The 115,343-nt window shown below is 56.9% G+C and carries 98 protein-coding genes, 8 tRNA genes and 2 riboswitches (2 of these 108 cut by a window edge); of the genes, 71 read left to right on the forward strand and 35 right to left on the reverse strand.

What is annotated here, in order from left to right; all coding sequences use genetic code 11:
• Window positions 1–252, forward strand: partial view of an AEC family transporter gene (locus BMZ67_RS07960; protein ID WP_092021428.1) — the 3' end only. 663 nt of this gene lie to the left of the window's left edge; the window shows 252 of its 915 coding nt (coding positions 664–915); the start codon falls outside the window, past its left edge; the stop codon is at window positions 250–252.
• On the opposite strand, the gene BMZ67_RS07965 is transcribed toward BMZ67_RS07960, so the two are convergent.
• Window positions 229–1,206 carry a zinc ABC transporter substrate-binding protein gene (locus tag BMZ67_RS07965; RefSeq protein WP_092021430.1) on the reverse strand — a complete coding sequence of 326 codons (978 nt, stop codon included), beginning with the start codon at window positions 1,204–1,206 and terminating at the stop codon, window positions 229–231. The two genes, BMZ67_RS07960 and BMZ67_RS07965, sit on opposite strands and share 24 nt — an antisense overlap.
• A gap of 182 nt (window positions 1,207–1,388) precedes the next feature.
• On the opposite strand from BMZ67_RS07965, the gene gltX reads away from it, so the two are divergent.
• The 3 genes from gltX to BMZ67_RS07980 all read left to right on the forward strand — a co-directional run bounded on the left by gltX (window position 1,389) and on the right by BMZ67_RS07980 (window position 3,198).
• Window positions 1,389–2,864: a glutamate--tRNA ligase gene (gltX, locus tag BMZ67_RS07970; RefSeq protein ID WP_092021432.1), complete on the forward strand. Its 1,476-nt coding sequence runs from the start codon at window positions 1,389–1,391 to the stop codon at window positions 2,862–2,864.
• Between the two features lie 175 nt (window positions 2,865–3,039).
• A tRNA-Ala gene (locus BMZ67_RS07975) sits at window positions 3,040–3,115 on the forward strand.
• Window positions 3,116–3,122: 7 nt separating this feature from the next.
• A tRNA-Glu gene (locus BMZ67_RS07980) sits at window positions 3,123–3,198 on the forward strand.
• A 228-nt stretch (window positions 3,199–3,426) separates the two neighbouring features.
• Here the strand turns inward: BMZ67_RS07980 and BMZ67_RS07985 are convergent.
• Window positions 3,427–4,278: a 6-pyruvoyl trahydropterin synthase family protein gene (locus BMZ67_RS07985; RefSeq protein ID WP_092021434.1), complete on the reverse strand. Its 852-nt coding sequence runs from the start codon at window positions 4,276–4,278 to the stop codon at window positions 3,427–3,429.
• 153 nt (window positions 4,279–4,431) lie between these two features.
• Here BMZ67_RS07985 and BMZ67_RS07990 point away from each other — a divergent pair, with 153 nt between their 5' ends.
• A complete protein-coding gene (locus BMZ67_RS07990) occupies window positions 4,432–5,016 on the forward strand; it encodes a nucleotidyltransferase family protein (RefSeq protein WP_092021435.1) in 585 nt (194 codons plus the stop codon).
• Between the two features lie 11 nt (window positions 5,017–5,027).
• Here the strand turns inward: BMZ67_RS07990 and BMZ67_RS07995 are convergent, their stop codons facing one another.
• From BMZ67_RS07995 to BMZ67_RS08005, 3 genes are all read right to left on the reverse strand, one after another.
• Entirely contained in the window at window positions 5,028–6,110 is a 1,083-nt protein-coding gene (locus BMZ67_RS07995) for a response regulator (RefSeq protein WP_092021437.1), read from the reverse strand.
• Window positions 6,111–6,212: 102 nt separating this feature from the next.
• Complete coding sequence (locus BMZ67_RS08000; RefSeq protein ID WP_092021439.1) at window positions 6,213–7,610, reverse strand: PEGA domain-containing protein; 1,398 nt, start codon at window positions 7,608–7,610, stop codon at window positions 6,213–6,215.
• A 113-nt stretch (window positions 7,611–7,723) separates the two neighbouring features.
• Window positions 7,724–8,206 carry a hypothetical protein gene (locus tag BMZ67_RS08005; protein WP_092021441.1) on the reverse strand — a complete coding sequence of 161 codons (483 nt, stop codon included), beginning with the start codon at window positions 8,204–8,206 and terminating at the stop codon, window positions 7,724–7,726.
• Window positions 8,207–8,362: 156 nt separating this feature from the next.
• Here BMZ67_RS08005 and BMZ67_RS08010 point away from each other — a divergent pair, with 156 nt between their 5' ends.
• Window positions 8,363–11,287, forward strand: coding sequence for an insulinase family protein (locus BMZ67_RS08010; protein WP_092021443.1), 2,925 nt, complete (start codon window positions 8,363–8,365; stop codon window positions 11,285–11,287).
• 22 nt (window positions 11,288–11,309) lie between these two features.
• Here the strand turns inward: BMZ67_RS08010 and ppsR are convergent, their stop codons facing one another.
• On the reverse strand, window positions 11,310–12,125 hold the full coding sequence (gene ppsR, locus BMZ67_RS08015) for a posphoenolpyruvate synthetase regulatory kinase/phosphorylase PpsR (protein ID WP_092021445.1): 816 nt from the start codon (window positions 12,123–12,125) through the stop codon (window positions 11,310–11,312).
• A gap of 330 nt (window positions 12,126–12,455) precedes the next feature.
• Between ppsR and ppsA the strand changes: the two genes are divergently transcribed.
• Together ppsA and rraA are read left to right on the forward strand one after the other, a co-directional pair.
• A complete protein-coding gene (ppsA, locus tag BMZ67_RS08020) occupies window positions 12,456–14,789 on the forward strand; it encodes a phosphoenolpyruvate synthase (protein WP_425434235.1) in 2,334 nt (777 codons plus the stop codon).
• A gap of 29 nt (window positions 14,790–14,818) precedes the next feature.
• The gene (gene rraA / locus BMZ67_RS08025) at window positions 14,819–15,301 is read left to right on the forward strand and encodes a ribonuclease E activity regulator RraA (protein ID WP_092021449.1); all 483 of its coding nucleotides are present in this window, start codon (window positions 14,819–14,821) and stop codon (window positions 15,299–15,301) included.
• Between the two features lie 136 nt (window positions 15,302–15,437).
• On the opposite strand, the gene BMZ67_RS08030 is transcribed toward rraA, so the two are convergent.
• The 3 genes from BMZ67_RS08030 to BMZ67_RS08040 all read right to left on the reverse strand — a co-directional run bounded on the left by BMZ67_RS08030 (window position 15,438) and on the right by BMZ67_RS08040 (window position 16,970).
• On the reverse strand, window positions 15,438–15,740 hold the full coding sequence (locus BMZ67_RS08030) for a PilZ domain-containing protein (protein WP_245749912.1): 303 nt from the start codon (window positions 15,738–15,740) through the stop codon (window positions 15,438–15,440).
• Between the two features lie 161 nt (window positions 15,741–15,901).
• Window positions 15,902–16,573, reverse strand: coding sequence for a TIGR04211 family SH3 domain-containing protein (locus tag BMZ67_RS08035; RefSeq protein WP_092021451.1), 672 nt, complete (start codon window positions 16,571–16,573; stop codon window positions 15,902–15,904).
• Window positions 16,574–16,670: 97 nt separating this feature from the next.
• Complete coding sequence (locus BMZ67_RS08040) at window positions 16,671–16,970, reverse strand: YciI family protein (RefSeq protein WP_092021453.1); 300 nt, start codon at window positions 16,968–16,970, stop codon at window positions 16,671–16,673.
• A 101-nt stretch (window positions 16,971–17,071) separates the two neighbouring features.
• Here BMZ67_RS08040 and BMZ67_RS08045 point away from each other — a divergent pair, with 101 nt between their 5' ends.
• Window positions 17,072–17,944, forward strand: a complete 873-nt coding sequence (locus BMZ67_RS08045; protein ID WP_092021455.1) for a PHP domain-containing protein — start codon at window positions 17,072–17,074, stop codon at window positions 17,942–17,944.
• A gap of 38 nt (window positions 17,945–17,982) precedes the next feature.
• Here the strand turns inward: BMZ67_RS08045 and BMZ67_RS08050 are convergent, their stop codons facing one another.
• Entirely contained in the window at window positions 17,983–18,522 is a 540-nt protein-coding gene (locus BMZ67_RS08050; RefSeq protein WP_092021457.1) for a YecA/YgfB family protein, read from the reverse strand.
• A gap of 3 nt (window positions 18,523–18,525) precedes the next feature.
• The gene (gene rne, locus BMZ67_RS08055) at window positions 18,526–21,699 is read right to left on the reverse strand and encodes a ribonuclease E (RefSeq protein WP_092021459.1); all 3,174 of its coding nucleotides are present in this window, start codon (window positions 21,697–21,699) and stop codon (window positions 18,526–18,528) included.
• A gap of 648 nt (window positions 21,700–22,347) precedes the next feature.
• Between rne and rluC the strand changes: the two genes are divergently transcribed.
• Genes rluC through BMZ67_RS08070 form a run of 3 tightly spaced genes read left to right on the forward strand, consistent with a single transcriptional unit; the run spans window position 22,348 to window position 25,128 of the window.
• Window positions 22,348–23,400, forward strand: coding sequence for a 23S rRNA pseudouridine(955/2504/2580) synthase RluC (gene rluC / locus BMZ67_RS08060; protein WP_092021461.1), 1,053 nt, complete (start codon window positions 22,348–22,350; stop codon window positions 23,398–23,400).
• 24 nt (window positions 23,401–23,424) lie between these two features.
• Window positions 23,425–24,078 (forward strand): HAD family hydrolase, encoded by a 654-nt coding sequence (locus BMZ67_RS08065; RefSeq protein WP_092021463.1) that lies wholly within the window; start codon window positions 23,425–23,427, stop codon window positions 24,076–24,078.
• 45 nt (window positions 24,079–24,123) lie between these two features.
• Entirely contained in the window at window positions 24,124–25,128 is a 1,005-nt protein-coding gene (locus BMZ67_RS08070) for a S49 family peptidase (protein WP_092021465.1), read from the forward strand.
• Here BMZ67_RS08070 and BMZ67_RS08075 read toward each other — a convergent pair.
• Window positions 25,104–25,721, reverse strand: a complete 618-nt coding sequence (locus BMZ67_RS08075; RefSeq protein WP_092021467.1) for a Maf family protein — start codon at window positions 25,719–25,721, stop codon at window positions 25,104–25,106. The two genes, BMZ67_RS08070 and BMZ67_RS08075, sit on opposite strands and share 25 nt — an antisense overlap.
• Before the next feature lie 166 nt (window positions 25,722–25,887).
• Here BMZ67_RS08075 and BMZ67_RS08080 point away from each other — a divergent pair, with 166 nt between their 5' ends.
• The 12 genes from BMZ67_RS08080 (at window position 25,888) to putP (ending at window position 36,459) form a co-directional block, all read left to right on the forward strand.
• A complete protein-coding gene (locus BMZ67_RS08080; RefSeq protein WP_092021469.1) occupies window positions 25,888–26,433 on the forward strand; it encodes a YceD family protein in 546 nt (181 codons plus the stop codon).
• Between the two features lie 80 nt (window positions 26,434–26,513).
• On the forward strand, window positions 26,514–26,693 hold the full coding sequence (rpmF, locus tag BMZ67_RS08085) for a 50S ribosomal protein L32 (RefSeq protein ID WP_092021471.1): 180 nt from the start codon (window positions 26,514–26,516) through the stop codon (window positions 26,691–26,693).
• Between the two features lie 41 nt (window positions 26,694–26,734).
• A complete protein-coding gene (gene plsX / locus BMZ67_RS08090; protein ID WP_281246595.1) occupies window positions 26,735–27,736 on the forward strand; it encodes a phosphate acyltransferase PlsX in 1,002 nt (333 codons plus the stop codon).
• 116 nt (window positions 27,737–27,852) lie between these two features.
• Window positions 27,853–28,785, forward strand: coding sequence for an ACP S-malonyltransferase (fabD, locus tag BMZ67_RS08095; protein WP_092021475.1), 933 nt, complete (start codon window positions 27,853–27,855; stop codon window positions 28,783–28,785).
• Window positions 28,786–28,854: 69 nt separating this feature from the next.
• Entirely contained in the window at window positions 28,855–29,598 is a 744-nt protein-coding gene (fabG, locus tag BMZ67_RS08100; protein WP_092021476.1) for a 3-oxoacyl-ACP reductase FabG, read from the forward strand.
• 130 nt (window positions 29,599–29,728) lie between these two features.
• Window positions 29,729–29,962 carry an acyl carrier protein gene (acpP, locus tag BMZ67_RS08105; RefSeq protein WP_092021478.1) on the forward strand — a complete coding sequence of 78 codons (234 nt, stop codon included), beginning with the start codon at window positions 29,729–29,731 and terminating at the stop codon, window positions 29,960–29,962.
• A 108-nt stretch (window positions 29,963–30,070) separates the two neighbouring features.
• A complete protein-coding gene (gene fabF / locus BMZ67_RS08110) occupies window positions 30,071–31,312 on the forward strand; it encodes a beta-ketoacyl-ACP synthase II (protein ID WP_092021480.1) in 1,242 nt (413 codons plus the stop codon).
• 5 nt (window positions 31,313–31,317) lie between these two features.
• Entirely contained in the window at window positions 31,318–32,127 is an 810-nt protein-coding gene (locus BMZ67_RS08115) for an aminotransferase class IV (RefSeq protein WP_092021482.1), read from the forward strand.
• 5 nt (window positions 32,128–32,132) lie between these two features.
• Window positions 32,133–33,188, forward strand: a complete 1,056-nt coding sequence (gene mltG, locus BMZ67_RS08120; protein ID WP_092021483.1) for an endolytic transglycosylase MltG — start codon at window positions 32,133–32,135, stop codon at window positions 33,186–33,188.
• Window positions 33,185–33,811, forward strand: coding sequence for a dTMP kinase (gene tmk, locus BMZ67_RS08125; RefSeq protein WP_092021485.1), 627 nt, complete (start codon window positions 33,185–33,187; stop codon window positions 33,809–33,811). The genes mltG and tmk overlap by 4 nt, the downstream gene beginning before the upstream one ends.
• Window positions 33,812–33,930: 119 nt before the next feature.
• Window positions 33,931–34,716, forward strand: a complete 786-nt coding sequence (locus tag BMZ67_RS08130; RefSeq protein WP_092021487.1) for a helix-turn-helix transcriptional regulator — start codon at window positions 33,931–33,933, stop codon at window positions 34,714–34,716.
• A gap of 267 nt (window positions 34,717–34,983) precedes the next feature.
• Entirely contained in the window at window positions 34,984–36,459 is a 1,476-nt protein-coding gene (putP, locus tag BMZ67_RS08135) for a sodium/proline symporter PutP (RefSeq protein ID WP_092021489.1), read from the forward strand.
• Window positions 36,460–36,649: 190 nt separating this feature from the next.
• On the opposite strand, the gene acnB is transcribed toward putP, so the two are convergent.
• A complete protein-coding gene (gene acnB / locus BMZ67_RS08140) occupies window positions 36,650–39,244 on the reverse strand; it encodes a bifunctional aconitate hydratase 2/2-methylisocitrate dehydratase (RefSeq protein ID WP_092022119.1) in 2,595 nt (864 codons plus the stop codon).
• A 229-nt stretch (window positions 39,245–39,473) separates the two neighbouring features.
• Here acnB and BMZ67_RS08145 point away from each other — a divergent pair, with 229 nt between their 5' ends.
• Both BMZ67_RS08145 and BMZ67_RS08150 read left to right on the forward strand, forming a co-directional pair.
• On the forward strand, window positions 39,474–40,082 hold the full coding sequence (locus tag BMZ67_RS08145; protein WP_092021491.1) for a MiaE family protein: 609 nt from the start codon (window positions 39,474–39,476) through the stop codon (window positions 40,080–40,082).
• Window positions 40,083–40,264: 182 nt separating this feature from the next.
• On the forward strand, window positions 40,265–41,005 hold the full coding sequence (locus BMZ67_RS08150) for a substrate-binding periplasmic protein (protein ID WP_281246596.1): 741 nt from the start codon (window positions 40,265–40,267) through the stop codon (window positions 41,003–41,005).
• 22 nt (window positions 41,006–41,027) lie between these two features.
• Here BMZ67_RS08150 and BMZ67_RS08155 read toward each other — a convergent pair whose 3' ends face one another.
• Window positions 41,028–41,915, reverse strand: coding sequence for a LysR family transcriptional regulator (locus BMZ67_RS08155; protein ID WP_092021495.1), 888 nt, complete (start codon window positions 41,913–41,915; stop codon window positions 41,028–41,030).
• A gap of 113 nt (window positions 41,916–42,028) precedes the next feature.
• Here BMZ67_RS08155 and BMZ67_RS08160 point away from each other — a divergent pair, with 113 nt between their 5' ends.
• From BMZ67_RS08160 to BMZ67_RS08170, 3 genes are all read left to right on the forward strand, one after another.
• The gene (locus tag BMZ67_RS08160; RefSeq protein WP_092021497.1) at window positions 42,029–42,799 is read left to right on the forward strand and encodes a ferredoxin--NADP reductase; all 771 of its coding nucleotides are present in this window, start codon (window positions 42,029–42,031) and stop codon (window positions 42,797–42,799) included.
• Window positions 42,800–43,017: 218 nt separating this feature from the next.
• A complete protein-coding gene (locus BMZ67_RS08165; protein ID WP_245749913.1) occupies window positions 43,018–43,800 on the forward strand; it encodes a helix-turn-helix domain-containing protein in 783 nt (260 codons plus the stop codon).
• Between the two features lie 74 nt (window positions 43,801–43,874).
• Entirely contained in the window at window positions 43,875–44,600 is a 726-nt protein-coding gene (locus BMZ67_RS08170; protein ID WP_092021499.1) for a transglutaminase-like domain-containing protein, read from the forward strand.
• Between the two features lie 57 nt (window positions 44,601–44,657).
• Here the strand turns inward: BMZ67_RS08170 and BMZ67_RS08175 are convergent, their stop codons facing one another.
• Window positions 44,658–45,386: a UDP-2,3-diacylglucosamine diphosphatase gene (locus BMZ67_RS08175; protein WP_092021501.1), complete on the reverse strand. Its 729-nt coding sequence runs from the start codon at window positions 45,384–45,386 to the stop codon at window positions 44,658–44,660.
• On the reverse strand, window positions 45,383–45,892 hold the full coding sequence (locus tag BMZ67_RS08180; RefSeq protein ID WP_092021503.1) for a peptidylprolyl isomerase: 510 nt from the start codon (window positions 45,890–45,892) through the stop codon (window positions 45,383–45,385). Before BMZ67_RS08180 ends, BMZ67_RS08175 begins: the two co-directional genes overlap by 4 nt.
• Window positions 45,893–46,126: 234 nt before the next feature.
• Here BMZ67_RS08180 and BMZ67_RS08185 point away from each other — a divergent pair, with 234 nt between their 5' ends.
• The 3 genes from BMZ67_RS08185 (at window position 46,127) to BMZ67_RS08195 (ending at window position 51,470) form a co-directional block, all read left to right on the forward strand.
• Window positions 46,127–47,809: a glutamine--tRNA ligase/YqeY domain fusion protein gene (locus BMZ67_RS08185; RefSeq protein ID WP_092021505.1), complete on the forward strand. Its 1,683-nt coding sequence runs from the start codon at window positions 46,127–46,129 to the stop codon at window positions 47,807–47,809.
• Between the two features lie 20 nt (window positions 47,810–47,829).
• The gene (gene cysS / locus BMZ67_RS08190; protein WP_092021507.1) at window positions 47,830–49,212 is read left to right on the forward strand and encodes a cysteine--tRNA ligase; all 1,383 of its coding nucleotides are present in this window, start codon (window positions 47,830–47,832) and stop codon (window positions 49,210–49,212) included.
• Window positions 49,213–49,289: 77 nt separating this feature from the next.
• Window positions 49,290–51,470, forward strand: a complete 2,181-nt coding sequence (locus tag BMZ67_RS08195) for a malate synthase G (protein WP_092021509.1) — start codon at window positions 49,290–49,292, stop codon at window positions 51,468–51,470.
• Between the two features lie 96 nt (window positions 51,471–51,566).
• On the opposite strand, the gene folD is transcribed toward BMZ67_RS08195, so the two are convergent.
• Window positions 51,567–52,424: a bifunctional methylenetetrahydrofolate dehydrogenase/methenyltetrahydrofolate cyclohydrolase FolD gene (folD, locus tag BMZ67_RS08200; protein WP_092022123.1), complete on the reverse strand. Its 858-nt coding sequence runs from the start codon at window positions 52,422–52,424 to the stop codon at window positions 51,567–51,569.
• Window positions 52,425–52,675: 251 nt separating this feature from the next.
• Between folD and BMZ67_RS08205 the strand changes: the two genes are divergently transcribed.
• The 10 genes from BMZ67_RS08205 to BMZ67_RS08250 all read left to right on the forward strand — a co-directional run bounded on the left by BMZ67_RS08205 (window position 52,676) and on the right by BMZ67_RS08250 (window position 62,129).
• Window positions 52,676–52,752, forward strand: a tRNA-Pro gene (locus tag BMZ67_RS08205).
• A 33-nt stretch (window positions 52,753–52,785) separates the two neighbouring features.
• Window positions 52,786–52,862 (forward strand) — tRNA-Arg (locus BMZ67_RS08210).
• A gap of 86 nt (window positions 52,863–52,948) precedes the next feature.
• A tRNA-His gene (locus BMZ67_RS08215) sits at window positions 52,949–53,024 on the forward strand.
• 78 nt (window positions 53,025–53,102) lie between these two features.
• Window positions 53,103–53,187, forward strand: a tRNA-Leu gene (locus tag BMZ67_RS08220).
• A gap of 231 nt (window positions 53,188–53,418) precedes the next feature.
• Window positions 53,419–54,720 carry a trigger factor gene (tig, locus tag BMZ67_RS08225; protein ID WP_092021511.1) on the forward strand — a complete coding sequence of 434 codons (1,302 nt, stop codon included), beginning with the start codon at window positions 53,419–53,421 and terminating at the stop codon, window positions 54,718–54,720.
• A 191-nt stretch (window positions 54,721–54,911) separates the two neighbouring features.
• Entirely contained in the window at window positions 54,912–55,547 is a 636-nt protein-coding gene (gene clpP / locus BMZ67_RS08230; RefSeq protein ID WP_092021512.1) for an ATP-dependent Clp endopeptidase proteolytic subunit ClpP, read from the forward strand.
• A 79-nt stretch (window positions 55,548–55,626) separates the two neighbouring features.
• Window positions 55,627–56,913: an ATP-dependent Clp protease ATP-binding subunit ClpX gene (gene clpX / locus BMZ67_RS08235; RefSeq protein ID WP_092021514.1), complete on the forward strand. Its 1,287-nt coding sequence runs from the start codon at window positions 55,627–55,629 to the stop codon at window positions 56,911–56,913.
• A 212-nt stretch (window positions 56,914–57,125) separates the two neighbouring features.
• Window positions 57,126–59,543: an endopeptidase La gene (gene lon, locus BMZ67_RS08240; RefSeq protein WP_092021515.1), complete on the forward strand. Its 2,418-nt coding sequence runs from the start codon at window positions 57,126–57,128 to the stop codon at window positions 59,541–59,543.
• 237 nt (window positions 59,544–59,780) lie between these two features.
• On the forward strand, window positions 59,781–60,053 hold the full coding sequence (locus BMZ67_RS08245) for an HU family DNA-binding protein (protein WP_092021517.1): 273 nt from the start codon (window positions 59,781–59,783) through the stop codon (window positions 60,051–60,053).
• Between the two features lie 213 nt (window positions 60,054–60,266).
• A complete protein-coding gene (locus BMZ67_RS08250) occupies window positions 60,267–62,129 on the forward strand; it encodes a SurA N-terminal domain-containing protein (RefSeq protein ID WP_092021519.1) in 1,863 nt (620 codons plus the stop codon).
• A gap of 90 nt (window positions 62,130–62,219) precedes the next feature.
• Here BMZ67_RS08250 and hexR read toward each other — a convergent pair whose 3' ends face one another.
• Complete coding sequence (gene hexR / locus BMZ67_RS08255) at window positions 62,220–63,098, reverse strand: transcriptional regulator HexR (RefSeq protein ID WP_092021520.1); 879 nt, start codon at window positions 63,096–63,098, stop codon at window positions 62,220–62,222.
• A 237-nt stretch (window positions 63,099–63,335) separates the two neighbouring features.
• On the opposite strand from hexR, the gene zwf reads away from it, so the two are divergent.
• The 3 genes from zwf to BMZ67_RS08270 are packed head-to-tail and all read left to right on the forward strand — an operon-like array spanning window position 63,336 to window position 66,157.
• Entirely contained in the window at window positions 63,336–64,778 is a 1,443-nt protein-coding gene (gene zwf, locus BMZ67_RS08260) for a glucose-6-phosphate dehydrogenase (protein ID WP_245749932.1), read from the forward strand.
• On the forward strand, window positions 64,765–65,484 hold the full coding sequence (gene pgl, locus BMZ67_RS08265) for a 6-phosphogluconolactonase (RefSeq protein WP_092021523.1): 720 nt from the start codon (window positions 64,765–64,767) through the stop codon (window positions 65,482–65,484). The genes zwf and pgl overlap by 14 nt, the downstream gene beginning before the upstream one ends.
• A gap of 19 nt (window positions 65,485–65,503) precedes the next feature.
• Entirely contained in the window at window positions 65,504–66,157 is a 654-nt protein-coding gene (locus BMZ67_RS08270; RefSeq protein ID WP_092021525.1) for a bifunctional 4-hydroxy-2-oxoglutarate aldolase/2-dehydro-3-deoxy-phosphogluconate aldolase, read from the forward strand.
• A 58-nt stretch (window positions 66,158–66,215) separates the two neighbouring features.
• On the opposite strand, the gene pyk is transcribed toward BMZ67_RS08270, so the two are convergent.
• Both pyk and gap read right to left on the reverse strand, forming a co-directional pair.
• Window positions 66,216–67,664 (reverse strand): pyruvate kinase, encoded by a 1,449-nt coding sequence (pyk, locus tag BMZ67_RS08275; RefSeq protein WP_092021527.1) that lies wholly within the window; start codon window positions 67,662–67,664, stop codon window positions 66,216–66,218.
• A 33-nt stretch (window positions 67,665–67,697) separates the two neighbouring features.
• Complete coding sequence (gene gap, locus BMZ67_RS08280) at window positions 67,698–68,705, reverse strand: type I glyceraldehyde-3-phosphate dehydrogenase (RefSeq protein WP_092021529.1); 1,008 nt, start codon at window positions 68,703–68,705, stop codon at window positions 67,698–67,700.
• A 189-nt stretch (window positions 68,706–68,894) separates the two neighbouring features.
• Window positions 68,895–68,986, forward strand: a riboswitch (glycine riboswitch).
• Window positions 68,987–69,086: riboswitch (glycine riboswitch) on the forward strand.
• Between the two features lie 22 nt (window positions 69,087–69,108).
• Between gap and BMZ67_RS08285 the strand changes: the two genes are divergently transcribed.
• Window positions 69,109–69,729, forward strand: coding sequence for a trimeric intracellular cation channel family protein (locus BMZ67_RS08285; RefSeq protein WP_092021531.1), 621 nt, complete (start codon window positions 69,109–69,111; stop codon window positions 69,727–69,729).
• A 60-nt stretch (window positions 69,730–69,789) separates the two neighbouring features.
• On the opposite strand, the gene BMZ67_RS08290 is transcribed toward BMZ67_RS08285, so the two are convergent.
• Window positions 69,790–71,469, reverse strand: a complete 1,680-nt coding sequence (locus tag BMZ67_RS08290; protein WP_092021533.1) for an AMP-binding protein — start codon at window positions 71,467–71,469, stop codon at window positions 69,790–69,792.
• 199 nt (window positions 71,470–71,668) lie between these two features.
• On the opposite strand from BMZ67_RS08290, the gene BMZ67_RS08295 reads away from it, so the two are divergent.
• Entirely contained in the window at window positions 71,669–72,001 is a 333-nt protein-coding gene (locus tag BMZ67_RS08295) for a DMT family transporter (protein WP_092021535.1), read from the forward strand.
• Window positions 72,002–72,011: 10 nt separating this feature from the next.
• Here BMZ67_RS08295 and ggt read toward each other — a convergent pair whose 3' ends face one another.
• A complete protein-coding gene (ggt, locus tag BMZ67_RS08300) occupies window positions 72,012–73,751 on the reverse strand; it encodes a gamma-glutamyltransferase (protein ID WP_092021536.1) in 1,740 nt (579 codons plus the stop codon).
• Between the two features lie 225 nt (window positions 73,752–73,976).
• Here ggt and purU point away from each other — a divergent pair, with 225 nt between their 5' ends.
• The 12 genes from purU (at window position 73,977) to pyrF (ending at window position 88,480) form a co-directional block, all read left to right on the forward strand.
• Window positions 73,977–74,831, forward strand: a complete 855-nt coding sequence (purU, locus tag BMZ67_RS08305; RefSeq protein ID WP_092021538.1) for a formyltetrahydrofolate deformylase — start codon at window positions 73,977–73,979, stop codon at window positions 74,829–74,831.
• 142 nt (window positions 74,832–74,973) lie between these two features.
• Window positions 74,974–77,592 carry a DNA gyrase subunit A gene (gyrA, locus tag BMZ67_RS08310; RefSeq protein ID WP_092021540.1) on the forward strand — a complete coding sequence of 873 codons (2,619 nt, stop codon included), beginning with the start codon at window positions 74,974–74,976 and terminating at the stop codon, window positions 77,590–77,592.
• Between the two features lie 82 nt (window positions 77,593–77,674).
• Complete coding sequence (gene serC / locus BMZ67_RS08315) at window positions 77,675–78,757, forward strand: 3-phosphoserine/phosphohydroxythreonine transaminase (RefSeq protein ID WP_092021542.1); 1,083 nt, start codon at window positions 77,675–77,677, stop codon at window positions 78,755–78,757.
• 2 nt (window positions 78,758–78,759) lie between these two features.
• Window positions 78,760–79,857 (forward strand): prephenate dehydratase, encoded by a 1,098-nt coding sequence (gene pheA / locus BMZ67_RS08320; RefSeq protein ID WP_092021543.1) that lies wholly within the window; start codon window positions 78,760–78,762, stop codon window positions 79,855–79,857.
• Window positions 79,858–79,907: 50 nt separating this feature from the next.
• Window positions 79,908–81,038: a histidinol-phosphate transaminase gene (gene hisC, locus BMZ67_RS08325; RefSeq protein WP_092021545.1), complete on the forward strand. Its 1,131-nt coding sequence runs from the start codon at window positions 79,908–79,910 to the stop codon at window positions 81,036–81,038.
• 22 nt (window positions 81,039–81,060) lie between these two features.
• Window positions 81,061–83,256, forward strand: coding sequence for a bifunctional prephenate dehydrogenase/3-phosphoshikimate 1-carboxyvinyltransferase (locus BMZ67_RS08330; protein ID WP_245749934.1), 2,196 nt, complete (start codon window positions 81,061–81,063; stop codon window positions 83,254–83,256).
• Between the two features lie 3 nt (window positions 83,257–83,259).
• Window positions 83,260–83,940: a (d)CMP kinase gene (gene cmk, locus BMZ67_RS08335; protein ID WP_092021549.1), complete on the forward strand. Its 681-nt coding sequence runs from the start codon at window positions 83,260–83,262 to the stop codon at window positions 83,938–83,940.
• Window positions 83,941–84,071: 131 nt separating this feature from the next.
• Entirely contained in the window at window positions 84,072–85,760 is a 1,689-nt protein-coding gene (rpsA, locus tag BMZ67_RS08340; RefSeq protein WP_092021551.1) for a 30S ribosomal protein S1, read from the forward strand.
• Window positions 85,761–85,894: 134 nt separating this feature from the next.
• Window positions 85,895–86,191 carry an integration host factor subunit beta gene (locus BMZ67_RS08345; RefSeq protein WP_092022125.1) on the forward strand — a complete coding sequence of 99 codons (297 nt, stop codon included), beginning with the start codon at window positions 85,895–85,897 and terminating at the stop codon, window positions 86,189–86,191.
• Window positions 86,192–86,263: 72 nt separating this feature from the next.
• Window positions 86,264–86,566 (forward strand): LapA family protein, encoded by a 303-nt coding sequence (locus BMZ67_RS08350; RefSeq protein WP_092021553.1) that lies wholly within the window; start codon window positions 86,264–86,266, stop codon window positions 86,564–86,566.
• Complete coding sequence (gene lapB / locus BMZ67_RS08355) at window positions 86,566–87,735, forward strand: lipopolysaccharide assembly protein LapB (protein ID WP_092021555.1); 1,170 nt, start codon at window positions 86,566–86,568, stop codon at window positions 87,733–87,735. The genes BMZ67_RS08350 and lapB overlap by 1 nt, the downstream gene beginning before the upstream one ends.
• 40 nt (window positions 87,736–87,775) lie before the next feature.
• Entirely contained in the window at window positions 87,776–88,480 is a 705-nt protein-coding gene (gene pyrF, locus BMZ67_RS08360) for an orotidine-5'-phosphate decarboxylase (protein ID WP_092021557.1), read from the forward strand.
• A gap of 165 nt (window positions 88,481–88,645) precedes the next feature.
• Here the strand turns inward: pyrF and BMZ67_RS08365 are convergent.
• Window positions 88,646–88,721 (reverse strand) — tRNA-Asn (locus BMZ67_RS08365).
• Between the two features lie 69 nt (window positions 88,722–88,790).
• Window positions 88,791–89,975 (reverse strand): pyridoxal phosphate-dependent aminotransferase, encoded by a 1,185-nt coding sequence (locus tag BMZ67_RS08370; RefSeq protein WP_092021559.1) that lies wholly within the window; start codon window positions 89,973–89,975, stop codon window positions 88,791–88,793.
• A 161-nt stretch (window positions 89,976–90,136) separates the two neighbouring features.
• Between BMZ67_RS08370 and uvrB the strand changes: the two genes are divergently transcribed.
• Window positions 90,137–92,200, forward strand: a complete 2,064-nt coding sequence (gene uvrB, locus BMZ67_RS08375) for an excinuclease ABC subunit UvrB (protein ID WP_092021561.1) — start codon at window positions 90,137–90,139, stop codon at window positions 92,198–92,200.
• A gap of 6 nt (window positions 92,201–92,206) precedes the next feature.
• On the opposite strand, the gene rimI is transcribed toward uvrB, so the two are convergent.
• Window positions 92,207–93,325, reverse strand: coding sequence for a ribosomal protein S18-alanine N-acetyltransferase (gene rimI / locus BMZ67_RS08380; RefSeq protein WP_092021563.1), 1,119 nt, complete (start codon window positions 93,323–93,325; stop codon window positions 92,207–92,209).
• A gap of 242 nt (window positions 93,326–93,567) precedes the next feature.
• Here rimI and BMZ67_RS08385 point away from each other — a divergent pair, with 242 nt between their 5' ends.
• Entirely contained in the window at window positions 93,568–95,049 is a 1,482-nt protein-coding gene (locus tag BMZ67_RS08385) for a RimK family protein (protein WP_092021565.1), read from the forward strand.
• 6 nt (window positions 95,050–95,055) lie between these two features.
• Here BMZ67_RS08385 and BMZ67_RS08390 read toward each other — a convergent pair whose 3' ends face one another.
• Entirely contained in the window at window positions 95,056–96,219 is a 1,164-nt protein-coding gene (locus BMZ67_RS08390; RefSeq protein ID WP_092021567.1) for a cation diffusion facilitator family transporter, read from the reverse strand.
• 380 nt (window positions 96,220–96,599) lie between these two features.
• Here BMZ67_RS08390 and BMZ67_RS08395 point away from each other — a divergent pair, with 380 nt between their 5' ends.
• The gene (locus BMZ67_RS08395) at window positions 96,600–97,634 is read left to right on the forward strand and encodes a quinone-dependent dihydroorotate dehydrogenase (RefSeq protein ID WP_092021569.1); all 1,035 of its coding nucleotides are present in this window, start codon (window positions 96,600–96,602) and stop codon (window positions 97,632–97,634) included.
• 233 nt (window positions 97,635–97,867) lie between these two features.
• Here BMZ67_RS08395 and rmf read toward each other — a convergent pair whose 3' ends face one another.
• Complete coding sequence (gene rmf, locus BMZ67_RS08400) at window positions 97,868–98,077, reverse strand: ribosome modulation factor (protein ID WP_092021571.1); 210 nt, start codon at window positions 98,075–98,077, stop codon at window positions 97,868–97,870.
• Window positions 98,078–98,487: 410 nt separating this feature from the next.
• Here rmf and rlmKL point away from each other — a divergent pair, with 410 nt between their 5' ends.
• Entirely contained in the window at window positions 98,488–100,650 is a 2,163-nt protein-coding gene (gene rlmKL, locus BMZ67_RS08405) for a bifunctional 23S rRNA (guanine(2069)-N(7))-methyltransferase RlmK/23S rRNA (guanine(2445)-N(2))-methyltransferase RlmL (RefSeq protein ID WP_425434236.1), read from the forward strand.
• A gap of 30 nt (window positions 100,651–100,680) precedes the next feature.
• Here the strand turns inward: rlmKL and BMZ67_RS08410 are convergent, their stop codons facing one another.
• The gene (locus BMZ67_RS08410; protein WP_092021575.1) at window positions 100,681–101,304 is read right to left on the reverse strand and encodes an outer membrane beta-barrel protein; all 624 of its coding nucleotides are present in this window, start codon (window positions 101,302–101,304) and stop codon (window positions 100,681–100,683) included.
• 119 nt (window positions 101,305–101,423) lie between these two features.
• Window positions 101,424–101,906: a hypothetical protein gene (locus tag BMZ67_RS08415; protein WP_092021577.1), complete on the reverse strand. Its 483-nt coding sequence runs from the start codon at window positions 101,904–101,906 to the stop codon at window positions 101,424–101,426.
• A 117-nt stretch (window positions 101,907–102,023) separates the two neighbouring features.
• Between BMZ67_RS08415 and BMZ67_RS08420 the strand changes: the two genes are divergently transcribed.
• A complete protein-coding gene (locus BMZ67_RS08420; RefSeq protein WP_092021579.1) occupies window positions 102,024–103,319 on the forward strand; it encodes a M18 family aminopeptidase in 1,296 nt (431 codons plus the stop codon).
• 53 nt (window positions 103,320–103,372) lie between these two features.
• On the opposite strand, the gene BMZ67_RS08425 is transcribed toward BMZ67_RS08420, so the two are convergent.
• Window positions 103,373–103,448 (reverse strand) — tRNA-Asn (locus BMZ67_RS08425).
• Between the two features lie 139 nt (window positions 103,449–103,587).
• Here BMZ67_RS08425 and BMZ67_RS08430 point away from each other — a divergent pair.
• On the forward strand, window positions 103,588–104,592 hold the full coding sequence (locus BMZ67_RS08430) for a YheT family hydrolase (protein ID WP_092021581.1): 1,005 nt from the start codon (window positions 103,588–103,590) through the stop codon (window positions 104,590–104,592).
• Window positions 104,593–104,611: 19 nt separating this feature from the next.
• Here BMZ67_RS08430 and BMZ67_RS08435 read toward each other — a convergent pair whose 3' ends face one another.
• Entirely contained in the window at window positions 104,612–105,235 is a 624-nt protein-coding gene (locus BMZ67_RS08435) for an arylesterase (protein WP_425434237.1), read from the reverse strand.
• Window positions 105,236–105,294: 59 nt separating this feature from the next.
• Between BMZ67_RS08435 and BMZ67_RS08440 the strand changes: the two genes are divergently transcribed.
• Together BMZ67_RS08440 and BMZ67_RS08445 are read left to right on the forward strand one after the other, a co-directional pair.
• Entirely contained in the window at window positions 105,295–106,026 is a 732-nt protein-coding gene (locus tag BMZ67_RS08440; protein WP_425434231.1) for an ABC transporter ATP-binding protein, read from the forward strand.
• The gene (locus BMZ67_RS08445) at window positions 106,026–108,512 is read left to right on the forward strand and encodes an ABC transporter permease (RefSeq protein WP_092021585.1); all 2,487 of its coding nucleotides are present in this window, start codon (window positions 106,026–106,028) and stop codon (window positions 108,510–108,512) included. The genes BMZ67_RS08440 and BMZ67_RS08445 overlap by 1 nt, the downstream gene beginning before the upstream one ends.
• A gap of 7 nt (window positions 108,513–108,519) precedes the next feature.
• Here BMZ67_RS08445 and BMZ67_RS08450 read toward each other — a convergent pair whose 3' ends face one another.
• The 3 genes from BMZ67_RS08450 to BMZ67_RS08460 form a co-directional block, all read right to left on the reverse strand.
• On the reverse strand, window positions 108,520–109,299 hold the full coding sequence (locus BMZ67_RS08450; protein ID WP_092021587.1) for a substrate-binding periplasmic protein: 780 nt from the start codon (window positions 109,297–109,299) through the stop codon (window positions 108,520–108,522).
• Between the two features lie 255 nt (window positions 109,300–109,554).
• Complete coding sequence (locus BMZ67_RS08455; RefSeq protein ID WP_092021589.1) at window positions 109,555–110,742, reverse strand: iron-containing alcohol dehydrogenase; 1,188 nt, start codon at window positions 110,740–110,742, stop codon at window positions 109,555–109,557.
• Window positions 110,742–111,287: a hypothetical protein gene (locus tag BMZ67_RS08460; protein WP_092021591.1), complete on the reverse strand. Its 546-nt coding sequence runs from the start codon at window positions 111,285–111,287 to the stop codon at window positions 110,742–110,744. Before BMZ67_RS08460 ends, BMZ67_RS08455 begins: the two co-directional genes overlap by 1 nt.
• A 196-nt stretch (window positions 111,288–111,483) precedes the next feature.
• On the opposite strand from BMZ67_RS08460, the gene BMZ67_RS08465 reads away from it, so the two are divergent.
• Window positions 111,484–112,422, forward strand: coding sequence for an alpha/beta fold hydrolase (locus BMZ67_RS08465; protein ID WP_245749914.1), 939 nt, complete (start codon window positions 111,484–111,486; stop codon window positions 112,420–112,422).
• Window positions 112,423–112,435: 13 nt separating this feature from the next.
• On the opposite strand, the gene BMZ67_RS08470 is transcribed toward BMZ67_RS08465, so the two are convergent.
• Window positions 112,436–113,677, reverse strand: a complete 1,242-nt coding sequence (locus BMZ67_RS08470; protein ID WP_092021593.1) for a M48 family metalloprotease — start codon at window positions 113,675–113,677, stop codon at window positions 112,436–112,438.
• A gap of 234 nt (window positions 113,678–113,911) precedes the next feature.
• Between BMZ67_RS08470 and BMZ67_RS08475 the strand changes: the two genes are divergently transcribed.
• The 3 genes in view from BMZ67_RS08475 to BMZ67_RS08485 are tightly spaced (at most 11 nt apart) and all read left to right on the forward strand, a layout consistent with a single transcriptional unit that may run on beyond the window.
• Window positions 113,912–114,658 carry a DUF599 domain-containing protein gene (locus tag BMZ67_RS08475; RefSeq protein WP_092021595.1) on the forward strand — a complete coding sequence of 249 codons (747 nt, stop codon included), beginning with the start codon at window positions 113,912–113,914 and terminating at the stop codon, window positions 114,656–114,658.
• Window positions 114,659–114,669: 11 nt separating this feature from the next.
• Entirely contained in the window at window positions 114,670–115,149 is a 480-nt protein-coding gene (locus BMZ67_RS08480; protein ID WP_092021597.1) for a PaaI family thioesterase, read from the forward strand.
• A protein-coding gene (locus tag BMZ67_RS08485) for a PaaI family thioesterase (RefSeq protein ID WP_092021599.1) crosses the window boundary here: on the forward strand, window positions 115,136–115,343 show its 5' portion. The gene runs 227 nt beyond the window's last position; the window shows 208 of its 435 coding nt (coding positions 1–208); the start codon lies at window positions 115,136–115,138; the stop codon falls past the right edge of the window. The genes BMZ67_RS08480 and BMZ67_RS08485 overlap by 14 nt, the downstream gene beginning before the upstream one ends.

A 115,343-nucleotide genomic window follows, 5' to 3' on the forward strand; every position in this document is an offset into this window, starting at 1 on the left:
CCCTTCCTGGTGTCGTCGGTGGTTAAATTGGTCGGATTCCCGCTGATAACCGTCGGACTGGGAATGCTGCTGGGGATCGATGGGCTGCTATTGCAGGTCGGAATCCTGCTGACTGCCTTGCCCACCGCCACATCGGCTTACATCCTTGCTCGTCAGCTAGGCGGAGATGCCCCCTTGATGGCGGGCATCATCAGTGGCCAGACCCTGCTGGCCATGGTTTCCATTCCTTTAATGTTGGGCTTGTTCTGGTAGGCAGCTCAGCACAGCTGTGGCCATTGACTGCTGGAACTCTAGGTAGCCAGTGGCGCTGCTGTCGATGTCGGATGCCAGTGGATCCCAGGTGGCCACTCGGATATCGATGCCCTGCGTAATCGAGTGCCACCACTGCCGGTTGAACTGCGGTTCTGTCAGCAGACAGGGCGATGGGCTCGCCTTTAGTTGCTGTTGCAGTTCTGCCATGTGGCGGGCGCCGGGTGATCGTTCCGGGTTAAGGGTCAGAACGCCGGCAATCTCCAGACCATAGTGTTCGGCAAATCTGCGAAATGCATCGTGATAGGTAAACAGGCTGATGCCCTGGGCGGCAGCAAGGCGAGCCCGGATGTCCAGCTCCGTTGCCTGAAGGTTCGATTCAAACCGGGCCAGGTTTGCGTCCAGTACGTTTGTATCGACCCCTGGCAGTTGCGCGAGTTGATCATGGATGTCGTGAGCCATGGTCAGGGCGAGCTCCGGGTCAATCCAGATATGAGGGTCTTCGCCGTCGCCGTGATCATGGTCATGGTGGCCGCTCTCTTCATGTGCGTCATGCTCGTCATGGTATACGGCGGCGGGCTCGTGACTGTTCTCGGTGTCATGGTCGTCGTGATGGCCGTCTTCGCTTGCCTTTGCAAGAGCAACCTGGCGTCCGCTGAACTCCTCTCCGGCGAGCAGGCGAACCAGAAACGTCTCCATGTCCGGCCCTACCCAGAAAATCCGGTCGGCCTCTTCCAGCAGCCGCCGTTGAGAGGGGCGCATCTGATAGGTGTGTGGGCTGGCGCCCGGCGGTACCAGTGAGGTGACTTCGGTTTTGTCGTCTGCAATGGCCCTAACCAGAAGCTCCAGCGGCTTAAGGGAGGTGACCACCTGAAGCTCGGCGGCCTGGGTGTGTAGGCTGGTTAGTGCGCCGGCGCTGGAAATAAGGGCGGCGGCAAGGGTCTTGGTGAAACGCATGGTGATCCAGGGCTTTTGAATTGGAATGTTATAATATAACCAAATGGGGCGTTGGGGAAGCAACCCCTTATACGTTTTCCTGTCCTGACCGGTATAATGCGGGGCTTTCCGGGACCGAACGCGGGTCCCATCAAATACTGGTCCCATTAACATTAACATTGGCAGTCAGACAGGATATATAAATGACCGTACGCACCCGAATCGCGCCGTCGCCCACCGGTGATCCCCACGTTGGAACAGCCTATGTGGCCCTGTTCAATCTGTGTTTTGCCCGTCAGCACGGTGGCCAGTTCATCCTGCGCATCGAGGATACCGATCAGACCCGGAGTACGCCGGAGTCCGAGCAGGACATTCTCCGTGCCTTGCGCTGGCTGGGGCTGGATTGGGATGAAGGTCCGGATGTTGGTGGTCCTCACGGCCCTTATCGCCAGTCGGAGCGTAAGGATTCTTATCGCCAGTATGCGATGGATCTGATTGAGAAGGGGCATGCGTTCTACTGTTTTCGTACGCCAGAAGAGCTTGATGTCATTCGTGAAGAGCGTAAGGCCCAAGGGCTGAACCCGGGCATCAAAGGAGATCTGGAGCTGCCGGCAGAGGAAGTTCAGCGCCGCCTTGAGGCTGGCGAACCGTATGTTATCCGGATGAAAGTGCCCGATGAGGGGACATGCGTTATCAATGACATGCTCCGTGGCACCATCGAAATCGACTGGTCCCAGGTAGACTGCCAGATTCTGCTGAAGTCTGATGGCATGCCAACCTACCACCTGGCGAACGTGGTTGATGACCATGAGATGGCCATTACCCATGTATTGCGTGGCGAGGAGTGGATTAACTCCGCACCCAAGCACAAGCTGTTGTACGAGTATTTTGGCTGGGACATGCCTGAGCTGTGTCACCTGCCATTGCTGCGTAACCCGGACAAGAGCAAGCTGTCCAAGCGCAAGAACCCCACCAGCATCAATTTCTATGAGCGTATGGGTTTCCTGCCTGAGGCAGTGATCAACTACCTGGGGCGTATGGGCTGGTCCATGCCGGATGAGCGTGAGAAGTTTTCCATCAATGAGATGATTGAGAACTTCGATATCCAGCGAGTTTCCCTGGGCGGGCCGATATTTGACGTGGAGAAACTGCGTTGGCTGAACGGCTTGTGGTTGCGGGAAGATATTTCCGACGACGAGTTTGTTGAGCGGCTACGCGGCTGGTGGTTCAACGAGGACGCTTTGCGCGCCCTGATCCCCCACGTGAAGGGGCGGGCGGATGTGTTCAGTGATGTGGCGCCGATGGCGGCATTTATGGTTTCTGGCATGCTGGAGCTTACGCCTGAGCAGTTCGCTCACAACAAGCTCGAGGAAGGGCAGGTCAAGCGGGTGCTCCAGTTTGCCCTGTGGCGGCTTGAAGCTCAGCGCCACTGGAGCAAGGAAAACATTTTTGCTGACATCAAGGAGCTGGCCAAGGCCATGGACCTTAAGATGGGTGAGTTCATGTTCCCGATCTTTGTGGCTATTGCCGGTACTCCGAATTCCTGGTCGGTTATGGATTCTATGGCGCTGCTTGGCCCGGACATGACGCGCGCTCGTTTGCGTCATGCTCTCAATGCCCTGGGCGGGTTTTCCAAGAAGGAAACCAAGAAAGTAGAGAAGGAGTTTGCGGCGCTGTAAGGGCTGGTCAGGCTCTGCAGCATGCGTTGGTCGGTATGAACGCCTGAAAAGCGCTTTTATTTGATCGCTTTTTGACTGATTTGGGTGCTTTTTAGGCGAATTTCATCTTCTTGAAAAAAATGAAAATAAAGGGTTGACGGCATAGGGGTCGATCCTTAATATACGCATCCGTTGAGGGGCCATAGCTCAGCTGGGAGAGCGCAACACTGGCAGTGTTGAGGTCAGCGGTTCGATCCCGCTTGGCTCCACCAATTTCTAGTCCCCTTCGTCTAGTGGCCTAGGACTCCGCCCTTTCACGGCGGCAACAGGGGTTCGAACCCCCTAGGGGACGCCAATACGGCTTGACGGTTTAGTCCACCGGAAAGCCATCAAAAAAACCGCCTTCGGGCGGTTTTTTTGTGCCTTCAGAAAAGTGCTGGAATTCGGCGTTGTGTTCGTAGTGTGATCTGTAATCAATACAGGCGGCAGGCAGGAGAGTGCCCGTGGCCGATGTTCCGGCCAGAGCCCTCTGAAGGGCTGGAAGGGGCAAGGGGAGAGAATCGAAGGGTATTAGGGTGCTGGATCAGCGGATAGCGATAGCGCCCTTGCCAACGCCTTCGTAGGCTTTGACTCGAATGCTGTCTTCGGGGGACTCCACCTTACACTGGTCGGCAATGTGGGCAGCGATGAGCTCAACCGTCGTGTCGGTATCGAGCATGTACACCAGGTCTTCGGGCAGGGTCAGGCTGAATTCACCCTGGTTGGCCTCGTAGTCGAAGCGGATGTAGCTCACCCCGTCGGCATCCACGAAGCGAGTGGTGATGTCCTCTTCAGAGCCTACGTAGATATCTTTCCAGCGTTCTGCCCACTCCCGCTCAAGGGTGTGGTCCCGGTGGTGGTTGCGGTCGATACGGATGGGGGAGCGGTGGCCGTGGGCAATGCGTTGGCAGTTGCCCAGGTGTTTTTTCAGGCCATGGACGTAGTGATAGTACGGGCCTTCAATCACTTCTTCGCGCAGGGTAATCGCGATATCAATGACATTCGCCGGCAGCACAGAGTGCAGCTCCTGCTGGAGTAGGGCGGCAACGGCTGAAGGCACGACTTTGTCAGCATCCAGCCAGACGATCGCTTCCTGGGGGGAGTGATGGTCAATGTAACGGCCGCAGGTCAGTTGCCAGCGGAAGCTGTCAGGCTCATCCTCGTTCAGGATCAGGCCGCTGTATTGAGCGGGGATGACCAGACGGTGATCCACTCTCTCGTCAATAACCTGTTTGATGGTGCGCTTGACGTTGCTGAAATCAAACACCATACCTTGTTCATCCAGCTCCCCTCCGAGCACGACATCCACAATCCAGCTTTCGCCCACCAGGCCGCGACTTGCATCCAGATACGCAAAGTCGATGACAGTCAGGTTATCCACGAAAAGATGGTTCATCAGGGTGAGTCCGGTAGAGGGTGTGCTTGATTGACCTGCGGATTCTAGCAAAAATCCCTTGCATCTAGGGAGTCCCTGAAGGGCTCCATCGTGTGCCGGGACTGCAAGTTACTGGTAATTCCTTACCCATGCCTATGGAGAACACCGATCATTGTGACTGATTTTCGTGCTTTGACGCCGGTTATTGTGCTGGCGGCTGGTGCGTCCGAACGGATGGGGCGGTCAAAACAGCTGCTGGGTTGGGGGCAGGGGTGCCTGTTGGACCAAGCTGTCGCGCTGGCCCGAAACCTGAGTTCCGACGTAGTGGTGGTGGCTGGGGCGCGTTATCCGGTTATCCGCTACCGGGCGACCCGGTCACCGAGCCGCTGGGTGGTTGCCGCGGATTGGCATAAAGGCATGGGCGCGTCGCTGAACGCTGGGCTGCGATCCCTTCCCGCCAGGTGTCGGGGGGCGTTTGTCATGGTGGCGGATCAGCCTGTGCTGGCGCTGGAGGGGCTTCAGGCTCTGGCGGATGCGGCAAGGGCCGAGCCGGGTCGGCCGGTGGCTGCGGACTACGGTGGGCGCCCTGGTGTGCCCGCTTATCTGCCAAGGGCGCTATGGGCTCAGGTCAGCTCGCTGACGGGGGATCAGGGCGCCGGGGCCATTCTGAATAGGGTCAACGCCCGGCGTATCCGGATTGCCGGGGTTGAACTGGACCTGGACACACCGGCGGACCTGAAGGCGCTACGCGGCAGATAGACGGGATGGGATTAGCCAAACAGCCCTGAAAGCCAGGCGATGCCCAGGGTAAACACGCTCAGGCTAACGGCAAGGCCTACGGTGTAGAGGCGCGATGTAGCCGCCCGTTGTTGGGACACGTACAGGTCGATGGTGCGTTGGGCGATGTCTTCCGCCGTTTCCCGTGAAATTTCATGAGCCTGCTGAATGGCTTCCGACTGCAGGGTTTGCCAGAACTCGGTGTCGATGGTCTGGACGCTGGTGATGTGATCCTTCAGTTCGGCCAAGTGTTCGCCAGTGAAGCCGCCTTTGCCGGACAGGTCCCGCTTCAGATCTGCCAGTTCCCGGCTGAGGCTCAGGTTTACTTCAGCCGCGACGTCATCTCGAAGGTGCAGGGTGCGCTGCTCCACCAGATTTTCGACGGCATCCAGTCGCTGTTCCAACAAGGCATCGTGTTTCTTCCCTGCCTCATCCAGAGCGCGCTTGAGGTGGTCGAACTGCTCGTCAAATAAAGAACTCAGCAATTCGTGGAGGCGGTTGTTGATGTGGGTTTTAACCGCAGAGCGTGCAATCTGTTCAATCAGTTCGCTGGTCAGCGGAATGGCAGTACCGGCAGATCCCGATGCCGATTTGGCTTCGATGTCCAATACGCTGTCGTTCGGTAGCTGCACGCCGTCGCCATCATTGATGGGGCCTTCAAGGGCGGACAGGGAGGGGGCTTCCGGTAGTGTGCCGCCCTGGACATCGTTTGCCAGCTGATCCAGTACGGAGGCGAGCCCATCGTCCTGAGGTGGCTTGGTGAGGATGTTGTAAACGCCAAAATTGCGGGCTTCCTCCATGAACGTCTGTGACTTTTTCGACGTGCACATAATGATGGGGATGCCAGCCGTATCCGGGTTACCCTTGATGGCCTTGGTGGCTTCGACGCCGTTCATGCCGGGCATGAGGTGGTCCATAAAAATGACGTCAGGGCGATCGTTGTTGTTGAGGTAGTCCAGGGCCTCTTCCGCGGAACCGGCCATGTTTACTTCCATTTCCCGGCTTTCCAGCAGTTTGCTCAAGGCAAAGCGGGCCACCTTGGAGTCGTCAACCAGAAGTGCATTCTTGATCGCCATGATAGAACCTCTACCTGTTACAGCTTTGTGTTAATCGCAGGTATACCCGGTTTTCCATTACGGAAGTTTGCTTCCCTGCACATGTTCAGCGGCGAGCCGCTTTCACCATCCTTCGAGCTCAGGACATTGGGTAGCCCTGTAGCTGCTTTCCCGATAGCAGATGCCCGGCTCGGTTGTCCGGGCGGTAAAGACCTCGCCCGCCGCCGTGGTCAGGCGCACCTGTCCGTAGGGGGCTCCGTGGCGGAAGGTGGCCTCAATGGAGCTGCCATTGGGGTTCAGCAGGAGTCCCTTGCCATGGAATCTGCCGTCAACGTATTCCCCTTCATACTTCTTGCCGCTGGCAAAGATTTCACTGCCCTGGCCGTGGAACTTCCCGTTGGAGAACGCACCTTCGTAAGAGCGGCCATCGGGGTAGGTCAGGGAGCCTGTGCCGTGGAATTCGCCATTGCGGAATTCACCCACGTAGAGCATGCCGTTTCCGGTGGTCAGAGACCCGTGTCCGTTCAGGTTTCCGTTTAGCCATTGTCCGGTCAGAATGTCGCCGTTGGGTCGGGTGAGGGTGCCCTGGCCATTAAACTGGTCGCTGATGAACTGGCCGGTATAGCGCGTATTGTCGGCTGCTGTATAGCTGCCTTCGCCTTCCTTTCGCCCTTCCACCCAATCGCCTTCATAGCGGGAGCCGTCGGCATACCAGGCGCTGCCTTTGCCGTGGAATTTGCCGTCAATGAAATGGCCTTCGTAGCGCATTCCATTGGCTTCGTTGTAAGTACCGTCGCCGGTTTTGACCCCGCCAATCCAGGTGCCGCCCCGGTAATCTACACGGGTGTATCTTTCAAGTTGGCCAACCAGGGTGAGTTCTTCGCCGGCCTCAAGGGCCACGGTCTGGTTCCAGGATGAATAGCCATCCTTGCTGATCTCAATGCTGTAACTGCCCGGGGCCAGGCTTACGTCAAGCCGTGTGGCGCCATAGGGTTGGCCGTTGATCGTGACCTGGTCGTCCACGACGTTCGAACGCAGGGTAAGTTGTCCCTTGGTTGGGCGCCGGGTGGAGGCAATGGGGATGGCTTGCGGTGCCGGGCGCGAGCTGGATTCAGCAACCGCTGTCTCCGCAGCGATGGTATCCACCGGGAGCGACTGTTGTTCGGGGGGCTCTGGTGCCTCTGGTGCCGACGGGTCTGTGGCCGCAGCGATCGCTTCAATCCCGGCGGTCATGGGCTCTTCTGTTGGCGCAGGGGCGGTGGGCGATTCCGCTACCGGTTCAGCAGTGAGTTCAGGCGCTGCCTGGGGGGCGGGCTCTGCCGGGGTGTTGTCAGCTACAAACACCTCGCTCTGAGGCGGGGGTGTGAGTGGGGTTTGTGCTGGAGAGGCTGATGCCACCTGTTCAGATTGCTCAATGACGGCCGGCAGTCGCTGCGTGTCTCTAATGGACGCGAAGCCGGCGGTGACCAACAGCATGATGGCCAGGGCGTTGATGAACAGTAGTGGTCTTACATCGACCATCGTTAACCTCTCACTTGCGTTTAATCCGCAAAATTCCTGAGGTTTGATACTAGCGGGTTACCGTTAAGTTATGTAACGAAAAGTGACTGGAGTTCGCGAGATTGCTGGCCAAATCACACTTTGTCTGGAAGTCGGTCATGGTTAAGCTGCTCCCAGGATCTCATGTAGACGTCTGCCTCGTATTGATAAGGTGACTGGAATGGCGTGAGCACGAAATCGAACACCAGGAAGAAGAAGCCGACGGAGAGCCAGGCAATGGTCAGAGTGCTGAGGGTATTGGCCTGGATTTCCGGGTTTGAATTGACAAAGTCGTGAAGCAGGGGCAACAGATCGCCGACCATCACCACCGGATTGAAACTGGAAAACACCAGTGGTAGCCAGAAAATCAGGAAAATCGGGAAGAAACCAAATGACCACAGCAACCGTCGGAGTAGGTAGATCCCCGCGGCCCGCCAATAACGCCGACGCAGTTCCGGTACTTTGCGAATGCGCTCGAGATAATTGCGACGCTCGGCCCAGTAGGCAGCAACATCTGTGGCTGGCAGGTCAGCGGCGGGTTGGGGCGTTGATGTGGATTCCAGGGCTTCAGAGGTCATAGGCGATTGTATTGTTATCCTTCTGGGGAATGCAGTGCTTGGCGGTCGCTATGGCTATGATAGCTAAGATCCATGGTACCAAGCCCGTTATCTGCATGATAATCCAAACATCGTGTTACCCTACAAGCCTTAATAGATTAAAGACAGGACAGTTGCATGACAGCAGGCAGTGAAAACCGGGTCCATCCCGCCTTTGAGCAGCTTAGGAGTCACCGGATCGAAACCCTTAACCTGACCGTTGAGGAGTATCGACATCGCAAGACCGGCGCCCGTCACCTGCACATGGCCGCAGACAATGATGAAAATGTGTTCTTCGTTGCCTTGCGTACGTTTCCGATGGACTCCACCGGTGTTGCCCATATTCTGGAGCACACGGCACTGTGTGGCAGTGAAAAATACCCGGTACGTGACCCGTTTTTCATGATGATCCGGCGATCGCTGAATACCTTCATGAACGCCTTTACCAGCAGCGATTGGACGGCTTACCCCTTCGCCAGCAAGAACCGGAAGGATTTTGACAACCTGTTGTCGGTTTACCTGGATGCGGTGTTCTTCTCGACGCTGGATCCGCTGGACTTTGCCCAGGAAGGTCACCGCCTGGAGTTTGAGAAGCAGGATGATCCTGCTACACCACTGGTTTATCGAGGCGTAGTCTACAACGAAATGAAAGGTGCCATGAGCGCACCAACGTCGCAGTTGTGGCAGCAGCTCTCCAGCCACCTCTTCCCCACCACAACGTATCACTACAACAGTGGTGGCGAGCCGGATCACATTGTTGATTTGTCCTACGACGACCTGCTGAAGTTCTACCGTCACCATTACCATCCCAGCAATGCGATTTTTGCCACCTACGGCAACATTCCTGCCCACGAACATCACGACCGTTTCGAAACGCAGGTGCTGAGCCGGTTTGAGCACCAGAAGGTGGAGCTCCCGGTTCGGGATGAGAAGCGGATGTTCACGCCGCTGAATGTTGAGCATGGCTACGCCGTCAGCGAGGGCGAGCCAACAGAGAACAAGACCCATATCGTTATGGGGTGGTTGCTTGGTCACAGTTTCGATCTCCAGGAGAACCTGGAAAGCCACCTGCTGGCCAACGTCCTGCTGGAAAACAGCGCCTCGCCAATGATGAGGGCACTGGAAACCTCCAGCATTGGGCATTCACCGTCGTCACTGTGCGGCCTGGAGGATTCCAATCGGGAGATGACGTTTGTTTGCGGAGTGGAGGGCAGCGAACCTGGACGTGACGGCGACCTGGAGGCACTGGTTAACGAAACATTGAACAAGGTTGCCGAAGAAGGTGTCAGTGAAGAGCGCCTGGAAGCAATCCTGCATCAGCTTGAGCTGCATCAGCGGGAGATTGCCGGCGACCAGTTCCCTTATGGTTTGCAGTTGATCATGAGCGCAATCTCGCCGATGGTGCACGGTGGCGACCCGGTGGCCCTGCTGGACCTGGAGCCGGTTCTGGCCGACCTCCGTGAGAAAATCAAGGATCCCCAATACGTGCCTAATCTGGTTCGCCGGAAACTGCTGGACAACCCGCACCGGGTTACCTTGACGTTGCGTCCCGACGCTCACCTGGAAAAACGTCGCCAGGATGCAATCGCCAACGCACTGGCAGAAAAGAAGGCGGCGTTGAGCGACGATGAGGTTCAGAGGATTGTTGAGCAGGCGGCGGCGCTGGAAGCCCGCCAGCAACGAAAGGATGATGACTCAATCCTGCCCAAGGTGAGCCTTGAGGATGTGCCGCTCCAGACACCGGAGCCAGAAGCGCGCCTTGCGGACGGGTTTCCGGCTACCCTTTATGCCCAGGGTACCAATGGTCTGGTTTACCAGCAGGCGGTTGTACCCTTGCCAGAGCTCAGTGAAGACGAGCTGTTGTTGCTGCCGTTGTACACCACCTGCGTCACCGAAGTTGGCTGCGGGGAGCTTGATTATCTGCAGATGCAAGACCGGATATCCGCCGAGTCGGGTGGGATTTCCGCGTTCACCTCGGCCCGTGGCCGGATCGATGATGTTCAGGACCTGAATGGTTACCTGATCTTCAACGGCAAGGCGCTGGCACGTAACCGTGAGTCCCTGGGGCAATTGTTGCGGGATGTTTTCGACGGTGCTCGTTTTGATGAGGTTGGCCGGATTCGGGAGCTGATTGCCCAGATTCGTGCCCGTCGCGAGCAGGCGGTGACCGGGAGCGGTCATGCGCTTGCCATGGGGGCGGCTTCCCAGGGATTAAGTGCGGGTGCCTGGCTGTCGTACCGCCTGGGTGGTCTGGAAGCCATTCGTGGCATCAAAGCCCTGGACGACACCCTCAATGACCAGCAGGCGCTGAACAAGCTATGTCAGCGGCTGGCCGATCTGCACCAGCGTATTCAAGGTCAGCCTTTCCAGTATCTGCTGGTTGGCGAGGAAGACCAGCTCGAACCCATGGTGGATAGTTTGCGTGAACGCTGGGTTGTGCCGGCGATGGAGCAGGGTAAGCGCTGGACGCTCGAACCGGTGAGCTACCAGACCCGGCAGGCGTGGCTGACCTCAACCCAGGTCAACTTCTGTGCCAAGGCCTATCCAACGGTCGCGGTTGATCATCCGGATGCCGCTGCGCTAACGGTTCTGGGGGGATTCCTCCGTAACGGTTATCTGCACCGTTCCATTCGGGAGAAAGGCGGGGCGTACGGTGGCGGGGCAGGCCAGGACAGTATTAACGGAACCTTCCGCTTCTTCTCTTACCGTGATCCGCGGCTGGCAGAGACCCTGGAAGATTTTGATCATGCCCTGGCGTGGCTGCAGGAGACGGAGCACAACCCTCAGGAGCTGGAAGAGTCGATTCTGGGCGTGATCGGTCAGCTCGATAAGCCTCGGTCACCAGCGGGCGAGGCCCGTAATGCGTTCCACAACCGTCTGTTCGGACGAACCCCTGAGCAGCAGGCCCGGTTCCGGGAGCGGGTCTTGTCGGTGACTCTCGATGACCTGAAGCGAGTGGCGGCTACCTGGCTGGTGCCTGGAGCCGCCAGTGTGGCGGTTGTAACCAACCATGAAAACCGCGCGCAGGTAGAGTCTCTGGGGCTGGAAACCGAAGAGCTTTGAGAGGTGGGCAGCGCAATCGCAATCAGCGGTTGCGCTGCAGTCCGGTGGTTACCATGATCCGGGTCGCAATTTCTTCCACGGAATAGGCGGTTGTATTCATGAACGGTATCCGTTCCCGCCGGTACAGCAGTTCAATTTCCTCGACTTCATGCATGCACTGCTTCAGTGACGAATATCTGGAGTTGGGGCGCCGCTCATTCCGGATGACCGCCAGCCGCTCGGGCTCTATGGTCAAACCGAATATCTTGCCCTTGTGGGCTCGCAAGGCATCAGGCAGCTGCTCGTCCAGCAGGTCCTCTTCCGTGATGGGGTAATTGGCGGCCTTGACCCCATATTGGAGGGCGAGGTAAAGGCACGTTGGGGTTTTTCCGCTTCGGGAAGCGCCTACGAGGATCAGGTCAGCTTCGTTGTACTGCCGGGTCCGGGCCCCGTCGTCATTATCCAGGGCAAAGTTCACCGCGTGGATGCGGCGTTCGTAGTTGCTTTCATTGCTGATGGAGTGGGACTTGCCAACGGTGTAGGACGACGACGAATTCAGTTCGGTTTCCAGTGGGTGAAGGAAGGTGCCAAAAATATCCACCATGAACCCGTTCGCTTCGCTGATGATGGCGCGAATATCGTTGTTAACGATGGTATCGAACACCAGGGGCTTGGCGTCATCCAGCTCTGCCGCCCGGTTGATTCGAGCCACCAGTTCGCTGGCTTTGTTGGTGTCGTCAATGTAGGGCACGGTGACGCGTTCAAACTGGATTTTTTCAAACTGGGCCAACAGGCTGTTGCCAAGGGCTTCGGCGGTGAGGCCTGTTCCGTCAGAAATAAAGAAAGCGGTGCGCTTCATGGTGTGTTTCCAGGCTCCGTTTAGAGGCTTTGCATGGCGGGGCATCTCGCAGGAATGGCCCAGTTTCAGATGACAAGGCTGCCATTAAATGTAAATAATCGCCAGTGTTACCGGCTCGTGCGCCGGGGTGGTTTACCACGTGGAGATTTCGGTCGCTCCCTAGGTAATCGGCGCAGGTTACAGTATGATACACGGCAAGTTTGCGGGCCTGGATGAGTATTAAGGCGACGGCGCCTACCGGTTTCATCCACTGGAACCCCACTCTTTGCGATACAGACTCAAGGGAGACGCGTTTTGGAAGATTACATTATCTGGTTTGAAAACCTGGGCATGCACGATGTTGACCGGGTTGGGGGCAAGAATTCGTCCCTGGGTGAAATGATCAGTAATCTCGCTAACGCAGGCGTTACCGTTCCCGGTGGTTTTGCGACCACCTCTCATGCTTACCGCGAATTCCTGGCCAAAGACGGGCTGAAGGATCGGATTGACGAAGCGCTGGATGCCCTTGACGTCAATGACGTAAATGAGTTGGCCCGCGTTGGCGCCCAGATTCGTCAGTGGGTGACCGACATGCCGTTCCCGGCCCAGCTTGAAGAAGCGCTGGAAACCGCTTATGACCAGTTGCGCAATGGCAATGACAAGTTGGCTGTAGCCGTGCGCTCCTCGGCGACGGCCGAAGACCTGCCGGATGCCTCGTTCGCTGGCCAGCAGGAAACCTTCCTCAATGTTGTCGGGCTTGAACAGGTCAAGCACTCCGTCAAGGAAGTGTTTGCTTCTCTGTTTAACGACCGCGCCATTTCCTACCGGGTTCACCACGGTTTTGATCACAAGCTGGTTGCCCTGTCTGCCGGTATCCAGAAAATGGTACGCAGTGAAACAGCGGCCAGTGGCGTTATGTTTACCCTCGATACCGAGTCTGGATTCCGTGATGTTGTCTTCGTCACCGGTTCCTACGGTTTGGGCGAGACAGTGGTGCAGGGTGCCGTTAACCCTGATGAGTTCTATGTCCACAAGCCCACGCTGGAAGCAGGCCGTCCGGCGGTTCTGCGTCGCAACCTTGGTAGCAAGGCTATCAAGATGGTTTATGCGGCCCCCGGTTCAGACCACTTCGTTGATACCGTGAAGGTTGAGCAGGAAGAGCGTGGCAAGTTCTGTATCACCGATGAGGAAGTGTCCGAACTGGCCAAGCAGGCCATGATTATCGAACGTCACTACAAGCGTCCGATGGACATCGAGTGGGCGAAAGATGGCGACGATGGCAAGATTTACATCGTTCAGGCTCGCCCGGAAACCGTCAAGAGCCGTGCCTCCGCTAATGTGATGGAGCGCTACCTGCTGAAAGAGCAGGGCAAGGTTCTGGTTGAAGGCCGCAGTATCGGTCACAAGATCGGCAGTGGCCCGGTTAAAGTGATCACCAGTGTCAACGAAATGGATCGGGTTGAAGCCGGCGACGTTCTGGTGACCGATATGACCGACCCGGACTGGGAACCGGTCATGAAGCGGGCGTCCGCGATCGTGACCGACCGTGGCGGGCGTACCTGCCATGCCGCGATCATTGCTCGTGAGTTGGGTATTCCGGCCGTTGTTGGTTGCGGTGATGCGACTGAAATTCTGAAGGAAGGTCAGCACGTTACCGTTTCCTGTGCCGAAGGTGATACCGGCATGATCTACGAGGGCAGCCTGGATTTCGAGCTGCGGGAAAATACTATTGATTCCATGCCGTCCATTCCGTTCAAGATTATGATGAACGTGGGCAACCCGGACCGTGCGTTTGACTTCCAGGCCCTGCCTAACGAAGGCGTTGGCCTGGCCCGTCTTGAGTTCATTATCAACCGGATGATCGGTGTTCACCCGAAAGCCCTGTTGAATTTCGACAGCCTGCCGCGGGACATTCACCAGACCGTCGAGAAACGTATCTCCGGGTACAACTCACCGGTGGATTTCTATGTCGACAAACTGGTGGAAGGTATTTCTACCCTGGCTGCGGCCTTTGCACCGAAGAAGGTGATTGTGCGGCTGTCTGACTTCAAATCCAACGAATACGCCAACCTGATTGGCGGCACCCTGTATGAGCCGGACGAAGAAAACCCCATGCTGGGCTTCCGTGGTGCGTCTCGTTATATCTCGGAAAACTTCCGCGACTGTTTCGAGCTGGAGTGCCGTGCGCTCAAGAAAGTTCGCGAAGAAATGGGCTTCACCAATGTTGAGATCATGGTGCCCTTTGTCCGTACAGTGGGCGAAGCGCAGCAAGTGGTTGAGCTGTTGGCCCAGAATGGCCTGAGCCGTGGCGAAAATGGTCTGCGGGTCATCATGATGTGTGAACTGCCGGCAAACGCCTTGCTGGCGGACCAGTTCCTGGAACACTTCGACGGCTTCTCCATCGGCTCCAATGACCTGACCCAGCTGACCCTGGGGCTTGACCGGGATTCGGGCATTGTTGCCCACCTGTTTGATGAGCGGAACGACGCGGTCAAGGCGCTGTTGTCCAATGCCATCGTTGCCTGCCGTAAAGCTGGCAAGTACGTGGGCATTTGTGGTCAGGGCCCGTCCGATCATCCGGATCTGGCCAAGTGGCTGATGGAGCAGGGCATCGATACCGTATCCCTGAACCCGGATTCGGTTCTGGATACCTGGTTCTTCCTGGCCGACGAAAAAATTGATTAAGACACGCTGTTAGAAAGGAGATTGCAGAGGTGCCAATCGTAACTCCAGATCTGTGTGACGATTATCCCGAGGTTCAGGTTGTTGAGCCCGGGTTTCGCAACTATGGTGGCGTCTCCGCGTTTGGCGGAGAAATCGTGACGGTCAAATGCTTCGAAGATAACTCGGTTGTGAAAGAGCAGGTTGGCCTGCCGGGCAATGGCCGGGTCATGGTCGTTGACGGCGGCGGTTCCAAGCGGAATGCGTTGCTGGGCGATATGCTGGCGGAAAAAGCCGCCAGCAATGGCTGGGCTGGCCTGATTATCTACGGCTGCATCCGCGATGTGGACGTGATCGGGCAAACCGAGTTGGGTGTGCAGGCATTGGGAACCCATCCTCGCAAAACGGATAAGCGTGGCATTGGTGATCTGAACGTGCCGGTCACCTTCGGTGGCGTCACCTTCTTGCCGGGCCATTACCTCTATGCCGACAACAACGGCATTGTGGTTTCCGAGAAGCCCCTGAAGATTGATTGATTGCATGCAGGGGCGGCGGCCTGGCTCGCCCCGCATGGAACTGCTCGTATACCCAATCCCGGCTTTTGCCGGGATTGGCGTTTCTGGACCCTGGCCTAGGCTGGTGCTTGCTGAGGTCGCCGGGGCGCTGAGGAGGCTAGGTCTTGACCTTGATAATCGACAGACCGATCAGATAGCCATCGCCTTCAGGGCTGCATCTAAGGACCTTGCTGATGGTTTCAAAGGCGGGGAACTGGTCGTTGGGGGAAGGCATGAGGGTATGGATTTCGGAGCCTTCGTCCATGGGGTCTGGCAGGTGCAATAGCATACCGGTGCCGCTCAGGTCCTTGCACAGGGCCGAGAACTGGCGCCCTTGATCATCGGTGACCTGGATCTCGGTATTGATCCGCATCCGGTGGAAATCGCGTTTTTCAGAATAGTCCTTCATGGTCATCGACATCGCAGCACCTCATGCGTGTTGTTCTACTATCTATAAAGCGAACAAGCAGCAGGGTCAAAGAACGTATTGATATAAAAAAAGCCGAAGGCCAACTATTTAGTGGGCTTTCAGCTTTTTGGATACTACATGTGGTATTGGCCGGGAAACATCTCCCTGCTGAATCAGGCCCAGTTGTCCGCCTTCTTAGAGGGCTTCAGGAGTGGGATGATCAGTGCCAGAATAATACCCAGCAGAACCAGTCCGGCACCCAGAAGCATAAAGTCAGACTCGCTCTTGGTCTCAAGGCGCTCTTTCTCGGCGGTCAGCACTTCAACGTCGTTGCGCAGGCGTTGATTTTCTTCCTGTAGTTCACTGTTGCGACGGTCAAGACTCAGGGCGTTGGCTGAGATTTCCTTGATCTGCGCGAGCTCGCTACTGAGGTTTTGGGTCCGTGATTCCAGGCTGCTTTCCGATGAGGCCAGTGTATCCCGTTCGGCTTTGGTTTCGGCCAGTTCCTGGCGAAGCTCGGCAAGCTGCTTGCGAGCATCTTCCAGCTCGCGGTTGGCTCTTACCAGGCGGTCACGGGCGATGGGGGAGTCGGTCAGGTAACGGCTTAAAACCCAGCCCTCAACGCCATCCGGGGTTCTTACCAGGCTGTAGCCGGAATCACTGGCGCGAACCAGGTCCAGGCGTGTCCCGCTGGTGAGGTCGCTTTTGAGAATGCGGAACTGGGTTCCTTCTCCGCTTCGCATGGTGATCGACAGGGTGTCGTCAACATACATGGTCCTGGCCTGGGCGCTGGCGCCGGCGGCAAGGAGTATCAGTGTGCAGGCAATCAGGCGCAGTGCGGTCACGTGAGTCTTTCCTTGAGTGTTCGGGTAAAACCGTAATTTTTGCTATAGGCGCCCCCTTGTTCAAGGCGTGCCGTATTAAAAATCGCTCATGCTTAATTCACGGCAGGACCAATTTGAAGGGTTTGACCGACACTCCTGCATAGACTCCAGCTTCAACATAGGGGTCAGCGTCAGCCCAGTTCTGCGCTTCTTCAAGGCTGTCAAACTCTGCGACTACCAGGCTGCCGGTAAAACCCGCTTCGCCCGGGTCTGGCGTGTCCAGGGCGGGATTGGGGCCAGCAATAAGCAGTCTTCCCTCGGCCTTCAAGGCTTCGAGCCTTGCCAGGTGGGCTGGTCTTGCCTGCATGCGAAGTGGCAGGCTATTAGGGATGTCTTCACTGACAATCGCGTAGTACATGGTGAGCTCCGGTCGGGCCAATTTTTGCCGGGGGGTGGCATTACACGCATTCCTACCACTGGTACACTGTAGCCACTATCCCGCTGTAATGATGAGTAGCCGTGACTATACCCCAAGGTTCGCCTAACTGCATTGATCTGCATTGCCACAGTACTGCTTCAGACGGAGCGCTGTCGCCTGAGGAATTGCTCGCCCGGGCCGCCGAAAAGGGAGTGAGTCACCTCGCGTTAACCGATCATGACACTATTGACGGCCTGAGTGCGGCCAAGGCCGGTGCGCTGAAGCATGGGGTCCAGCTGGTTCCCGGGGTTGAGTTGTCCTGTGTGTGGGGGCGTCAGACCATTCATATTGTCGGGCTGGACTTTGATCCAGACGATGAGCGCTTTCAAACACGTCTGGCGGAACAGAAAGAGAACCGCTGGCATCGAGCCCGCAAGATCGCTGAGCGCCTGCAGAATAAAGACCCAGACTCGTTGCTGGCTCTGGCCACGGAAAAAGCTGGTGGTGATGTGCCGGGGCGCCCGCATTTTGCTAAGGCTCTCGTTGAGATGGGTAGAGTCACCGATATCAACCAGGCATTCAATCGCCACCTGGGCGCAGGAAAACCCGGTGATGTTAAGGCGTTCTGGCCAGAGTTGGCGGAAGTGGTGCGCTGGATTATAGAGGCTGGGGGGATTGCGGTGGTGGCTCATCCTCGCAAGTACAAAATGACCGCAACCCGATTGCGTGCGCTGGTGGCGGACTTTAAAGCAGCTGGAGGGCGATCCATTGAGGTTATCACTTCTGGACAGCAAGCTGGCGATTTGGGGTTTCTGACGGACCTGTGTCGGCGTGAAGGCTTGCTGGCGTCCCAGGGCAGTGACTTCCATTTTCCCGGTGCCGCTTGGTGCGAATTGGGCCGGATAGAAAAAATGCCAGAAGGGCTTACACCCGTCTGGCATCATTTTCGTGAGCCCATTGCCCTGGCAGACTAGTTTTGTGTCTGGCCAGGGAAGGGCGCATTAGCCCCGGTTTATGCCGGGGCGTGGTACAGCAGGTAGAGGTCGGTCAATGAATCCGGGATTGCATCGGCCATCTGCTTTGTGAGCTTTTCGCTCTCAAGAACCTTGCGGAAATCTTCGTCCTCAAACAGCCCTGACAGGGTCATCATTGGCACCAGCAGGTTCGCTGCATCATCCTCACTGATTTCCAGCCACTGATCTTCGTTTTCCAGGAAGGTATCAACAAATCCAGCGCACCAGTTTTCCAGTGCGTTCATTGGATCGCCGTCTTCTGGTTCCGGTAGTTCCAGCGGCAGCCCCATGTCCAAAGCGCTCTTCATGCTGGCTGCCAGTTTCTGGACTGCCCCAAGGAAAGCGTCTGGGACGCCTTCCTTGGGAAGGGTATCGATACCGGTCGCCAGGCGGAAGATGTCCGCCGGGGCCAGTTCCACCGGCCCTACAACGCTGGCGGAAATGACACCGTGAAGGCCGAAGAAATCCAGGGCTTCGTCACCCCAAGGCTCTGCAAAGAGGATGTCTTCCAGCGCTTCAATCTCGGCGTTACTTAGCATGGCTTAGTTTCCCTCAGGGTTTTTGGCGGCTTCGGCCTTGGCAGCTTCGGCAGCACGACGGCGTTTCCTGACTTCCCGGGGGTCATTATAGGCCCTGCCCGGGGTCACTTCGGACGCTGTTGAGGCTTGTTCCGGAGCATTGTCCTGCTGAGCGGTGCTTTCAGCTGGTTTGCTCGCTTCTGGCTGACGCTGATCTGCCTTGGGTGCAGCCGGCTTTTCTGGCGTGCTCTCAGGAGCCTTGGCCTGGGGTGCAGGGGCCTTTTCTGTCGCAACAACCGCTTCGGTTGTTTTTGGCTCAGCCGTTTTGGCGGGCGCTTGCTCGGAAGCTGGCTTGCTGGCCTGCTCGGGCGCCTTGGCTTGGGCGGCGACCTTCTCTTCAGGAGCGGCGGGGGCTGTACCTGCGCTGTCCTGAGTTTCGGTTGTCGCGTCCTTACCTTTGCCAGTGTCAGCCGCCTTTGGCTTGCGGCTGGTGCGGCGGGGCCTTGGCTTCTGCTCGCCTTCGGCTTTGGTTGACGCAGGCTTGTCTTCGTCAGCTTGCTTCTCTGAGCCTTGAGGCCCTTTTTCGCTTGCTGGAGCCTGATCAGCCGCTACGGGGCTTTCTTTGGCCTTGCTCTCGCCAGTCTGGGGCTCGTCATTTTGGCGTGCCTCTTCGGTGGCGGGCTTGGCTTCAGCTTTTGCCGGCGCCTCATCCGATTTCTGCTCAGCCTTGGGCTTGCTGTCGGTTTTTGGCTTTTCTTCGGCCTTCGGCTTTTCGTCAGCCTTCGCAGATTCGTCAGAAACCTTAGCTTCTACCTTGGCTGCTTCCGGCTGGCTCTTCGGAGCTTGTGGCTCTTGCTGAGGACGGTTATCCGTCTTTGCCTCTACCGCTACAGCCTGGCTGGCACTCTGGGTTTGCGTGGTTTCCTGCTCTTTCTCCGGCTGGGTGTCCTTCTGGTGCCGGTCGTTGCGAACGGTCTTGCGCTCAGCGGGCGTAGAGCTGGGAGTTTCTACCGGTGAACCGTCGCGGTTGCGCTGACGGCGCGGTTTGCGACGCTTGTCCTCACCAGTCTTCTGGGGGCTACGGGCTTCCTGCTGGTCGCGGTTACCCTGTTGGGGCTTGCGCTCCTGGTTGCGACCGCCTTGTTTGCGGTCTTCGCCATCCCGGCGGGCTTCACCCTGGGTTCCCTGTTGGTCGCTACCACGGCCACGGGGGCTGCCGTCGCGGCCGCTTGGCTTGGCGCCGTCTCGTCCACCGCGACCACGGCCGCGATTGTCATCGCTCCGGGTTTGACCCTGGCTTTGTCCCTGTCCCTGTCTCTGGGGCTGCTGACGACGTTCCTGACTGCCACGGCGCTCGCTCTGGCCTTCACCTTTGGCGACGCGGGATTTGCGACGGTCCTGGCGGCCCTGGGAGCGGCGTTCGTCGTCACGTCCACCGTTACGTTTCGCAGCAGGCTCGGGCTGTGCTTCGTCTTCACCTTTGAAGAACTTGGCAATTTTACAGCCCAGTCGGCGGAACAGGCCGCCATCACCCTGAACTTCCGTGCTTTGCTCGGCCGCAGCGGCTACTGGGCCTGGAGCCGGAGCGGCAGGGCGAATGGCCTTGACGGCCGCTTCCTGGCGCACTGGCTGGTCACGGGGTGTGGTGATGTCAATCGCTTCTTCTTCGCGCTCGGAGTATTCCTGCGCAACCTGATAGCTGGTTACCTGCTCGGTGCCGGCTTCATCTTCCCGTACCCGGATAATTTCAAAGTTCGGGGTCTCGTGATGAGGGGAAGGTACAACCACGATGGTGACTTCCTGGCGAGCTTCAATATCGGCAAGCTGCTTGCGCTTTTCATTGAGCAGGAAGGTGGCCACCACGACAGGGACGATGGCACGAACTTCGCCAGTTTTGTCTTTGGAAGCCTCTTCATAAATCAGGCGCATGATGCTGAGCGCCAGGGACTCAATGCCCCGGATGGTGCCCTGGCCGTTACAGCGGGGACAGACTTCGCTACGGGTTTCGCCAAGAGACGGACGCAGGCGCTGACGGGACATTTCCAGCAGGCCAAAGCGTGAGATCTTGCCGACCTGTACCCGGGCGCGATCCAGTTCAAGGGCTTCGCGAACCTTGTTCTCAACTTCCCGTTGGTGCTTGGCGGGCGTCATGTCGATGAAATCGATAACGATCAGACCACCCATGTCCCGGAGCCGGAGCTGTCGGGCAATCTCTTCGGCCGCTTCCAGGTTGGTCTGGAGCGCGGTCTCCTCAATGTCTTGCCCTTTGGTGGCACGAGAAGAGTTGATGTCGATGGACACCAGGGCTTCTGTCGGGTCGATCACGATGGAGCCGCCGGAAGGGAGCTTCACTTCACGCTGGAATGCGGTTTCGATCTGACCTTCGATCTGGTAGCGGCTGAACAGGGGGATTTCGTCCTGATACAGCTTGATCTTGTTTTCAAACGTCGGCATGACCGCGCGAACGAAGTTGAGAACATCTTCGTAGACCACGGCCGAGTCGATCAATACTTCACCGATGTCCTGGCGCAAGTAATCGCGAACGGCACGGATGATAACGTTGCTTTCCTGGTGGATCAGGAACGGGGCCTTGCGGTCAGACGCTGCCTGGGTAATGGCTTCCCAGAACTGCACCAGATAATCGAGGTCCCATTGCAACTCTTCGGCGGTGCGGCCGATACCTGCGGTGCGGACGATGATTCCCATGGATTTGGGAACCTGAACGCTGGACATGGCCTCTTTGAGCTGGGCGCGCTCTTCGCCTTCGATCCGGCGAGAGATGCCGCCAGCGCGGGCGTTGTTGGGCATCAGCACCAGATAACGGCCGGCGAGGGAAATGAACGTGGTCAGGGCTGCGCCTTTGTTTCCGCGCTCTTCCTTGTCAACCTGGACAATAACTTCCTGTCCTTCAGAGACAACATCCTTGATGTTGATCTTGCCTTCGATTTCGCCGGGAGACTTCTTGAAGTATTCCTTGGAGATTTCCTTCAGGGGAAGGAAGCCGTGACGCTCTGCGCCAAAATCGACAAAGGCTGCTTCAAGGCTGGGTTCTACCCGCGTAATACGGCCCTTGTAGATGTTGGCCTTCTTCTGCTCGCGGGTGCTGGATTCAATATCGAGGTCAAAAAGCCGCTGGCCGTCAACCAGGGCAACGCGCAACTCTTCTGGGTGAGTTGCATTGATTAGCATTCTTTTCATGGAAAGAATTGTTTCCTGTCGTTTGTGGGACAGAAAACCGGAGGGGGTGGCATCTGCGAAGCAGAACCTGCGTGCCGACAATAATGCGGTCGGCAGGCAAACAAATCAGAGTGTTACGGGGTACAACTCCATAACCCCTGAATCATAAGCCAATTCCCGGGTGCCATTTGGCAGGGATGGCCCTCTTGTGTCTGTTGCCTGTTGACGCATGTTGCTTATCTTCAATTTCACGCAGGTGCCTGGGTCTCACGTCGTATCGTTTTGCTGGACGGCCCGGCCCTACGTGTTGCTAATCTTTGCTTCGCGATGTCGCCCGACGCGGTTTTCCGCTCGGTTTTTTTTTACTTTACTTCCACGGTGATGGGATCCCTCAATGCGGGAAAGCAGGGCACGCTGTGGAAGGTCTCTGCGTGTCGGAGCCTTTGTTGTTCGGCTGCCTCCACTCGATCTGTATAGCCGATGATCAAGCTATCAAGTTCAAACTATTCAACAGTATCGGTATACTCCTGCCGCTCCGGCACTTGGCAATCTGGCCAGGCCGTAGACAAACGGCAGAGCACGCCGGAATATAACAGCAATCTCAGGACCCATCAATCCCGTAGGTGAGCGGTTCTTCACTTTTCCGCGGTCTGGAACTGGCTAGGTGTCATGGCTTTTAAATCTCCCAAAAGGAAGACTTCCCCTAAAACGGCGTCCCGCCGCTCTCCTCCGCCCGGGGCTGGCGTTCGGCCGCCGTCCGAGAAACCGCAGGAGCGCAGCTCGGTCCGCTGGGTGACGGTGGATGAGGATAATGACGGTCAGCGTATCGACAACTTCCTGCTGGCTCAGCTGCGGGGGGTGCCGAAGAGCGTGGTGTACCGCATCGTCCGGAAAGGGGAAGTGCGGGTTAATAAAGGGAGGGTGCGCCCGGATACGCGGGTAAAAACCGGGGACGAAGTTCGGATTCCACCGGTTACCCAGAAACAGAAGACTGCCGCCGTGGTCCCGGGTGCCCGGGTCCAGTCCGTCATGGAAGGGGCGGTGGTGTTTGAAAATGAGCAGATGCTGGTGGTCAACAAGCCTTCCGGTATTGCGGTGCACGGTGGCAGCGGTCTGGATTTTGGGTTGATTGAGGTGCTGCGGGCGGCCCGGCCTGACGCGCGTTTTCTTGAATTGGTTCATCGGCTGGATCGCGACACCTCCGGGCTGGTGATGGTCGCGAAAAAACGCTCGGCACTGCGTTATCTTCAGGATGAGCTGCGACAAAAACGAATTCGCAAGCACTACCATGCTCTGGTCGCGGGGCAGTGGCCAGCCAGGGTTGATCGTGTGGACGTGCCACTGCTCAGGTATGAATTGAGCAACGGGGAGCGGCGGGTTAGGGTGGATGACGAGGGCAAGGCATCGTTGACCACCTATAAGGTGCTTGCAGATTATGCCGGTTACAGTCTGGTGCAGGCGTCTCCGGTGACCGGCCGAACCCACCAGATCCGTGTGCACAGCGCTTATGCGGGGCATCCGATTGCAGGCGATGACAAGTATATGGATGATGTTAGCCTCAAGGCGTTTAGAGCCTTGGGTGGGCGGAGGCTGATGCTGCATGCCCGTGCGCTGGAATTCACCTTGCCAGGAAGTGGTGAGGCTATCCGGCTGGAGGCTCCCTATGATGAGGCCTTTGATGAGGTGCTTGTTAAGCTGGCTGGGCGCCAGACACACAATTGATGTTTAACTCAGGTTGGTTGTTTCGTGGCAAATCCGCATAAAGTCGTTATTTTTGATTGGGATGGGACCGTGGTGGACTCGGTGGAGCATATCACCGACAGTCTGCATCAGGCGGCCACCGAATTGGGGTTTCCAGCGCTGGAGCGGGCGGCCTATCGCGATATTATCGGGCTGGGTATCGTTGAGGCACTGGAAGCGTTGTACCCGGGGATTCGTCGGGATGAGATGCAGGCCATGAGGGAAGGTTATGGGCGTTATTTCTTCTCCAGGAAAACCTCGCCCCAGCAAGTCTTTGCCGGAATGGTGGATGTTCTCGCGGACCTGAATTCGGTTGGGCGAATGTGTGCGGTGGCGACTGGCAAGAGTCGGGGTGGGCTGGATCGCGCCTTGTCGGACAGTGGTCTGGGTGAGTACTTTCGGGTAACCCGTTGCGCAGATGAAACGCGCTCGAAGCCGGATCCGACCATGCTGGAGGAAATACTGGCGCACCTGGAGATCGCTCCGGAAGACGCAGTGATGATTGGTGACACCCGCTACGACCTTGATATGGCGCAGCGGATCAATATGCCGGCAATCGGTGTGGAGTGGGGTGTTCATGATCGCAGTGTCCTTCAGCAGTATGGACCCTATGCGGTTGTGGATTCTGTTAAGGCGCTTCGCGAGGCTTTGGGGCTGTAGCGTCTTTGTGTTGGTCTTGAACTTACTGAATGATGGGATGCATTGATGTCTGAATGGGATTCTGAGCAGAAACCGGGGTGGGGTGATTCGACGGCGAAGGCGACGGGTGATGCTGGTGCCAGCGGTCGTGATTGGAAGCTGATTGAGAAGCTGATCTTGTCCATGCAGGACGAGCAGCGCAAGAGCCGGCGCTGGGGAATTTTCTTCAAGGTGCTGACCTTTGTGTACCTGTTTGTTCTTCTGTTCGCGTTAATATTTCCCTCAGCCGATGTCGGAAAGCCTGGTGGCGATCACACCGCCCTGGTTGAAATTACCGGCACCATAGCGGCGGACGAAATGGCCAGTGCGGATAACATTGTTGGTGGTCTGCGGGAAGCCTTCGAGGCCGAGGCGGCAAAGGCTGTGGTATTGCGGATCAACAGCCCTGGCGGGAGCCCGGTTCAGGCGGGCTACGTCTATGACGAAATTCTTCGGTTGCGGGAGCAATATCCGGAGAAGCGCGTGTACGCGGTCATCGCCGATATTGGGGCATCTGGTGCTTACTACATTGCGGCGGCTGCCGATGAAATCTATGCCGATAAAGCCAGCCTTGTGGGGTCCATTGGGGTTGTTGGTGGCGGATTTGGTTTTACCGACCTGATGGAGAAGGTTGGCGTGGAACGCCGGCTTTATACCTCCGGGGAGAATAAGGCGTTCCTGGATCCGTTCTCACCGGAGAAAGAGGGTGAGGTCGAATTTTGGCAGCAAGTGCTGGATACGACGCACCGGCAGTTTATCGAGCAGGTCCAAAAAGGCCGGGGTGATCGCCTGGCGAATGACGACCGCCTGTTCAGTGGCCTGGTGTGGACCGGTGAGCAGGCAGTGGAGTTGGGGCTGGTTGATGCGTTGGGTAGTGCCTCTTACGTGGCGCGTGAGGTTGTAGGGCACGAAGAGTTTGTTGACTACACCCGCAGTGGCTCGAAATTTGATGAATTTATCGAACGATTTGGCGCGTCGGTCGGCTCTGGCCTGGCCAACCAGGTGATTCATTCCCGGTTGGAGTTGCGATAAGCCTCGGCCAGCGGGTCGAGACCCCATTGCCTGAACATGTCGCAGAGCCCGATCAGGGGTAGACCAATCAGGCTGTTGGGGTCGCGGCCCTCAAGTCTTGAGAACAGGGCAATACCGAGCCCTTCCATGCGGAAACTTCCAGCGCAATCGTAGGGGGTTTCCGTTTTCAGGTAGTGTTCAATCTCCTGGTCTGACAAGGTTCGAAAGTGAACATCGAAGGGTTCGCAGAGTTGGAGTGTGTCGCCTGTCGCGGAGTCCAGCAGGGTCAGGCCGGTCAGGAAGCGCACCTTTTGACCGCTGCATTGGCGGAGTTGTCGGCAGGCGGTTGAAAAATTGCCGGGCTTGGTGAGGATTTGCCCATCGGCGAGGGCGGCGACCTGGTCCGAGCCGACGATCCAGTGGTTGGGGAACTGAGTCTGCAAAGCTTCGGCTTTCTCCCGCGCCAGTCGCGTGGTCAGGCTCTCCGCGGACTCTTTGTCGCCCGCCGACTCATCAATGGCCGGGCTGGCGCTATCAAAGGGCAGTTCGAGCCGTTCCAGTAATGCCTTTCGGTAACGGGATGACGAGGCCAGGACGAGTGGCTTTGGTATCACTGGAGTTTCCTTCTTTAAGGGCGTCGTTTGATAGAGTGTTGCTGCGTTCTTATGATACTTGCACTGCCCCATCGTTGTTAAATACCCGTATCCCGTTGGGAAAATAAGTGGAATAGGTGACGAAGTCTTTGACAGCAGCGGACGAGCCACCTAAAATTGCGCGCCTATGTCAAATGCCGAATTGCCTAAGACCGTCGATCCCTACCGGCTCGCGGAGCACGACAGTGTATTAGAAGGGGTTATCCCCCTGACATCGCTGGAGCGTCTCGTCGAGTGTGTGGCCGGCGTTGCTGAAGACGGGCAGTGTCAGGTTTCGCTTGCCTTCTCTATGGATGGTGAGCGTCGCCGTATTGTATCGGGTGAGCTGGAAGCCAGGGTTGAGCTTGAGTGCCAGCGTTGTATGACGCCGATGGATGCGACACTGACATCGCAGTTTCGTCTGGGGTTGGTGACCAGCGATGAGCAGGCACAGAGATTGCCGAAGGAATTGGAACCGTTTTTGACGGACGAGTTCTCGGCGAACCTCTGGAGTATGGTTGAAGACGAGCTTTTGCTGGTGCTTCCTCCATTTCCCCTGCATGAACGAGATCAGTGTCCGGCTGGAAAACAGCTGGATGAGCTCGAATCAAGCGTCCCTGAGCCGGAACCGAAGGCGCAGGAACGAGAGAATCCGTTCAGCGTGCTGGCGGGGCTGAAGACGAAGAAGCACTAAATGATCACAAGCGCAGGCGGTACTTTGGAACGCCAGCGCTGTATTTTCGAACACTTGTTTTAAAGGTCAGGAGCAGAATCATGGCTGTACAGCAAAACCGAAAGACCCGCTCTAAGCGTGGTATGCGCCGTTCTCACGATGCACTGAGCGCTGCAACTCTGTCTACCGATGCGACCACCGGTGAAGTTCATCGTCGTCACCACGTGTCCCCGGACGGTTTCTACCGTGGCAAGCAGGTAGTTGAAGCGCGCGACGAGTAATCGTTGCGTCTGACGCTGTATCCATACAGGGCACTCGCACGGTGAGTTCTATCACCATCGCAGTTGATGCCATGAGTGGCGATCGCGGCCCCGCTGTTGCGGTGTCTGCGGCTCTGGATGCAGTCAGGGAAAACGAGGCCTTGAGTATTATTCTGGTGGGTAGCCAGGGTGAACTCGGGGCCTTGTTGCATGAGGGGCACCCGAGAATTCGGGTTGTCGAGGCGGTGGATGTCATTCGCATGAATGAGCGTCCTTCCCACGCCCTCCGCCATAAGCAGAATTCCTCGATGGCAGTCGCTTTGCGCCTGGTCAGGGATGGTGAGGCTCAAGGCTGCGTCAGTGCCGGTAATACCGGGGCGCTGATGGCTTTTGGTCGATCCATTATCCGGATGTACCCCGGTATCGAGCGGCCTGCGATCACCAAATTGATTCCCTCCCTCCGTGGCCGTTGCCACGTTCTTGATCTCGGCGCTAACGTTGATGCCAGCGCTGAAAACCTCTACCAATTCGCGTTAATGGGATCGCTGATGGCGTCTGCGGTGAGCGGGCTCTCCGAGCCTCGTGTCGCGTTGCTGAACGTCGGTGAAGAGGAGATTAAGGGGAACGAGCAGGTGAGGCTGGCATCGCACTTGTTGGCGCAAAGTGATGCGGTGAACTACATCGGGTACGTTGAGGGCAGCGACCTGTTCCGCAACGTTGCCGACGTGGTCGTTTGTGATGGTTTTGTCGGTAATATCGCGTTAAAGACCGGTGAAGGTGTCGCGGGTCTTTTGATTGAGCTTCTTGAGCAAGCCTTTAGCCGAGGTGTCTATGGTCGTCTGGTTGGTTGGCTTGCGCGCCCGATGCTTCGGCGCCTGCTCAAGTTGATGGACCCCGCCCGGCATAACGGAGCCAGCTTTCTCGGGCTTCAGGGCGTTGTTATAAAAAGCCACGGTAACGCCAATGAGCGGGCGATGCTGGCCGCCATTCGTCAGGCCACCCGGGAGGTGACGATGGAGGTCCCCAGCCGTATTAATGCCCGTCTGGACGACATGATGGTCTGACGGCACTGCGACCAATGTCCTAATCCTTCCTCCAGCCCTGACGTGGCTGTCGTCATACTTACCTTGTACTATTGGCTAATCTTCAGAAACGCTCATTGACGATAAGATTTCGAACTATGAAAACAGCCTTTATTTTTCCAGGTCAGGGTTCCCAGTCGGTCGGTATGCTTAGTGAAGCATCCGGGCAATGGCCAATTGTGGAACAAACGTTTGCCGAGGCTTCCGAAGTTCTGGGGTACGATCTTTGGCAGCTGTGCCAGCATGGGCCAGCGGAAGAACTGAACCGTACCATGGTCACCCAGCCGGCGCTGCTTACAGCAAGCGTTGCATTGTGGCGGCAATGGTTTGTAGCCGAAGGCCGCAAGCCGGACCTGTTGGCGGGTCACAGTCTCGGAGAGTACAGTGCCCTGGTTGCGGCAGAATCCCTGAATTTCCTCGAAGCGGTCAAGCTCGTGCAGCTGCGCGGTGAGCTGATGCAGGGCGCGGTGCCTGCGGGTGAGGGGCGTATGGCCGCTATCCTTGGTCTTGAAGACGCTGATGTCGTTGCGGCCTGTGAAGAGGCTGCAGACGGCGAGGTTGTTTCTGCGGTTAACTTCAATGCACCTGGCCAGGTGGTGATCGCCGGTGCTGCCGCTGCGGTTGATCGCGCGATTGAGGCCTGCAAAGCCAAAGGGGCCCGAAAGGCAATGCCGTTGCCGGTGAGCGTTCCGTCACACTGCGCTCTGATGAAAGGCGCGGCGGAAGAGTTGGCGAAGGCTTTGGACGAGGTCAGCTTTAATGATGCTGTAATCCCTGTCGTCCAGAATGTCACCGCATCTGTGTGTCAGGATCGTGAGTCCTTGAAGGCCAACCTGGTCAAACAGCTTTATAGTCCGGTGCTGTGGACCGACTCGATTCGCACCCTGACGGGGCAGGGCGTTTCTGTGGCGGTCGAGTGTGGCGCAGGCAAGGTGCTCGCTGGCCTGGTTAAGCGCATTGATCGAAACCTGAGTGTCTGCGGCATTGAAACCCGGGACGGACTGGATGATGCCCTGAAGGCATTTAAATAGTCCTGAGCTATATTGTGAACTGGTCGGGCTTGTCTCGGTCAGCGAGTGTCAACAAACAGGGAGTTTTCCATGTCTCTAGCAGGCAAGATTGCGCTGGTTACCGGCGCTAGCAGGGGAATTGGCAAGGCAATTGCTGACTCTCTGGCAGCGCAAGGCGCGACGGTTGTCGGTACGGCAACAACCCAGGCGGGTGCGGACGCGATCACGGATTACCTGAAATCCGCTGGCTATGATGGCTTCGGTATCGTGATGAACGTAGCGGATCCTGAAAGCATAGATGCCGGTCTTAAAAAGATCGGTGAAGACGCCGGGGCACCGCTCATTCTTGTGAACAATGCTGGCATCACTCGTGATAACCTTCTGATGCGGCTGAAAGATGACGATTGGGCCGATGTGATCGAGACCAACCTGGCCAGTGTCTATCGCACCAGCAAAGCCGTGCTCAGAGGCATGGCCAAGGCTCGCTGGGGTCGAATTATCAATGTCAGCTCCGTGGTAGCCGGTATGGGTAACCCGGGGCAGGCGAACTATTGTGCCGCCAAGGCCGGGGTTGAAGGGTTTACCCGCAGCTTGGCGAAGGAAATGTCGAATCGCGGGATTACCTCGAATTGCGTGGCGCCCGGGTTCATCGATACCGATATGACCAAGAAGCTGGACGATAAGCAACGGGAAGCTATGCTGGAGATCATTCCGGCGGGGCGCCTGGGGCAGCCGGAGGAAGTAGCGGCGGTTGTTTCGTTTCTTGCATCCGATGCCGCTGGCTATGTGACTGGAGAAACCATCCAGGTCAATGGCGGCATGTATATGGGATAACGCTGGTACAACATCGTTAAGAATTCCTTGTTGTACAAGACGTTAGACAGTTTGTCTGCTTGTTTGCAGATAGGCTTTAAACTAAACTGGCAATCCATAAATTGCTTGGTTGAAAAAAAGTGAGGAAATTATGAGTACAGTTGAAGAGCGCGTAAAGAAGATCGTTTGCGAGCAATTGGGCGTTAAAGAGTCCGAAGTACAGAGCACATCTTCTTTTGTTGAGGACCTTGGCGCTGACTCACTGGACACCGTTGAGCTGGTCATGGCGCTTGAAGAAGAATTCGAGACCGAAATTCCTGACGAGGAAGCTGAGAAGCTGGCCAGTGTTCAGGACGCGATCGACTACATCGTCGCGCACACCTGATACTCAGCTCGACTATATGCCAAGCAGAAGCCGTCCTTTGCTGCGTGAGAGGGCGGCTTTTTTTTGGCCGTGATTTCTTTTGACTGAAGAACCTAGGTGAATGGTGTTATGGCTGAACGACGTGTTGTGATTACTGGACTGGGTATGCTGTCCCCGCTGGGGAACGATGTGGCATCTTCCTGGGAAGGCATCAAGGCAGGACGCAGTGGTATCGGTCTGATTGATCGGTTTGATGCTACTGACTACAACACCAAGATTGGCGGTGCAGTTAAGGACCTGGATATTTCCGAGTACCTGTCGCCAAAAGATGCCCGCAAGATGGACCCCTTCATCCATTATGGACTGATTGCTGCTCAGCAGGCCGTTGATAACAGCGGGTTGGCAGAGTTTGATGCGCTGGACAAGGACCGGGTTGGTGTTGCTATTGGTTCAGGCATTGGCGGTCTTGAGTTTATCGAGAAAAACGTGATTACCCTGGCCGAGAGCGGTCCACGTAAGGTATCGCCGTTTTTTGTGCCTGCTTCGGTAATCAACATGATTTCCGGCAATGTGGCTATCCGGTTTGGTTACCAGGGGCCCAATATTGCCATCACCACTGCCTGTACGACAGGTACTCACAATATCGGCTATGCGGCCCGCACCATTGCTTATGGCGATGCTGATGTCATGCTGGCGGGCGGTTCGGAAATGGCAACCACCCGCACCGGTATAGCTTCGTTTTCCGCAGCGCGCGCGCTCTCCACCCGTAATGAAGAGCCAGAAAAAGCCAGCCGCCCTTGGGACAAGGACCGTGATGGGTTCGTGCTCAGCGACGGCGCCGGAGTGCTGGTGCTGGAAGAGCTTGAGCATGCCAAAAAACGTGGCGCGGCAATTTACGGTGAAGTGGTCGGGTTTGGTATGAGTGACGATGCCTATCATATTACCGCGCCGTCAGGTACCGGGGCTGAGAAGGCTATGAAGAATGCGCTGCGTGACGCAGGGCTCGAGCCGACCGATATCGATTACATCAACGCCCATGGCACCTCCACTCAGGTAGGCGACGTCGCAGAGGTGAATGCCGTCAAGAATGTCTTTGGCGAGCACGCTCACAAGCTGGCCATGAGCAGCACCAAGTCGATGACAGGTCATTTGCTGGGAGCAGCTGGCGCTGTTGAGGCCATTTTCTCTTTGTTGGCGGTTCGGGATGGGGTTTTGCCTCCCACCATCAACCTCGACAACCCGGATGAAGGTTGCGACCTGGACCTGGTTGCCAACGTCGCCCGGGAAGCGGATGTCAAAGTGGCGCTGTCCAACTCCTTTGGCTTTGGCGGAACCAACGGTACGCTCATCTTCCGCCGTTACGAGGATTGAGGCCTATGCTTTCCCTGGTCTGGGCTGAGAGCGAGTCGGTCACAGCCACTGACCGGGGATTGTCGTACGGAGACGGTCTTTTCGAGACGATCCGGGTTCACGATCAGCAGCCAGTGCTGGGTGCGCGTCACCTGGCCAGGCTTCTGTATGGCGCTGAACGATTGGGCATCCCTCTCGCGGCCGCTGAATTGGGCGCAAGCCTTGAGCAAGCGTTGGCCCGCTATGCAGGCCCAGACGACTGGGTGCTGAAGCTGGTATTGACCCGGGGTGTTGGGGGCAGGGGATACGTGCCCCCTTCGGCTTGCCAACCGACCTTGATAATCTCCCGTCATGATCTCCCGCCACCGCCTGATCCCTCTGGAGTCTCTGTGCAGCTGGCTCGTCACCCTGTGGTGGCGAATTCTGCCCTGGCCGGGCTTAAGACGTTGAATCGTCTCGATCAGGTCATTGCTGGCTCAGAGCTTCGCTCCGGCAACTATGAGGTGTTACTGACGGATGGGCGCGGGCATCTGCTTGAAGGCAGCAGAACCAACATCCTGGCCAAGGTTGCTGGCGAGTGGTGGCTGCCACCGATGAGTGAACTCGCGGTGCATGGCGTCATGTTGGCCGAGGTGGTTGAGCGGCTTCGGGCCGCTGGAGAGACTGTTCGTGAGCGAGTGCTTCCGGTATCAATTCTGGTGCGCACCGAGCTGGAGGGAATGTTCCTGACGAACAGCGTTGTGGGTGTCATTCCTGTGTGCAGGGTCGATTGTCGGGATTTGCCAATTGAGCATTCCCTTGCGACAATCTGCCGTCCATTGATCAGCTTGAAGTAAAGCCCTTGTTTCGACGCCTGTTTATTGCCCTTGTTTGTATTGTGATTCTGGCTTCCGCTGGCACCATGTTATGGGGTTGGCAGGGGCTCAAGACCCTGGAGACTCCGATTTCGTTGTCTGAGCCTCAGCTGTTTGATGTGCCGAGCGGTATGTCATTTTCCCAGCTTGCCAGAAAGATGGAAGTGGAAGGCTTTGTTGAGCGCTCCCTTTGGCTGCGTATTCACGGGCGGCTTTTCCCCAATCAGCTCCACATCAAAGCGGGAGAATACGAATTCACTGACGGCATGAGTGCACTCGCTATGGTGCAGGCTGTGGTGGATGGAGATACCAAGAGCTGGTCCATGCAGTTTATTGAGGGCTGGACGTTTCGTGATCTGCGGGCTGCATTGGCTAAAGGGGAACGTCTGCGCCACCTGACAACGGATTGGACGGATGAGCAGGTCATGGCTGAGCTTGGCGCTGCTGGTGAACACCCCGAAGGCCGCTTCTTCCCGGATACCTACCTCTATCACAGCCAGGATTCAGACCTGGATCTGCTTCGGCGGGCCTTCGACACCATGAACCGGGTGCTTGAAGAGGAGTGGAGCGAACGGGCCGAAGGGTTGCCCTACGATTCCGCCTATGAGGCGTTGATCATGGCCTCCATTGTCGAGCGGGAAACCGGTGTTCCATATGAGCGGGGCGAGATTGCCGGGGTGTTCGTCCGGAGATTGAACAAGGGGATGCGGCTGCAAACCGACCCGACCGTGATCTATGGTATGGGCGAGGACTACAGGGGCCGGATTACCAGTCGTGACCTGCGACGCTACACCCCCTATAACACGTACCGAATCAATGGATTGCCGCCAACCCCCATCGCGCTTCCGGGGCGTGAGGCTATCCATGCTGCCCTGCATCCGGAGGAAGGGCAGTCATTGTATTTTGTGGCCCGGGGTGACGGCACCCACAAGTTTTCTAACAGCCTGCGTGAGCATCAGCAGGCTGTTCGTGAGTATCAGCTCAACCGACGTGAAGACTACCGGTCTTCGCCACCACCGCAGACCAGTGAGGCTCAGCCGTGACCAAACGGGGCCAGTTCATCACCTTTGAAGGTTCCGAAGGCGTTGGAAAATCAACCCAGATCGCCCTCGCAGCTGATGCTCTGCGATCTGCCGGGGTGGATGTCATCGTCACCCGGGAGCCGGGGGGGACGCCGATGGCGGAAGCCATTCGGGAGCTTTTACTGGCTCCGCGGGACGAGGCGGTTCATGAGACGACGGAGCTGCTGCTGATGTTCGCCGCAAGGGCCCAACATCTCTACGGCCGGATTCTCCCGGCATTAGAACGAGGCAGTTGGGTGCTTTGTGATCGCTTTACCGATGCCACGTTTGCCTATCAGGGAGCCGGGCGGGGCGTGCCAGAGGAGCGTATTGCGGCACTGGAATCGTTGGTGCAACAGGCAGTACGGCCGGATCATGTGATCCTGCTGGATGCTCCGGTTGAAACAGGCATGGCGCGTGCGACCCGTCGAGGCGAGCTGGATCGTTTTGAGCGGGAAGAAGTGGCGTTTTTCGAGCGTATCCGGGCGTGTTACCTGGAGCGGGCACAGCGCTCCCCTGAACGTTATCATGTGGTTGATGCTGCCCGCCCGCTGGCTGAGGTGACTGCAAGTGTCGCCGCTATCCTGCAAAGCCTTCGTCAATAGGTTTTCTCTCGCCGTCTGATTTTAGAACTATACGCATAAACCGTCGTTGAAAATGGCGGATTTATGACACAAACTGTTCGCATCCTGAATGAATTGTGTCTGTATAGCGTTGTCGGCCTATGTTGAATGCCAGCCTGCTCAAGTTGCCCGAGGCCTCCCACCAGCATCGGCATGACTACCACCAGCTTGTCATTGGTGTGCGGGGTAACGCAGAACTGTGCGTCGATGGTTTCGGCTCAGTGCTGGATACCTGGAGCGCTTGCCTGGTACCTACAGAGATTCGTCATGATTATCGGGGGGATCACCAAAACCATGTCCTGGTGATTAACCTTGATCCCTATATCCCGGCATTTAACTCACCCGACCATGCCGATTACGAAGGGATGGCAGGGCTGTTCGAGCGCCCACGTACCGTAGCGCTGGATAACAAACTGCAGGGGTTAGTCCAGTTCTGTGCTGGTGAATTTGATCGGGCACCGGACAACCTGGCTCTGCGTCGTCACCTGTCGGCCGGAATACTCCACTGCTTGGTCGAACGGGTTGCCCAAAGGCCTTATCCGGTAGCGTCCAGCCGAACCGGGCTTAGTCCGGATACCATTCGCCGCTTCATCATGGATAACCTTCACCGCAAAATTACCGTCCAGGACATGGCGAATGTGGCATGCCTCAGTGTAAGCCGCTTCCACGAGATATTCCGCAGCCTGACCGGCGTTTCCCCCCACCAATTCCTCCTTCAGATTCGACTTGAACAGGCTATTCAGCTGTTAAGTGGTTCCCAATTGCCGGTATCCGAGATCAGCTACCGAACCGGCTTTTCCAGTCAGAGTGCATTGACCAACGCGATGCGAAAGCACTGTGGGACAGTGCCTTCCAGCGTCCGTGCTGCCGCTAAAGTTGATCATTGACCCCGCCTAAAACCACCGGTTCGAACTATCGGATGGTTTTGAAAAGATTCCGTAGGAATTTGCAATTCTGGAAGGGCATTCCAGACTAACTTAATAGGTTAGCCAATCCACGGCAGTCGGAATGGACGCTTCACTGCTATCACTTGGTGTGGCGAAGATCTGATGTTGGTGCCGTTGCTGATGCTTTTTTGCTCCGGTGACGCCTGTACATCCGATACCGGAACTCCAAAACAACTAGCGAGCACAGCGCATTGGGAGACAATTACAATGATTGATGGCAACTTGGGCGTAAGCCTGACATTTGTCGTATATATTCTATTGATGTTGGGTATTGGTTACGTTGCCTATCGACGAACCTCCAACCTCTCCGACTACATTCTTGGCGGGCGCAGCCTTGGCCCCCTGCCATCGGCGCTGAGCGCCGGGGCGTCTGATATGAGCGGCTGGTTGCTGCTCGGTTTGCCGGGTTATGCCTATGCGGCCGGCTATGAAGCGATCTGGATCGCCGTTGGTCTGCTGGCTGGCACCTGGCTGAACTGGCTGTTTGTTGCCAAGCGTCTTCGGATCTACTCCTATGCGGCCGGTGACTCGCTGACATTACCCTCATTCTTCGAGAACCGCTTTCACGACACATCCCGGGTTTTGCGGGTTGTCTCTGCCTTCTTCATTCTTCTCTTCTTCCTGTTCTATACCAGTTCCGGGTTGGTTGCAGGAGGCAAGCTGTTCGAGACGGTATTTGGTCTTAACTACCAAACTGCAGTTGTTGTCGGAACCCTGGCCGTGGTGTCCTACACCTTCTTCGGTGGTTTCCTTGCTGTTGCCTGGACGGATGTTATCCAGGGCCTGCTAATGTTTGCAGCTTTGCTGCTGGTGCCGATTATTGCGATCAATGCAGATGGTGGCTGGGGAGCAACCCAGGCTGCGATGGAGCTGAAGAATCCGGAATTCCTGGATGCATTGACGAGCAGTGATGGTAGTGCGATGTCATTGATCGCCATCTTGTCCCTGCTGGGGTGGGGGTTGGGGTACTTTGGCCAGCCGCACATTCTGGCTCGCTTCAAGGCAATCCGTAGCGAGGATGATATCCCGGCGGCCCGTCGCATTGCTGTGATCTGGACTGGGTTGGCGTTGTTGGGGGCGCTGCTGGTTGGCTTTGCGGCCATTGGCTACTTTGACACTCCGTTGGACGACGGAGAGCGGGCTTTCATGCTGCTGGTTGACGCGCTGTTCCATCCTATCATTGCCGGTATTCTGCTGGCTGCCATTCTGGCCGCAATCATGAGTACGGCGGACTCCCAACTGCTGGTGTCTTCTTCTGCACTGGCTGAGGATTTCTACAAGGCATTGTTCCGTCGAGAGGCTTCCCAGGGCGAGCTGGTCTGGGTTGGTCGTTTCGCGGTCATGGGCATCGCGACCATTGCCTGCATCCTCGCATTCAACCCGGACAGCAAAGTGCTTGAGCTGGTGTCTTATGCGTGGGCTGGTTTCGGTGCGGCGTTTGGTCCCGCGTTGATCCTGTCGCTGTACTGGAAGCGTATGACTCGCGCTGGTGCCATCGCTGGTATCGTGGTTGGTGGTGTTACCGTAGTGGTCTGGGGCAACCTGTCTGGCGGTATTCTTGACCTGTACGAGATTATCCCTGGCTTTATCTTCGCCACGATTGCCATTATTGGGGTATCGCTGGCCACCGAAGAGCCGGATGAAAAGATCCAGGAATCATTTGATCGGGCCATGGGCTCCTGATCGATACCTGTTCTGGAGAATGAAAAAGGGGCCTTCGGGCCTCTTTTTTTGTGCCCGGTCTCCGTCGAGGGGGAGTGGCCGTGTTGGGATAGGTGAGCGGGGGCGAATGGCTGGGGCGGCCGGAGTTGGCCATAAAAAACGCCAGCCCGGAGGCTGGCGTTTCTGGATTTTTCACCGTTCAGGCTAAAGCTTACTCAACGTTCGCTTCGGCAGCCTTCTTGGTGTACTCCTCCATCTTGTCGAAGTTGAGGTACTTGTAGATCTCTTTCGACATGCTGTTCAGGTTCTGCGCGTACTCCATGTACTCTGCCGGGGTCGGCAGTTTACCGAGCACTGCACCTACCGCAGCCAGTTCCGCAGAGGTCAGGTACACGTTGGCACCATCACCCAGACGGTTCGGGAAGTTACGGGTAGATGTGGACAGTACGGTAGTCTGAGGAGCTACACGTGCCTGGTTACCCATACACAGTGAACAGCCCGGCATTTCGGTGCGAACACCGGCCGTGCCGTAAGTGTTGAAGTAACCTTCTTCCATCAGCTGGGCCTGGTCCATCTTGGTCGGCGGAGACATCCACAGGCGGGTGCTCAGCGGGCCTTTGTGTTGTTCCAGAAGCTTACCAGCAGCGCGGAAGTGGCCGATGTTGGTCATGCAGGAACCGATGAACACTTCGTCAACCTTGTCGCCAGCCACTTCGGACAGGAACTTGGCATCGTCCGGGTCGTTCGGGCAGCATACGATCGGCTCTTTGATGTCGGCCAGATCGATCTCGATGACGTGAGCGTATTCGGCGTCGTTGTCGGCACGCATCAGGCTCGGGTTGGCCAGCCACTCTTCCATGGCCTTGGCGCGACGCTCCAGGGTACGTGGATCGCCGTAGCCTTCTGCAATCATCCAGCGCAGCATGGTGATGTTGGAGCGCAGGTACTCAGCAACCGAATCTTCAGACAGGTTGATGGTACAGCCGGCTGCGGAACGCTCGGCAGACGCGTCAGACAGTTCGAATGCCTGTTCAACGGTCAGCTGCTCCAGACCTTCGATCTCCAGAATGCGGCCAGAGAATTCGTTGATCTTGCCTTTCTTCTCAACAGTCAGGATGCCTTGCTTGATGCCGTACAGCGGGATGGCGTGTACCAGATCACGTAGGGTGATGCCCGGCTGCATTTCGCCTTTGAAGCGAACCAGTACGGACTCAGGCATATCCAGTGGCATTACGCCGGTAGCGGCTGCGAAAGCCACCAGACCGGAGCCGGCCGGGAAGGAGATGCCCATCGGGAAACGGGTGTGGGAGTCACCACCGGTACCGACGGTGTCCGGCAGCAGCATACGGTTCAGCCAGGAGTGGATGATGCCGTCGCCCGGACGCAGGGCAACACCGCCACGGGTCTGGATGAAGTCCGGCATAGTGTGCTGCATTTCAACGTCAACCGGCTTCGGATAAGCCGCAGTGTGACAGAAGGATTGCATAACCAGGTCAGCCTGGAAGCCCAGACATGCCAGGTCTTTCAGCTCGTCACGGGTCATCGGGCCAGTGGTGTCCTGGGAACCAACGGTGGTCATCTTCGGCTCGCAGTAGGTGCCCGGGCGTACGCCTTGGCCTTCTTCCAGACCGCAGGCTTTACCAACCATCTTCTGGGCCAGGGTGAAGCCCTTGGTGCCAGCTTCCGGATCAACCGGCAGACGGAAGGTGTCAGTCGCACCCAGACCCAGCGCTTCGCGGGCCTTGTTGGTCAGACCACGACCGATGATCAGCGGGATACGGCCGCCAGCCTGAACTTCGTCCAAGATCACGTCGGACTTGAACTTGTACTCGGAGATCACGTCACCGGCTTCGTTCAGGATCTTGCCCTCGTAAGGACGGATCTCAATCACGTCGCCCATGTTCATGTTGTCAACCGGGGCTTCGAAAACCAGGGCGCCAGCGTCTTCCATGGTGTTGAAGAAGATTGGGGCAACCTTGCTGCCGATACAGACACCGCCGCCGCGCTTGTTCGGTACGCCAGGAATGTCGTCACCGAAGAACCACAGTACGGAGTTGGTGGCAGACTTACGGGAAGAACCGGTACCAACCACATCACCAACGAAGGCAACTGGCAGGCCTTTGGCCTTGATTTCTTCGATCTGGGCCATTGGGCCAGTCACGCCGTGCTCTTCCGGGTTCAGGCCGTCACGGGTCATTTTGTAGGCGGCACGTGCGTGCAGCGGGATGTCCGGGCGGGACCAGGCATCCGGAGCCGGAGACAGGTCGTCGGTGTTGGTTTCGCCAGTCACCTTGAACACGACCATCTTCATGCTTTCAGCAACTTTGTCCTTGCCGGTGAACCACTCGGCATTCGCCCAGGATTCCATAACGGCCTTGGCGACAGCGTTGCCAGCGTCCATCCGCTCTTTGACGTCGTTGAACGCGTCAAACATCAGCAGGGTCTTCTTCAGCTGCGCGCCAGCCAGTTCGGCCAGTTCAGCGTTGTCCAGCAGCTCAACCAGAGTGGCGATGTTGTAGCCGCCCTGCATCATGCCCAGCAGTTGAACGGCTTTTTCTTTGCTGACCAGCGGGGAAGAAGTTTCGCCCTTAACGATGGCGGTCAGGAAAGCGGCTTTTACGTAGGCAGCTTCGTCAACGCCCGGCGGGATGCGGTTTTCAAGCAGGTCTACCAGGGTTTCTTCTTCGCCGGCAGGCGGGTTCTTAACCAGCTCAACCAGAGCTGCAGTTTGCTCAGCGTTCAGGGGCTTGGGGGGAATGCCCAGAGCCGCGCGTTCTGCAACGTGTTCACGATAGGCTTCTAACACGATATGGACCCTCATCAGTTGGAATGTCCCGCGCCTACAGCATCTTTGCCTGGCGGGAGTTTTATGGCGAACAGGCCGTGGAGGTACTCCGAAAGCTATCCGGACGCTCCCTAACTGGCGCCGCATTCTATAGGAATCGATGTTGAAAGTTAAGCTGGACGGTGGTCTATAGCCGTTTGTCAATCGTGTATAATCGCAGGCTTCTTTCATTTACGGCCCGACGACACCTATGACATCCGCACTTGATGCCATCCATGAATTCCTTCCCTGCCGTACCCCGGCGCGGTGGATTGAGAACGCCCTGGCCAATCAGGACCTGATGCTGATTGACCATGCTCATTGTGAAAAGAAGGCGGCTTCCACGGCGTTGAGCCTGATGTATCGTTACGTCGACAACACGGACCTACTCAACAAAATGTCGCGGCTGGCCAGGGAGGAGCTACGGCACTTCGAACAGGTGCTGGCGATCATGAAGAAGCGTGGGGTTGCCTATGATCACCTGACGCCTGCCCGCTATGCCTCCGGGTTGCGTCAGGAGGTGAGGGCGGAAGACCCGGGCCGGCTGGTGGATGTGTTGATCGTGGGGGCGATTATTGAAGCCCGCTCCTGTGAGCGTTTTGCGGCCCTGGCTCCTCACCTGGACGAAAAGCTGGCAGACTTCTACAACAGCCTGCTCAAGTCAGAGGCCCGCCACTATCAGGACTACCTGGCCCTGGCGGAAAAAGCGGCGGGAGAGTCCATCAACGATCGCCTGGCAACTTTTTTGGAGATCGAAAGGGCACTGATTGAAGAGCCGGACACCGAGTTTCGCTTTCATAGTGGACCCGTTCCAGGCTGATTTCAGGCGGGGCAGATGTGATTGGGTTGTGCCCGGAGGGCCCGCAGGGAAATATGGAAATTAATGATCTGGTGGGCAGGGCAGTGATGCCCTGTGATGGCTGATAGTCAATGGAACGCTCCCTGAAGAATCTTTATGCCGCCATTTGCTTTGCGATAACGGGTGCACTCAGCACTCAGGCAATGGCCGAATGCTCTAAGACGCTGGTTGTTAATCAGGCCTCTTGGAAGCCCTATATGTATCGGGATCAGACCGGTGCGATGGCCGGTCTGGATTATGAGTTGATCAAGGGGATCCTTGACCAGGCCGGGTGCGATTATGTGTTTGTTGAGCATCCTTCCAAAAGGGCCTTGGTTGGCCTGGAAAACGGAGAAGTTGACCTGGTGACAGGGGCGTCAATTACGCCCGAAAGACAGCGCTATGGTCGTTTTACCCGTAGTTATCGGCCTGAGGAGATCGTGCTGGTCACTCGGGCGGCGGACCGGGATCGCCTGCGTGCAAGCAGTTTACAGGAGCTCATGTCGTCATACCCGGTAGTGCTTGGGGCGGTCAATGGTGGCTACTATGGTGAGGAGTATGGGGCGCTTGATCAGGACTCGCTCTACCGAAGTAACCGGTTGATTCTTGTTCAGGATGTGGAGCGGCTTATCGGTATGCTGGAGTTAAGCCGCATCGATGCCATTGTCGGAGATGCCGTCAGCTTGCATGTGACGGCTGGCAGCCTGGGACTTGGCCACAGAATCGCTGTGCACCGTCACCGCCTGAGTTCCGATGTGGTGCACCTGCTATTGAGTGCGAAATCGACCACCCTTGAGGATCTCAAGGTTATTGACGAAGCGATCGAGTCTTATGTGAATTCGGAAGCCTATCGGTCCCTCATGAGACGGTACGGCTTCAGTGGTGGGGAAGGGGCCGACTCCTGACCGTCCCGGACAGATGCTTAGCTTAGCTTTCCAGTTCCCGGCAGAGGGCAATCCAGCGATCGATACCTGCGCTCCGGTATTTTTGTTTGTGGAGAATAAAGTAGAACTGGCGATCGAACCTGCGGTGGTCAGGAACGTCCAGTGGAACCAGGCTGCCCCGGCGGAACGCGTCGGCAAGACAGACCCGTGACAGGCAGCCAATACCCAGTCCCGCTTCAACCGCCCGCTTGATCGCTTCAGTGTGTTCCAGCTCCAGCAAGATGTTCATATCCGGCAAAATGCCGTGCATGCCTCGCTCGACGGTCTGTCGGGTGCCGGAACCGGGTTCCCGCATGATCCAGGTGGCCTTTCTCAGGTCATTGTCCGTCAATGGCTTTTTTCTGGCGAGCGGATGGTCTGGCGAGCAGAACACCACCAGTTCATCAGATAGCCAGGGGATAACCTCAAGCTCTGAGGATTGCAGCTCCCCTTCAATCAACCCGATATCCAGTTCAAAGTCGATGACCCGCTGGGCAATGGTGCGTGTGTTCGCCACTTCCAGTGATACCCGGGGCTGGGATTCTGAGGTCATGTACTTGGCCATGATCCCAACCGCCAGATAGTTGCCAATGGTCAGTGTCGCGCCGACTTTAAGGGCGCCGACCTCCGTGTGTTTGGCAAGAGCCTGCTCCAGCTCGCCGGCTTGCGCCAGCAATGCTTCGACTTTGGGGCGGTAGAGGCGCCCCAGCTCGTTCAGCTGGAGCCGCTTGCCCACACGGTCAAAGAGCTGAATATCAAACTGGCTTTCCAGCTCCTTCAGCGCACTACTTGCTGCAGACTGAGACATGGCGAGCGATTCTGCGGCCTTGGTGATGTTCTGGAAATGGGCGGCGGCCAAGAACACTTCAAGCTGGCGAAAACTGTATCTCATAATCGAATATTCCGAATAAGGTTATGAAAATATCCCATTTCATCGATAGGTTAACCCTGGGGTAAGATGCTTTCAATCTTCAATTGGTAACTAATCACCTTACGGGCGAGACCATGAGCAATTTGATGAAAGAAACCGTTACCAGCGTCCACCACTGGAACGACACCCTGTTCAGCTTCAAAACCAGCAGAGACCCCGGGTTTCGTTACAAGAACGGGCACTTCGTGATGATTGGCCTGGAGACCGATGGCAAGCCGCTGATGCGTGCCTACAGTATCGCCAGTGCCAACTACGAGGAGGAGCTGGAGTTCTTTTCAATCAAGGTTCCTGATGGTCCGCTGACCTCACGCCTCCAGAAGATTCGGGTTGGCGATGAAATCCTGGTTAGCCGGAAGCCAACCGGCACCCTGATTCTCGATAATCTGTTGCCTGGCAAGAACCTCTGGTTGATTTCTACCGGCACTGGGTTGGCGCCCTTTATGAGCATCATCAAAGACCCCGAGGTCTACGATGCCTTTGACAAGGTTATCCTGACCCACGGTGTTCGCTACACCAGTGAACTCGCCTACCAGCAGGAAATTACCGACCTGCCGGATAACGAATTCTTTGGCGAAATGGTCCAGGGGAAACTGCTGTACTACCCAACGGTGACCCGGGAAGCCTTCCGTAACCAGGGTCGCCTGACGGATGCCATGGCCAATGGCAAGTTGACGCAGGATCTGGGGTTGCCGGACCTTGACCCTGAAAATGATCGATTCATGATCTGCGGTAGTCCCAGCATGCTTAAGGATACCTGCGCCATTCTGAACGATCTCGGTTTCGAGGAAGCCCGTCAGGGTAATATGGGGCACTACGTTATCGAGCGGGCGTTTGTAGAGCAGTAATCTGCCCAACGGCCTGTCGTTCAAGAAAACCCCTGGGTGATCAGCTCAGGGGTTTTCTTGTATTCAAGCTAGCGCACTACGACCAGTCGGCTGGCTTTCCTGAATATCGGTGCCTGAACTACCATGGGTCATTCGGCAGGGAGGATAACTGGGTAAGTGGTATCCATCCCGTCAGTGCGAAACAGACCCTGGCACGATATTACCGATGGATGTGACTGATGACCTCTTGCAACTCCTCGACCATGGCTGAGCCGGCGGGCCTGGCTCTGAGTGTGCACCTGCGGCCAGGAATGCTGCTGGTCGTGGGCGGCGCACTGGATGCGGAAAATCATGCGCATCATGCAATCCAGGTGGTTTGGCCGCATTCAGGGTGTGAGTTGGCGATTGGGGAGCGCGTTGAGCGGGGGCCCGTGGTTATCGCCTCGGGAGAAAGCCATCGCCTCAAGATGCAGCAGGGGCTGATCCTTTTGCTGGAGCCGCAATCGGACTGGGGGGAGCTGCTGACCGACTACCTTTCCGGCCACCGGTGCCGGGGCATTAAGGGCTTGCCGGAGCTGTTTGAGCTGATGGCGCCCAACCGTCATGTGTTGGGAGTATTGCCCCATCTTCGGCGAGCGCTGGGCGACGGGAGCTCGCGGGTCAGTTGTGAGCCCCGGGTCCAGGTTGATGATCGGCGGATTGCGAGCCTGCTGGCGAGGTTGGATGCCTGCTTCGCCGACCGGTGTCTGAAGCCTGAACATTGGCGGGCGTCAGAGGTCGCGGAGTCTTTGAACCTGTCGGAGGGCCGCTTTTTGCACTTGTTCCGTGAACAGATGGGGATTGCCTGGCGGCCTTATCTGCTCTGGCGCCGACTACTCTGCGCTGTCAATGCCATGGGTGGCGGACGTACGGCGACCGAAGCCGCATATGAGGCGGGCTTTTCTGACAGTGCCCACCTGAGCCGAACATTCCGGAAGTCTTTCGGGATGGCGATTCGTGAGGCGCTGGCCTTGTTCCGGTGAGATAGCCGGTTTATTCAAGTTCTTGCTGGTGGGTTTTCCTATGCTGAGTGCAAACAGAGTGAGGAAACCACACCATGACAGCACAAGCCCAACACCAGAACTACCTGAAACCCACACCAATGCTGGATTTTCAGAGCGATGACATACAGCGCCTTATTGAGCTGCGTGGGTGGGCGAACCTTTCCCAGGATAATGCGGCCAGGGAGATCTATTTGTTTGTCAGGGATCAGGTCGCTTTTGGTTACAATCGCGACGATACCTTGAGTGCCAGCGCGGTGTTACGCGATGGATACGGTCAGTGCAATACCAAGGGAACGCTTTTGATGGCCTTGCTCAGGGCAGTCGGTATCCCAACTCGCTTCCATGGCTTCACCATCTATAACGAACTCCAGAAAGGGGCCATCCCCAATTACCTGTTCAGGCTGGCGCCAGAGCGAATCATCCACAGCTGGGTTGAGGTTTGGATAGGTGGGCGCTGGCTTGAAGTGGAGGGGTACATCATCGACAAGCCTTACCTGGCGCAGGTTCAAAGGCGGTTCGCTGATGAGTGCGAGTCCTTCAGCGCCTATGGCATTGCAACGACCTGCTTGAAGGCCCCTGATAATGAATGGACGGGAAGCAACACCTATATCCAGAAAGAGGGGATTGCCGACGATTTCGGCGTCTATGCCCAGCCGGATGATTTTTATCGGGAGAAGGGGAGTAACCTGACCGGGTTGCGTCGCTTGTTGTACCGGGCGCTGTTCAGGCATCTGATGAACTGGAACGTACGGCGCATTCGAGTCCGTGGGATTGCCTGACAAAGTGAGCGGGCGAAAGGGCGGACCAGCCAAAGGGTGATCCGCCCGAACCGCGGGTTACTGCAGCGGCGCTTGCTTCAGCTCTGGCTCCTGCCCGGGCTGGACTTCAACCCACCAAAGGGCTTTGTCCCAGTCACCCAGCACAATGCGCTGGCCGGCCTGACCGTCAATATCAACGGCGTGGATGGCAGGGCGGTGGGTGTGTCCATGGATCAGTCGAAGAACGCCATGGTCGGCCATGACGCTGATCACTTCCTCGGGCGTCACATCCATGATCGCCATTTCCTTGCCCTTGTTCTTCGCCATGCTGATTTCACGAAGCTGGCGGGCGGTGGTCTGGCGATCGGCCAATGGCCGTTGCAGGAATAGGGTCTGCCACTGGCGATTGCGCATGGTCGTACGGAACTTCTGGTACTCCACGTCGGCGGTGCACAGGCTGTCGCCGTGCATCAGCAGGGTGGAGGTTCCGTAGAGGTCCACCACAGACGGGTCGTCCAGCAGGGTCGCTCCAACACGAGCACAAAACTCCTCGCCGATCAGAAAGTCCCGGTTACCGTGCATCAGGTACAACTGAGTGCCACTGTCGCTGACGGCCTTGAGCGCCTGCGCGACTTCATCCTGTAGCGGCGTGTGTTCGTCGTCGCCAATCCAGGCTTCGAAGAAATCACCGAGTATGTACAGCTGATCGATACCGTGCGCTTTTTGCTCAAGGAAGCCCAGAAACGCCCGGGTAATATCCGGGCGGGCTTCCTCAAGGTGCAGGTCGGAAATGAGCAGCGTGGTCACGCTGCGCCCCCATCCTCCAGAATCTCAGCCTTCTCGATGACAACGTCATCGGCAGGAACGTCCTGGTGGCCTGCACGCATAGTGGTGCGTACAGCGCGGATCTGGTTAACCGCGTCCATACCTTCAACCACTTTACCGAACACGCAATAACCCCAGCCTTCAGCGGTTTCTGCGGTGTGGTCCAGGAAGCCATTGTCCTGAACGTTGATGAAGAACTGGGCCGTAGCCGAGTGAGGATCCATGGTGCGGGCCATGGCGATGGTGCCAGTCATGTTGCTGAGACCGTTGTTGGCTTCGTTCTTGATTGGTTCCCGGGTTTTGCGCGGCTGCATGCCCGGCTCAAAACCACCGCCCTGAATCATGAAGTTGCTGATCACGCGGTGGAAGATCAGGCCATCGAAGAAACCATCGCGAACGTATTGTTCAAAGTTTTTGGCAGTTTCGGGGGCCTTCTCGTAGTCGAGTTCGATCTTGATGTCGCCGTGATTGGTTGTCAGCAGAATCATTAGGGGGTTCCTGTCGCTGTTAATGAGGAATTTTTGTGGATCGTAAAATACGACCATAGCCAGCTATTGTACGTAAGAGTTGGCGTCTGTGCATGATCAATGAGTCGAACCGGCGAGGCTTGAAACAAAGAAGCGGGATGATTCGGTTGGGTCGTTGCCGCGATGGGGTTATTCGTAGCACCCGAATGCGTATAATGCGTTCTTTAATTCAACGTTCCACTTAATTGAGATCGTATGAGCGCCGATTCCAAGAAAGCCCACAACTTTATCGAAAGCCTGATCAATGATGAAATCAGCAGTGGCAAGCACACCGGCAAGGTGGTTACCCGTTTTCCGCCAGAGCCCAATGGCTACCTGCACGTAGGTCATGCCAAGTCGATCTGTCTGAACTTCGGTATTGCCGAGACCTTTGCGGGGGAGTGCAACCTTCGGTTTGACGACACCAACCCGGAGAAGGAGTCCCAAGAGTACATTGATGCCATCCGCAAGGATGTGCAATGGCTGGGCTATGAGTGGGCGGGCGACATTCACTATGCGTCGGATTACTTTGATGCCATCTACGATTTTGCCGTTGAGCTGATCGAGAAAGGCAAGGCCTACGTCTGTTCACTGACGGCGGAACAGATGGCCGAATACCGGGGTAACCTGAAGGAGCCAGGGCGCAACAGTCCCGATCGGGATCGTCCGGTGGAAGAGAGCCTGAAGCTGTTTCAGGAAATGCGTGACGGCAAGTTCGAAAACGGGGCGTTGGTGCTGCGGGCCAAGATCGATATGGCATCGCCCAACATGAACCTGCGTGATCCGATCCTGTATCGAATCCGTTACGCAGAGCACCACCAGACCGGAAACAAGTGGTGCATCTACCCGATGTACGACTTTACCCATCCGATTTCCGATGCCATGGAAGGAATTACCCATTCTCTGTGTACTCTGGAGTTTGAGGACCATCGTCCGCTGTACGACTGGGTTCTGGACAACATCACGCCACCGGCGCGGCCACACCAGACCGAATTTGCCCGCCTGAACCTGAACTACACCATTACCAGCAAGCGTAAGCTCAAGCGCCTGGTTGATGAAGGGCATGTGGCGGGCTGGGATGATCCGCGGATGCCAACGATTTCCGGTATGCGCCGCCGTGGCTACACACCGGAATCCATTCGCAACTTCTGCGACATGATTGGCGTGAACAAAGCGGGCGGTACTGTTGATGTAGGAATGCTGGAGTTCGCCATCCGGGAAGACCTGAACGCTCGTGCGCCTCGTGCCATGTGTGTGATGCGCCCGCTTAAGGTGACGCTGACAAACTACCCGGAAGGGCAGAGCGAAACGCTGACCCTGCCGGTTCACCCGCAGAATGAAAGCATGGGCACCCGCGAGGTTCCCTGGACCCGGACGCTCTTTATCGACCGCGAAGACTTTGTTGAGGAAGCTCCTCGCAAGTGGAAGCGGTTGGCGCCTGATCAGGCGGTACGCCTCCGTGGTGGGTATGTAATGACTTGCCGCGAGATTGTGCGTGACGAGGCCGGAGAGATCGTTGAGCTGAAGTGTGAGTACGATCCCAACACCCTTGGGGTAAATCCTGAGGGCTATAAGGCCAACGGCGTGATCCACTGGGTATCGGAGATCGACAGCGTTGAGGCTGACATCAACCTGTACGACAGGCTGTTCAACCACGAGTCCCCGGACAGCGACAAAGAGGGGGATTTTGTGGACCACCTCAATCCTGAGTCGTTGACCCAGATTACTGGCGCCCGGGTTGAAAAGAGTCTGGCGCAGCCCCGTTACGACCTGCCTTATCAGTTTGAGCGGGAAGGGTACTTCTTCTGTGACGAAGATGCCTCGGTCGCTGGCCGACTGGTATTCAACCGTACCGTCACCCTCAGGGATTCCTGGGGCGGCGATAAAAACAAATCCTGATTGCCCGATAAGGCCGAACTGTGATCCGAATTTACAACACCCTGTCCCAACAGAAGGAAGAGCTTCAGCCTCTGGAGTCCGGCAAGGTCCGGATGTACGTTTGCGGCATGACCGTTTACGACTATTGTCATCTTGGGCATGCCCGGGTGCTGGTGGCGTTCGATGTCATTACCCGCTATCTGCGTCACAGTGGCTACGATGTGCACTACGTTCGCAACATCACGGATATTGACGACAAGATCCTCAAACGCGCTGATGAAAATGGTGAGGTGTACACGGACCTGACCCAGCGGATGATTCAGGCCATGCATGAGGATGAGGCTCGGCTGGGCGTGTTGTCTCCGACCGAGGAGCCGCGGGCGACCGCCCATATTGACGACATCATCGCGATGATCCGGGTGCTGATCAGCAAGGGACACGCCTATGCCGCTGATAACGGTGATGTGTACTTTGCGGTTGATTCGTTCAAGGGCTACGGCAAACTCAGCAAGAAGAAGCTGGAAGACCTGCTCGCCGGGGCGCGGGTCGATGTTGAGGCTGCCAAGCGCAGTCCGGCTGATTTCGCGTTGTGGAAGGCGGCAAAGGAAGGTGAGGTTAGCTGGTCATCGCCCTGGGGTGACGGGCGTCCTGGCTGGCATATCGAGTGTTCCGCTATGTCGACGTGCTGCCTGGGCAATACCTTCGATATCCACGGCGGTGGCCCGGACCTGATGTTCCCGCACCACGAAAACGAGATCGCCCAGTCAGAAGCGGCGACCGGCGAAGAGTTTGCGCGTGTGTGGATGCATGCCGGCGCGATTCGGGTGAATAAAGAGAAGATGTCCAAATCCCTGGGCAACTTCTTCACCATTCGGGAAATTCTGGAAAAGTACCCGGCGGAAGTGGTTCGTTACTTCCTGGTATCCAGTCATTACCGCAGCCAGGTTGATTACTCCGAGGACAACCTGGCCGAAGCGGGCCGCACCCTGACCAAGCTCTATCACGCTTTGCGGGGCCTGGTGCCTTCAAAGGATGTGGCCGAGACCGAGCATGATCGTCGTTTCGCTGATGCGATGAATGATGATTTCAATACTGCCGGTGCCATTGCTGTGCTGCATGCCGTCGCTGCGGACATTAATCAGTGTCGTCGTGATGGTGACGAGCAGGCGGCGCGGGACAGTGCGGCTGTGCTGGTGAGGTTGGGTAAGGTTCTGGGGTTGCTACAGCAAGACCCGGAGGCGTTCTTCCAGGCGGATACAGGCAGTGATCTCTCTGCGGAGGACATCGAAGCGTTGATTCAGGCAAGGGCGGACGCGCGGAAAGGGCGTGATTTCGCCGAAGCGGATCGCATCCGCGATGAACTGCTTGAAAAAGGCATTATTCTGGACGATTCCCGGGAAGGGACGACCTGGCGCCGGGCGTGATGAATTTGTACGGGATTTAACGTACACTACCGCGCTCGAATTTTGGTGAATACAGAAAACCACTGAGGCAAACAACGATGACTGAACGCGTGCAAGTCGGCGGCCTGCAGGTCGCAAAGAACCTGTTCGATTTCGTGAACAATGAAGCGATCCCCGGCACCGGCGTTGATGCTGACAAGTTCTGGGCAGAATTTGACACCATCGTCCACGAGCTGGCGCCTCGCAACAAAGAGTTGCTCGCCAAGCGTGATGCCATTCAGGAAAAGATGGACAGCTGGAACAAGGACCACAAGGGCCAGGCCATCAACATGGACGAGTACAAGTCCTTCCTGAAAGAGATCGGCTACCTGGTTGATGAGCCGGCTGACTTCAAAATTGACACCGCCAATGTAGATCCGGAAGTGGCCACTATGGCTGGTCCGCAGCTGGTTGTTCCGGTCATGAACGCCCGCTTCGCGCTGAACGCTGCCAATGCACGCTGGGGCAGCCTGTACGACGCACTTTACGGCACTGACGCGATCTCCGAAGACGATGGCGCCGAAAAGGGCCGCGGTTACAATCCGGTACGTGGTGCCAAGGTTATTGAGTGGGCCCGCAACCTGCTGGACGGCTCTGCACCGCTGGCTTCCGGTAGCCATAAGGATGCCGCCAAGTACTTCGTTGACGGTGGCAAACTGGCCGTCAAACTGCAGAACGGTGAAGTGACCGGTCTGAAGGATGAGGCTGGTTTCGTGGGTTATGTTGGCGCTGCTGACGAGCCTACCGGACTGCTGCTGTCCAAGAACGGCATGCGCTTCGAGATCCAGATTGATGCGAGCCACCCGATCGGCAAGGACGACGGTGCTCACGTCAAGGACGTGCTGATGGAATCCGCGCTGACCACCATCATGGACTGCGAAGACTCTGTGGCTGCCGTTGATGCCGACGACAAGATCGTTGCCTATAAGAACTGGCTGGGCCTGATGAAGGGTGACCTTGAGGAAACCTTCGAGAAGGGCGGTCAGCAGATGACCCGTAAGATGAACGGCGACCGCGTCTATACCGCTGCCAATGGCGGTGAGGTGAGCCTCAAGGGTCGCAGTATGCTGTTCGTTCGTAACGTGGGTCACCTGATGACCAACCCGGCGATCCTGCTGAATGATGGCGGTGAAGTGCCTGAAGGCCTGATGGATGGCCTGGTCACTTCCCTGATCGCTATCCACGACCTTAAAGGTCAGGGCGCGTTCCAGAACAGCACCAAGGGTTCTGTGTACATTGTTAAGCCCAAGCAGCACGGTCCTGAGGAAGTGGCCTTCACCAACGAATTCTTCGGTCGTGTAGAAGACGCACTGGGTCTGCCTCGCTTTACCCTGAAAGTGGGTATCATGGACGAAGAGCGTCGTACCACGGTGAACCTGAAGGCGTGTATCCACGCTGCCAAGGATCGCGCAGTCTTCATCAACACCGGCTTCCTGGATCGTACCGGTGATGAGATCCATACCTCCATGGAACTGGGGCCGTTCATTCGCAAGGGTGAAATGAAGCAGGCCACCTGGATTGGTGCCTACGAAAACTGGAACGTGGATATCGGTCTGGAAACCGGCTTCTCTGGCGTTGCCCAGATTGGCAAAGGTATGTGGGCGATGCCGGATCTGATGGCGGGCATGCTTGAGCAGAAGATCGGTCATCCGAAGTCTGGCGCCAACACTGCATGGGTTCCGTCCCCGACCGCAGCCACCCTGCACGCGACACACTACCATCAGGTGAATGTGTTTGACGTTCAGAAAGAACTGGCCAACCGCCAGCGTGCTGCCCTGGAAGATATCCTGACCGTGCCGGTTATGGCTGCCCCTTCTTCCCTGACGGCCGAGGACATCCAGCAGGAACTGGACAACAACGCCCAAGGTATCCTTGGGTACGTGGTTCGCTGGATCGATCAGGGTGTTGGTTGCTCCAAGGTGCCTGATATCAACAACGTTGGCCTGATGGAAGACCGTGCAACCCTGCGGATCTCCTCTCAGCTGCTGGCCAACTGGTTGCATCACGGTATCTGCACTGAAGCTCAGATCGAGGAAACCATGAAGCGTATGGCTGCAGTGGTTGATCAGCAGAACGCTGGTGACCCGGCCTACCGGAACATGGCTCCGAACTTCGACGAAAGTGTCGCCTTTGAAGCTGCCATGGCTCTCGTTCTGAAGGGCTGCGAGCAGCCGAACGGCTACACTGAGCCGCTTCTGCATGCCTACCGTCTGAAGGCGAAAGCCAAGTTCGGTCAGTAAGCAAAGCGCAATAAAAAACCCCGCCATTGAGCGGGGTTTTTTATTGCCTGGGAGTTTGGCGGGTAGGGTGCCTCTCTCCCAGTTGTCAGACGCGACTTAGTCCTGGTGCAGTTCGTTGGCTGAGAACAATGTGTTCTCAAGCAGGGTGGCAATGGTCATTGGGCCGACGCCACCCGGAACCGGGGTGATGTAGGCTGCACGTTCAGCGGCAGGTTCAAATTCAATGTCGCCCTTGAGCTTTCCGTCTTCCATCCGATTGATGCCCACGTCGATGACAGTGGCACCGGGTTTGATCCATTCGCCTTTGACCAGTCCGGGCTTTCCGGCGGCTGCAATGACGATGTCCGCTTCGCCGACGAACTTTGCGAGATCCTTGGTGAATCGGTGGGTGATGGTGACGGTGGCGCCTTTGAGTAGCAATTCCATGGCCATGGGGCGGCCCACAATATTCGAAGCGCCGACAATGACCGCATGCTGGCCCTTATAGGGCGTACCAACGCTGTCTAGCAGTGTAATAATGCCAGCGGGGGTGCAGGGGCGGAGTTCGGGGCGACGCTGAACCAGGCGACCTATATTGAACGGGTGAAAGCCATCCACGTCTTTGTCCGGGCGGATTTTGACCAGGATCGGGTCGGCGTCCAGGTGCTCCGGTAGCGGCAGTTGAACCAGGATGCCATCAACGGCAGGGTTTTCGTTCAGCTCGTCGACCAGCGCCTCCAGGGCCTCCTGGGAAGTGTCTGCTGGCAGGTCGTAGGACAGCGACAGAATGCCTGCCTCTTCGCAGGCTTTGCGTTTGCTGCCTACATATACCTGGGAAGCCGGATCGTTGCCGACCAGCACAACGGCCAGTCCTGGCGCTCTCAGGCCTTGCTCACGACGGGCTTGAACGCCTGCGGCCACTTGTTGGCGTACGCGGGCAGCAATATCTTTTCCGTTGATCAGTTCTGCGGTCATTTTGGTGTCTTTTCGATCCTGCATCTCAAAGGCGCGCATTGTCTCATGCTTCGGCCCAGACTCCAATCCGTTGATGGGCTGCGAGATGTTCAGTCGAACCCGGGCCGGTGGTAGAATGAGTGAAAAGGCAGTGGGTGGTTACGCTTTAGTTGCGCCAATTTCAGGAAAATCCGAATTCTTTGTTGACGAGTCGGATTCTCGCGGGTAATATGCGCGCCAACTTTGCTGAGGCACTTGTTGTTCAGTTCAAACGGGGTATAGCGCAGTCTGGTAGCGCGCCTGCTTTGGGAGCAGGATGTCGGGAGTTCGAATCTCTCTACCCCGACCATTTTTCTGGATATTCAGGTGGGCGAACGGTCAAGCGCCCGTAGCTCAGCTGGATAGAGCATCCGCCTTCTAAGCGGATGGTCGCAGGTTCGAGTCCTGCCGGGCGCGCCATTCTCAACGCAGATTAGTGCCGGACTCGCCAAACCAGCAAAGTTGTTAAGATGCAGTGTCGTACGATAAATGCGATACCTGATGTGGTGGACGTAGCTCAGTTGGTAGAGCTCAGGATTGTGACTCCTGCGGTCGAGGGTTCGAACCCCTTCGTCCACCCCACTTTTCTTTCCGAGTTGATTTCCGCGTTTGCAGAACTTTAAGATGATCTTCTAGGTTATCTGGTCCTGTGCCCGATGTGCGAAAGTGGCGGAACTGGTAGACGCGCTGGATTTAGGTTCCAGTGGGGCAACCCGTGAGAGTTCGAGTCTCTCCTTTCGCACCATTTCTATTCTCCTTGTTCTCTTTGTTGTCCCTCTCTTATTTTTGTTTCGATCGCCTTGGCCAATTCCGTGGTAGCGCGCTGCCTGACTGAATCTATCGGGTTTGGTGATTCTCTCTCCGGATAATTCCGTGGTAGACTACCGCTTTTAATTTTTGCGCTTTTTCAGGGGTGACCCTGAGGCGTCAAGATGAACCATTCATACACTACTGACCGGTAATTCGAGGAACTTCCATGCAAGTGTCTGTTGAAACGACATCTAACATCGAACGTCGCATGACAATCGGTGTGCCCGCCCAGGAAATTGACGCGGCGGTTCAAAAACGCCTTCAGGAGACTGCGCGTACCGTTCGTCTGAACGGCTTCCGTCCGGGCAAAGTGCCCCTGAGCGTTGTCAAGCGTCGTTTCGGAGCGAGCGTTCGCCAGGAAATCGTAGGCGAAGTCATGCGTGACAACTACATGAAAGCCCTGGAAGAGCAGGAAATCGTGCCGGCTGGCTGGCCGCGCTTTGAGCCGAAGACCATGGAAGAGGGCAAAGACCTTGAGTTCGTGGCTATCTTCGAAGTGCTGCCTGAAATCGAACTGGGTGACCTGAGCAAGATCAACATTGAAAAGCCAGTGTCTGAAATTGCCGACAAAGACGTAGACACCATGATTGACAACCTGCGTCGTCAGCAGGCCACCATGAAGTCCGTCAAGCGCAAGTCCAAGAACAAGGACACTGTGACCATCGACTTCAAAGGCTCTGTCGACGGTGAGGAGTTTGAAGGTGGTGCGGCTGAAGGTCATCGCCTGACTCTGGGTTCCGGCCAGATGATTCCTGGCTTCGAGAAAGGCATTGTTGGCGGTAAGGCAGGCGAAGAGCTGGAAATCGAAGTGACCTTCCCTGAGGACTACCACAACGAAGAGCTGGCCGGTAAGCCTGCCAAGTTTGAAATCAAGATCCACGAAGTTCAGGAGCCGCAGCTGCCTGAGCTGGACGAAGAATTCTTCAAGAAGTTTGGCATTGAGGCTGACAGTGAAGAAGCTTTCCGCGCTGAAGTTCAGAAGAACATGGAGCGTGAGCTGAAGCAGGCGGTTAACAACAAGGTCAAGAACGACGTTGTTGATGGCCTTCTGGAAGTGACTGAGCTGGAAGTGCCCCAGGCCCTGATTGATCAGGAAATCGACCGCCTGCGTCAGGAAGCGGTTCAGCGCTTTGGTGGCCAGGTTGACTTCCAGCAGCTGCCGAAGGAAATTTTCCAGGATCAAGCCGCCCGTCGCGTTAAGACTGGCCTGCTGTTCCAAGAGCTGATCAAGAAGAACGACCTGAAAGCGGATGATGCCAAGGTAGAGGAGAAGATCCAGGAGATCGCTTCCACCTACGAGCAGCCGGAAGAAGTGATCGAGCACTTCAGCAGCCCTGAGCAGAAGTCTCAGATCGAAGCTGTGGTTGTTGAAGATGCGGTTGTTGACCTGGTTCTGGCTCAGGCCAAGGTCAAGGAAAAGAAAATGAAGTATGAAGAGGCGGTGAAAGCCGGTCAGCCTCAGCGCTGATAGGATTTGGCCCTGAAAAAGGGCCAGAAAACTGCCAAATGAAGCAGCCGGTTTATCCGGCTGTTTTCATCTGGGGCTCAGGGTGGCAAAGTATTGCCTTGGCAATGATAAAAATCAGTATAAAACGTAAGCAGGTCCAACCCCGGTGACCGGAAAGGTCACGCAACGTCCAGAAGGAGTTCAGGCGTATCATGATGCAAAAACCGTATGATGGTTCCGCAATCATTACCAATTCTGGCCTGGTGCCAATTGTTATTGAGCAGACTGCTCGTGGCGAGCGTTCTTTCGATATCTATTCCCGTCTGCTCAAGGAGCGGGTGATCTTCATGGTGGGGCAGGTCGAGGACCACATGGCCAACCTGATTGTGGCCCAGCTCCTGTTCCTCGAATCCGAGAACCCGGACAAGGACATTCATCTTTATATCAACAGCCCGGGTGGTTCGGTAACGGCAGGTATGTCCATCTACGACACCATGCAGTTCATCAAGCCGGATGTCTCCACTCTTTGTGTAGGTCAGGCGGCCAGTATGGGTGCATTCCTTCTGGCTGGTGGGGCTCCTGGCAAGCGCGCTTGTCTGCCGAATTCCCGGGTCATGATTCACCAGCCGCTGGGGGGCTATCAGGGGCAGGCCACGGACATCGAAATCCACACCCGTGAGATCCTGAAAATCCGCAGTACTCTGAACCGTATTTTGTCCCAGCACACCGGTCAGGACCTGGAGACCATTGAAAAAGACACGGAACGTGACAATTTCATGGATCCGGCGCAGGCAAAGGAATATGGCCTGATCGACACAATACTTGATAAGCGCGCCCCGAATACATAATACTGGGACAAATTTGCACTAAAATCGGCCGGCGCGGTGGCAGTTCTCGCGCTGGCAAACCCTGAACAGAGGTAATTCAATGGCAGATGATAGAAACGGCAGAGGCGACGATAACGGCAAGTTGCTGTACTGCTCGTTTTGCGGCAAGAGCCAGCATGAAGTTCGCAAACTCATTGCGGGGCCCTCGGTGTTCATCTGCGACGAGTGTGTCGACCTGTGTAACGACATAATCCGTGAAGAAATTCAGGAAAGTTCGCAGGAAGAAGCCAGTGATCGTTTGCCTACGCCTGAAGAAATTCGTCGTACCCTGAATGAGTACGTGATTGGGCAGGATCGGGCCAAGATTGTTCTGGCGGTCGCAGTTTACAACCACTATAAGCGTCTGCGTTATGGTGAAGGCAAGTCCGATGTCGAACTCGGCAAGAGCAACATCCTGCTGATTGGTCCGACCGGAAGTGGTAAGACCCTGTTGGCGGAAACGCTGGCGCGCATGCTGAATGTTCCGTTTACGATCGCCGATGCTACGACTCTGACCGAGGCCGGTTATGTCGGTGAGGATGTAGAAAACATCATCCAGAAGCTGCTTCAGAAGTGCGATTATGACGTCGACAAGGCCCAGCGTGGCATTGTGTACATCGATGAGATCGACAAGATTTCCCGTAAGTCTGATAACCCGTCCATCACCCGTGATGTTTCGGGTGAGGGTGTTCAGCAGGCACTGCTCAAGCTGATCGAAGGTACGGTTGCTTCGGTGCCCCCTCAGGGCGGCCGAAAGCATCCCCAGCAGGAATTCCTGCAGGTTGATACCAGCAATATCCTGTTTATCTGCGGCGGTGCCTTCGCGGGCCTCGACAAGGTTATCCAGGATCGTTCCGAGCGTAGCAGTATTGGCTTCTCCGCTGCTGTGGTCAGCCAGGACGACAGCAAGAGCACTGGTGACATCATCAAGGGCGTCGAGACCGAGGATCTGGTCAAGTACGGACTGATTCCAGAGTTTGTTGGGCGTCTGCCTGTTGTCGCCACGCTGACGGAACTGGATGAGGAGGCCTTGGTGCAAATCCTGATGGAGCCCAAGAACGCCCTCACCAAGCAGTATCAGAAGCTGTTTGAGATGGAAGGCGTCGAGCTGGACTTCCGTGAAGACGCACTGCGAGCGGTAGCCCGCAAGGCCATGGAGCGGAAGACCGGTGCGCGTGGTTTGCGTTCCATCATGGAGGCTACGCTCCTGGACACCATGTATCAGATTCCCTCTGAGAATGACGTGTCCAAGGTGGTGATTGATGAAAGTGTGATTGATGGTGATTCAGAGCCATTCAAGATCTACGCGAGCACCGATCACGCCAAAGCGGCCTCAGCGGACGATTGATCCATATCTGCAGTACCGAAGTAATAAAAAAGGGCGGCAACGCCCTTTTTTATTTTTTGTTTTCCGATCCTTGTTTCGATGCTTCTGCCGTCGAGACGCGCCTTGATTTCCACAACTTACACTTACAAATCTGATTGCAAATACATTGCAATTTTCACAAGTGCCCCAATGAACGATGGTAAGCTGAAAGAAACAAAGTCAGAGGATTTCGTATGACCCTGATTCCCGAAGATTCCGTGCAAACATACCCGATGCTCCCGCTGCGGGACGTTGTGGTATTCCCGCACATGGTGGTTCCGCTGTTTGTGGGGCGAGATAAGTCAATTCAGGCCCTGGAAGCCGCAATGGAGGGGAGCAAGGAAATCCTTCTGGTCGCCCAGCGTGATGCAGGGACCGATGAGCCGGGTCCTGAAGATGTCTTTGATATGGGAACCCTGGCGACTGTCCTGCAGTTGCTGAGGTTGCCAGACGGCACCGTCAAGGTGCTGGTAGAAGGTAATACCAGGGCAAGAATCCAGGCGGTCGAGGAAGGTGAGTACCTGACCGGTCAGGCGCTTCTGATGGAAGACGACACGCTGCCTGAGCGTGAAGGTGGCGTTCTGCTGAAGACTCTGATGGACGAGTTTGAGAAGTACGTCAAGCTGTCCAAGAAAGTGCCGTCGGAAGTGTCCAATGCACTGACCGGCATCACTGAGATTGAGCGTCTGGTGGACACCATGGCGGCTCACCTGGAGCTGCGCATTCCCGAAAAGCAGGAGCTTCTGGAGGCGCTGGACGTTGGTCAGCGTGTTGATCTGCTGCTGGGTAAGCTGGATGGCGAAATCGACCTCATTGAAGTCGAGAAGCGCATTCGCGGCCGCGTCAAAAAGCAAATGGAGCGCAGCCAGCGAGAGTATTACCTCAATGAGCAGATGAAGGCGATCCAGAAGGAAATGGGGCAGCTGGGCGAGGGTGCCAGCGACTTCGACGAGCTGGAGCAGAAGCTTGAGGAAGCGGGCTTGCCGGAAGAGGCTCGCAAGAAAACCGAGTCTGAGCTGAACAAGCTCAAGATGATGTCTCCGATGTCGGCGGAGGCCACGGTTGTTCGTGGCTACATCGACTGGATGTTGGCGGTACCCTGGAAAAAGCGCAGCCGGGTACGTCACGATCTGGAGAAGGCCAAGGAAATCCTGGATCAGGACCACTATGGTCTGGAAGAGGTCAAAAAGCGGATTCTGGAATACCTTGCTGTCCAGAGCCGGGTGAAAAAGGTGAAAGGGCCGGTGTTGTGCCTGGTTGGGCCTCCAGGCGTCGGTAAAACGTCGCTGGGACAGTCTATTGCCCGGGCAACCAACCGCAAGTACACCCGGATGGCGCTGGGTGGCGTGCGCGATGAGGCGGAGATTCGTGGTCACCGCAAGACCTACATCGGTGCGTTGCCAGGAAAGCTGCTGCAGAAACTGGCCAAGGTGGGTGTAAAGAACCCGCTGTTCCTGTTCGATGAAATCGACAAGATGGGGATGGACCACCGTGGTGATCCGGCTTCTGCGTTGCTGGAGGTGCTGGACCCCGAACAGAACCATACCTTTAACGATCATTACCTTGAGGTCGATTACGACCTGTCGGATGTAATGTTCGTATGTACCTCTAACTCGATGGACATCCCGCCGGCCTTGCTGGATCGGATGGAAATCATCCGTATCCCGGGTTACACCGAGGATGAGAAGGTGAACATTGCGCTTCGTTACCTGTTGCCGAAGCAGATCAAGGCCAACGGGCTGGGTGAGAAAGAATTGGAGCTGCCGGAGGAAACGCTTCGGGACCTGATTCGTTACTACACCCGTGAGGCGGGCGTACGAGGCCTGGAACGTGAAATCGCTAAGATCTGCCGTAAGGTGGTTCGGGAGCATGTTGAAAGCGGCAAGAAGCAATCGCTGACCCTGACCCCGGACATGCTGGAAGACTATTCCGGCGTTCAGAAGTTCAAATATGGCCTGGCCGAAGAGAAGAATCAGATCGGGCAGGTCACCGGTCTGGCGTGGACTCAGGTTGGCGGTGAGCTGCTGACCATTGAGTGTGCCCTGACCAAGGGTAAGGGGCGCGTGGTCAAGACCGGATCCCTGGGTGATGTCATGCAGGAGTCCATCCAGGCGGCATTGACGGTGGTCAGAAGCCGTGCCACCGGGCTTGGATTCAGCGATGATTTCCATGAGAAGCATGATCTGCACGTGCATGTTCCGGAAGGGGCAACCCCGAAAGACGGCCCCAGCGCCGGCATTGGTATGTGCACGGCGCTGGTTTCCGCGCTGACCCAGATTCCGGTGCGTGCGGATGTCGCAATGACAGGTGAGATCACTCTGAGGGGGCGTGTTCTGGCCATTGGCGGGCTCAAGGAAAAGCTGCTTGCGGCCCACCGGGGTGGCATCAAGACCGTGATCATCCCTGATGAAAATGTGCGTGATCTCAAGGAGATACCTGAGAATATCAAGAGTTCTCTTGAGATTAAGCCAGTGAAGTGGATTGACGAAGTGCTGGATATTGCTCTGGCTTACGCGCCGGAGCCTCTGGCGGAATCGGTGTCTGCTGAAGGGGCGGCAAGCAAACCCCGGGATGATGACAGTGACACCTCGGAGCGCATAAATACCCATTAAACCCGCGCTGCGTTGTTGACATGCGCGAGAGCCCGTTGGTATAACTGTTTCGCCGTGAAGCAGCCAATACCAAGGGCTCCCGCGCAGTTAATGCCTATTCCGAAATGCGGTTTGTAACCGAATGGAATAAAAATAGTGAAGAATGGAATTCTCTGACTGCCTATGCGATAGTCGGGAACGTCCTAAAAAAACAAACCTATCTATAACATCTTCAACCTGAAATCGAAGGGGTTTAGTGTGAACAAGTCCGAACTTATCGATGCAATTGCAGAGTCCGCTGATATTTCCAAAGCAAGCGCAGGTCGCGCGCTGGATGCAATGACTGGCGCTGTAACAGATGCCCTGAAAAAAGGCGATCAGGTGACTCTGATCGGTTTCGGTACCTTCTCTGTGAAGGAGCGTGCAGCACGCACTGGTCGTAACCCGCAAACTGGCGCCGAGATCAAGATCCCAGCGTCCAAGGTACCGGGCTTCAAAGCTGGTAAGGCCCTGAAAGACGCCGTTAAGTAACGGTCTTTCACTCAGCGTTATACCGCTGGGGTGCCGCTGAAGCTGTTTGGGAATCCCCTGACACTGCTTCAAAAGAACCTGAGGCGCATTCCTATCCGGGTGCGCCTTTTTACGTTCCAGAACACATTGAACTATTAGAGGCCTGACGCTGCTGGTTAAAGAACCCTGCAAATGTTGAGGGGGGTATCAATCGGTTGGCGATCCGGGAGGAACATGCTTCAAGATATTCGGGATAACGCCCAGGGCACCATTGCCAAGGTCATCATCGTTGTATTGATTATTTCATTGTCCATCTGGGGTATGGACGCCATTGTTGGCGGCTTCTCCGGTGAGCCGGAGGTGGCGACGGTCAACGGTGAGGACATCACCGAACGCGAGTTTCTGCGCGTTGTTCAGATGGAAAGCCAGCGCAGGTTGGGGCAGATGGACGTACCAGACCCCTCGTTGCTGGACGAGAACCAAATTCGCCGGGAAGTTCTCGATGGCCTGATCCAGGAGCGGGTGCTGACTCAGGATGCCGCTACTCAGGGGCTCGAATTGTCCGATGCCGACATCGACCGCCTGATTACCCAAATGCCCCAGTTCCAGGTGAACGGACAGTTTAACCGCGACCAGTTTGTGGCGGTGGTTCGTAACAGTTTTGGCATGGGGGTGGGCGAGTTCCGCGACGCCCTGCGCAAGCAGGTGGTGGTCAACCAGATCCGCACTGGCATCAGCCAAAGCGGTTTCGTTGCCAAGTCTGGCGCTGAACAGCTCATGGCGTTGCAGGGACAGACCCGGGATTTCCGTACGCTGACCATGTCTGTTGACGAAGTGTCTGCTCAGGTCCAGGTAACCGATGAAGACGTTGCGGAATATTATGAGGCCAACCAGGCCCTGTTTACCCGCCCGGAAACCGTAACTGCGGAATACATTACACTGTCGATGGCTGCCGTGGCGGATCCTGAGAGTGTGTCTGCTGAAGCCGTTAATCAGCGCTATGAAGAGCGTGCCGCAGAAATGGCTAACGAGGAGCGTCACACGGCTCATATCCTCATTGAAGACGGTGACGATGCCGAACAAACCATTGCTGAGGTTCAGCAGAAGCTTGCTGACGGCGAAGACTTTGCCGAGTTGGCGAAGACCTACTCGGCGGATATTGCCTCTGCCCAGATGGGCGGCGATGTTGGATTTGTTGGCCGTGGCATGTTTGATGAAGCCTATGAAGAGGCGATGTTTGCTTTGTCAGTAGATGAAGTGTCGGGGCCCGTTCGCAGTAGCTTCGGTACACACTTCATCAAGTTGCTGGATGTCCGGAAATCGGACGTTCCCAGCTTGGCTGAAATGGAAGAGCTTATCCGCTCTGAGCTGGCTCTTGAACAAGCTGGTGAAGCCTACTCCAAGGCGCGTAGCGAGCTGGCAGATTCCGCGTACTCTGCGGACAACCTGGCTGGCCCGGCGCAAGAGTTGGGTCTGGAAGTTCGTGAGAAGGACGGTGTAACCCGTGAAGGCGGTATGCCGCCGTTCGACCATGCCGGACTGGTTCGTCAGCTCTATTCCGAAGACGTTCTCGAAGAAGGCTACAATACCGAGCTGATCGATGTGGGCGACAATGTGTCCGTCGTCGCACGGGTTAAAGCCCACGTCCCTGCGGCGCAACTGCCTCTGGAAGAGGTTGCGGCTGAGATTCATGCTGCACTGCTCCAACAGAAGACTCGTGAGTTGTTAGCGGTCCGTGCCGACGAAGTCATTGAGGCGCTTGAGTCAGGCAGCACTCTGGCAGAGCTGGACAGCGTTTCTGGCAGCTGGGAAAGCCACGCCGATCAGGGCCGTAACGATGTGTCGGCTGCGCCAGCGGTTATTAGCAAAGTGTTTGCGCTGCCCCGTCCTGAATCCGGTCAACCGGTCTACGGACGTGCCGATATCGCTGATGGCGTTGTGATTATCGCGCTGGACACGGTGAGTGGTAACGTTGAGGACATTGATACCGCAGAGCTGATCCAGCTCAGCCGGTTCATGGCTTCACTGCAGGGCCAGCAGGAATACGCTGCCTATCAGCAGTATCTGCGAGACGTTGCAGAGGTTGAGCGCCCGTAATCGGTGCGCCAGTGCCGCAGCGCACAGCTGATGCAAAAAAAGCCCGGAGCTAATTGGCTCCGGGCTTTTTTTTGGTCTGTTGGTGACCGCTCAGGATGCCTGGGGTGGTAACCGTGTTGGTTTCAGGCTGTCCTTGATTTTCTTCAGGTGGTCGCGGAAGTCTTCTCCGCGTTTCAACGTTACTCCGGTCGCCAGAATGTCGATGATGGTGAGATGGACGATTCTTGATGCCATGGGCATATAAACTTCGGTGTCCTCATCGGCACTGACCCCAAGAACCACCGTGCAGACCTCAGCGAGGGGGGAGCCGGGTGTGGTGATTGCGATGACCGTGGCACCGTTGGCGCGGGCGTCCTGAGCAATCTCGATGCTTTCTTTGGTGCGTCCGGTGTACGAGATGATCACGATGACATCGCCGGTACTGCTGCCGGCAGAGACCATTCGTTGCATCAGTGCATCGTCGTAACACATCACCGGTATGTTAAAGCGGAAGAACTTGTGCTGGGCATCCAGGGCGACCGGAGCCGAGCCGCCCATGCCAAAAAAGTTGATCTGTTTGGCCTGGATGAGGAAATCGATGGCGGTGGCAAGATCCTTCGGAGACAGCCCCTGGCGGGCTTTATCGATGGTTGCCATGGTGGTCAGCATGATCTTGTCAGCAAATTCCGCTACGGAGTCATCTGGCTCAATATTCTGGCCGATGTAGGGCGTGCCGGTGGCGATGCTCTGTGCCAACCTGATCTTGAAGTCTGGAAACCCGGATGCGGAAAATCCGCGGCAGAACCGGTTGACCGTTGGCTCGCTCACGTCGGCGGTTCGGGCCAGGGCGGCAATGCTATAACGGGTGGCGGCGGAGGGGTCGCGAAGAATGGCTTCGGCGACCTTGCGTTCGGATTTGTTCAGGCTGTCCAGTCGCGCCTGGATTTCTTCCAGCAAATTGTCATCGCGGCGTGAGTGGGTCACGGCCATACCGTTTTGCTCCTGAGTTGTCCAAATCGACAGTGGGGCGAATTATAGACTGTCTTGGTTACTGTTGCGGTAGTAAAGATGTCACGGCAAGGTTTTTGCATTGGCATCTTGAGAGTGACAGTGCCATTATTTAGATAAAATTACTACATTGACGGTCTGCTTTCTTGTTTCAGCGTCTTGCTGCGAGGGCAGGTGGGAGCTTCTGTGGACAACGAGTTCGATACCCGCAGTGATTTGATGATTTTTGGTGCATTGGGCGACCTGGCGCGGCGAAAGTTGTTTCCGGCGTTATATCAGCTAGAACGTTCAGGATTGCTGGCAAGGGAAAGTCGGGTTTTGGCGCTTGCGCGCAAGAATATTGATACGGAAGAGGCGCGCAGCCTGCTGGCAACGCATCTGCAGGACCGTATAGCGGACGCTGAGCTCGATAGCGAGGCCTTGGCGCGACTGGTCGGTCGGGTGGAATACCAGCGTATCGATTTTTCGGAGCCATCTCACTACGAGGGGTTAAATGGCTGGCGGGACGGCAGCTCCAATGCTTTGATTGTCTATATGGCGACGCCGCCGTCGCTCTATGGGGTTATCGCCCGAAACCTGCGGGATTCCGCCTGCTGCACACGAAAAACCCGGGTGGTTGTAGAGAAACCCATTGGTCATGACCTGGAAACGTCAAGGATTATCAATGATCAGTTGGCGGACGTGTACCGGGAAGACCAGATTTTTCGAATTGATCACTACCTCGGAAAGGAAACTGTTCAGAACCTCATTGCACTGCGATTTGCCAACAACTTTTTTGCCTCCCAATGGGATCAGAACCACATATCCCATGTGGAAATCACTGTGGCTGAAAGCGTTGGTATTGAGGGGCGTTGGGGGTATTTCGACAAGGCGGGCCAGATTCGCGACATGATTCAGAATCACCTGTTGCAGTTGCTGTGCCTGATTGCCATGGACCCACCGGCAGACCTGTCTGCAGATAGCATCCGAGATGAGAAGGTCAAAGTGCTGAAGGCACTGAAACCGATCACGCCGGACTTAATGGAAACCCATTTGGTGCGAGGTCAGTACGCTGCGGGCAGCAGTCTGGGCCAGTCCGTTCCGGGGTATCTGGACGAGGAGGGGGCTGATCGCAATAGCACCACAGAGACCTTTGTTGCCCTCAAGGTCGAGATTGAAAACTGGCGTTGGGCGGGCGTGCCATTCTATATCCGTACCGGCAAGCGGTTACCTGAAAAGCTTTCGCAGATCATTATCCATTTCAAGCCTGCTCCACATTACATTTTTGATCCGGATCAGAAGCACTTGGCCAACAACAAGCTGATCATTCGTTTGCAACCCGATGAAGGAATGACGTTGCAGATTTTGACCAAGGACCAGGGGTTGGACAAAGGGATGCGCCTTCGGCGGGGGCCACTTGAACTCACGTTTTCCGAAGCCTTCGGGGCTGACCGAACCCCCGATGCTTATGAGCGGCTGTTGTGGGAGGTCATGAAGGGCAGTCAGTACCTTTTCGTTCGCCGGGACGAAGTGGAACATGCCTGGCGTTGGGTTGACCGGCTGATCACGACCTGGAGTGATCATGACCCCTATCCCAAGCGCTATGCTTCAGGGACCTGGGGCCCGGTTGCTTCAATTGCGATGATCACTCGGGATGGCAGGAGTTGGTATGAAGACGCCTGACTTCGAGTTACCCAATAATGTAGATATGGTCATCGGCGACGATGGCCACTCTGTCGCCAGTATGCTGGCGGAGAAGGTGGCGGGGGTGTTGGATGATCGTCTGCAACGGCCAGGTAGGGCCAGTCTTGCGGTCTCTGGCGGAAAAACGCCTATTGCCTTTCTGGAGTTACTTAGTTGCAAGCCCATCGACTGGTCTCGTGTCGATGTGGTGTTGGTGGATGAGCGTTGTGTCAATGAGGATGACCCGGCGAGCAACGCACGCCTAGTCAAGCAGTACCTGCTGCGCGGGCCGGCGTCGGCAGCCAGGTATGTTCCGATCTGGCAGGATAATGTGTCTGTGGCTGATGGTTGCCGGCAGGCGGAAAAGGCCCTGGACCTGATTGAATGGCCGCTGACGGCGCTGGTTTTGGGGATGGGAGTGGATGGCCATACGGCATCGCTCTTTCCCGATGCTCCAGAGTTATATGCCGCGCTGGATGCCAGCAAGCCTGCCAGGGTGTTAGCGTTGACGCCGCCCTCACAGTCTCACCCGCGGGTGTCACTGACGTTGCGAGCGCTTGGCGGAGCGCAGTACAAGGCCCTGCACCTGAAGGGTATGGACAAGCTTGAGGCCCTTAAGCAGGCGAGTGAGCGCCTGGATGATGTTGCGGAGATGCCCATTCGCCTGTTTTTGAGCCTGGGTGTCGTTGTGTTCTGGAGTGCCTGACCTTTAGCCGGAGATATCTATGTCCCAGTTGTCTGATGTCTATCGTAGCCGTATCCATGACTTGATGAGCGCAAGTCCGTTGATTCCGGTAATTACCATTGAGAATCCGGATGATGCTTTTCCGTTGTGCAAGGCCTTGGTGGCTGGTGGTATTCGGATACTAGAGATCACGTTGCGTACGGAGCACGGGCTGGGGGCTATTGCCCAGTTGCGAGAGACCTTGCCGGAAGTCTGGGTTGGTGCTGGCACGGTCACAAACGTTCAGCAATACCGTGCGGTGGAGCAGGCGGGGGCTCAGTTTGTGGTGACGCCGGGGGTAACGGAGGCAATCCTCCAGCATGGATTGGGCTCTGACGTCCCATTGGTTCCCGGGATTGCGACAGCGTCTGAGCTGATGCTGGGCTATGCCATGGGGTACCGTGATTTTAAGTTCTTTCCGGCTGAAGTAGCGGGAGGGATTCCTGCCTTGAAGGCGCTTGCGGGGCCTTTCCCGGATGTTCAGTTCTGCCCGACGGGGGGGATTCGCCGGGAAACCGCTCGACAGTACCTGGACCTGGATAACGTGCTGGCGGTAGGGGGGAGCTGGCTGACGCCCAGAGAGGCGGTCAGGCAACGTGACTGGCCGTTGATTTCAGGGGTCGCCAGGGACAGCCTTGCTGAACTGGGGCGCTGATTGCTGTTGATATCACCAAGAGCGCCAGGCCCGCACTGGGCGGGCCTGGCGGCGATCGCTAACGGATTGCCTCGCCAACCTGGGCTATCTTAAGGGTGTTGGTGCCACCTTGTGCGTTGGCGTAATCCCCTTTGGTAATGATCACCAGATCCCCCTGATTGACGATACCGCGCTGCTGAAGTTCGGCAACGGCGCGGGCGTTGATTTCATCATTGGGAATCTCAACCGAGTCAAACGGCACGGTCTGGACGCCCCGGTACAATGCGACTCTCCGCTGGGTTGCGCCGTGGCGCGAGAACGCGAAGATCGGCAGGCCGGATTTAATACGTGACATCAGCAACGGGGTAGCGCCGGTTTCGGTCAGGCAGATCAGCGCCTTGATGCCCTCGAGGTGGTTGGCCGCATACATGGCTGACAAGGCAATGGCTTCATCCACCCGTTCCATGGTTTCGTTGATGCGGTGTTTTGACTGGCGCATGGATGGGTGTTTCTCGGCGCCGAGGCAGATTCGCACCATCGCTTCGACCGCTTCAACGGGGTAGTCCCCAACCGCCGTTTCTGCGGACAGCATGACCGCATCGGTGTGGTCGAGCACGGCATTGGCCACGTCGGACACTTCAGCCCGGGTGGGCATGGGGCTTTCTATCATGGATTCCATCATCTGCGTGGCAGTGATGACCACCCTGTTGAGGCTGCGAGCGCGGGCGATGATGTGCTTTTGCACGCCCACCAGCTCCGCATCGCCAATTTCTACGGCGAGGTCTCCCCGAGCCACCATGACAGCGTCGGATGCGCGGATTACCTCGTCCAGTACCGCTTCATCGTGGGCAAGTTCCGCCCGCTCAATTTTTGCGACCAGGCCGGCCTCTGAACCGGCCGCACGTAGGAGTTCGCGAGCGGTATGGAGGTCGTCGGCTGTTCGCACGAATGAGACTGCAACATAGTCGGCTTCGAGGGCCGCTGCGGTCTTGATGTCCGCCTTGTCCTTTTCAGTCAGGGCATCGGCGGACAGGCCGCCACCTCGTTTGTTGAGCCCCTTGTTGTTGGACAGGGGACCACCAATCAGGACCGTCGAGGTGATGCTGTGATCATCAACCGAGTCTACCCGCATCTCGATGCGCCCATCGTCGAGCACCAGAATGTCTCCTGGTGTTACGTCCTGAATAAGCTGCTCGTAGTCGATTCCGACGCCATGTTCATCGCCGTCTTCTTTGTCTTTGGTGGCATCCAGAACAAACGATTGCCCGGCCTTGAGCGTGACTTTGTTGTCACGAAAGCGTGCCACCCGAAGTTTCGGGCCCTGGAGGTCCGCCAAAATGGCCGTGTTCAGGCCAAGGGCCGTAGAGGCTTCCCGCACCAGACGTGCGCGCTCGATGTGGTCTTGTGCGCTGCCGTGGGAAAAATTAAGGCGGGTGACGTTGACGCCGGCCTTGAGGATGGCGGTGAGTGACTCGGGGGAATCGGTTGAGGGTCCGAGTGTGGCGACAATTTTGGTGCGCCTCAGCATAGGTGCTTGTCCTTTTCTCTGAAAATAATCGGGTTAATGATGGCGAGCCTGCATGGCGGCTAGCGTGTTGTCCAATAATCGGTTTGAGAACCCCCATTCATTGTCGTACCAGGCCATGACTTTGACGTGACGACCGATCACGCGGGTGTGGTTGGTGTCGAAAATGCTGGAGAGTGGGTTGTGGTTAAAATCAATGCTGACCAGCGGTTCGCTGCTGCAGGCCAGTATTGAGTTGTGTTGGGCCGCGGCTTCCATCACGGCATTGACTTCCTCGGCGGTGGTGTCGCGTTGGGCAAGGAAACTGAAGTCCACCAGGGAGACGTTGATGGTGGGAACCCGGACGGCCAGGCCATCGAGTCGCCCCTCCAGCTCGGGAATGATCTTGCCAATCGCACTGGCTGCCCCGGTTCGGGTTGGGATCATCGACTGGGTGGCAGCTCTTGACCGATAGAGGTCTCCGCCCCAGGCATCGGTGACGGGTTGGTCGTGCGTGTAGGCGTGGATGGTTGTCATCAGGCCGCTCTCGATGCCCATGGCATCATGGAGGGGTTTGGCAACCGGTGCCAGGCAATTGGTGGTGCAGGATGCGCAGGAAATGATCTGGTGTTCAGGGCGCAGGATGTCATGGTTAATGCCATAAACCACCATGGCATCCGGGTCCTTGGACGGCGCGGAAATCAGTACTTTCTTGGCGCCTGCGGCCAGATGCCTGCTGGCTTGTTTATGGTCGGTGAATGCCCCTGTGCATTCCAGGACGACGTCGATATGGTAGCTGCGCCAAGGCAGGTCCGCGGGATCCTTGATGGCGGTGACGGCAATGTGGTCACCGTTGACCGTCAGGGCCTCGGCGTTGTGGCTGATAATGCCGGGAAACTTGCCGTGGACACTGTCGTGCTTCAGCAAGTGGGCATTGCTTTCGGCACTTCCAAGGTCATTGATGGCAATCACTCGGATTTGGTCGCGGTAGTCGCTTTCGTACAGCGCTCGCAAAACGTTGCGACCAATTCGCCCAAACCCATTAATGGCTACACGAATGGTCATGGTCTTTCTCCTTGTTACCCTGGCTAGGATGCCTCTTTGGGAGAATGTAGTAATTGTATCAACATTTCCTCAGGTTGTAATTGATACCAACGTCTTGAGATGGCAATAAGAATGTAAACTTACGTTTACACCGCGTGCAACGGTAGGGGGGAATATTGGGGTGGCTATGTCGTTGAGGGGCGGTATAATGGCGCCCTCGCAGGAGAGAGGGGCCAATGTCAGGCCTCCGCCGAAGGCGCAAACTCCCATAATCGCTCAGGCACAGGTACTGCGACATTCTCGAAAAGCCGGCTGGAGAGCGGTCACTCCGAGTGACCCACCGAAGGGGCAAGTGGCGACAGGCCACGTAAACTCTCAGGTACACAGGACAGAGGGAGAGGCACAACCTTCACAGGAGTACTGTGTGCTGACCTATGTCTATGTGATAGCCATTACCACCGAAGCCATGTCCGGCGCGCTCGCGGCCGGTCGTCGTAACATGGATCTGTTCGGGGTAGCCCTGATTGCGTTCCTGACGGCCCTGGGGGGCGGCACGGTTCGCGATATTTTGCTTGGAAACTATCCGGTTTCCTGGACCCAGCATCCTTCGTACATCTATCTCACCATTTCAGCAGGTTTGATCACCATGCTGATTGCCCGCTTCATGAAGCACCTGCATCAGTTATTTCTGGTTCTGGATGCGATGGGGCTTGTTGCCTTCACCATTATTGGCTGTAACGTAGCGCTGCAACTGGGGTACCCCACGGTCGTGGTGGTAATGGCTGGTATTACTACGGGAATCTTTGGCGGAATTCTGCGAGATATCATGTGCAACCGTACGCCGCAGGTTTTGCGGCATGAGCTCTATGCCAGTGTGTCACTGATCGTTGCGCTGCTATACCTTGGGCTCGACGAGCGGGGCGTCAATCACGACATAAATATGCTGGCGTCGTTCAGTGTTGGTTTGTTGCTGCGACTGGTGGCGATTCGCTGGCAATGTTCCTTGCCCGTTTTCAGCTATGCGCCGGAACGGTGGAGTGACTGACTCGGTTGGAGAGGGCGGTGAAAGCCGGATCCGGCGGTCGCCGGATCCGGTGTAAAGGGGTTACTCCCAGATAACGGATTTACGTTCGGCGTACCAGCCATCCATGCGATCCGCGTAGTGGCTTTCGATTACGTTGCGTTTGATCTTCATGGTCGGGGTCAGCATGCCGTTTTCCATGGTCCACGGCTCCCTCACGACCACTGCGAATGCCAGGGTTTCATGGGGTTCGCAGCGAGCGTTGACCTGTTTGAGGACGTCGCCCAGCTCCTGGTTCATGGCGGCTTTGGCTTCAGGGGATTGCATTTCTGCCCGGGCATCATCGGACAGCAGCACGAGGGCAAATGGTTGGGGCTGATTGGCACCAGCAATGCAGACCACCTCCAGCTTGGGGTGGTTAAAGCGGTTCTCGATCGGTACCGGAACCACATATTTACCCTTGGATGTTTTGAACAGGTCCTTGACCCGGCCCGTGATGCGCAGGTATCCGCTGGCATCCACTTCGCCCATGTCGCCGGTTTTCAGGAACCCGTCGTCGGTCAGGTCTTCCTTGGTTTTCTCGGGGTTCTTGAAGTAACCAATCATCTGGCCAGGGCTGCGAACCTGAACCTCGCCGCCTTCGCCAATGCGCTGCTCGACGCCAGGGTTGGGAACGCCAACCGTGCCCACCTTGGCCTCGCCTGGCCGGTTGGCGTGGGAGTAGCCGAAGTTTTCCGACATGCCATAGACTTCCAGCAGTTCCAGTCCCAGGTTGCGGTACCAGGCGATGATTTCAGGAGGCAGCGGAGCTGCACCTGTCAGAGCGGCGCGACAGTGGTTGAGACCCAACTGGGTCAGCACTTTCTTCTTTACTACGCGGTTAAGCAGGGGAATGTTGAAGAGTAGCTTCTGCTTTTTCGGTGGCAGCTTTTCATTGATGGCCAGGTAGAACTTGGTCCACAGCCGGGGCACCGAGAAGAACAGGGTGGGGCGTGCCCTCTGCAAATCTTCCTGGAACGTATCCAGGGAGTTGGCAAAGAACAGGTGAACACCAAAGAACAGCGACAGCGTTTCTACCGCCGCACGTTCCGCGACGTGAGCGAGGGGCAGGTAGGACAGCATGCGGTCTTCATTATTGACCGGGAACAGTTCTTTCAATCCGCTGGCGACGGACAGGATAGCGCCAAAGTTATGCATGACGCCTTTGGGGCGTCCGGTACTGCCGGAGGTGTAAACGATGGTTGCGAGGTCATCCGGTTTGGGGTGATGCAGGGGCTGAGGTTGCGTGGATGCGATTACGTCGCCCCAAGTGGGGGTGTCATCACGCGGTGACATTGGCAGTGACACAATGGGGAGGTCGTCGGGAATAACGTTCTTGACGTCGTTCCAGCTATCGACCTTACCGTCCAGCTTGCCAAGGAACAGCAATTTGGCATCGCTATGCTCAAGAATGTAGGCAGCGGTTTCTCCATTCAGGGTTGGGTACATCGGAACGGAAACGTGGCCTGCGGCCCAGATCGCAAGATCGGCGAGTATCCAGTGGGCGCTGTTCTTGCCGAGGATGGCGATGTTGCTGCGTTCAGGGAGTGCCAGCGACCTCAGGTATGCGGACATCCGGCCAACCTCGTCGGCGGCTTGCTTCCAGGTGATCTCCTGGGTGCTGCCATCGGGAAATGGTTGGGTGAGGTAAATTTTATCGGGTGTCGTGCTGGCCCAGTATTCGAGGCAATCCAGCGACGTGCTTGGGGTGGTCACCGCATTCATTGAGGTGCTCCTTTATTGTCGGGTGTTGTTATTTGTTTTCCCACAAACCGGTCCTATGGGATTGTTTTTATTCGGAGATAGTCTCACGCTGCCGGACCGTTGAAGTTATCATAGCGGCTTGAGGTTCGTTCGGCGAGGGTTTGTCACCTTTGCGCCGAGATAGCCAATATCCCCGGCTTCTTGAAGGAAGTGAGTGCACATGACGTATTGGGTTTATCTGGTGATTGCCATTGTTGCGGAAGTGATTGCCACGACGGCGCTGAAGTCAAGTGACGGCTTCAGTCGCCTGCTGCCCTCCATTGTGGTTGTGGCCGGATACAGTGTGGCTTTTTATTGCCTTGCGCTGGCCCTGCGGACTATTCCGGTTGGGGTTGCCTATGCGATCTGGTCGGGGGTGGGGGTGGTGATGGTGACGATTCTGGCCTGGGTGTTCTTTGGGCAGCGTCTGGACCTGCCCGCGATTGCTGGGATGGGGCTTATAATCGCGGGCGTGGTCGTCATGAACGTGTTCTCTCAAACCGTTTCACACTGACTGGCGGCGCCTAATAGCCCTGGGCCGATGAGGTGCTGCGTCTTGGGTCTGCACCACCATACAAGATGCCATCGTCGCCAATATGGATGCTCTGAATGGCGCCCATTGCACTCCGGGTTTCCACCGTGTGTCCCATGTCCTGCAGTAAAGTGATGGTATCCGGGCTGATGCCGTTCTCAATGCGGATTTCATCCGGTAGCCACTGATGGTGAATGCGCGGGGCTGATACTGCCGACTGGATGTTCATGCCGTGGTCGATCACATTCATCAGTACCTGCAATGTCGTGGTTATGATCCTTGAGCCGCCGGGGCTGCCGGTGACCAAAACGTTCCGGTCATCGCGCCTGACAATTGTCGGGGACATGGAGCTCAGCATGCGCTTGCCTGGTTCTATGCGGTTGGCCTCGCCGCCAATCAGTCCGTAGGCGTTGGGTACCCCGGGTTTGGCGCTAAAATCATCCATTTCATTGTTGAGGAGAAAGCCTGCGCCGGTCACGGTAATTCCGGAGCCGTAGCTGAAATTGATGGTGTAGGTGTTGGACACTGCATTGCCCCAGCGGTCAACGATGGAAAAGTGGGTTGTCTCGTTGCTTTCGTAGCTGGCCGGGTTGCCCGCACGAATGTCGAGCGATGCTCTGGCCTGCCCCGGATCAATGTCGGCCCTGAGTTCGGTGGCATAACGCTTGTCGGTAAGTCCGGATAAGGGCACGTCGACGAAATCGGTGTCTCCCAGATACTCGGACCGGTCTGCGTAGGCGAGCTTCATGGCTTCCGCCATCAGGTGAATGCTCTGGGCGGAGTTGTGGCCGTACTCGCCCATCGGGTAGCCCTCCAGGATATTCAGTATCTGAATGATGTGGGTGCCGCCGGAGGAAGGGGGCGACATAGAGTAGATGTCGTAACCCCGATAGCTGCCGCGGACCGGTTGGCGCTCTACGGGGCGGTAGTTCTTCAAGTCGGCTTCCGTAATCAGCCCTCCATTTCGGCTCATCTCTTCAACTATCAGTCGGGCGGTTTCGCCTTCATAGAAGCCTGCAGTACCGTGGTCGGCAATTCGTTGCAGGGTATCTGCAAGCTCCGGCTGGCGGAAGCGTTCCCCCGGTTGGTAGGTGCTGCCATCTTCCTTGTAGAAGGTGGCGCGGGTGGCGGGCCATTGTTGCAGGCGGTCGCGGACACTTTCCAGGCCATCGGTAAATCGTGGGGGTACAACGAATCCTTCGCGGGCCAGCTTGATGGCCGGCGCAAGCGCGGTTTTCAGATCGATTGTGCCGTGTTTCTCCAGTGCCAGGGCGAGGCCGGCTACCGTGCCTGGCACGCCAGCCGCCAGGTGGGTGAAACGGCTGCGTTCGGTTACGGCATCGCCATTTTCGTCCTGGAACATGGTTTCAGTTGCTGCCGCTGGAGCGGTTTCGCGGTAATCGATAGCGGTGACGGGGCTGGAATCTCCGGGGGCGATGAGCATGAAGCCGCCGCCGCCAATATTGCCGGAGCGGGGTTGGGTAACCGCGAGGGCAAACCCGGCCGTTACTGCGGCATCAATCGCGTTGCCGCCACTTTTGAGGACCTCCAGGGCAACCTCTGTTGCCAGGGTATGACTGGTTGCCACCATGCCGTTAAGCCCAACTGCGGGGTGGAAGCGCTCGCCTTCAAGGATGGCATCGGCATTGGCTGGGGTGAGGGGGATCGACAGGCTTAGGGCGACCAGCACGGCGGTGAGTGGGGGAAGGTGTTTTCTCGTTGGGGTAGTCATGGGGTCATCCTTGTCGTTGGAGGGGCAGTGCGCCTTCAGTATAGGGTCGAAATTTCAGTGCTGCTGGGTTAAACCCACGCGGCGACGCAGGAAAGGGGTGATAAGTTCGGTTATAGCCAATGCCCCTTCGTTTCTGGCGTTCAGATAGGCTATGATAACCGGTCATTTTTTTGGGCGTGGCGTTTGTGTCGTCCGCTATTCCAGGTTTAGTAAGGAAAGGCTTTCATGGAGCATACCTATCGACTTGTGATTTCCTGCCCTGACCGGGTTGGAATTGTGGCCAAGGTCAGTAACTTCCTGTCCACTTATAACGGCTGGATCACCGAGGCAAGTCACCATTCGGACACTCAGACCGGCTGGTTCTTTATGCGTCACGAGATCAAGGCAAGCTCTATTCCCTTTGGGTTGGAGCAGTTCCGCGCAGCCTTCGAGCCCATTGCCCGCGAATTCGATATGCGCTGGCAGGTGACAGACTCGGCGCAGCCAAAACGCGTGATCCTGATGTGCAGCAAAGAGTCCCACTGTGTGGCAGACCTGTTGCACCGCTGGCACAGCAAGGAGTTGAATGCCGAAGTTGTGTCGGTGATTTCCAATCACGACGATCTGCGCCGGATGGTCGAGTGGCATCACATTCCCTACCATCATATTCCGGTCAACAAAGAGAATCGTGAACAGGCATTCGCTGACATCAGCGAACTGATTGATTCCTACGAAGCCGATGTCGTGGTGCTGGCGCGTTACATGCAGATTCTGCCGCCGGACGTGTGTGAGCGCTACGAGGGCAAGGTCATCAATATCCACCACAGCTTCCTGCCGTCGTTTGCCGGGGCCCGGCCTTATCACCAGGCCTACAGCCGCGGCGTCAAGCTGATCGGGGCCACCTGCCACTACGTGACAGAAGATCTCGACCAGGGGCCGATCATCGAGCAGGACGTTGTCCGCATTACCCACAGCAACTCCATCGAAGACATGGTTCGCCTGGGCAAGGACGTTGAGAAGAATGTGCTGGCGCGAGGATTGCGCTCCCACATTGAAGACCGGGTGATCACGTACGAAAACAAGACCGTGGTTTTTGACTGAGCCAGCGCCCGGTTTGTGGTAGTATCGGTCGCTTGTTGCAGAATAACTAGAGAGCCGGTGAATCGGCCCGGGCGCTTGTCCGGGCGGGGTAATTCGACGGCTCCCGTCACGACTTCCAGTAAACGCAAAGGAACCTTTCTCGATGGGTGAGTTAGCCAAAGAGATCCTGCCGGTAAATATAGAAGACGAACTCAAGCAGTCCTACCTGGATTACGCCATGAGCGTAATCGTGGGGCGGGCCCTGCCGGATGTTCGCGATGGTCTCAAGCCTGTACACCGGCGAGTCCTGTTCGCCATGTCCGAACTGGGCAATGACTGGAACAAGGCCTACAAGAAGTCCGCCCGTGTGGTGGGTGATGTTATCGGTAAATACCACCCTCATGGTGACTCTGCGGTCTACGACACCATTGTTCGTATGGCCCAGCCGTTTTCGCTGCGCTATCCGTTGGTGGATGGTCAGGGTAACTTCGGTTCCATCGATGGTGATAACGCGGCTGCCATGCGTTACACCGAAATTCGTATGGAGAAGATCGCCCACTCGCTGCTGGCGGATCTCGACAAGGAAACCGTGGATTTCGTGCCCAACTATGACGGCACCGAGCAAATCCCGGAGGTCTTGCCGACCCGCGTACCAAACCTGCTGGTGAACGGCTCTTCCGGGATCGCGGTGGGTATGGCGACCAATATTCCGCCTCATAACCTGACGGAAGTGGTTAATGGCTGCCTCGCGCTAATCGATAACCCGGACATGACCGTCGATGAGCTGATGGAGCATATCCCGGGGCCGGATTTCCCGACCCAGGGCATCATCAACGGCCGCGCCGGGATCGTCGAGGCTTATCGGACTGGTCGGGGGCGTATCTATATCCGTGCCCGTCATGAAATTGAGCATGACAAGAAGACCGGCCGCGACGCCATCATCATTACCGAACTGCCGTACCAGTTGAACAAAGCACGGTTGATCGAAAAGATCGCTGACCTGGTTAAAGAAAAGAAAATCGAAGGCATCTCCGAGTTGCGGGATGAGTCCAACAAGGAAGGTATTCGGGTGGTGATCGAGTTGCGTCGCAACGAGAACCCGGATGTCATCATCAACAACCTGTTTGCCCAGACCCAGCTTGAAACGGTCTTCGGCATCAACATGGTGGCGTTGATCAATGGCGAGCCCAAGATTCTCAATCTGAAAGAGATGCTGGATGCGTTCGTACGCCATCGTCGTGAGGTGGTGACACGTCGGACCATCTATGAGCTGCGCAAGGCCCGCGAGCGGGGCCACATTTTGGAAGGCCTGACTGTAGCGCTGGCCAACATTGACGAAATCATCGAGCTGATCAAAACGTCTCCCTCCGCGGCTGAGGCCAAAGAGAAGTTGATGGCTCGCGGTTGGTCCCCCGGCGATGTTCTGGCGATGCTGGAACGGGCTGGCGAAGACGCCTGCCGTCCTGACGACCTGCCGGAGGTCTTCGGGCTGAGAGATGGCCTGTACCATCTGTCACCAGAACAGGCTCAGGCCATCCTGGACTTGAGGCTGCACCGCCTGACCGGTCTGGAGACTGAAAAACTCCAGAACGAGTACAAGGAAATCCTGGAAAAGATTGCTGACCTTCTGGACATCCTGGGCAACCCGGAGCGCCTGCTCCAGGTCATTCGTGATGAGCTGGCGGAAGTGGTTAACGACTATGGTGACGAGCGCCGTACCGAGATCACCAGCTCCCGTCGTGACCTGACTATTGCCGATCTGATCGACGAAGAAGATCTTGTTGTCACGATTTCCCATGGGGGCTATGCCAAGACCCAGGCCGTTACCGATTACCAGGCCCAGCGCCGGGGCGGTCGCGGTAAGGCGGCCACCACCATGAAAGAAGAAGATTTCATTGAGAAGCTGTTGGTGGCCAATTCCCACGACACTATTCTCTGCTTCTCTAACCGGGGCAAGGTTTACTGGTTGCGAGTGTTCGAGATTCCGCGTGCAAGTCGCGCCTCCCGTGGCCGCCCGATGGTCAATATCCTGCCATTGGACGAGGGTGAGCGGATCACAACCTTCCTGCCGGTGTCCGACTATGCGGAAGACCATTATGTGCTGATGGCGACGTCCAACGGCGTCGTCAAGAAAACGCCGCTTCCGAACTTCTCCCGTCCGCGCAGCAGTGGCCTGATTGCGTTGAGCCTCGATGAAGGCGATACCCTGATTGGCACTGCAATCACCGAAGGGAACGCTGAGGTCATGCTGTTCTCGTCCGCGGGTAAAGCCGTGCGCTTCAATGAAGAGGCTGTTCGCCCCATGAGCCGTACGGCCAGGGGTGTCCGCGGGATTCGCATGCCGGACGGGCACCAGGTGGTGTCGCTGATTATTCCTCAGGATAACGGCGTTATCCTCACCGCCAGTGAGAACGGCTACGGCAAGCGCACCGCCATTGAAGAGTTCCCAACCTACAGTCGGGGTAGCCAGGGGGTTATCGCCATGCAGTGTTCGGAGCGTAATGGCAACCTGGTGACGGCACTGCAACTGTTCGACGGTGATGAAATGATGTTGATCACCGACAAAGGCACGCTGGTTCGAACCCGCACCGATGAGGTATCGGTGCTGAGCCGGAATACCCAAGGGGTCAGGCTGATCAAGCTGTCTCAGGAAGATGAGCGCCTGGTGGGTGTCGAGCGGATCGCTGAGACCGACGAAGAGCCGGAAGAGGGCGTGGATAGCGTCGACGGTGTCGAAGGTGGTGAAGCCATGGACGCGGGTGAACAGTCCGACGAAGACTGACGCGTCACAGGTCAGTTCCGGTGTGGCCAGTGTTGCTCATCGGAACTGTCTTACTACTTGAATGTTGAGAGATCGGAAAAGCATGAGCAGGGCATACAACTTTTGCGCGGGGCCGGCAACATTGCCGGAAGCGGTGCTGAAGCAGGCACGGGAAGAGATGCTGGATTGGCGCGGCAGCGGCATGTCGGTCATGGAAATGAGTCACCGGAGTGACGAGTTTGTTGAGATTGCCGATACCGCTGAGCGTGATTTCCGCGAGCTTGCTGGTGTGTCAGATGACTACGCCGTGCTGTTCATGCAAGGTGGTGCCAGCAGCCAGTTTGCGACGATTCCGCTGAACCTTCTCGGTGATAAAACCCAGGCGGACTACGTCAACACCGGTATCTGGTCCAAGAAGGCCATTGCCGAAGCTGCTCGCTATGCAGAGGTCAATGTTGTCGCCACTGGCGCGGACGCAAACTTCACCTCGATTCCGGAGCAGGCGGGCTGGAAAACCAACCCCAATGCCGCCTACCTTCACTACACCCCCAACGAGACAATCGGTGGTGTAGAGTTTGATTTTGTGCCGGAAAGCGGCGATGTGCCGTTGGTGGCAGACTTCTCATCCAGCATTCTTTCAAGTCCGTTGGATGTGTCCAAATTTGGTCTGATTTACGCCGGTGCCCAGAAAAATATCGGTCCGTCTGGCCTCGTGGTTGTAATCATCCGCAAGGACCTTCTAGGTAAGGCCCGCGATATTACGCCAACCATGATGAACTACCAGGTGATTGCTGAAAACGGCTCCATGTACAACACGCCGGCGACCTATTCCTGGTACCTGGCCGGCCTGGTGTTCAAGTGGGTCAAGGCTCAGGGTGGCGTAGAGGCCATGGGGCAGCTGAATGATCGTAAAGCCCGCAAGCTGTATGACTTTATCGATGGCTGTGACTTCTACGCCAATCCGATCGATGCGCGTTTCCGCTCCCGGATGAACGTGCCGTTCACGCTGGCGGATGATGCCCTGAACGGCGATTTCCTCAAGGGGGCGGATCAGCGTGGTTTGTTGAACCTGAAAGGTCACCGTTCCGTTGGTGGAATGCGCGCAAGCATCTACAACGCCATGCCAGAGGCAGGTGTGGATGCGTTGATTGAGTATATGGCGGCATTTGCGGAGGAGCGTGGCTGATCATGAGTGATGAGCAGACCAAGCTTGGGGAGCTGAGAGACCGTATTGACGGTATTGATCAGCAAATCATGGATCTGATCTGTGCCAGGGCTCGCTGTGCCCAGGAAGTTGCCGAGGTCAAAATGACCTATAACCCCGGCCAGGACGTGTTCTTTTATCGTCCTGAACGGGAGGCTCAGGTACTGCGTCGGGTGATGGAGGAGAACCCTGGTCCTTTGTCTGGTGAGGAGATGGCCCGCCTGTTTCGGGAAATCATGTCCGCCTGCCTGGCTCTGGAAAAGCCAATGCACATTGCCTTCCTTGGCCCGGCCGGCACCTTTACCCAGGCTGCTGCCCTGAAGCATTTCGGACACTCTGTGGTGAGTGTGCCACTGGCTGCGATCGATGCTGTGTTCCGCGAAGTCGAGTCTGGTGCGGCCCATTACGGTGTTGTGCCCGTGGAAAACTCCACGGAAGGCATGATCAATCACACCCTCGACATGTTCATGCAGTCATCGCTGAAGATTTGCGGTGAAGTCCAGTTGCGCATTCATCATCACCTGCTGGCATCTGCTGAGACCCGTGAAGGGGAGATTCGCCGGATTTATTCCCACCAGCAGTCCCTGGCCCAGTGTCGTCAGTGGCTGGATGCCAACCGCTATGGTATCGAACGAGTCCCGGTAAGCAGTAATGCCGAGGCGGCCCGTCGTGCTTCTGAAGAGCCGGGCACGGCTGCGGTTGCAGGCGATATGGCGGCGGAGCTGTACGGTCTGGAAAAGCTTGCTGGAAATATTGAGGATCGCCCTGATAACACGACCCGCTTCCTGATTATCGGTCGGGAGGAGGTTGGTCCCAGTGGTCATGACAAGTCCTCCATTCTGGTTTCGATGCGCAACAAGCCTGGTGCCCTTTACCAGTTGCTTGAGCCATTTCATCGCCATGGCATCAGCCTGACCCGTATTGAAACGCGGCCGTCACCCAGTGGTACCTGGGCTTATGTGTTCTATATCGATTTCGAAGGACATATGGATGATCCCCAGGTAGCCAAAGTGCTGGCCGAAATCGATGAAGAGGCCGTTGAACTCAAGCGGTTGGGTTCCTACCCAATCGGTGTGCTCTAGTCAGAAACCGTGTCGCCGGACCCTGCCGGTCCGGCCTGGGAGACCCTACTATGTCGTTTGACGTTCAGGCATTGGCTGTCGAGGGGGTGAGGGCGCTGTCTCCTTACCAGCCGGGTAAGCCGATTGATGAGTTGGCTCGTGAGCTTGGGCTGGATCCGTCTGGCATTGTGAAACTCGCCAGTAATGAGAATCCGCTGGGGCCCAGTACGTTGGCCCTGGAGGCGGCGCATGCTGCGCTGGCAGAACTTTGCCGGTATCCCGACGGCAATGGCTTCGCATTAAAGGCGAAGCTGGCGGATCGGTTGAAGCTGGAGTCCGCTCAGATAACCCTTGGTAATGGTTCGAATGACATCCTAGAAGTCATTGCCCGGTGTTTTGCGGACCACACATCAGAAATTGTGTTCTCCCAGTATGCGTTTGCGGTCTATCCACTGGTTGCCCAGGCCATTGGTGCCCGGGGAATCAGCGTTCCGGCACGGGACTGGGGGCATGATCTGGACGCTATGGCTGCGGCAGTCACTGAGCGTACCAGCATCGTCTTCATTGCGAACCCGAATAACCCGACCGGTACGGTGCACAGCGGCGAGGCTATTGAAGCTTTTCTCGACCGGGTACCTGAGCGGGTTCTGGTGGTGCTGGATGAGGCCTACTGTGAATACCTGGAAGACGGCAGTCAGGACGATAGCCTGGCGTGGCTGTCGCGCTATCCCAACCTGATCATCACCCGTACGTTCTCGAAAGCCTGGGGATTGGCTGCATTGAGGGTTGGGTACAGTCTCAGTTCTCCGGAGATTGCCGATATCCTAAACCGGGTTCGTCAGCCGTTTAACGTAGACTCTATTGCCCTCGCGGCGGCTACTGCGGTGTTGGGTGATCAGGCGTATCTGGACCGTTCGCGTCAGGTGAACAGTGCTGGCCTGAAGCAGTTATCAGAAGGGTTTGAGGCGCTTGGCCTGGGGTATATTCCTTCGGCAGGCAATTTCATTGCCGTCGAGATTGGCGGCAACGCTGGCGATATCTATCAGGCACTGCTGCGCAAAGGCGTGATCGTTCGGCCGGTAGCTGGTTACGGCATGCCGGGGCATTTGAGGGTGTCGGTCGGCTTACCGGAAGAAAATGCTCGCTTGCTGACTGCGCTGGGCGAAGTACTTGCAGAGACAGGAACTGGTGGTCGTGGCTGAGCCAACCCCCATATTTCAGCGGATGGCGGTGATCGGCCTGGGCCTTATTGGTGGGTCGATGGCCGCAGCGGTGCGCCAGAACCGCTTGGCCGGCACGGTGGTGGCCTTTGACAGGCGCTATGAGGACGCTTTGTTAGGTCAGGAGCTTGGTGTGATTGACGAAGCCGCGGCAAGTATTGCCGACGCGGTAACCGGAGCGGACCTGGTAGTCGTGGCGGTTCCGGTTAGGGCAACGGAAAGTGTGCTGGCGGAAATAAAGCCTCACCTGGCGCCAGGCACCTTGTTGACAGATGTCGGCAGCACCAAGGCGAGTTTTGTTGGGGCGGTTGAGTCGGTGTTTGGTGAACTGGGGGCGAACATTATCCCTGGCCATCCCATTGCGGGCTCTGAAAAAAGCGGTGTGGCCGCCGCCAACCCCGCATTGTTTGCGCAACATAAGGTTATCCTGACCCCGGGTGAGGGTACGGACCCAGTAAAGCTGGATTGGCTCACCCGTTTGTGGGAAGGCTGCGGCGCAACGGTATTGACGATGTCGGTTGCTTACCACGACGAGGTACTCGCGGCGACCAGTCATCTTCCCCACCTTATTGCCTTTTCACTGGTGGATACCCTGGCCGGTGAAGACCAGAATATGGATATCTTTCGCTACGCGGCTGGCGGCTTTCGTGACTTTACCCGGATTGCAGCGAGCGATCCGGTGATGTGGCACGATATTTTTCTGTCCAACAGGGACGCCGTGCTGCGGGTTATTGATCATTTCAGTCGCGACCTGGACCAGCTCCGCACGGCCATAGCCAACCAGGACAGCGCTACGTTACTCACGGTTTTTAGTCGTGCCAAGGCGGCGCGGGAACACTTCTCAAAAATGCTTTCAGGACAGGCCTACGTGACAGATATGAGCCAGAATCAGGTGACATTCCATCTTAAACCCGGTGGCCGGATGGTCGGTGATATTCGGGTTCCGGGCGACAAATCCATCTCCCACCGCTCCATTATGCTGGGGGCGTTGGCTGACGGTGTGACCGAGGTTAACGGGTTCCTGGAAGGTGAGGACAGCCTGGCTACCCTTCAGGCTTTCCGGGATATGGGCGTGACTATCGAAGGGCCTGATAATGGCTATGTCCGCATTTACGGGGTAGGCATTGACGGCCTGCAGGCGCCGAGAGGGCCGCTTTACCTGGGGAATTCCGGGACCGCGATGCGGTTGTTTTCCGGCCTCCTGGCGGCACAGCCTTTTGACTCCGAACTGACCGGTGACGAGAGTCTGTCCAAGCGGCCTATGGGACGAGTGGCGGATCCGTTGAAGGCGATGGGCGCGGTCATTGAAACGGCGGAAGCCGGGCGCCCGCCCCTGAAAATCCGGGGCGGTCAGGCACTGACCGGGATTCACTATGAGATGCCGGTAGCCAGTGCGCAGGTTAAGTCCTGTTTGCTGCTGGCAGGGCTGTATTCCGAGGGGGCGACGTCTGTGACCGAGCCGGCGCCGACGCGAGATCATACTGAACGTATGCTGGAAGGGTTTGGCTACCATGTTCACCGCAATGGTGCTGTTTCCAGCGTCAGCGGAGGGGGGCGCCTGACGGCGACGGCGATCGACGTGCCAGCGGATATTTCATCCGCAGCATTCTTCCTGGTGGCAGCCAGCATTGCACCGGATTCTGACCTGACCCTGCGCCATGTGGGCATGAACCCGACCCGGGTGGGTGTTATCACTATCCTCCGGTTGATGGGCGCAGACATTGAAGTCTCCAACGAGCGGGAGGTGGGTGGTGAACCCGTCGCCGACCTGCGAGTGCGTTCAGCTAACCTGAAAGGTATTGATATCCCTGAAGATCAGGTGCCCCTGGCGATTGATGAATTCCCCGTTTTGTTCATTGCGGCCGCATGCGCCGAAGGTGAAACCATTCTTCGTGGTGCAGAAGAATTGCGGGTGAAGGAAAGTGACCGTATTCAGGTCATGGCGGATGGCCTTGAGGCTCTGGGTGTCCGGACCACGGTAACACCAGACGGTATTGTTATTCCCGGTGGTCAGACCATCGGAGGTGGTTCCGTGGATAGCCATGGCGATCACCGTATTGCCATGTCATTTGCGGTGGCTTCGCTGCGGGCGGTTGGTGATATTGTCATCAATGATTGTGCAAACGTGGCGACATCGTTCCCGGGGTTTGTGGAGTTGGCTCGCTCCACGGGGATCCAGATTAGCGCCGAAGGGATCTGATTTATGGCAGCGAACCCTGTTCCGGTTATCACGATCGACGGCCCCAGCGGGTCTGGCAAGGGCACGGTCACCCAGATGCTGGCCCGGCGGTTGGGGTGGCACTTGCTCGATAGCGGCGCCCTGTATCGGCTGACTGCCTTGGCGGCGGTGAGACAGGGAGTGTCATTCGACGATCACGCAGGGCTGGTTCAGGTGGCGGCATCGTTGGATGTTCGTTTCGAGCCGACCCCTGCGGGAGAGCCTGTGCGGGTTGTTCTTTCTGGCGAGGATGTTACCCGGGAAATTCGCACCGAAGCGGCTGGTGATAATGCCTCCAAGGTCGCAGTGGTTCCTGCGGTGAGGGAAGCGTTGCTGCAGCGCCAGCGGGATTTTCGTCAGGCCCCGGGCCTGGTGGCTGACGGGCGCGACATGGGAACGGTGATTTTTCCGGACGCGCCGACCAAGATATTCCTGACGGCGAGCGCTGAGGAACGAGCCGAGAGGCGTTATCGCCAGTTGAAGGAAGCGGGGCACGATGTTAAGATTGATGCCCTTTTAGACGAGATACGGGCACGTGATGACCGAGATATGAACCGGTCTGCGGCCCCGCTCAAACCTGCGGATGATGCGCAAGTCATTGATTCCACAGGATTGAGCATTGAAGAGGTGTTGGAGAAGGTAATGGCCGCATCAGGTCAGGCCTAGCCGCACCTTTTTGTCGTTGGAATGCCGTAGGTGGCGTTAAATCGGCCAGCCCCAGGCCATGTACGGTAAATTACTAACAGACCGTGTTGCTGGTAGCACGGAGTTAACTTGCGTTGATCATAGGACACATAATGACCGAGAGCTTTGCGGATCTTTTTGAAGAAAGCCTGAAAGAAATTGACATGCAACCAGGTTCCATCGTCCAGGGAACCGTGGTTGATATCGACAACGACTGGGTTACTGTTAACGCTGGTCTGAAGTCAGAGGGTGTTATCCCTGCCTCCCAGTTCCTGAACGAAAAAGGCGAGCTGGATATCCAGATTGGTGACGTTGTCGACGTAGCTCTCGACGCTGTTGAAGACGGCTTCGGTGAAACCCGTCTGTCCCGCGAAAAAGCTAAGCGCGCTGAAGCCTGGAAGGTACTTGAGAAGTCCTTCGAAGCTGAAGAAGTCGTTAAGGGTGTGATCAACGGCAAGGTTAAGGGCGGCTTCACTGTCGACCTGGCTGGCATTCGTGCCTTCCTGCCTGGCTCTCTGGTTGACGTTCGTCCGGTTCGCGATACTGCGCACCTGGAGAACAAAGAGCTGGAATTCAAGGTCATCAAGCTGGACCAGAAACGTAACAACGTGGTTGTTTCCCGTCGTGCCGTTCTGGAAGCTGAAAACAGTGCTGAGCGCGATGCCCTGCTGGAAACCCTGACCGAAGGTCTGGAAATCAAGGGTATCGTCAAGAACCTGACCGACTACGGTGCGTTCGTAGATCTGGGCGGTGTTGACGGCCTGCTGCACATCACTGACATGGCCTGGAAGCGCATCAAGCATCCGAGCGAGATTGTTAACGTTGGTGACGAAATCTCCGTTAAGGTCCTGAAGTTTGATCGCGAGCGTAACCGCGTATCTCTGGGTCTGAAGCAGCTGGGTGAAGATCCTTGGGTTGATATCAAGGGCCGTTACCCTGAAAACGCCAAGGTCAAGGCTCGTGTTACCAACCTGACCGACTACGGCTGCTTTGCTGAGCTGGAAGAAGGTGTTGAAGGTCTGGTTCACGTATCCGAAATGGATTGGACCAACAAGAACATCCATCCGTCCAAGGTTGTTCAGGTTGGTGACGAAGTTGACGTCATGATCCTGGATATTGACGAAGAGCGTCGTCGTATCTCCCTGGGTATCAAGCAGTGTGTTGCGAACCCGTGGGAAGAGTTCTCCGGCAACTTCAACAAGGGCGACCGTATCTCCGGTAAGATCAAGTCTATCACTGACTTCGGTATCTTCATCGGTCTGGACGGTGGCATTGATGGTCTGGTTCACCTGTCCGACATCAGCTGGAACGAGACTGGTGAGGAAGCGGTTCGCGAATACAAGAAGGGTGACGAAGTTGAAACCGTTATCCTGTCTGTTGATCCTGAGCGCGAGCGCATCTCCCTGGGTATCAAACAGCTGGAAAGCGATCCGTTCGCCGAGTTCGTTCAGCTGAACGACAAAGGTTCCATCGTTAAGGGAACTGTTTCCGCTGTTGACGCCAAGGCTGCAACCATTGCCCTGAACGACGAAGTTGAAGCCGTGCTGAAAGCTTCTGAAATCAGCCGTGACCGTGTTGAAGATGCTCGCAACGCCCTGAACGAAGGCGATGAAGTTGAAGCGAAGATCATCAGCATCGATCGCAAGAACCGCATCATCAACCTGTCTGTCAAGTCCAAAGACGTTGACGAAGACAAGCAGGCGCTTGATAACGTTCGCAAGGCCTCTGAAACTTCTGGTGCGACCACCATCGGTGATCTCATCAAAGAGCAGATGCAGCAGCAAAACGCTAACAAGGACTAATACTCCTTTTTAGTATGAAAAAAACGGGCTGTAACAGCCCGTTTTTTTTGTGTTTTTTTCTGGTTTGGCTAAACTAGAGGCATGTGCTGTCTCCTGCAGCGTCCCCGCGAAAAGAATGAAAAGGGATGAGCCTCATGACGAAGTCTGAACTGGTAGAGTTGATTGCTTCCAAGCAAACCCAGCTTTCCGTGAAAGATGTAGAGCTGGCTGTAAAAACCATTATCGAGCATATGTCTCAGTCACTGGCCGATGGTCAGCGTATAGAGATACGTGGCTTTGGCAGTTTTTCCCTGCACCATCGGGCTGCGCGTACCGGTCGGAACCCCAAGACGGGAGACGCGGTGCAATTGCCTGCCAAGTTTGTTCCGCATTTCAAGCCGGGCAAGGAGCTCAGGGAGCAGGTCAACGACAGCATGAAGCAGGGCTTCTGACCGGCTTTCCTTGATGCTGTGTTTTAGAGTTGCCGGTATTGAAGGCATAGAGATCAGAGGGAGCTTGCGTTAATGGCCGGATTGCAGAAGGTCCTGATCATCCTGTTGGTGCTGGTTCTTGTCCTGGTGGCGTTAGTATTTTCGCTCAACAACCAGGTGGCTGTTCCCCTAAATTTTCTTGTTTTTGAAACTCAGCCGCACGGTATCGCTGTCTGGATTATTATGGCTTTTGTTCTGGGGGCTCTTTCTGGCATCCTTATCACCGTGCTTTCGACAGTTCGAACCTCTGTATCTCGTCGACAGTTGCAAAAACGCCTGACTCGGGCCGAGCGGGCACTGGAGGACTCCAAGAGTCACGGTAACCGGACGCTTTAATGGATATCATTTTTCAGTGGCTGCTGTTGACGGCTGCGGTTGCTGCTGGGTGGTTCATGGGGCGGTTCGGGCGGTCATCACGTCGTGGTGGCCGTTCTGTCGATGATGAAGCCTCCGTTCGGGATCGGCTGCAATTCCTGTTTACCAACTACTCCGACCAAGCCGTTGAAAACTTTGTGCAGTCCTTGGCGGTTAACCCCGAAACTGTTGCTTTGCACCTCTCCATAGGGTCTCACTTTCGTAATAAGGGTGAGACTGATCGCGCGATCGTTATCCATCAGAATCTCCTGGCCCGGCCGGAATTGCCGGCCCGCTATCAGCCGCAAGTCACCTTTGAGCTCTCTCTCGACTACACCGCTGCAGGCTTGCTTGATCGTTCAGAGGCGTTGTTGCATCAGCTGATGGGAGATCGGGACTATGGTCGTAAAGCAGCGCTTCAACTCATAGAGCTTTATCAGCAGGAGCGTGAGTGGGGGAAGGCGGGTCAGGTTGGCAGGACGCTGCGGGCCAACAAAGCGGACCCGGAGCTCGATAAGGTGCTGGCCTACATTACCTGTGAGTTAGCGGACTTGGCGGTAACGAGAGATGATCGTTGGTCGGCCAATAAGTTGATCAAGGAGGCTCTTGATTATGACCGCTCCTGCGTTCGTGCGACGTTTATCCAGGTGAAGTTGCTGGTACGTCAGGGCAGTTATAAAGAGGCTGCTCAGCACTGTATCAAGGTGTTTGATCAGAACACGGCCTTTGGCCCCGAGGCGGTAGACCGCTTGATGAAGTTGGAGCGGGAGCACGGTGATGTGCGTCGGGTGGGCAAGCGGCTCAGGAAGCTGTACGACACCTGGCCGAGTACGAGTCTCCTGCTGGCGGTGGTTGAGTCGGTTGAGCATGCCGCTGGTCGCCCGGCTGCGATTGAATTGTTGAGGCATGAGCTGGAGTTGCGGCCGAGTGTTCGTGGCTTGCTGCGGTTGGTGGAAATGGCCGGTTATGAGAAGGGGATGACAACGGATGAGGGGCGGCTTGTAAGTCGGATTGGGCATCTCATTCTGGCGAATCGGCCGGTTTATCGTTGCGTCAGTTGCGGCTTTTCCGGGCAGCAGCTGCATTGGCTGTGCCCGAGTTGTAAGACCTGGGAATCTGTCCGCCCGATCCAGGGGGTTGAGGCAGAGTGACAGGTGAGTATGAATGTAGACCGGATAGGTGAGAACGGATATGCAGAAAGACCCAAAGATTATCGTTGCGCTGGATTTTCCATCTGAGGAGCCGGCGCTGGCGTTAGTAGACTCCCTGAATCCGGAGTTGTGCCGCCTCAAGGTGGGCAAAGAGCTGTTTACCCGTTCCGGGCCTGCGCTGGTGAAAGCGTTGCAGTCCCGTGGTTTTGAGGTGTTTCTGGATCTCAAGTTTCACGATATTCCCAATACGACGTCGGCCGCAGTGGCTGCGGCGGCGGATCTTGGAGTGTGGATGGTGAATGTGCATGCTTCCGGCGGCGCCCGCATGATGGAAGCTTGTCGTGAGAGGCTTGAGTCCTTTGGTGCTGATCGCCCTTTGCTGATTGCCGTGACCGTGTTGACCAGCATGGGGGCGGACGACTTGCGGGGTATTGGGGTGACGGTATCCCCGGCTGAGCAGGTCTCCAGGCTTGCGGCGCTGACGGCTGAGTGCGGTCTGGATGGCGTCGTCTGTTCTGCTCAGGAGGCGCCGGTCCTGAAGCAGGAACGGGGTGATCGCTTTACCCTGGTCACACCTGGGATTCGACCGCTGACGGCCGCTAAAGGAGATCAGCAGCGCGTGATGACCCCTGTGGATGCGCTGGCGGCGGGTAGTGATTATCTGGTGATTGGTCGGCCAATCACGCAGGCTGATGACCCTCTGGCGGCTCTGGAAGCGATTCACCGGGAAATTGTTTCCCGTTAATTGAATTGTCAGACCCTGTCGGGCTTCTAAAGCCTGTGGCGCTCGGTCGTGCTTTTTGTTGGCGCGCCGGGCGCTTTTTTTTAGCGATTTGCCGGGGCCGTCTTTGCCTGATTTTCAGGCAAAAAAAAGCCGCTGTCTCAGTGAGTTAGCGGCTTTTCAAAATAGTGGCTCCCCGACCTGGGCTCGAACCAGGGACAAACGGATTAACAGTCCGTTGCTCTACCAACTGAGCTATCGGGGAACGTCGTCGTGTGACGAGGCGCGTATATTAAGGTCACTTACGCGCCTCGTCAACCCCTGATTTGCAGATTTATTTCAAAGCGTTCTGCAGGCGGGAAACGGCTTCTTTAAGGATGTCCATGCTGGTGGCAAAGCTGAGGCGCATATGGCCGGGAGCGCCAAAAGCCGAGCCAGGGACCAGGGCTACGCCAGCTTCTTGAAGCAGCTTTTCCGCCAGTTCTACATCATTGCTGACGCCGTCAGCGGCCTCGATAGCTTGGTGGAAGCTCGGGAAGACATAGAAAGTGCCATCGCCCTTCAGGCATTCAACGCCAGGCAGGGTGTTGAGTGCTTCTACCAGGTAGTCGTGACGCTCCTTGAAGGCCTTGACCATTTCGCCAACGCAGTCCTGGGAGCCGTCCAGCGCGGCCTGGGCCGCGGCCTGGGAGATCGACGCCGGGTTGGACGTGCTCTGGGACTGGATTTTCTTCATGGCGCCAATGACTTTGGCCGGACCTGCCGCGTATCCGATACGCCAGCCGGTCATGGAATAGGCCTTGGACACACCGTTCAGCACGAAGGTGCGGTCATACAGCTCTGGAGTGGCGTTCAGGATGTTGCAGAACGGTTGCCCGGTCCAGAGGATGGGTTCATACATGTCATCGGTGGCCACCATGACGTGCGGGTGCTTCTTGAGCACTTCGCCAAGAGCTTTTAGTTCGTCAAGGGTGTACGCCATGCCACTCGGGTTGGAGGGGCTGTTGATGACGAACAGGCGAGTGCGCTCGGTGATGGCCGCTTCAAGCTGTTCGGCGGTAATCTTGAAACGGGTGGCGGCTGAGGTTTCGATGACCACAGGCTTGCCTTCTGCAACCAGGACCATATCGGGGTAGGACACCCAGTAAGGCGCCGGGATGATGGCTTCATCACCTGGGTTCAGGATAGCCAGGGCGAGGTTGAAAAAGCTCTGCTTGCCGCCACTGGATACCAGAATCTGGTTGGCTTCGTAGTCAAGCCCGTTGTCGCGTTTGAACTTGTTGATGATGGCTTTCTTCAGAGCCGGGGTACCATCAACTGCAGTGTACTTGGTCTGACCGGTCTTGATCGCCTCAATAGCAGCGTTCTTGATATGATCCGGTGTATCGAAGTCAGGCTCCCCGGCACCCAGGCCAATAATGTCGTGGCCAGCGGCGCGAAGCTCGGCCGCCTTGTTGGTGACTGCGAGAGTGGGAGATGGCTTGATGGCCTGTACTCGGCTGGATAGTTGAAGGTCCAAACTTGCGCTCCTTGAAAGCTGCGTCTGAGATAGCGACGTCGGAGGTTGCCAGAGGAATTGGCGGGCCGACGCTAAACCCGCAGATGGTACCATGAAGCCTGGCCGAGGATAAGATGAACTGGCCGAACAAATGCAGGAAAACCGGAGGATAGAGCGCTACCATGGCAAAAGACCAGAACGACAGTCCCGATCGGGGGAACACCTTCAGGGTCAGTTCCGATTTTGAGCCTTCGGGAGACCAGCCCAAGGCCATTGCTGGTCTAGTGGATGGAATTGATTCGGGCCTTGCGCATCAAACACTCCTGGGTGTAACGGGCTCGGGCAAGACGTTTACCATTGCCAACGTGATCGAGCGTGTTCAGCGACCGACCATCATCATGGCGCACAACAAAACCCTGGCTGCCCAGCTCTATGGTGAGTTCCGCGAGTTCTTTCCGGACAACGCTGTGGAATATTTTGTTTCCTACTACGATTACTACCAGCCTGAGGCCTACGTGCCTTCGTCTGATACGTTTATCGAGAAGGATGCCTCGATCAACGAGCACATCGAACAAATGCGGTTGTCGGCAACCAAGGCGTTGCTGGAACGGCCGGACGCCATCATTGTTGCCACGGTGTCCGCCATCTACGGTCTTGGTGATCCTCAGTCCTACCTCAAGATGATGCTGCATATCGACCGCGGCGACCAGGTCGATCAGCGCTTTATACTTCGGCGGCTGGCCGAGCTCCAGTACACCCGCAACGACGTTGAATTCCATCGCGCCAACTATCGGGTGAGGGGGGATGTCATTGACGTCTTCCCAGCGGAATCTGAGCGTGAAGCCATTCGCATTGAGTTGTTCGACGATGAGGTCGAAAACCTCAGTTACTTCGACCCGCTGACCGGCGAAGTTCTGCGGCGGGTGCCCAGGGTTACCATCTATCCCAAGTCCCACTATGTGACACCGCGCCAGACAGTGCTCGATGCGGTTGACCAGATCAAGCTGGAGCTCGGTGAGCGGCTGGCTCAGTTGAGGGATAACAATCGCCTGGTGGAAGCCCAGCGGCTGGAAGAACGAACCCGCTATGATGTGGAGATGATGCTCGAGCTGGGCTATTGCAACGGCATCGAGAACTACTCCCGTTACCTGTCGGGTCGCCGCCCGGGTGAAGCTCCGCCCACGCTGTTTGATTACCTTCCCCCCAACGCCTTACTGGTGGTGGATGAGTCTCACGTCACGATTCCGCAGATAGGCGCAATGTATAAGGGCGACCGGTCCCGTAAGGAAACCCTGGTGGAGTATGGCTTCCGGTTGCCTTCGGCGCTTGATAACCGGCCGATGCGCTTTGACGAATGGGAGCGAATTGCGCCGCAGATGGTGTTTGTCTCTGCCACCCCCGGCGATTACGAAGCGCAGCATACCGGGCAGGTTGTGGAACAGGTGGTCCGGCCGACGGGGTTGCTGGATCCGGAAATCGAAGTGCGGCCGGCATCCACCCAGGTGGACGACCTGCTGTCCGAGATTCATGCGCGGGTGGCGGTGGACGAGCGTGTGCTGGTGACCACGCTCACCAAGCGAATGGCAGAGGATTTGACCGACTTCCTGCTTGACCATGATATCCGGGTTCGTTACCTGCACTCCGACATCGATACTGTTGAGCGGGTCGAGATTATCCGTGACCTGCGTCGCGGTGAATTTGATGTGCTGGTGGGCATTAACCTCTTGCGAGAAGGCCTGGATATGCCGGAAGTCTCCCTGGTTGCCATCCTCGATGCCGACAAGGAAGGGTTCCTGCGTTCAGAGCGCTCGTTAATCCAGACCATTGGCCGGGCTGCTCGGAACGTGAATGGCAAGGCGATTCTGTATGGCGATCGGATAACCGGCTCAATGCAACGGTCAATCGACGAAACCCAGCGGCGTCGGGCGAAGCAGCAGGCTCATAACGAGGAGCACGGTATTACGCCGAAAGGGCTCAACAAGAAGATTGCCGACATTATGGAAGGGGCGACCGGGTCTGCAGGGCGGGGTCGCCGCAAGCCGGAGCGTCCCGGTGAGCGAGCCGCGGAAGAAGCGGAGCACTACCGTGCCAAAGCACACGGCCATTCGCCGGAGCAGCTGCTCAAGGATATCTCGGAGCTGGAAGACAAAATGTACAAAGCGGCCTCGGAGCTGGACTTTGAAACCGCCGCACGCTTGCGTGATGAAATTGCCGAGCTGAAAGAGGCGGCGATCCGCACCGCCTGACGGCCTTCAGCCGGTGCGTCTCGGGCCGACAATCACGGCCGCTTTCAGGGGCGTGTTGCTGCCATAGCGTTGCATGCGTTCGAAGATCTGCCGGTCAACCGGCACGTACTGTTTGTCGGAGACGGTTTCCCCCTCGGCAACATCCACTTCCGGGTCATTGAGGTATACAAAGCGGTCATCCATTGCGGTGACCGTTACCCAATGGGGCACCCGACTCTGGTTCAATTGCCAGGTGCTGATCAGGATGACTGGAATCTTGCCGGCAGACAGTGCCTGTTGCATCTGCTGTAGCGTCAGGCTGTCGTGGCTCAGGTGTACCCCGGACTGTTCAATGTCATGTATGAACCCCTCATGGACCAGTTCCAGGACGCGTTTTTTGTTCTCATCACGCACGGTCTGTTGGAACAGGGGACCGCTGTGGCTGATAAACGCACTCACTTCAAAGCCGCGATGCCAGGCAGCCAACGCCAGGCCATGGGGACCGCATCCGCCATGACCGGCCAGCATAAAGATGGTGGTCGCTTCACGCCAGATCCGAAGCTCTTCCAAAGGGCTGAGCTCACTGTCCGGGCTCAGCGCAACCATTGCCATCATCAGCGCTGCCGGTCCACAGGTAAATTCGGTGGTTTGGGGGTAGTACGGCACGCTCGGGTAATCCCCGGATTTTTCGTAGAACAGGATGCGGCGCTCGAAACGCAGCGCGTCGCTGTGGTCCTCGTAGTAGTCGTTATAGGTGCCGAATTGGCGGTAACCCAGGCGCTGATAGAGACGGATGGCTGCCGTATTGTCCTTTCGGACTTCCAGCCGCATCACAATCCGGCCCGCCTTCCTGGCAACCGCTTCTGCTTCTTTGAGCAGTAACTCACCAATGCCCTGACCGCGAGCTTTTGGATCAACGCCAATGGAGTAGATTCTGGCCAAGCGTGTCGCGGCATGCATGAACACCAGGCAATAGCCCAACAACGCCCCTTGCTGCTCAGCGACCAACAGGCAGTCCCGGGGCATGCTGATAAACCGCCGAAAGCTTCTCCGGGAGATGCGGTCGATGGCGAACAGCTGGTTTTCCAGCGTCGTCAGGCGATCCAGGTCGGCCAGGGTGGCGGGGCGAATGAGAACATCAGCCATAGGCGGAACTCTTAATGGGTTGGCTAGCGGGAGGCATGGCCGGAACAGTGGAGAGTACGGCCATTTCTGGGCGCCTTGACTGTTGATTATCAACCAGTAAGCGCCTCTTCGACAGCATAATCGGATGCGTAAAAACACCCATCGTCAGACTATTGTCGCTGCACGGTCCAAGGCGTATTGTTGCGGCTTCGGCCGAGCGTTCGCGAGGCCTCCGGCACAGACCTCAGGGAGGGGCTGCCACCGTGTCAAAGCTACTGATTGTTGTCGATCAGCCCACCGACTGGGCACCGTTTTTTCCAAGTGATGATGTCCAGACGTTTGAGCAATATCTGAACGGCACGCAACGGGATCATACCCGCACGCGAGTGATCAACCTGTGCCAAAGTGCCCGCTACCTCAGCCGTGGTTACTATTGCTCATTGCTGGCAGAAGCCCGGGGGCATCATGTTATGCCTTCTGTCGCCACCCTCAATGATCTCAGTCGTAAGGGCCTGTTTTCCCTGGAGCTCAGTGAGTTGGACTCCGAAGCGTTGACCTGGCTGGATCAGGCGGCGGAGCAGCGGGGCAGTGGGGGCAAGCTGATCCTGAGGACCTACTTCGGGCAGGCGGAGGCGCCAGAGCTTAAACGGGTTGCCCGGAGTCTGTTTGAGCGGTTCCCATGCCCAATCCTGGAAGTGCAGTTCAAGCATCGCCGCAGCTGGCAGATTGAATCGATGAAGCCGGTGTCGCCTGTTGAACTCAGCGAATCGGAACAGGATGCGTTTGCCGAAGCGCTGGATCGCTTCAGTAGCATTGTCTGGCGTAAGCCCAAGGGACGCCGCCGCTATCGTTTTGATTTGGCCATGCTGGTGAACCCTGATGAAGCGCTGCCGCCGAGCAATAAGGTTGCGCTCGCGCGTTTCATCAAGGCCGGAAGCAAACTGGGTATTAATGTTGAGCAGGTGACAAAGCGTGATTACGCACGCCTGCCTGAATACGATGGGCTCTTCATCCGGGAAACCACGGCCATTGACCACCACACCTATCGATTTGCCCGCAAGGCCGAAGCGGAGGGGTTGGTGGTCATTGATGACCCGGCCTCGATACTGCGTTGTACCAATAAGGTGTTCCTGGCAGACCTGCTCAGTAACAACAGGGTTCCCACACCCACAACGCTGATCCTGTCGCGGGACCAGAAAGACAGCATTGAGCAGGTGGTCAGCACCATCGGTTTCCCGGTGGTGGTGAAGATTCCCGATGGGGCGTTTTCCCGCGGCATTAGCCGTGCGGAAAATAAGGCGGAACTCAGGGAAGCGCTGACGAAGTTGTTTCGCCAGTCTGCCCTGGTTCTGGCTCAGGAGTATCTCTACACAGACTACGACTGGCGTATCGGTGTGCTGGGTGGGCGGGCCATTTATGCCTGTAAGTACTACATGGTCAAGGGGCACTGGCAGATCTACCAGCATGGCGGGGGTTCAGAGGTAAGCAGCGGTGGCTTTGAAACCATGCCGACTTACGAAGTGCCCCGAAAAGTCATACAGGCCGCCCTTAATGCGACGCGGCTGATTGGTAATGGTCTTTACGGTGTGGATATCAAACAGTCTGGTCAGCGGATTGCGGTGATCGAAGTGAATGACAACCCCAGCATTGATGCCGGGGTCGAAGACAAGTTTCTTGGCGGTGAGCTCTATACCTTGGTGATGCAGGAGTTCTTGGCCCGGATGGAGGAGAAGCGGCGCCGTTAAGGCGCCTCAGACAGGCTCCCCGTGCCAGATCCGGAGGCTTCCAAACCACGGCTGGGGTTCCAGGAAGCCTTTCAGCTCCTTGAGCTGGTCATGGTGTCCCGACAGGAACGGCTCGTCCAGAAACAGTTCGAGGTGAATCTTGTTGCGCAAATAATGGAGCCTGAGCTTGCCGTGGGGTAGGGGAATGCCTAGTTTCTCTTCGAGCAGGGTGTTGAGCTCCTGGCGCTTTGGCAGGCTCAGGCTTGTTGGCTCGAGTTCGTCGTCATTTTCGGGGTCAATGTGGAAGTTGATATACGCGATGTCGTCCAGAGTCTCCCGCATCCGATCAACCACGTGCATGCCAATCTGGTGTCCCTCGGACACACTGATGTTGGGGCTGACCACCAGGTGAACATCAAGGAGGATGTCTGGGCCCATCTTCCGGGTACGGAGCTCATGGACATTGTGCACGCCATCGGTTTCACGGGCGATGGCTTTAAGCCGCTCAATCTCCTCGGCAGGTATGCCGGTATCCACCAGCTCCTTGACGCTGCTCCAGGTAAAGTTCCAGCCCACGTGTCCGACAATGACGGCGATGACCACGGCAGCCAAGGCGTCAAGCCACACGAACCCCAGCATGGCGCCGATGGTCGAGACCAGTACGATCACCGATGAAAACGCATCGGTCCGGCTGTGCCAGGCGTTGGCGATGATCAGCTCAGAGCGTATTCTTTCCCCGGCACGTCGGGTGTACCGAAAGATCCACTCTTTCCCTACGATGGAGAGCAGGGCGGCGACCAATATCGGCCACTCCGGCAGGGGGGCGTCGGATGAGCCAAACAGGCGCTCCAGGTTGTCCCAGGCCAGAGCGGCGCCCACCGCGATCAGGGTGGAGCCCAGCAGCATCGTGCCGAACGTTTCGATGCGCTGGTGGCCATATGGGTGTTCCTGGTCGGGGGCCCGCCTTGAAGCCTTCATGACGGCGAGTACGATCAGGTCCGAGAATGCGTCCGACAGTGAGTGGATACCGTCGACAAACAGCGCTTGGGAAAAGAAGAGCAGGCCACCCACGCACTTGAGGATGCCCAGGGCAATATCGAGAATCATGCCAATGACGGTAACCCGGGTGGCAATTTGAGCGGCCTGGGCGTGAGGGTCGATATCTTTGTTCTGGGGTGCCGTATCAGACATGTTTGAGGCAATCTCCGGGATGTTCGAGACCAATGTAAGAAATGATGCAGGCGTCAATTTTATTCACATCAAGGCTTGACATTAATAATGTAACAATTGATTACATTCTGCTGATTCAGTGCAGTAAATGCACCTTATTTTTCCCAATATCAGCAAGTTACAACTGGTCAAAAAATGATCAATTTGTAGACTGGCGCATTCCACAAGGGATAGCCAATTATCTCGACGGATTTTCAACAGGGTTATCCACAGAAACCGTGGAAAACATCACAAGACCTTAATGATTTGGTCATTTCAGTGTCATTCAGCTGGTGCAGGCGCGGCTGTGGAAAACTTTCTGTATACTGCGCCCGAACCCCAGTTCTGCGAGGAAGATTACCATGTACGGTTTGGCCCGTAACCTGCTGTTTCGACTGCCACCTGAGCAATCCCATAACCTGGCGCTGTCCGGCCTTGATCTGGCGCACAAGCTGGGGCTGCTAAAGGCATTTGTAAAAGGTGTTGAGCCATTGCCCGTGGAGGTTATGGGGCTTAAGTTTCCTAATCCGGTGGGTTTGGCGGCCGGACTGGACAAGAATGCTGATCATGTCGACGCGCTCGGTGCGCTGGGGTTTGGTTTTGTCGAGGTGGGGACGGTCACGCCACTGGCGCAGCCTGGTAACCCTATGCCTCGGCTGTTCCGGTTGCCGGAGCATCAGGCCATTATCAATCGCATGGGGTTCAACAACGAAGGTCTGGACCACCTTTTGAGGCAGGTGGAGCGCTCGACGTTCCAGGGAGTCCTTGGGATCAACGTTGGCAAGAATAAGGCGACGCCAGAGGAAGATGCGGACAGTGATTACCGTAAGGGGATTGCCGCCGTGTACAGTCACGCCAACTACATTACGGTCAATGTGTCGTCGCCCAATACGCCGGGACTGCGAAACCTGCAGTTTGGCGATGCCCTGAAAAATCTGCTGGCTTCTATCAAAGAGGAGCAGCGTATTCAGCATGAGCGGCAGGGTAAGTACGTGCCCATTGCGGTAAAGATTGCGCCGGATATGGATGATGACGGTATTCGATTCATTGCCGAGGCGCTGAAGCAGGCGGGCATGGACGGGGTGATTGCCACCAATACCACCATCTCCCGGGATGCGGTCGCCGGACATCCGTTGGCCAACGAGGCAGGTGGGTTGAGTGGTGCGCCGGTGCGGGGGCCGTCTTTGCGGGTAATCGAAGGTTTGTATGCGGAGCTGGGTGAGTCGCTGCCCATCATCGGGGTTGGGGGCATTGCTGACGGCACATCGGCTGTGGAAAAAATTCGCGCAGGAGCGAAGCTGGTACAGGTCTATACCGGATTCATCTACCGTGGTCCGGCCTTGATTTCAGAAGCGGTGGAGGCCATTCGCCACTACTCACTATCACAGCCAAAGTGAGGGTGGGGGGAGATGGTGCTGTTTTGCAAAATGGGTGAGGTTAAAAAAAGGTGGGCCCGCTAAGCGGGCCCGTGCGGGGAACAAACCCCGTGGCGTTTTCTTCTTGGTTTGGTACGGGTCGGAGGGACCCGTCTGGGTTTTAGCTTGCTTTCACGTCAATTGTATTTTAACGCTTCCTCTCGGTTGCCGTTAAAGATTCAGAATAAGTAACCAGGGGCCCTGGTTAACGGAGATCAGGCTGTGACATTTGCCAACTTGTGTATGCCTGATACGCCGGTCATGCCCTCCCAATGATCTGTTCGGCCTTCGCGCCACCCATTGAGCCATTCCTGGCGAACTTCCTGTTGATCCAATGGACAGCTATCTTTTGACTTTCCGGACACGCCGGCCAAGTAACCCCGCTTGTACGCACGAGCATACATATCTCTTTTCTGTCTCTTCATGCCGTTCCTCACCTATGGATTTAAAGAACCAGCGTGTGCACACCTGTTCTGGTGGGCTTTAACGGGACTGCAACGAGTATGTTGAGAGCGTGCTCGCCCCTCCTTGCCTCTACCAGAACAGTCAGGACCCTGAAAATTGAAGCACTTGAGGCTTCACTAAAATGACGCGTCAGTTACAAGGTAAGATGAATCCGTGGTCGCTGTACACTAATTATTTCATCTATGTGGCGCGTTCTTTATATTTGTGTGAAATAACGCTCACTCGGGTACCATTGCGCCCGGAAGGCGGTGGTCGTTGCAGTAAAGCCTTCTGTCAGCCACACTTTCACGGCATTCCCATCTTATGAGTGTGTTTTCCAACCTTGAAGTTAACGCCTTTATTTAACAGGAGTTTTCCCTTGTCCGACCTTATGTTTTATGTCACTTGTCCGAAGGGTATCGAGTACCTGCTGGTGGATGAGTTGCAGAGCTTTGGCCTTGAGCTTGTGCGCCAGGGGCCGGCAGGGGCCTGGGTTGAAGGCAGTCTGGAGGCTGGTTACCGTGCCTGCCTTTGGTCCCGACTGGCCAACCGGGTCATCCTTCATCTCGCAGATGTCGAGGCCACCAGCGCGGATGCTCTGTACGATGGCGTGCACCAGCTCGACTGGACCGGGCATGTGCCGGCCAAGGGTAGCTTCAAGGTAACGTTCTCGGGCCAAAACGAAGTCATCCGTAATACCCAGTTCGGCGCCCAGCGTGTTAAGGATGCGGTGGTTGACCAGCTCAGGAACGCCACTGGAGAGCGTCCTTCTGTGGACTCAAAGTCACCGGACGTTGTGGTGTCTGCGCGGTTGCACCGTGGCAAGTTGGCACTGGGAATCGACCTGAGCGGGGAAAGCCTGCACAAGCGGGGCTACCGGACTGAAAAAGGCGTTGCGCCATTGAAGGAGAACTTGGCAGCCGCGCTGCTGCTGCGTTCTGGCTGGCCGGAAATTGCCGGTGCCAGCGGACATTTTATTGATCCCATGTGCGGCTCCGGCACACTCGTGATTGAGGCCGCGTTGATGGCTCTGGACATCGCCCCGGGGCGGCAGCGGCAGCGCTTTGGCTTTGAACGATGGCCGGGGCACCAGGCGGAACTCTGGCTGTCGCTGCGGCAGGAGGCCGAGCGTCGGGCCCATGAGGGCCGACAGAACGCAACCTTGAAGGTGGCGGGGTTTGATCAGGACAGCAGGGTTATTGCCACGGCCTGGCGCAACATTCAGCGGGCGGGCCTGGATGGCGTGGTCCATGTCGAGTGCCGGACTATTCAAGAGTTCAGTCTCGATGGTGAGTGGGCAACGCGTGGCCTGGTGTTGACCAACCCACCCTATGGCGAGCGCCTCAGTGAGCGCCGAGAGTTGGCTGGGCTCTATAGCGCCCTGGGCGATGCGGTCCGGACATATCTGGATGGCTGGCGGCTGGCGGTGTTCACCGGTGCGCCGGAGTACTGCAAGTCCATCGGTCTGCGGAGCTATAAACAGTACCGCCTGTTTAACGGCAAGTTGCCGGCCCAGCTGCTGCTGTTTGAAGTGGACGCCGCCAATGCCATGACACCGAGAGATCCGGATAAAGCCGGGGAAGTGTTGCCTCGCATTGCCAATGAGCAACGCGCGGAAATGCTGGCCAATCGTTTGAAAAAGAACCTCAAGACCATTGGCCAGTGGGCAAAAAAGCAGAACATTGAATGTTACCGGCTGTACGATGCGGATATGCCCGAGTTTGCCTTGGCCATCGACATTTATGACGGCCGGGTGCATGTACAGGAGTACGCTCCCCCGAAATCCATTGATGTCCGCGCTGCCCGCGAACGCCTGGCGGAAGCCATGGCGGTGATTCCTGAGGTGCTGCAGGTCGATCCGGCCGATCTGGTTTGTAAGCAGCGGACGCGCCAAAGCGGTGCTAGCCAGTATGAGAAGCAGGCGGTCTCAGGCGAATTCTTCACCGTGCATGAGCATGGCTGTGCGTTGCGGGTGAACCTGAAGGACTATCTGGACACCGGGTTGTTTCTGGACCACCGTCCGGTTCGGCACTGGATTCAGCAGCATGCGGCGGGACAACGCTTCCTGAACCTGTTCTGCTATACCGGGGCAGCGACGGTGCATGCCGCCGTTGGTGGCGCATCCCGTTCGCTCAGTCTGGATATGTCTAAAACCTATGTGAACTGGGCAAGGGACAACCTGACGCTGAATGGTCAGTCGCTGGATAAACACCGGGTGGAGCAGGCGGACTGTCTGAAATGGCTGGCAGCGACTCCGACCGCTGACCAGCGCTTCGATCTGATTTTCATGGATCCCCCGACGTTCTCGAACTCAGCCCGGATGGCCAATGTGCTGGATATCCAGCGAGACCACGCCACGCTCATTCGACAGGCCATGGCGCGGCTGGTCGCTGATGGGTTGCTTATTTTTTCCAACAACTTCCGGCGGTTCAGGCTGGATGCAGAGCTGGAGGAAGCGTTCGAGGTACGGGAAGTCAGCCGCTCAACCATTGACCGGGACTTTCAGCGCAACGAGAAAATCCACCGCTGCTGGCACATTCGTCACCGGGCCTGATTGCAGGCCCGGCCGGGCAATCGTGAGGGGTTAAAACTCGTAACGCAGGCCGCTTGAGAACTGAAAGGTGTTGGCATTGGTGCCGGTATCCTTGAACAGGCGGCCACCCTCCAGAACCACGTAGGCGTTGTTGAACAGCTCCATGTCCAGGCCTACGATCCAGCTGATACTGAAGGCGCTCTCCGGGTATTCGCCAACCAGCTCCTCGTAGGGTGTCGCCCGATCCGGGTCATCGGCAATGGCCTGACCTTCCTGGGTGAGCCTGGCGCGGCCGTGAATGTTGGAAAAGCCAGCCTGGCCATAGATGTTGGCATAGTCGGTTAGCGGGTAATGCAGACCCATATACCAGCTTTCAAAATGGTCTATGTTGAGGTTAAGCAGGCCGTCGACGGTGCCCTCGCTGATCCCTGCGCCAACGCGTACCTCGGCATGGAACAGATCGGTAATGTGACCGCCAAATACCAGGGTGCCGGCATTGCTCCAGGTTGCCTCAACGGTGTCCTCGCCTACGGAGCGGTGGTTAAGCGCCGTTGCCAGTACGCCCACATAGTACAGGTCTTCCCGAGAGGTGGATTCTTGTGCCTGGCTGGCAAGAGGGAGGGCTGCCAGAAGGGCCAGCGGGGCAGAGCAGCATACTCGCAACAGCTTATTCATTATTGTGTTGGTTCCTGGTAGATCCACAATTTCAGGCCGATTTTGCCTACTGTAACGGATTGTTACGTCGATCCAGGTCACAAATCGGCCAGGGTGGGGCCAGGCTGGGTGGAAATGGCCTACAGGTCTGTTAGGCCTTCCTCCTGGGCTAGCATGAGCAGGGCATAGACGCCGTTTTCCGGCAATTGAGGGTCCAGTCCATTGCTGAACAGCAGCTCGCGGCGGCGGTCTTCAAGGGTATCGGAGTCGAGACCGGAGATCAGTTCGTCAATGGTTGCCAGCTCGAACGGCGCTTCCATGTCAACGGCACTGAAGATTCGGTCTACCAGGATTTCGTCCGGGTCGAGGCCGTCGGTGTAGACGGTCTGATCGGGCAGGTCCTCGTGCAGGGCGCGGGCCAGTTCAATCAGTGGCACGCCTTGCTCATGCAGGTACTGGAGGTCAATGTCGGGCAGGTGGCCATCGTCAGGCAGCCATTCATCGTCCGGCGCGATCACAACGGTCTTCATGCGGCCATCTGCCAGTGACCAGGCGATAGCTGTCGGGAACAGGACGTCGTCGGTCTGACAGTATTCAATGTCGAGAAAATGAGGAATGGGCACGGGGCGCTCCTGCCAAACAAAAACAGCGGCGTCAGTGAGCCTGCTGTTTAGTCATTATTGGGAAACGTGGCATCATGCCATACTGTTTAACGGTTTTTTAGTCTGATTAGGGCCTCCATGGAACACGTTGATTTTAACCGCAACCTGCTTTTTTTCCTTCTCAAGTCGCCGACCCCTTGGCACGCCGTCTCAGAAATGACGCGAATGCTGGACGATGCTGGCTTTCAGGCGCTCGATGAGCGTGAGCCTTGGCAGCTGGAGTCCGGCCGTGGCTATTATGTGGTCCGCAATGGGTCTTCGCTGGTGGCGTTCAGGACGGGGATGAAGACCCCTGTCGATAGTGGTATTCGTATGGTGGGGGCGCATTCCGATAGCCCATGCCTGAAAGTGAAACCCAACCCGGAGCTTCGCCGAAAAGGGTATTTCCAGGTTGGTGTGGAGATGTATGGCGGGGTCCTGCTGAACCCCTGGTTTGACCGGGACCTGTCATTGGCCGGTCGAGTGACGGCGGTTGATGGCAATGGTGAGGTGCAGGACCTGCTGGTGGACTTCCGCCGGGCGATTGGCTTTATCCCCAGCCTGGCCATTCACCTCGACCGGGAGGCCAACAACAGCCGTACGGTGAACCCTCAGACGGATTTGCCGCCGGTGCTGATGCAGGTGCCTGAGGGCGACGACACGACCTTTAATGATCTGGTGCTTCAGCAAATCCATAAAGAGCACCCCGATGCGGGCGTCACCAAGGTTCTGGGGTATGAGTTGAGCTTCTACGACGCCCAGCCCCCGGCGTTTGTCGGCCTCAACGAAGAGTTTCTGGCGTCGGCGCGGCTCGACAATCTGCTGAGCTGCTACGTTGGACTGAGGTCCCTGATCGACAGCGAGGGCGATGAGCCGGCGCTGTTTGTCTGCAACGACCACGAAGAAGTTGGCAGCCTGAGTGCGGAAGGTGCCCAGGGGCCCTTCCTTAGCTCAGTTCTGGACCGCTGGTGTGGCATGGAAGATCGTGCCCGTGTCATTACCCGTTCGATGATGATTTCGGCAGACAATGCCCACGGGATTCATCCCAACTATATGGATCGCCATGATGAAAATCATGGTCCGATCATCAACAAGGGACCGGTGATCAAGGTCAATCACAACCAGCGATATGCCACGAACAGCCGTTCGGCAGCGCTATATCGCCATCTCAGTGATGAGCTCGGCTTGTCGCACCAGACCTTTGTGGTCCGTAGCGATATGGGGTGCGGTAGCACCATCGGCCCGATTACCGCCGGGATGCTGGGCGTGACCACGTTGGACATCGGCGTGCCTCAGTGGGGGATGCACTCAATTCGGGAGTTGGCGGGAACCCGGGACAGTTTTATTCTGTATCAGGTGATGAAGGAATTTATGCGTCAGGCCTCGGTTAACTGAGGCCTGCGGGCATAAAAAAAGCCGCTGTTGAAACAGCGGCTTTTAGGAATAAGTGGCTCCCCGACCTGGGCTCGAACCAGGGACAAACGGATTAACAGTCCGTTGCTCTACCAACTGAGCTATCGGGGAACAGCATCAATGAGGCGCGCATCATAAGAGCTTTAATTCCGTAGGTCAACCCTTTGAATTTATAAGCGTCTAAATTTTGATGTTAAGGCATAAAAAATGCACAAATCTGGTGTGCGGATTGAATAACGCAGGTGAGAGTATGAGTCAGTACGCATCCGACCCCCATCCACTTCCTGCCGGAGCGCTGCGGGATGTTCAACACTACCGGCCACCGGGTTGGCTTCGCAGTGGTCACCTGCAGTCGGTGTGGCCGACGTTGTTTCGTCGTATCCAATTTCCGGAACCTGGCCGTGAAATTCTCCCGACCCCTGACAGTGATGAGCTTCACCTGGACTGGTATGAGCGTGGTCATGACCGGGTGGCCATTCTGTCCCACGGCCTCGAAGGGCACAGCCGACGGCCTTACATTCTTGGTCTGACGCGTGCCCTGCTCACCGCTGGGTGGGACGTCCTGGCCTGGAATTTCCGTTCCTGCGGTGGCGTCATGAATCGTCAGCCACGTTTCTACCACAGTGGGGCCACGGAGGATCTGGCCCACGTGGTTAACCACGTTCTCAAGCGGCGCTACCGGGATGTGGTTCTCTCGGGGTTTAGCATGGGGGGAAACCTGACCATGCTCTATCTTGGGCAGCAGGGCTCAGAAGTCGATGCCCGTATCCGTGGGGCGGTGACCTTTTCCGTGCCCTGCGATCTGGCAGGCAGTGCCCGTGTACTGGCCAAGCCTTCACGGAAGATCTACATGCAGCGTTTTCTCAGTGACTTGCACCGCAAGATGGAAGTGAAGTCCAGACTGTTTCCTGGTGTGATTGACGTGCAGGGCTTCGCTGAGATCCGTTCGTTTCAAGAGTTTGATGACCGCTACACAGCACCCCTCCATGGATTCAGGGACGCCGAAGACTATTGGGCACAAAGCTCCTGCCTGGGTAGGCTCAAGGATATCTGCGTGCCCTCCCTGATGGTCAATGCCAAGGACGACCCGTTCCTGTCCGAGCAGTGCTTTCCGGATAACCCGGAGGTCCTGGGTCAATGCGTAACCCTGGAAGCGCCACGTTGGGGCGGGCATGTCGGTTTTGTGGAGCATGCCCGTGACGGCTACTACTGGTCGGAGCGTCGTGCGGTGGCGTTTCTCGATAGCCTGCGATGACCGCGGCCCCGAGGGCCTTTTACTGAGCCAGAAGCACTTCCAGTTGCGGCCAGACATTGTCCAGTAGCTGGCCCTGGGCTGCGGTGGTCGGGTGAATGCCATCACCCTGCATCATGCCTTCCTGGTCATAAATGCCCTGCAGAAAGAAGGGAACTAAAGCGATGTTGTGACGGTCAGCCAGATTTGGGTAAATGTTAGCGAATTGAGTGGTATAGCGCGGTCCGTAATTTGGCGGAATTTGAATGCCAATCAACAGTGGCTGGGCGCCAGCGGCGACAGACAGGCTGATCAGCTGATCCAGGTTTTCTTCTATGACCTGGGGAGGGAAACCCCGCAAGCCATCATTGCCGCCAAGCTCAATGACCACAATATCCGGTGTGTGCTGCGATAACAGGGCCGGTAGCCGCCGCAGCCCGCCGTCGGTGGTTTCGCCGCTGATACTGGCGTTCACCACTTGCCACTGCCCAAGCCCCTGGTGATTCAGCCGTTGCTTGAGCAAGGCGACCCAGGCCTGCTCGGTCTGTACGCCGTAAGCGGCACTCAGGCTGTCGCCGAGTACCAGTACTGTGCTCTGGCTGGCCTGGCTCAGGCCAGACACCAGGGTCACGAAAACAAGGACGATCATTCGCAATTGGCAAGTCATTGGTTTCATAACTGAATCTTTTAACCATTCCGGCGCTGTGTCCGGTGTGAGGAGTATGTGTGACAGATTACCAGCCCCATGGTGTTGAGGCACCCCAGACGTCAGAGACCTCCGGTATTTTGTCCGTTAGTGGCCTGACCCACCGGGTCGGCCTGGACGGCGAGTCGATTACGATCCTGAAAGACGTCACCTTCCGGATCGACCGGGGTGAATCCGTAGCCATCGTGGGCCGGTCGGGGTCTGGAAAAACCACCTTGCTGGGGTTGCTGGCGGGGTTGGATACCCCATCGCAGGGTTGTATAGAGCTTGATGGTCAGGCCATCAGCGAACTTGGTGAAGACCAGAGAGCACAGCTGCGGGCCCAGCGGGTTGGGTTTATTTTTCAGTCATTCCAGTTATTGCCGGCGTTGACGGCACTGGAGAACGTCATGCTGCCACTGGAGCTGGCCGGCCAGAAAGGTGCCGGAGACAAAGCCCGTGAGCTGCTTGAGCGGGTAGGGCTCGGACAGCGGTTGCGGCACACACCAAGACAGCTGTCCGGCGGAGAGCAGCAAAGGGTCGCGATTGCCCGGGCTTTTGCCTCTAACCCGTCGGTACTGTTTGCCGATGAGCCTACTGGCAATCTTGACAACCGTACCGGAGAAACCGTGTCGGACCTGTTGATGGCCCTCAACCGGGAGCAGGGTACCACCCTGGTGATGGTAACCCACGATGAGCACCTGGCCAGCCGTTGCCAGCGTCGCCTCGCTATTGAGGCGGGGGTGGTGACTGAGATGGGGGCTGAAAGCTGATGACCGTGACCGGCAAGATGGGCTCTGTCTCGCGGGATATGAGGGAGCGGGACGTACGGGTGGTGATCCTGGCCCTGGTGGTGGCGGTTGCGACGGTCGCGACCATCGGGTTGTTTGCCAGCCTGTTGCAGCGAACCCTGGTGGCCTCTGCCAGCACCTTCCTCGCTGCCGACCGCCAGCTTGAAGCTGAGCATGGACGGCCGATTCCCGCTGAGTGGTGGCAGGCTGCGGAATCCCGCCAGCTCGATACCGCCCGGATGGTTGAATTCTCCACCATGGTCTTTGGCAACGATCGCTTTCAGCTGGTCTCGGTGAAAGCGGTGGATGATGGCTACCCGTTGAGAGGTGACGTGGAAATCCAGCCAGGCCTTGCTGGCGAGCGTGTCACAGTCGGTCATGGCCCCGCACGCGGGGAGGTCTGGCTCAACCCCCGTTTGTTGCGTCTGCTGTCATTGGATCTGGGGGATACGGTCGAGGTGGGCAACCTGACCCTCACCGTCACCAACCTGCTGATTCGCGAGCCTGATGGCGGCTTCAGCATGGCCGCACTGGCTCCCCGGATCATGATGCATGCGGATGATGTACCGGCCACTGGCGTGGTCAGGGAGGGGAGCCGGGTTGAATTTGTCGCGCTGTTTGCCGGGCAGGAGGAGCAGCTTGAGGATTACTATCGCTGGCTTGAGCCCCGCCTGGAGCCGGCCCATGACTGGAAAAGCGTCAAGGATGGCCAGGCGCTTTCACGCTCGCTGGAACGGGCGGAACGGTTCCTAAACCTTGGCGGCAGTTTGGCGGTTTTGCTGGCGGCGGTTGCCGTCGCAGTGGCAAGCCGGGAATACGCGCTGGGGCAGCGAGACACGGTGGCCTTGCTGAAAACCCTGGGTGTGACTGGCCATCGTATCGCTGCAATGTACTTGAAGAAGCTCCTGCTTTGGGGGGTAGCTGGGTGTCTGGCGGGCCTGGTGATCGCCTTGCCTCTGGTCTGGGCACTGGCCCTGGCGCTGGCGGCAATTTTGGAACGACCGGTGGACCTGGTCTTTGACGCCCATGCGCTGGTGCCAGCCTTGCTGACGGTTCTGGTTGCGCTGTTCGGCTTTGCGTATCCGCCGATCCGCCGACTGCGGGGTGTGGCGGCGATGAGGGTTCTGCGAAGTGACCCCGGCGAATCGAGCTGGAAGGCAAGCGGCGATATCGTGATTGCCGGGTTGGCGGTGTTTGGCCTGGTCTGGTTCTACGCCGGAGAGCCGATGATGGTGCTGGGGCTGCTGGGAGGTGCCGTGGTGTTGCTGGCGGTCCTTTCACTGGTTGCCTGGTTGCTGGTGCTGGGTTTGCGCCGTGTGGCCGGCGGTGCCAGTGCATGGCGGCTGGCCTTGGTGGCCCTGTATCGGCACCGACACAGTACCTTGTCTCAGATCTCAGTATTTGCAATGACCATCATGCTGGCGGTCACCCTGGTACTGGTGCGAAGTTCATTGCTGGATGAGTGGCAGGGGCAGTTGCCTGCCGATGCGCCCAATCATTTTCTGATCAACATTGCACCAGGGGATGTGGAGGCGGTCAGCGGATTCTGGCAGGAGCGGGGTTACCCTCTTGAAGACCTGTACCCGATGGTTCGGGGGCGACTGACAGAGCTCAATGGCCAGCCGGTAAAAGAGGCCGTCAGCAAGGATGAGCGGATCAATGCCCTGAATCGGGAACTGAACCTGACCTGGATGCCAGCGATGCCGGAAGACAACCGGCTTGTTGCCGGTCAGTGGTTCGGGCCTGGAGACACGAGGGGGGTGTCGGTTGAGTCCGAGCTGGCAGAGAAACTTGGCCTCAAACTGGGGGATCGCCTGGGTTTCACCATTGGCGCCGATACCCTGACGGAGCCTGTCACCAGCATACGTACGGTGCAATGGGACAGCATGAAACCCAATTTCTACATGGCGTTCCCCCCGGGCAGTGACCTGGAGGCGATGCCTGCCACCTGGATTACCAGCTTTTACCTGCCGGCCAGCGGCAAGAACCAGCTCAATGACTTTGCCGAGCAATTCCCGACCGTCTCGGTTCTTGAAGTGGACCATATCATCGAGCGTATCCGTGACATTGTCAGTCAGGTCACCCAGGCGATTGAAGCGATCCTCGCGCTGATACTGGCGGCGGCCCTGGTGGTGATGGCAGCGGTGGTCAGTGCAACGCTGCGGGACCGTCAGCGGGAAGGGGCGCTTCTTCGAACTCTGGGTGGCGAGCAGCGTTTGTTGGTGCGCAGTACCATGCTGGAGTTTGCGGTTCTGGGTTTTATCGCCGGCATACTGGGGGTTGTGGCAGCAGAGTTCGCGGTGTGGGCTTTGCAGCAAAAACTGTTCGACGGTGGTTTCCGATGGCATTGGAACGTGGTTCTGCCGGTGCCATTGGCGAGTGCGGTATTGTTGGCTCTTTTTGGTCGCTGGCAGCTGGGGCCGGTTTTATCGGTGTCTCCGATGCTGTTGCTGCGTCGCCTGGAGTGAGGCGGCGCTAACGGTAACGGGCAAGGATCTTGTCGAGCTCCCCGGAGGTCTTGAGCTCGGCAAGTGCCTCGTTGAAGCACTCGACAAAGTCGCCCATGTCTTTGCGAACCATAAGGCGCAGGCCGAAATTACTGATGGACCGTTCGGTAGAAGTCAGGTAACCGCCGATCTGCGGGTGATTGCGAATCAGCCATTGGCCGACCAGCCGGTCTGAGATAGCCGCATCAAAGCGCTGGCTGTCCAGCAGATAGCGAAACAGATCCAGGTCGTCTGCAACATCAAAACGTTTCGCCAAACCATTCTCAAACAGTTCATCGAGGTAGGGGTACTGGTAGCCCAGGTGGGTGACGAATACCTTGGCCTTGAGGTCGTCGATGTTGTTGAACACGAACTCACTGGCAACCGGGTGGAAGAAGACTTCTTCCACCGGCACGATGGTGTCGGTGAACAAGAAGTGGTCTGGGTTGTCGGTCCACTCGATGGCGCGGGGGGTGGCATTGATGTAGCCCGACAGGATCATCCCGTCGACTCGCTTGCGGGGGATGCGAGCGGTTTCTACGGGGATTTCCAGTTGACTGGAAATCCGGTTGATCACATCCCAGACAATGCCGGATACCCGGTCGTTATCGACAATCAGGTAGGGCGGGTAACCTCTCGGGGATACATTGAGGCGCAGGGCGTCTACGCCCGCTTCACCGTTTGTGTTGGCGCTCAGCCAGGTTGGCGTCAACAACAGTACTGCAAGCAATAGAAGCGCGGCCAGCGTACGCAGCGTTGACGTTGGCATGGTGACCAGAACCTCTGAGTTTCAACGAGCGGTTCAATGCTCAATCAATTTGGAATTTAGGGAGCCGTGCAGAGACTCATCGAGGCATCCATGCAACAGCTGGAAATGTAATCCGGATTTACTTGTTTTTCAATGTCCTGATGATAGGAAGCTATCAGATGAACTGGCACAAGCGTGGGAATATTCGCTGGGGGGCAGCGGGAAAGAAGGGCGGGCATGGGTGGTTTTACCCATGCCCGAGGGGTCAATGACGGGTCAGGCCCAGGCTTTCTGAAGGACGGCCTTCACATCCTCCAGAGTCGCCTCGCGGGGGTTGAACATGATGGAGCCATCGTCCAGCGCCAGTGCAGCGATGGCGTCGAGCTGGGATTCGTCCACCTGTCCGGTTTCTTTCAGGGTACGGGGCAGCTTGCACTTCTTGTACAGTGCGTCCCGCATCCGGCGAATGGCGGCAATCGCGGCTTCGGCGCGGCGGTTTGCCGGCGTTGCTGCGTAGGCTTCCGGACCGTCGAGGTAAAGCAGCAGCTCACCCAGTGGTTGGCGAATGGTCTCCAGGTTGTACTCCAGCACGTACGGCATGTACAAGCTCATGCACAGTCCATGAGGCAAATGGCAAATGGCGCCTGTCGCGTGGCCCAGTGAGTGAACAAGGCCCACCATGGAGTTGGAAAACGCGATGCCGGCCATGGTGGAGGCCTGGGCAAGTTCCAGGCGGCCATCGGCGTCTTTCGGGTTGTCCATCACCCGCAGCAGGTTATCACTGATCTTTTTAACCGCGGCTGTCGCATAGGCATCGCTCAGCGGATTCTTAGCCATGCAGGTGAAGGCTTCGGTGGCGTGGGTCAGTGCGTCCATGGCGGTTGCCGCGGTAATGTGTGGCGGCAGCGTCAGGGTCATTCGTGGGTCGATAATGGCTGCATTTGGCAGCAGGAATGACGAGGTAAAGGGGAGTTTTACGGACTTTTCGGTATCGGCGATAACCGCGACAGCTGTAACCTCGGAGCCGGTGCCTGCGGTGGTTGGCACCACGAAAAACGGCTTCAGGGGATGCTTGATCACTCCCGCACCGGCGTAGGCTGCGATGTCATCGCCACCCTCGGATACCAGAATGTTGACGGCTTTTGCAGTGTCGATGGCAGACCCACCACCAACGGCGATGATGGAGTCGCACTTTTCCGCGCGATAAATGCCGGCAATGTCACGCACAACCGCTGTGGACGAATCCGGTGGTACATCATCGTAGATGCTGACGATGTCCAGCTCGCTTTCCTCACAGGCGGTCACAACAGGTTCCAGCAGTCCGGCTGCACGTACGCCTTTGTCAGTGATGATCATCGGGCGCTGGGCGCCGAGGCTCGTCAGCTCATAGGGGATGTGCTCAAGCGCGGCTTTGCCCGCAACAACTTTTACCGGACAGAAAAATTCATAGTATTTATTGGTCATTATGCTCTCGCCGTCTCAACGAATTGGGATGCCACTTTCAGGTAGATTCTGGAAGCACTCATGATCTTCTCGGGCAGGTGCAGGTTGCTCGGGTATTCCTTGACCGCCCGCTGGGCGACCAGACGAGGCAGAATAAAAGCCTCAAGCCGGTTCAGTACCCGTGTCATACGAACGGCGTAGCCAATGTCACCATCCACGATCATGCGGTCATTGGCGAAGGCGACCGAGGTTTTTTCCTGGAACGACAACACCAGAAAGGCGTGGGCGATGTGCTTGAACTGGATGGACAGATCCACCGCCCGGGGCGCTGAGCTGCCGTGATAGTGAAAGCGTCCCTGGCCCTTGTGCTCAATGACGAGGCTGGGCCCATTGGGCATTACCATCATTTCAAAAAGGAAACCGTCTGGCAGGGCCTTGGCTTCGTCCTGAACTTTCCCATCTACTTCACTGATTGCCTGCAGGGCGTTCCCCATCACCTGAAACATGAGATTCACGTACAGGCGGCGGGCATGCAACGCCATAGGCTGCATTCGACTGGCTAGCATGGAAATCATCCATTTGTTGTTAGGTTGAATTGATTTTTAGAGTTATTGCTCTAAATGTCAATGAAAGGAGTGACGGCAATCGCGTGTCAGCTGGGCCAGATACCTTGCTATAGCAAATTATTAGTAATGGTAATTGTGTGGAGGGTAAGTTTTGTGGAGGATAGCGGCGGTCTACGACAGTGATAGAGGACAGCTCGTGGTAGGTTCCGCCCATACCCAACCCTTGAAATACCGCCTTCAACCCTGGTCACATACAACGTCTGCGGGCTTTACCGTCCGTGGCCTGCGGAGTGTGCCCAGTGGACGCCCCCTGATCCATTTTATCCATGGCAATGGATACGCGGGCCTGGTTTACGAGCACATGCTGGCGCCTCTTCTGGACCATGCCGACCTGTTCATCAGTGACGTCCAGGGCCACGGCGAAAGTGACCATGGTGGTCGGTTCCAGGGTTGGAACGGCACGGCATCCCTGTGCGAAGAAGCGCTGACGGCCGTTCTGCCTGAGTACCAGCAAGCGTGTCGGGATGCCCAGGGGCAGGCATTGCCGGTACTGGGGTTGGGGCACAGTTTTGGTGGCGTGATGACCGCGTTGATGATGGCCCGATCTCCAGAGCTGTTTTCGCGAGCGGTGCTCCTGGATCCGGTCCTGTTTTCGCCAAACATGCTTCGATTCATGGCCGCCACCAATGTGGTCGGGCTTTGGCGGCGTAACCGAATGGCAACCAGAGCCAGGAAACGTCGCTCCCACTGGCCCGATCTGACGGCGGCACACGCTAATTTCCACGAACGGGGTATTTTCCGGGGCTGGGATGAACGGGCGTTGAAAAGTTACCTGACCCACGGCCTGGAGCCGCAACAACAGGGTGGCGTCGGGCTGAAGTGTCGCCCTGAACGGGAAGCGGAGATCTTTGGCTCCTATCCCCGGCGACTCTGGTCGTCACTACGTGGCGTGCAAACCCCGGTGCACCTGATTTATGGCAACCGTACCTACCCGTTTGTGGGCGAGTCGGCCAAACGCTGGCAGCGGATGGTGAGGCAGGTAACCACAGAAGTGGTTTCCGGCGGGCATTGCTTCATGCTGGAGCACCCCGAAGACACCGCCGAACGCGTGGTTCGGCGGCTGTTCCCCGAATAGACTCCGGCGCGGGTTATCCTTGCGTTAATTTGGCAAGCTTACGGCGCGCTTCCTCACCGACTTGTCCACCCGCCTGGGCGGCTGTCTGGTAGAAGCGAACCGCGTCTTCCTGACGGTTTTCGGCCACGGCTATGTCTCCAAGCCGCAGGAAGCCAATGGCGGTTGGAACAATGCGATTGGCTTCGGTGAGGTCTTCCCGTGCCTGAGGGTACTGGTTTCGGGCAAAGGCATTGAGGCCTCGATACAGGCGGTAGCTGAACATGTCAGGGTACAGCGAGACCGCTTTGTCGAAGGCCCGGGCAGCTTCGGCGGTGTTACCGGCACGTGTCAGCAACTGACCCCGAAGGGCGTGGAACATGGCCTCGTCCGGCTCGATCTCCAACGCTTCATTCACCTTGGCCATGGCGCCGTCAAAGTCTTCCTGGCGAATCAGGGCGGTGGCTTCGTCGTACGCATCGTAGGCCGGTTGCAGCGCATTTAACCGGGCCATTTTCCGCTGGAACTGCTCACGCCCGCGAGTACCGCCGGGGCCAATCTCCCTGGCCATCTCCAGGTTTCGATTCACCCGGGTCTGGGACGGTGGGTGGGTGGCAAACAGACTCGACAGGTAGTTCGCTTCCTGGCCCTGGGACATGTTTACAAACAACTGCTGGAGCTCAACGGCGGCCATGGGATCGTAACCGGCCTTGACCATATACCTGATGCCAAACCGGTCGGACTCCAGTTCGTCGCCCTGACCGTACTGGGCAAGGGCCAGCTGGGAGCCGAGGTTGGCGCTGCCCATGATCACATTGGCCAGCCCGCTGTCGCCCATGGCCATGCCCAGGCCTGCCATGCCGGCATTGAGGATCATCCCGGTTTGCATGCGCTGGACGCTGTGGCGAGCCGCGGCATGGACAATTTCATGACCGAGCACCGAGGCCAGCTGCGCTTCGTCTTCAAGTTGGGTGAGCAGGCCGCGGTTGATGGCGATCTTGCCGGAAGGCAGTGCCCAGGCGTTAGGAACACTGCTGTTCAGGATAACGAATTCATAGGGCAGGTCAGGGCGGTCACTGACCGCCGCCAGTTTATTGCCAACCTCGCTCACGTAGAACGTGAGGTTCGGGTCGAGATAGAACTGCCCACCCTGGGTTTGTTGGGTGGGAATGTATTGCTCGGCCCCCATGGCCATTTCCTGGCTTTCTGAAATCAATGACAGCTGGCTTTCGCCTGTGACCGGATTGACTGCGCAACCTGAAGTGAGGGCAACTGCCATTCCCAGTGCCAGCCAGCGGCGATAACTACGATTTCTCACAACCCGTCTCCCTTACGTGGTCTTGCTGAGTGGTAATGTCCATCACCTGCATCTAAGGTGAAATTGACGGTGTTATACCACACTAGCGGGAAACGGAGTGTGATCCGGATTTCCGCCTGTGGAGGGCCTTCAGCCTTTAAGATATGATGCGCGCCGCCGCGAAAGGTTTCTCCCCACACTCCCGGAAAGGTATTGATGTCCGATTATCTCGAGTTATTGGCTCTGGTCTGGTTTTTCGTGTGTTGGCTGGGATACAGCGAATATTCGCGCCGGCGGGCGAACGACCGCCCCTGTCTCTCCAATACCCTGGACATCTATCGCGGTGACTGGATGCGGGTGATGCTGCAACGGGGCAACCGCATTTCCGACGCCTCGGTGGTTGGCAACCTGGAACGTAACGGTGCCTTCTTCGCGTCCAGCTGCCTGCTGATCCTGGCCGGTATCATCACCGCGCTGGGTTATACTCAGGAAGTGATGGAAGTGTTCAGCACGATGCCCTTCAGCACCATGCCCAGCCGTGAAATATGGGAGCTGCGGATGGTGGTGTTGATGGTGGTGTTCATCTACGCCTTTTTCAAATTTACCTGGTCCATGCGCATGTACAATTTTGTGGCGGTGTTGATTGGCAGCGCCCCAATGCCGGACGACAAACAGATCAGCCCGGCGGCCAGGGAAGCGTTTGCGGTCAATGCAGCCAGCGTCTGTAACATGGCGGGTGACGCCTTCAACCTTGGGCTGCGCTCCTATTACTATGCCCTGGCCGTGGTGGCCTGGTTTATTCACCCGATCACGTTCATGATCGCGTCCACCTGGGTTGTGCTTGTTCTTTACCGGCGGGAGTTTCGCTCGGCGGCGCTGACTGCGCTGCGCCAGGGCAAGGTATTTGAAGAGCCCGGTGGGCGTACCGGGAAGACGGACAAATTCACAGCAAATCTGAAGTAAGGGCTGATTGAATGACGGATACCACACTGATGGACCGGGTGACCCGGTTTATCGACACCCTGCAGCAATCACAGGCATTGGGATTAACGGTGACGGATGCAGCTCACAACCACCTGGTGTTGTGTCTGCCATACAGCAAGCAGATCATTGGTAATCCGGAGACCGGAGTGATTCATGGTGGAGCGATCACCACGTTGATGGACACTGCGTCAGGGTCGGTAATGATCTGTGCACTGCCAGAGTTTGAGCTATGTCCCACCCTGGATCTCCGGGTGGACTACATGCGCGCCGCTGAACCCCACAAACCGGTGTATGCCCGGGCTGAGGCGTATCGGGTAACCCGGAATATCATCTTTACCCGATGTGAGGCGTATCAGGAGCCAGGTAAGGCGGTGGCTCAATGTGTTGGCACCTTTATGCGCATTGGTAAAGAGGCAACCCCAAAATCCTATCGTGACCTGATTACCGGAGATGCACATGACAACGGCTGAAGTACTCCGCTACACCCAGGAAACGGGTGACTTTTCCCGGATGCTCAATGACATTCCCTACGCCACGTTTATCGGGCTTGAGTGCGAGCGCTTTGGTGACGACCTGATTTTCCGCCTGCCGCGTAAGGCCTCCAATATCGGGAACCCGATCCTGCCGGCCATCCATGGTGGGGTGATTGGCGGGTTTATGGAGC

The sequence above is a fragment of the Marinobacter zhejiangensis genome (genome assembly GCF_900114775.1).
Classification (GTDB): Bacteria; Pseudomonadota; Gammaproteobacteria; order Pseudomonadales; family Oleiphilaceae; genus Marinobacter; species Marinobacter zhejiangensis.

Bases quoted from the DNA above. Each gene is read 5' to 3' on its own strand.
- BMZ67_RS07965 (WP_092021430.1), bottom strand. From the start codon at position 1,206: ATGCGTTTCACCAAGACCCTTGCCGCCGCCCTTATTTCCAGCGCCGGC.
- gltX (WP_092021432.1), top strand. From the start codon at position 1,389: ATGACCGTACGCACCCGAATCGCGCCGTCGCCCACCGGTGATCCCCAC.
- BMZ67_RS07985 (WP_092021434.1), bottom strand. From the start codon at position 4,278: ATGAACCATCTTTTCGTGGATAACCTGACTGTCATCGACTTTGCGTAT.
- BMZ67_RS07995 (WP_092021437.1), bottom strand. From the start codon at position 6,110: ATGGCGATCAAGAATGCACTTCTGGTTGACGACTCCAAGGTGGCCCGC.
- BMZ67_RS08000 (WP_092021439.1), bottom strand. From the start codon at position 7,610: ATGGTCGATGTAAGACCACTACTGTTCATCAACGCCCTGGCCATCATG.
- BMZ67_RS08005 (WP_092021441.1), bottom strand. From the start codon at position 8,206: ATGACCTCTGAAGCCCTGGAATCCACATCAACGCCCCAACCCGCCGCT.
- BMZ67_RS08010 (WP_092021443.1), top strand. From the start codon at position 8,363: ATGACAGCAGGCAGTGAAAACCGGGTCCATCCCGCCTTTGAGCAGCTT.
- ppsR (WP_092021445.1), bottom strand. From the start codon at position 12,125: ATGAAGCGCACCGCTTTCTTTATTTCTGACGGAACAGGCCTCACCGCC.
- ppsA (WP_425434235.1), top strand. From the start codon at position 12,456: ATGCACGATGTTGACCGGGTTGGGGGCAAGAATTCGTCCCTGGGTGAA.
- BMZ67_RS08030 (WP_245749912.1), bottom strand. From the start codon at position 15,740: ATGTCGATGACCATGAAGGACTATTCTGAAAAACGCGATTTCCACCGG.
- BMZ67_RS08040 (WP_092021453.1), bottom strand. From the start codon at position 16,970: ATGTACTACGCGATTGTCAGTGAAGACATCCCTAATAGCCTGCCACTT.
- BMZ67_RS08050 (WP_092021457.1), bottom strand. From the start codon at position 18,522: ATGCTAAGTAACGCCGAGATTGAAGCGCTGGAAGACATCCTCTTTGCA.
- rne (WP_092021459.1), bottom strand. From the start codon at position 21,699: ATGAAAAGAATGCTAATCAATGCAACTCACCCAGAAGAGTTGCGCGTT.
- rluC (WP_092021461.1), top strand. From the start codon at position 22,348: ATGGCTTTTAAATCTCCCAAAAGGAAGACTTCCCCTAAAACGGCGTCC.
- BMZ67_RS08070 (WP_092021465.1), top strand. From the start codon at position 24,124: ATGTCTGAATGGGATTCTGAGCAGAAACCGGGGTGGGGTGATTCGACG.
- BMZ67_RS08080 (WP_092021469.1), top strand. From the start codon at position 25,888: ATGTCAAATGCCGAATTGCCTAAGACCGTCGATCCCTACCGGCTCGCG.
- rpmF (WP_092021471.1), top strand. From the start codon at position 26,514: ATGGCTGTACAGCAAAACCGAAAGACCCGCTCTAAGCGTGGTATGCGC.
- fabD (WP_092021475.1), top strand. From the start codon at position 27,853: ATGAAAACAGCCTTTATTTTTCCAGGTCAGGGTTCCCAGTCGGTCGGT.
- fabG (WP_092021476.1), top strand. From the start codon at position 28,855: ATGTCTCTAGCAGGCAAGATTGCGCTGGTTACCGGCGCTAGCAGGGGA.
- acpP (WP_092021478.1), top strand. From the start codon at position 29,729: ATGAGTACAGTTGAAGAGCGCGTAAAGAAGATCGTTTGCGAGCAATTG.
- fabF (WP_092021480.1), top strand. From the start codon at position 30,071: ATGGCTGAACGACGTGTTGTGATTACTGGACTGGGTATGCTGTCCCCG.
- BMZ67_RS08115 (WP_092021482.1), top strand. From the start codon at position 31,318: ATGCTTTCCCTGGTCTGGGCTGAGAGCGAGTCGGTCACAGCCACTGAC.
- BMZ67_RS08130 (WP_092021487.1), top strand. From the start codon at position 33,931: ATGTTGAATGCCAGCCTGCTCAAGTTGCCCGAGGCCTCCCACCAGCAT.
- putP (WP_092021489.1), top strand. From the start codon at position 34,984: ATGATTGATGGCAACTTGGGCGTAAGCCTGACATTTGTCGTATATATT.
- BMZ67_RS08145 (WP_092021491.1), top strand. From the start codon at position 39,474: ATGACATCCGCACTTGATGCCATCCATGAATTCCTTCCCTGCCGTACC.
- BMZ67_RS08150 (WP_281246596.1), top strand. From the start codon at position 40,265: ATGGCCGAATGCTCTAAGACGCTGGTTGTTAATCAGGCCTCTTGGAAG.
- BMZ67_RS08155 (WP_092021495.1), bottom strand. From the start codon at position 41,915: ATGAGATACAGTTTTCGCCAGCTTGAAGTGTTCTTGGCCGCCGCCCAT.
- BMZ67_RS08160 (WP_092021497.1), top strand. From the start codon at position 42,029: ATGAGCAATTTGATGAAAGAAACCGTTACCAGCGTCCACCACTGGAAC.
- BMZ67_RS08165 (WP_245749913.1), top strand. From the start codon at position 43,018: ATGACCTCTTGCAACTCCTCGACCATGGCTGAGCCGGCGGGCCTGGCT.
- BMZ67_RS08170 (WP_092021499.1), top strand. From the start codon at position 43,875: ATGACAGCACAAGCCCAACACCAGAACTACCTGAAACCCACACCAATG.
- BMZ67_RS08180 (WP_092021503.1), bottom strand. From the start codon at position 45,892: ATGATTCTGCTGACAACCAATCACGGCGACATCAAGATCGAACTCGAC.
- BMZ67_RS08185 (WP_092021505.1), top strand. From the start codon at position 46,127: ATGAGCGCCGATTCCAAGAAAGCCCACAACTTTATCGAAAGCCTGATC.
- BMZ67_RS08195 (WP_092021509.1), top strand. From the start codon at position 49,290: ATGACTGAACGCGTGCAAGTCGGCGGCCTGCAGGTCGCAAAGAACCTG.
- folD (WP_092022123.1), bottom strand. From the start codon at position 52,424: ATGACCGCAGAACTGATCAACGGAAAAGATATTGCTGCCCGCGTACGC.
- tig (WP_092021511.1), top strand. From the start codon at position 53,419: ATGCAAGTGTCTGTTGAAACGACATCTAACATCGAACGTCGCATGACA.
- clpP (WP_092021512.1), top strand. From the start codon at position 54,912: ATGATGCAAAAACCGTATGATGGTTCCGCAATCATTACCAATTCTGGC.
- clpX (WP_092021514.1), top strand. From the start codon at position 55,627: ATGGCAGATGATAGAAACGGCAGAGGCGACGATAACGGCAAGTTGCTG.
- lon (WP_092021515.1), top strand. From the start codon at position 57,126: ATGACCCTGATTCCCGAAGATTCCGTGCAAACATACCCGATGCTCCCG.
- BMZ67_RS08250 (WP_092021519.1), top strand. From the start codon at position 60,267: ATGCTTCAAGATATTCGGGATAACGCCCAGGGCACCATTGCCAAGGTC.
- hexR (WP_092021520.1), bottom strand. From the start codon at position 63,098: ATGGCCGTGACCCACTCACGCCGCGATGACAATTTGCTGGAAGAAATC.
- zwf (WP_245749932.1), top strand. From the start codon at position 63,336: ATGATTTTTGGTGCATTGGGCGACCTGGCGCGGCGAAAGTTGTTTCCG.
- pgl (WP_092021523.1), top strand. From the start codon at position 64,765: ATGAAGACGCCTGACTTCGAGTTACCCAATAATGTAGATATGGTCATC.
- BMZ67_RS08270 (WP_092021525.1), top strand. From the start codon at position 65,504: ATGTCCCAGTTGTCTGATGTCTATCGTAGCCGTATCCATGACTTGATG.
- pyk (WP_092021527.1), bottom strand. From the start codon at position 67,664: ATGCTGAGGCGCACCAAAATTGTCGCCACACTCGGACCCTCAACCGAT.
- gap (WP_092021529.1), bottom strand. From the start codon at position 68,705: ATGACCATTCGTGTAGCCATTAATGGGTTTGGGCGAATTGGTCGCAAC.
- BMZ67_RS08290 (WP_092021533.1), bottom strand. From the start codon at position 71,469: ATGAATGCGGTGACCACCCCAAGCACGTCGCTGGATTGCCTCGAATAC.
- BMZ67_RS08295 (WP_092021535.1), top strand. From the start codon at position 71,669: ATGACGTATTGGGTTTATCTGGTGATTGCCATTGTTGCGGAAGTGATT.
- ggt (WP_092021536.1), bottom strand. From the start codon at position 73,751: ATGACTACCCCAACGAGAAAACACCTTCCCCCACTCACCGCCGTGCTG.
- purU (WP_092021538.1), top strand. From the start codon at position 73,977: ATGGAGCATACCTATCGACTTGTGATTTCCTGCCCTGACCGGGTTGGA.
- gyrA (WP_092021540.1), top strand. From the start codon at position 74,974: ATGGGTGAGTTAGCCAAAGAGATCCTGCCGGTAAATATAGAAGACGAA.
- serC (WP_092021542.1), top strand. From the start codon at position 77,675: ATGAGCAGGGCATACAACTTTTGCGCGGGGCCGGCAACATTGCCGGAA.
- pheA (WP_092021543.1), top strand. From the start codon at position 78,760: ATGAGTGATGAGCAGACCAAGCTTGGGGAGCTGAGAGACCGTATTGAC.
- hisC (WP_092021545.1), top strand. From the start codon at position 79,908: ATGTCGTTTGACGTTCAGGCATTGGCTGTCGAGGGGGTGAGGGCGCTG.
- BMZ67_RS08330 (WP_245749934.1), top strand. From the start codon at position 81,061: ATGGCGGTGATCGGCCTGGGCCTTATTGGTGGGTCGATGGCCGCAGCG.
- cmk (WP_092021549.1), top strand. From the start codon at position 83,260: ATGGCAGCGAACCCTGTTCCGGTTATCACGATCGACGGCCCCAGCGGG.
- rpsA (WP_092021551.1), top strand. From the start codon at position 84,072: ATGACCGAGAGCTTTGCGGATCTTTTTGAAGAAAGCCTGAAAGAAATT.
- BMZ67_RS08345 (WP_092022125.1), top strand. From the start codon at position 85,895: ATGACGAAGTCTGAACTGGTAGAGTTGATTGCTTCCAAGCAAACCCAG.
- BMZ67_RS08350 (WP_092021553.1), top strand. From the start codon at position 86,264: ATGGCCGGATTGCAGAAGGTCCTGATCATCCTGTTGGTGCTGGTTCTT.
- lapB (WP_092021555.1), top strand. From the start codon at position 86,566: ATGGATATCATTTTTCAGTGGCTGCTGTTGACGGCTGCGGTTGCTGCT.
- pyrF (WP_092021557.1), top strand. From the start codon at position 87,776: ATGCAGAAAGACCCAAAGATTATCGTTGCGCTGGATTTTCCATCTGAG.
- uvrB (WP_092021561.1), top strand. From the start codon at position 90,137: ATGGCAAAAGACCAGAACGACAGTCCCGATCGGGGGAACACCTTCAGG.
- rimI (WP_092021563.1), bottom strand. From the start codon at position 93,325: ATGGCTGATGTTCTCATTCGCCCCGCCACCCTGGCCGACCTGGATCGC.
- BMZ67_RS08390 (WP_092021567.1), bottom strand. From the start codon at position 96,219: ATGTCTGATACGGCACCCCAGAACAAAGATATCGACCCTCACGCCCAG.
- BMZ67_RS08395 (WP_092021569.1), top strand. From the start codon at position 96,600: ATGTACGGTTTGGCCCGTAACCTGCTGTTTCGACTGCCACCTGAGCAA.
- rmf (WP_092021571.1), bottom strand. From the start codon at position 98,077: ATGAAGAGACAGAAAAGAGATATGTATGCTCGTGCGTACAAGCGGGGT.
- rlmKL (WP_425434236.1), top strand. From the start codon at position 98,488: ATGTTTTATGTCACTTGTCCGAAGGGTATCGAGTACCTGCTGGTGGAT.
- BMZ67_RS08410 (WP_092021575.1), bottom strand. From the start codon at position 101,304: ATGAATAAGCTGTTGCGAGTATGCTGCTCTGCCCCGCTGGCCCTTCTG.
- BMZ67_RS08420 (WP_092021579.1), top strand. From the start codon at position 102,024: ATGGAACACGTTGATTTTAACCGCAACCTGCTTTTTTTCCTTCTCAAG.
- BMZ67_RS08430 (WP_092021581.1), top strand. From the start codon at position 103,588: ATGAGTCAGTACGCATCCGACCCCCATCCACTTCCTGCCGGAGCGCTG.
- BMZ67_RS08435 (WP_425434237.1), bottom strand. From the start codon at position 105,235: ATGACTTGCCAATTGCGAATGATCGTCCTTGTTTTCGTGACCCTGGTG.
- BMZ67_RS08445 (WP_092021585.1), top strand. From the start codon at position 106,026: ATGACCGTGACCGGCAAGATGGGCTCTGTCTCGCGGGATATGAGGGAG.
- BMZ67_RS08450 (WP_092021587.1), bottom strand. From the start codon at position 109,299: ATGCCAACGTCAACGCTGCGTACGCTGGCCGCGCTTCTATTGCTTGCA.
- BMZ67_RS08455 (WP_092021589.1), bottom strand. From the start codon at position 110,742: ATGACCAATAAATACTATGAATTTTTCTGTCCGGTAAAAGTTGTTGCG.
- BMZ67_RS08460 (WP_092021591.1), bottom strand. From the start codon at position 111,287: ATGCTAGCCAGTCGAATGCAGCCTATGGCGTTGCATGCCCGCCGCCTG.
- BMZ67_RS08470 (WP_092021593.1), bottom strand. From the start codon at position 113,677: ATGGCAGTTGCCCTCACTTCAGGTTGCGCAGTCAATCCGGTCACAGGC.
- BMZ67_RS08475 (WP_092021595.1), top strand. From the start codon at position 113,912: ATGTCCGATTATCTCGAGTTATTGGCTCTGGTCTGGTTTTTCGTGTGT.
- BMZ67_RS08480 (WP_092021597.1), top strand. From the start codon at position 114,670: ATGACGGATACCACACTGATGGACCGGGTGACCCGGTTTATCGACACC.